Source organism: Amycolatopsis sp. WAC 04197 (assembly GCF_003947475.1).
In the GTDB taxonomy this organism is placed as follows: Bacteria; Actinomycetota; Actinomycetes; order Mycobacteriales; family Pseudonocardiaceae; genus Amycolatopsis; species Amycolatopsis japonica.
Genome location: NZ_QHJK01000004.1, coordinates 168,350 through 280,816 on the forward strand (window position 1 = coordinate 168,350; position 112,467 = coordinate 280,816).

A 112,467-nucleotide genomic window follows, 5' to 3' on the forward strand; every position below is an offset into this window, starting at 1 on the left:
GGTAGCGCGGTGCGCACCTGCCTCGGTTCGGGAGCGGAGACGTTCGAGGGCCTGCTTCGCGGCGCCTGCGGCGTCTCACCGCTCCGGTACGGCGATCCGGAAAAGCTGAATGTCGCCTACGGTTACCACACCGGCTTGGCCGACGAGCCGTTCCGCGCGGGGCGGCTTCTCGCCGAGTGCCTGAAGGAAGCCGTCGCACAGTCCGGTGTGGACACCGCCACCCAGCGGGTCGCCGTCCTCGTCGGCACGGGACTGCGTGAGCTGTCCGCGGTGGAACGGCTGGCGCTCACCGGGGAGACCGTGCCCGCCGATCGGCTGGACTTCGCCGACGTCGTGGCCGGAGCACTGCCCGGCGTCACGGACGTGACCACGGTCGTCAACGCGTGCAGCGCGGGCGGCCACGTGCTCGCGCTCGCACAGGATCTGCTGGAACTGGGCGAATGCGACGCCGTCGTGGTCGCCGCCGCCGACGCGATGACGCGGTCGATGCTCGCCATGGTCGGCCGGGTGGCCGAGGAACCGACCGAGCGGGTGCGCCCGTTCGACCGCGACCGCACCGGCGTGCTCCTCGGCGAGGGCGCGGCGGTGCTCGTCGTCGTGCCCGAGACCTGGGATGGCCCGGCGCTCGGCAAGGTCACCGCGACCGGCCTCTCCTGCGACGCCTACCACGCCACGGCGCCGGACATCGAAGGCATCGCCCGCGCGATGTCCGACGCCTACACGCGGGCCGGCCGCATACCGTCCGATGTGGACGTGGTGGTGGCGCACGCGACCGGCACCGCGCTCAACGACCCGGTCGAATGCGACGCGTTGCGCAAGGTCGTCCTCGGTGGCGGCGGGAACCCGCTCGTCACCGCGGTCAAGGGCGCCACGGGACACACCTCCGGCAGCGCCGCACTGGTCAATGTGGACGTCGCGCTGCGGATCTTCGCAACCGGTGAGGTGCCCGCGGTCACCGGCCTTTCCGAGCCGCTCGACGAGGCGACCGGACTGCGCCTGGTCATCGGCGAAGCGGTCGCCGCCCGGCCGGAACTGGTACAGGTCAACGCGTTCGGCTTCGGCGGGGTCAACGCCGTCACACTGCTGGAGCGGGCATGACCGGCCGCGCGAGGGAGACCCGCCTGCTCCTCACGGGCTGGAGCCTGCACCTGCCGGGGATCGCCGAGTTCGACGGCGCGCCGCCGGAGAAGGCCGCGACCGTCCTCGGTCGGAAAGGCCTGCTGTACAAGGAACCCTCGACCCGCTTGGCGTTGTGCGCGGTCCATCGCGCCCTCGGCTGGGAGCCGGGGCAGCGGCCCAGCGGGCCGATCGAAACCGGCACCGCGGTGGTCGCGTGCAGCAACCTCGGCAACGTCGAGACGGTCGCGAAGGTCACGCGCGCGGTCGAGGCGGAAGGCGGCCGGGCGGTGAGCGTGCTCGACGCGCCCAACGTCTCGCCGAACGTCGTGGCCAGCACGGTCGCGCTGTGGTTCGGTTTCGGCGGGCCGAACCTGATGCTGTGCTCCGGCAGCACGGCCGGGCACGCCGGCCTGCGGATGGCGAGCCTGCTGCTGCGCTCCGGCCGGGCCACGCGGGTGGTGCTCGTCGGGGCCGAGCCCGACGACGAGATCGCCTCGATCCTGCACGACGGGCCGCTGCGCGCGGGGAGCGCGTGCGCGATCCTCGAACCCTGGCGCGAAAACTCCGGGCACGTCGTGGTCGACGTCGCCCCGAGCGAGGCCGTGCGGCGCACGGTCGGCCCCGGTGGCTTCGACGTCAAGGAACGGTGGGGCGACTTCTACGGCGCGCACGGGGTCGTGGAGCTCGCGCTCGCCGCCCACCTCGCCGTCACGGAAGGCGAAGGCCGCGTGGGCATCGGCCCGCGGCGTCCGGACGGCGGGCCGTCGGTCACCGTCACCGAGCACAGCGATGAGATGGGGTTCCGGTGAACGGTTCGGCGGTGAAGGCGCACACGATCGCGCCCGGCAGGCCCGGTGCGCCGCTGGTGCTGTTCGCGCACGGGATGGAAGGCCACTGGAAGAGCTGGACGCCGCTGGCCGCGCACCTCGATCAGGGCTACCGGATCGTTTCGCTGGAGCTGCCGTGGAAGGCGGGCAACGACTTCCGCTGGCGCAACCGCTCCTTCGGCAAATGGCTCGGCGACGGACTGGACATGGTCGGCGCCACCCCGGACGTCCTCGTGGCGCATTCGTTCGGCGCCAACGCCGCGCTGGAGCTGATGTGCGCGCTCGACCCGCGCGTCGGTTCGTCGGTGGCGTTGTTCTGCCCCTTCTACCGCCTGCCCCGCTACGAGGTGACCTGGCGGATGTTCGAACGCTCCCGCGAGACGTTCACCGCCCACGTCGGCGAGGGTGTCCGCGCCCGGCTCGGCAAACGAGCTGCTTCGCTGGACCCCGAGGTCGTCGACGGCATGGTCAAGATCGCGCTGAACCGGGCCGGCCCGCTCGGCTTCGCGGCGGTGTTCGACCGCTACGCCGCGAGCGCCGACCTCCAGCTCGGCAACGTCGAGATCCCGACGAAGGTGCTGGTCGGCGGCCTGGATCCGACGCTGCCCGCCGAATCCGCGCGCGCCCTCGCCGACGGTATGCCGGGCGCGACGCTGCACACGCTCGACCGCGGTGACCACTTCTTCCACGTCCGCTACGCCCGGTACGCCGCGGCCGAGGTGACCGGCCTCGTCGAAGACGTCCGGACCCTTCCGAAGGTAGGTGAACTCCGATGACCGCAGTCCTGCGGCCAAGCCGGACCGTCACGCACGGCCGCCCCGCGTTCGAGGGCGCCAACATCCGCACCTGGATCGGTTTCAAGCACTTCATGTACCTGGTCGAGCAGGGTGTCCTGCAGTGGCTGCGCGACCAGGGCACGAGCGCGCGCGACCTGTTCCTGGAGCACGGTCTCGGCGCGGAGATCGTGGACTGCTCGGTGCAGTTGCCCGCGGTGCTGGAACTCGACGACGAGGTCGAGGTCGAGGTCACGCCCGGCCGCGGCGACAAGCTGAACGTGCAGCTCTCGGTGGTCCGCGGCGGCGAAAAGGTCACCGTGCTGCGCGGCAAGGTCACCGTCGCACTCGTCCGCGAGCGGGCCGCCGACACCCGGGCCGCGGCCCCGGATGCCTTGGCGCACCTGGAGGTCCCGGCGCTGGAGTCCACTGTGGAGCGGCTGCCGATTCCCGCCGGGGAGACCGCCGAATCGGTGCTGACCGCGTCGCCGGGCGCGTTCCTGTGGTCGTGGCGTGCCCCGTACTTCTACTGCCACTACTCCGACCGCGTCCAGCACTCCGGGTTCGTCCGGACGCTGGAGGAGGTCGTCGACCGGTACCTGGCCGACCGCGGTATCTCCGTCGGCCGGATGCTGTCCGAACGCGCCTGGATCCCGGTCGTCTCCCGCGCCCGCGTGCGGCTGCTGGAGGACGCGCGGATGGAGGAGACGGTGCACACCGTCTTCACCGTCACCGACATCCTGCGCGGCGTCATGTTCGACGGCCGCATGGACTGCTATGTCCAACGTGGACAGGAGCTCGTCCCGGTCGCCACCGCCCAGATCCTGCACGGCTACGCCATCGCGGCCGGGCCGGGCGCGGGCGGTATGGCCGAACTGGACGAGGGTGTCGTGCACGCGCTGATCGGGGACCGGGCGTGAGCCGGCCCGCCAAGCTGTACTTCTCGCTGCGCAGCCCGTACAGCTGGCTCGCGATCAACAAGCTGCGCGACGAGGTGCCCGGCGCACTCGAACAGCTGGAGTGCTACCCGTACTGGGATCCGGACACGGTGACCGGCGCCGGCCTCGACGAACGCGGCGGCGAGTTCCACTACGTGCAGATGAGCCGCGCGAAGCATCTGTACATGCTGATGGACACCAAACGGATCGCCGAGGCGCAGGGCCGCAAGATGGCCTGGCCGATCGACATCGAGCCGTGGTGGGAGCTGCCGCATCTGGCCTGGTTGCGGGCACGCCGCGAGGGCGTCGAGTGGCCGTTCTACGACGCGCTGAACGAGGCGCGCTGGGGCCGCGGCGACAACATCTGCGAGCCGGACATCGTGCGCGCGGCGGCCGAGCAGGCGGGGCTCGATCCGGAGCTGGCCGTCGGCGCGGTCGACGACCCGGAGATCCGCGCCGAGGGCGTCGACTGCCTCTACCAGGCCTATCTCGACGACATCTTCGGCATCCCCTACTTCAAATGGGGCCGCCACCGCTACTGGGGATTCGACCGGCTGGACGGTTTCCTCGGGGTCTGGCGGCCGGCGGTGCGAGAGGAGCGTGCGGCGTGAGCGAGGACCAGGAGGCCACGGTCACGGAGTTGCCGACCGATCAGTGGTACGGCGTGCCCGCCGAACTGCTCGACGAGGGCGCCGCCTACGACTGGGACAGCCCGGGCGGCTGCGGATGAGGACCGTCGAAGAAGAACGGCTCTACCGCAAACAACGGCTGGCGGCGACCATGCGGCTGTTCGCGGTACGCGGTTTCGACGAGGGCGCGGGCGGGCACGTGACCGCTCGCGACCCCGGCGACCCCGACCGGTTCTGGATCAACCCGTTCGGTGTCCACTTCGGACACGTCCGGGTCAGCGATCTGTTGCTGGTCGACGGCCGGGGTGAAATCGTCGAGGGCGACGGGCGGATCAACCCGGCCGGGTTCGTCATCCACTCGCACGTCCACGCCGCACGGCCCGACGTCGTCGCGGTCGCGCACGCGCATTCCACCTACGGGCGCGCGTGGGCGGCGCTCGGCCGCAAACTCGACCCGATCACCCAGGACGCGTGCGCGTTCTACGAGGACCACGAGGTCTTCGACGAATTCGGCGGCGTGGTTCTGGATTCCGACGAAGGCAAACGGATCGCGGTCCGGCTCGGCACCGGCAAGGCGGTGATCCTGCGAAACCACGGGCTGCTCACGGTCGGTGGCACGGTGCAGGAGGCGGCCTGGTGGTTCACCACCATGGACAGCTCGTGTCACGTGCAGTTGCTCGCGGAAGCGGCCGGGAATCCGGTGAAGATCGAGCCCGAGGTCGCGCGGCACACCGCGTCGACCATCGGGACGCCGGGGATGGGGCGGCTCAACTTCCGGCCGTTGTACGCCGATCTGGTGCGCCGCCAACCGGATTTGCTCGACTGAGGGGAAGGTCATGCCGGCTCTACTGAACGACTACATCGCCGAGGGCGGTGCCGGGACCGCGATCGTCGACGAGGCGGGCGCGGTCGGCTGGCGCCTGCTGGGGGAGCGGGTGAACCGCTGGATCGCCCTGCTGCGGGACCGCGGGCTCGGCGAGGGAGACCGGCTGGCCTGTGTACTCGGCAACCGCCGGGAGACCTTCGAGGTCCTCTTGGCGTGCCTGCACTCCGGGATCACCGTGGTGCCGATCAACTGGCACCTCACCGATCCCGAGATCGCCTACATCGTCTCGGATTCCGGCAGCAAGGCCCTGGTCGTCGAGCCGTCGTACGCCGAAACGGCGGGCCGCGCGGTGGCCCGGTCCACCGGGGAATGCACGACACTGCTGGTCACCGGCTCCGCGGCCGAGTCCGGGTTCGAAGCGGTGGAACCGTTGCTGGCGCTGATGTCCTCGGCCGAGCCCGAAGGACAGACCTGCGGTGCCACGATGTTGTACACGTCGGGGACCACCGGGGCGCCGAAAGGCGTGGTGAACGGCCTGTTCGTGGTCGGCGCGCCGTTCTCCAGGGTGGCGAAGCTGACGCGGTACGCGCACGTCGTCCTCGACGTCCCGTCGCGCGAACGGTGCCTGCTCGACGGGCCCTGGTACCACTCGTCCCAGTTGTTCTTCTCGCTGCTCGGGCTCCTGCTGGGCTCGACACTGGTGATCCGCCGGTCCTTCGATCCCGAGTCCACTTTGGACGTCATCGACCGGGAGCGGATCACCGCCGCGCATCTGGTGCCGACCCAGTTCATCCGCCTGCTGCGGCTGCCGGACGAGGTCCGCGCGCGGTTCTCGGGGGCGAGCCTCGGTCGCGTGTGGCACGGCGGCGGGCCGTGCTCGCCGGACGTCAAACGCCGGATGATCGACTGGTGGGGCCCCGTCCTGACGGAGTACTACGGCGCCACCGAGGGCGGCGCCGTCACGCTCACCGGCTCTCGCGACTGGCTCGCGCACCCCGGAAGCGTCGGCAAGGCCGTGCCGCCGAACGAGATCGTGATCCTCGGCGAGGACGGCACCCCGCAACCGCCGGGCGCCACCGGACAGGTGTTCGTCCGCCGGGTCAAAGGGCAGAGCTTTTCGTATCACAACGCGCCCGAGAAGACGCGGTCCGCGCATTTGGAGCCGGGCACCTTCACCTTCGGCGACGTGGGCCATCTCGACGAGGACGGTTTCCTCTATCTCACCGGGCGCGCGCAGGACATGATCGTCTCCGGCGGGGTGAACGTCTACCCGGCCGAGATCGAGGCCGTGCTGATCAACCATCCCGCGGTCCACGACGTCGCGGTCATCGGCGTCCCCGACGACGAGTTCGGCGAGCGCGTGGCCGCCGTCGTGGAGGTCACCGCCGACGCGCCCGAAGACCTGTTCGCCGTGCTGGACCCGTTCTGCCGCAAGTCGTTGGCGGGGTTCAAGACACCGAGGTCGTACCACGTCATCCCGCGGCTGCCCCGTGAAGCGACCGGCAAACTCCGCAAGGACGTGCTGCGCAAGAGTTTCGCGGCGATCGGCATCGAGCGGCCCGACATCGCACATCCCGCGACGTTCGCCGAAGGCGTGCCGCACGCGGAGTTCGCCCGCCGCCGGGAGACCGAACCGGTGGCGTGGACCCCGGAACCGTTGCTGACCAGGCATTCCAGCGCCGGCAGCACCACTCAGCGCGGTTCCGGCTACTGGGCGGTGACCCGGTACGACGACGTCTACTCGGTGTCGCGGCGCCCGGAGGAGTTCTCTTCCGCGGCCAAGGGCGCCTTCCTGCCCGACCCGCGCACACCCGGCGATCTCAAGCAGACCCGGCAACTGCTGGTCAGCATGGACGGCCCCGAGCACGTCCGGATCCGCCGTCTGGTCGCGACGGTGTTCACCCCCAAATCCGTCCGCGGTTTGAGCGACAGCATCGCCGGGCACGCCCGGCGGCTGGTGGAGAAGGTCACCGACGGCGCGGAGTTCGACGCCGTCGCCGACTTCGCCGCCGAGCTGCCGCTCCTGGTCCTCTGCGACCTGCTCGGGTTCCCGCCGGAGGACCGGCACCTGCTCTACCGCTGGAGCAACGCGCTGGTCGGCTTCGACGACCCGGAGTTCGGCGGCGGCGACGTCGAGGCCTACCGCCGGACGTTCGCCGAAGCGTTCGCCTACGCGATGAAGCTCGGTCTGAACCGGCGTGAAACCCCGACCGACGACCTGATCAGCCGTCTGGTCAACGCCGAGGTCGACGGGAAACACCTGTCGGACCGGGAGTTCTGCAGCTTCTGGCTGCTGCTGGTGGTCGCGGGCAACGAGACCACCCGGCACCTGATCTCCGGTTCGCTGGAGGCACTGGTGAACAACCCGGCCGAACGCGACCGGCTGGTGTCCGGTGAGGTACCGGTGGCCACCGCGGTCGACGAGCTGATCCGCTGGGTCACGCCGATCATGCAGTTCCGCCGCACCGCCGTGCGGGACACGGAGATCGCCGGGCAGCCGGTCGCCGAGAGCGACAAGGTCGTCGTCTATTACACCTCGGCCAACCGCGATCCGGCCGTGTTCACCGACCCGGACCGCCTCGACCTCGGCCGCGACCCCAATCCGCACCTGTCCTTCGGTATCGGCCCGCATTTCTGCCTCGGCGCGCATCTGGCCCGGCTGGAGATGACGACGCTGCTGACCGAACTGCTGCCGCATCTGCCCGGCCTGCGCCTGACCGGGCCGGTGACCCGGCTCGAGTCGAACTTCGTCAACGGCGCCAAGTCCATGCCCGCCCGCTTCGGATGATCCAAAGAGAAAGGGAGGCCGTCGTGCCCTCGAAACCTGTCCAGCCGAGCCGCGCGGGAACGGTGCCCTGGCCCGCCGACCTCGTCGAGCGTTACGTCGCCGAAGGCCACTGGAAGGGCCAGGCGCTCGCGTCGCGTTTCGTGGCCGCCGCCGACGCGACCCCGGACGTCGAGGCACTGACCGACGGCGACTTCCGGCTGACCTACGCCGAACTCCTGTCCCGTGTGGACGGCGCCGCGCAACGGCTGCGGGCACTGGGACTCCGGCCCGACGACCGGCTCCTGGTCCAGCTGCCCAACGGCTGGGAGTTCGTCGTGCTGACGCTGGCGTGCTTCCGGCTCGGCGTGATCCCGGTGATGGCGCTGATCCAGCACCGCAGGCACGAACTGTCCTATTTGGTCGAGCTGTCCGAGGCACGTGCGATCGCCGTGCCGGACCGGGTGAAGGACTTCGACCACCAGGAACTGGCGGCCGGGATCGCCGCCGGGGCCGAGACCATCGAGCACGTCATCGTCGCCGGTGACGTCCGAGACGGGCACGTGGACCTGCGCGCGCTGTGCGCCCCGGCTTCGGATCCGGCCGCCGCCCGCGCCGAACTGGACGCGCTGACGCCCGACCCGCGATCGGTCGCGCTGCTGATCCTTTCCGGTGGCACCACAGGTCTGCCGAAGCTCATCGCACGCACTCACGACGACTACGCCTGCTATGTCGACGGATCCGCCGACGCGTTCGGCTTCGACGCGTCGTCGGTGTATCTCGCCGTCCTGCCGTTCGGGCACAACTACCCGCTGAGCGCGATCCTCGGCGTGCTGTGGGCGGGCGGCCGGGTGGTCGTCTCGCCGTCGCCGTCCCCGCGGGACTCGCTGGGCGCGATCGAAGCCGAACGGGCCACGGTGACGTCGGTGGTGCCGGCGATCGTGGTGCGCTGGCTCGAATACCGCGAAGCCGACAAGCACCACGATCTGTCGTCGTTCAAGGTGCTGACGCTGGGCGCCGCGCGGTTGCAGGACCAGCTGGTCCGCCAGATCAGCACGGTGTTCGGCTGCACGCTGCAGCAGGGCTACGGGATGGCGGAGGGGCTGACCAACCTCACCCGGCTGGACGACCCGTTCGACATCACCTGCGACACCCAGGGGCGTCCGATCAATCCGGCCGACGAACTGCGCGTCGTCGATCCCGACGGGAACCCGGTCCCGCCGGACGAGCAGGGCGAGCTGATCACCCGCGGCCCGTACACGATCCGCGGCTACTACCGCGCGCCCGAACACAACGAGCGCGCCTTCACCCCGGACGGCTGGTACCGCACGGGTGACGTCGTGCGGCTGCGCCCGGACGGCTACGTCGTCGTCGAAGGGCGCACCAAGGACGTGATCAACCGAGGCGGCGAGAAGATCGCGGCCGAGGAGGTCGAATCCTTCGCCTATCAGCTCGATTCGGTGGAGATGGCGGCCTCGGTCGCGATGCCGGACCCGGTGCTCGGCGAGCGCGGCTGCCTCTACGTCGTGCCGACGCCCGGCACCTCCGTCGCACTGCAGGACGTCATCGACGTCATGGAGACGGCGGGGGTCGCCCGGTTCAAACTCCCCGAACGGCTGGTGATCGTCGACGCGATGCCGCGCACCCCGATCGGCAAGATCGACAAGAAGGTGCTGCGGGCGGACATCGCGCGACGGCTCGAAGAAGAAGCCGCCTGATTCCCGCTCGTGAGTGGTAAGGACGGTTCTAACCCTCCTTGCCACTCACGAGCTTTTTTCACGCCGCGCATTCTCGCAGAATGGAATAAGACGAGCCCGTCCCCACAATGCGAACCTTGCAGTGCAGCCGGTTTCCGGCCCGGGTTCCGCCGCGTGACGTGGAAATGCTCGAACGCGGTTCACCCCCATCGCTTTGGGAGAAAGGACGCACAATGAGCGTTACCGCAACGCGGCAAGGCGGGCCGCCCGCAGCCGCGGAAAAGCCGGCCAAACAACGCTATCTGGCCGTCGACGGCCTGCGCGGAGTCTGCGCGCTGGCCCTGCTCTTCACACATGTCGCGATGATCGCGGGGGTGCTGGGCACCAAGGAACTCGGCGGCACGATCGCGTCGACCAGCGCCGTCGGCGGGTTCTTCACCGGTGGCCTGCAGATCTTCGCGGGCGTTTTCTTCGTGCTCACGGGCATGTTCGTCTACCAGGGGTTCGCGAAGTCGGTCATCAACGGGACCCCGCGCAAACGCGAAGGCACCGTCATCCGCCGGGTACTGCGCCTGCTCCCCGCGTACTACGTGATGTACTTCGTGGTCCTCATCGCGCTGAACCTCCAGCAGATCGACAGTGTGTGGGACGTCTTCCGGCCGTTGGCGTTGCTGCACATCTACGACTGGGACGGCTGGAGCAACGGCATGGAGATCACCTGGACCGTGCCGGACATGGCGCAGTTCTACCTCCTGCTGCCGCTGCTGGCCTGGGCGACGTTCAAGTTCGCCTCCCGCGGCAAGACCGCGCGGGCGCGGGCGTACCGGATGATGCTCCCCGTACCGCTGCTGTTCGCCGCCGGTGTCGCCTGGCTGCTGTACTCGCAGATGAACGGCCTCGGCACCCGTGCGCTGTTCTGGTACCCGATGGGCCTGATGCCGGAGGTCGCGATCGGCATGGTCATCGCGATCTGGCTGGAGTTGCAGAAGGCCTCGCCGAACGAGGCGCCCAAGCTGCTCACCTTCGCCGGCCGCCACCGCGTCCTGTTCCTGGGCATCGCGCTGACCTGCCTGCTGATCAACTGTGCCCGTCCCGGCAGCGAGATCGGCATGGACGACTACTACAGTCTCACCGCGCTAGGGATCTTCTACGGCCTGCTGGCCATTCTCTCGGCGAGCCTGTTGCTTTCGATGGTCGCGCCCGGACCCGAGTCGCGCCTGATCCGCGCCGTGTTCACCAACCGGGTGATCCTGTTCATCGGCAAGATCTCCTACGGCGTCTACCTGTGGCAGTTCGCGGTGATGCATTTCTACCTGCAGAAGCCGAACGCCTACTTCAACGGCGAGCCGATGCCGCTGATGCTGATCCGCGCCGGTACCGGCTTCTGGGAACTGCAGCTGGTCACCCTGGTCGGCACGATCATCCTGTCGACGATCTCGTACTACGTGCTGGAACGTCCGTTGATGAACTGGGGTGAGCGGGTCATCAAGCGCCGTGCCGCCCGCAAGGCCGCGGCCGCGCTGCCGCGGCCGCGTGAGGAATCGGTTCCGGTCTAGTCCCTTGCTCCTCGATCCGCCGGCCTGGTGTCCGCCACAAGCGGACGCCAGGCCGTTCCAGCATGGAGGTTCGCCGTGTCGTTTTCCGCGCCCTTGAGGGGTTTCCAAGCCCGGCTCCCCGGATCCGGCCCGGTCGTCGAGACGGTTCTCGACCGGCTGCGGATGCTGGAAGCCGACGTCGGTGGCGGGCCGCCCGGTCCGTTCGGCCTGAATGGGCTGGGTGTCTCGGTCGAGGCCGGCCTGCGCGGGCCGTTCTCGGAGAATCTCGTGCAGGCGGGCTGCGGGATCATGGCGGTGCACGGACGGTCGGAGGCGCAGCCGCGGCCGCTGGGTGTCGACTACGTTTCGATCCTCACCGGGATCGCCACCGTTCAGGGCATGCTGGCCGCGACGTTGGCCCAACTGCGCGGAAACCCCGTATCCCGCATCGAGCTCGACGCGGACGGCGTCGCGTTGCTCGCCGTCGGGCAGTACATCGCCGCGGCCACCGCGGACGAGGACCCCGAAGGCTACGAGGACCTGCCGTCGACGGCGCGGCCACCGTTCGTCTCCGCCGACGGGATCGCGTTCGAGGTCGAGTCCTTCAGCGGCGAGGCCTGGCAAGCGTTCTGGGCCTCGCTGGGGACTCCGGAGCGGGCGATCGCCCGTGGCTGGCGGCCGTTCCTCCTCCGTTACGAGCGCGCGTCGGCGGTGCTCCCGCGTGAGCTGCACGAGGCGGCCGAGTCCACCTCGTTCGAGGAGATCCGCGCGATCGCGGCCGCGACCGGAATGCACGTCTGTCCTGTTCGGACGGTCACCGAGCGACGCGCGGACCCGGACGCGGGCGTGCCCCCGTGGACACTCCGCGCCGGACGGGTGGCGCCGCCGGGATCCGACGCCGACGCCGGTCTGCCGCTCGCCGGCGTCCACGTCGTCGAGTCGACCCGCCGGGTGCAGGGCCCGCTGGCGACCCGGCTGCTGTCGATGCTCGGCGCGACCGTCACCCGGATCGAACCGCCGGGCGGCGATCCGCTGCGGGGGATGCCGCCGATGGCGGGGGACTGCTCGGCGAAGTTCCGTGTGCTCAACGACGGCAAGCGGATCGCCGAGATCGACTTCAAAGCGGCCGCGGGCCGTGACGAGGTGATGGATCTGATCCGCGACGCCGACGTGTTCCTGCACAACTGGGCACCGGGCAAGGACGTCGAACTCGGCCTGGACGCGACCGCCATGCACGCGGTGAACCCCGGACTGGTCTACGCGGCCGCGTGCGGCTGGGGCGATGCGCTGGGGAAGCGGCCGCCCGCCGGTACGGACTACATGGTCCAGGCCTACTCCGGGGTGGCCGACGCGCTGACGCCCGCCGGCGAACCGCCGCGCCCGACGTTGATGATCATGGTGGACATCGCGGGCGGATTCGTTTCGGCGGAAGGGATCCTGGCCGCGCTGGTGGCCCGTCAGCGCACCGGCCGGGGCGGCTCGGTCACGACGTCACTGCTCGCCGCGGCCGACGCCCTCCTGCGCGAGCCGTCACCCGCCGCCGTCGATGGCGTCTTCGCCGCGGCCGACGGGCTGCTGGCGATCGTGACCGAAGACGTCGAGGCGCTGTGCGCGAAGCTGGACATTCCCGTACCCCCGCGGGAAGAACTGCCGGACGCGATCACCAAGGCGCTGGGCACCCGGCCGGTGGCGGACTGGGAAAGCGGGCTGGGCTCGATCGCGGTGCCCGTCCGGCGCGATCTGGGAGGCCTCGTCTCGCGTCATCCCGGGCGGTTCGAACGGAACGGCTGCGCGATCGCCCTTTCGCCGTGGATCTTCGAAGGAGCTTCGTGATGAGTGGGAACACGCTGGGAGTGCTGGGCTCCGATGTCAAGGTAGGGCTGGCCGATGGCACGAAGATCGCCTACGCCAACCTGGACTACGCGGCCAGCGCGCCCTGCCTGCGCGAAGTGGCCGACGTCGTGGGAGAACTGCTCCCGCTGTACGCGAGCGTGCACCGGGGCGCGGGCGCGCTTTCCCAGCTGTGCACGGAAAAGTACGAACTCGCCCGCGTTTCCGTCACCGCGTTCCTGGGCTGCCGCGCCGACGACGTGGTCGTGTTCACTCGCAACACCACCGACGCGCTGAACCTCCTGGCCCACGCCGTGCCGTCGGACACCCTGGTCGTCACGTTCGAAGGCGAACACCACGCGAACCTCTTGCCGTGGAACGACGTCGTCCGGCTCCCGGCGCCTTCGTCACCGGCGGGAGCGGTTTCCGCCGTCGAGGCGGCGCTCACCGAGCGGGCCGCCGGACGTCCGGTCCTGCTGGCCGTCACCGGCGCGTCCAACGTGACCGGCGAGGTCTGGCCGCTCGCCGAACTGGCCGCCACCGCCCACCGTTTCGGTGCCCGCATCGCGGTCGACGCCGCCCAGCTCGCGCCGCACCGGCGGATCGACGTCGCCGCGCTCGGTCTCGACTACGTGGCTTTCTCCGGCCACAAGCTGTACGCCCCGTTCGGCGTCGGCGTACTCGCGGGCCGGGCCGACTGGCTGGACCGCGCGCGGCCGTACCTCGCGGGTGGCGGGGCCACCGCCCACGTCGGTGACGGACCCGGCGACGTCGACTGGGCGGCAGGCGCCGCGCGACACGAGGCGGGCTCCCCGAACGTCATCGGCGCGGTGGCGCTGGCGGCGGCGTGCGATGCGCTCGCGGCGGCGGACCTGGACACGCTCCGAGCCGAAGAGGACGCGCTGACGACCCGGCTGCACGACGGCCTCACGGAGATCCCCAAGGTCCGCATCCTGGGCGGCGGCTGGCCGGACAGGCTGGGCATCGTGTCGTTCACCGTCGACGGCGTCGAGACGCGCGCCGTGTCCACCCGGCTGGCCGAGGAGTTCGGCATCGGTGTGCGCGACGGCCTGTTCTGCGCCCACCCGTTCACCCGGCGGCTGCTGGACCAGGCGGGCGCGACCGCGCGGACGGCGGTGCGCGCGAGCATCGGCATCGGCACGACACCCGAGCACATCGACCGCCTGATCGCCGGCGTCCGGGTCATCGCCGGATCCTGATCCGAACTCGATGGCTTGTCTCGGAAGCAGTGCTGTCTTGAGCCGTCCGCGGTCGTTCGGAGAGGTAACTCCGAATGTGTGGAGGGGTTTTCGGCGCGGTGGAGTGGGTGTTCAATCGCAGGTACCGAAACTGGACGCTGATGCCGGCCAAGGCATGGTGGCCGGTGTCGACTTTGTCTCTCTACTGAACTCGATAAAAAGTATCGAGTCCGATTCAGGACGCTGGGTGTGAACGATCTGAGCCCCGCTCACCGGGCTGTCGAGATGTGCGACCTTCCGCTGCTTCGTGAACTCCTCGACGGCGGCGCCGACATCCACGAAGAGCATGACGGGCTCACGTTGCTGCACCATGCCATCGACGTCGAGATCGACAGTCACGCGCAGACGGGCGAGCCGCTGCACGTGGACGTGACGGCTTACTTGCTGGCGCGAGGAGCGGACCCGAAGCGTCGTTCTGATGGCGGTCGTGGCGTCAGCGCCGAGCACATGGCCTTCGTAGACGGTCATTGGCTGGCATCGGCCCTCTTCGAGGCATGGGCGGACAGGCCCTGATGAGATGTCGTGAAGATCGCTATGATGGGTGCTGAATACGCCGTCACTCTCGTCGATTTTCGACAAGGTTGCCCGCCGCTGTTCTCGGGCGGCTCGCGCGCTTCGGATCACCTTGAGGCGACGACGCCTGCCGTAGTCGGGGTAACCGGCCGAACCGTCGCCACATGCCGACGAGCGCGTCGCTGAGAGTCGGTACTCGAACAACCCCAAGAGGCAATGTTCGACCGATGTGAGCGAACAGCTGAAAACGCTGTTCAGAAGTGTGCCCTCGGCAGGATTCGAACCTGCGACACCTGCCTCCGGAGGGCAGTGCTCTATCCCCTGAGCTACGAGGGCGTTGCCGCCTGAGCGACGTTGGAAGCTTAGCGCATGTCCCCGCAGGCTCTCGCGAGTGGTGGTCGTTAACCGGCGTGATGCCCGACGAGGCGGCCAGGGGCCCCTCTGACCAGGTCTTTCGCAAGAGCGAGCCGGCAGGCATCGGAAATGCGTAGCGTTGGTGGCATCGACGAACTGGGAGGACCTGGTGATCGAACCGTTCGAGGTGAGGATCTCCGAATCCGACATCGAAGACCTGCGCACCCGGCTGCGTGCGACGCGCTGGCCCGAGCCTGCCACTGTCGACGATTGGGAACAGGGTGTCCCGCTGGAGTTCGCGCGGGAGTTGTGCCGGTACTGGGCGGAGGACTACGACTTCGGAGTGGCAGCCCGGGTCAACGCTTTCCCGGGCTTCAAGACCACTGTGGACGGTCTCGGGATCCACTTCCTGCACGTTCGCTCGCCGGAGCCGGACGCGACACCGCTCGTGCTCACGCACGGCTGGCCGGGTTCGGTCGTGGAGTTCCTCGACGTGCTCGGGCCGCTGACCGATCCCGCCGCGCACGGGGGCGATCCCGCGGACGCGTTCCACGTCGTGGCGCCGTCGCTGCCGGGGTTCGGCTGGAGTGACAAACCGTCGTCGACGGGGTGGAACGTCGAGCGCATCGCCCGGGCTTGGGACGAGCTGGTGGGACGTCTCGGGTACGAGCGGTACGCCGCGCAGGGCGGCGACTGGGGCGCCGGGGTGACGAACATGCTCGCCAAGGTGGCCCCGGAGCGGCTGATCGGCGTCCACGTGAACATGGCGGGCGTCCCGTACGACGGGTCCGTTCTCGGCGAGCCGACGGTGGAGGAAAGGGCGGCGATCGGCGACCTCGCGCGGTTCCGCGCCGTCGGGTCGGCGTACGCGCAACAGCAGGCGACGCGTCCGCAGACGGTGGGCTACGGGCTCACCGACTCGCCGGTCGCGCAGGCCGCGTGGATCGCCGAGAAGTTCTGGGAGTGGACCGACAACGACGGCTCGCCGGAGACCGTGCTGTCCTGGCGACAGATGCTCGACGCGATCTCCGTCTACTGGTTCACCGCGACGGCGGCCTCGTCGGCGCGGATCTACTGGGAGAACAAGGAGCGGGACGTCAGCCCCGTTGAAGTTCCTTCGGGTATCTCCATCTTCCCCCGCGAGATCGTCCGGCCGTCACGCCGCTGGGCGGAGCTGCGCTACACCGATCTTCGCTGGTACGAGGTGCTGGCCGAGGGCGGCCACTTCGCCGCGTTCGAGCAGCCCGAGGCCTTCGTCGGCCAGTTGCGGGGGTTCTTCCGGTCGCTTCGGTAGCGGTGCGTGGCGGTTTCAGGTTTCGGGAAGGCCCTCCTGGGGGATGGCTTCCTTGTGTGGCTTAAGACATGGTGAACTTAGGCTCACCTGTATTGCACATATGCGCATGTGACAATATATTCGGCCTGTCGACTTCACGAGAGGCGGAGCAATGGGTCACGGGCACGGGCATGGGACGGCCGCGCCGTCGAGCGCGTCAGGCCGCTACCTCAAGAGCCTGACGATCGCGCTGGTCATCGGCGCCGGCTTCATGGTCATGGAGTTCGTCGTCGGGTTCGCCACCGGCTCGCTCGCGCTCATCTCCGACGCCGCCCACATGTTCACCGACGTCCTCGGCGTCGGCATGGCGCTGGCGGCCATCCTGCTCGCCCGCCGCAGCGGCCCGACGCTCACCAGGACGTTCGGCTTCTACCGCGCCGAAGTGCTCGCGGCGCTGGGCAACGCCATCCTGCTGTTCGGCGTCGCGGGTTACGTCCTGGTCGAGGCCATCGGCCGGATCAGCGACCCGCCCGCCGTGCCCGGCCTGCCCGTCCTGCTGGCCGCGGCCGCGGGCCTCGTCGCGAACATCGTCTCCTTCATGATCCTGCGCAAGGGCGCGGAAGAGAGCATCAACGTCCGGGGCGCGTACCTCGAAGTCCTCGCCGACCTGATCGGCTCCGTCGGTGTGCTGCTGAGCGGTGCGATCACGCTGCTGACCGGCTGGCGCTACGCCGACCCGATCATCGGTGTCGCGATCGGCCTGTTCGTCCTGCCCCGCACCTACGCCCTCGCGCGGCGCGCGCTGCGGATCCTGTTCCAGCACGCGCCCAAGGGCGTCGACGTCGCCGGGATCCAGGCCGAACTCGGCGGACTGAAGGGCGTCGAGGACGTTCACGACCTGCACGTCTGGACGCTGACTTCGGGGATGGAGGTCGCTTCGGCGCACCTCACCATCGCACCGACCGTCGAGCAGGCCGAGGTGCTCACCGAGGCCCAGAACCTCCTGGCGAACCGCTACTCGATCGAGCACGCGACGCTGCAGATAGAAGTGCCCCAGTGCGCTAAACGCTGCCAGGAGCTCTCCTGGTAACCACGCATTTCGTCCTCTGAATGCGGTAGTCGGCAAAGCGAACTACCGCATTCAGAGGACGAAATGCGTCAGGCGGGGAGGGGAGCGGCGCCGCGCTCCTGGAGCAGGCCCTTCATCAGGGTCATCTCCGCGCCCTGCGAAACGAGCATGCTCTGCGTCAGTGACTTCACGTCGGCGATCGACGTGTGGTCGTAGCCGTACTGAGCCATCTCCGTCCCGCCCATGTGGTGCCGGAGCATCAGCTGCAGGAAGAAGACGTCCATCTCCTTGCCGGTCAGCGACCGCAGTTTGGCGAGTTCGGCCGACGTCGCCATCCCCGGCATCGGGGCGCCGTTCGACGGCTTCATGTCGGCGCCACCGTGCCCGCCGTGACCGGCCATCGGCTCGGTCATCCAGGTCATGTAGGCGCCGGTCGTCTGCTCGGGCTGGCCCCACAGGCCGAGCCAGCCCTTCATCCGGCCGACCTGGCCGGTCTGCGTGCGCTCGATGTCGAACGCGAGGGTCTTGATCGCCGGATCGGTCGTGTGGTCCCGCGCCCAGCCCGCCATGGTGACGGCCTGGAGGTGGTGCACCGACATGTCCTGCGCGAAGCCGACCTCGACCGAGCCCGTGCCCGGGGTCTTCTGCTCCGGCTCGGAGTCGATCAGCCTGGTCGTCAGCGCGCCGAGGCCGAAGCCGAGGATCAGCATGACGACCAGGGCGGCCCCGATCACCAGCCATCGGCTCTTGGCCGACCGTGAGACGTCTTCCTGGAGATCGGGGTCCACTTGGCTCACTTACTTGCTCGCGGGCGCCGAGGGCTGGGTGGCGGGCGCGGACGGCTGACCGGCGCCGGGCTGGTCCGGCTGGGTGCCCGCGCTGCCCTTGTAATCCATCGGCTTCGCGTCCGGCCCCGGCGGGGTCGGGTCGAAGTCGCCCGGCTCGATCTGCGCGTCGCAGGTGGCGTCACGCTCGGGGTACGCGCCGTACGGGTTGGTGCGCAGGGCGGCGATGAACTGGTCGATCCGCTCGTCGGAGGCGGAGTCCAGCTTCAGCTGGTGACCCCACGACTGCACGGAGATCGGCTTGTCCAGGTTCGGGTACGGCGACATCACCGTGTACGGCTTGCCCTCGACGCGGACCCGCAGCAGCTCCAGCGCGTCGCCGGAGATCTGCGCCGGGTTGTAGGCGATCCAGACCGCGCCGTGCTCGAGACCGTGGACCATGTTCTCGTTACGGACGGCCTTCTCGTAGACGACGCCGTTGCACGCGGCCCAGGCCTGGTCGTGCGGGCCACCGAAGGGCGGGGTCTTGTCGTAGGCGACGCGCTCGGCGGCGCTGACGTGCACGGAGCCCTCGTAGGTGGCCGTGGTCACGCCCGGGATCCGCTTCGACGGGTCCGGGTCCTGCTGAGAGGGGGCGAAGGCGGCCGCGGCCTCTTCGCGGGTCTTCTGCTCACGCTTGGGCGCCGAAGCGACCATGTAATAGGTGACCACCGAGGCAGCCAGGACGACGATCGCGACGACGGCGATGATCGTGCCCCAGGGCGTGCCCTTCTTGGACACGACGGAACTACGGGCGGCCTTCATCGCGTTCTTCGACGACGCGCCCTTTTTTCTGGTTGTCCCGTTAGCCATGGCTCCTGCGTTCTCCGAAGGGGGTGGTCCCTGCGCGGGCCAGTGTAGAGACCGCGCGTCTGATCACCGTGAACAGTTCGAAGATCACCGGCTTGGCTCACACCTTCCGGCGGTCGCTGCGAAGCCCGGACCAGGTCACACCTAGAATTCCGCGAGTGACTCCCGCAGCTCTCGCCGACCTGGTCCGTAACTCCGCCGTGCAGGTTCTCACCGCGCGCGGCCTCGACGATTCCGTGCTGCCGGAGAAGGTGACGATCGAGCGTCCCCGCAATCCCGAGCACGGCGATTACGCGACCAACCTGGCGTTGCAGGTGGCCAAGAAGGCGGGCATGAAGCCCCGCGACTTCGCCGACGCGCTGGCCGAGGCCCTCTCGGCCACCGACGGCATCGACTCGGCCGAGGTCGCCGGCCCGGGCTTCCTCAACCTGCGGCTCGCCGCCGACGCGCAGGGCCAGATCGTCCAGCAGGTGCTCGACGCCGGCGAGAAGTACGGCCTCGGCGACGCGCTGGCGGGCGTCAAGATCAACCTCGAGTTCGTTTCGGCGAACCCGACCGGCCCGATCCACCTCGGCGGCACCCGCTGGGCCGCGGTCGGCGACGCGCTGGGCCGCGTGCTGTCCGCGCAGGGCGGCCTGGTCACCCGGGAGTACTACTTCAACGACCACGGCGCGCAGATCGACCGCTTCGTCCGCTCCCTGATCGCCGCCGCCAAGGGCGAGCCCGCCCCCGAGGACGGCTACGCGGGTGGCTATATCAACGACATCGCCGCCGAGGTCATCCGGCAGGAGCCGAGCGCGCTGTCGCTGCCCGACGACGAGCGGGCCGAGACCTTCCGCCGGGTCGGCATCGAGCTCATGTTCTCCGAGATCAAGCAGAGCCTGCACGATTTCGGCACCGATTTCGACGTCTACTTCCACGAGAACTCGCTGCACGAGTCCGGCGCCGTGGCGACCTCGGTCCAGCAGCTGAAGGACTCCGGGAACCTGTACTTCTCCGACGGCGCCTGGTGGCTCAAGTCCAAGGAGCACGGCGACGACAAGGACCGCGTCGTCATCAAGAAGGACGGCAACCCGGCCTACATCGCCGGTGACCTCGCCTACTTCCAGGACAAGCGCAAACGCGGTTTCGACCTGTGCATCTACATGCTCGGCGCGGACCACCACGGCTACATCGCCCGGCTCAAGGCCGCGGCGGCCGCCTTCGGTGACGACCCCGCCGTCGTCGAGGTGCTGATCGGCCAGATGGTCAACCTGGTCTCCGAGGGCAAACCGGTCCGGATGAGCAAGCGTGCCGGCACCGTGATCACCATGGAGGACCTCGTCGGCACCGTCGGGGTGGACGCGGCGCGCTACGAGCTGATCCGCTACTCCGTCGATTCCACTTTGGACATCGACCTGGACCTGCTTCGCAAGCACTCCAACGACAACCCGGTCTACTACGTCCAGTACGCCCACGCGCGGCTGGCCTCGTTGCAGCGCAACGCCGCCGATCTCGGGCTGAAATCCGATGGCGCCGTCGACTTCGGACTGCTTACGCTGCCCGCCGAGGGCGATCTGATCCGCACGATCGGCGAATTCCCGACCGTCCTCCGCCGGGCCGCACAGCTGCGCGAACCGCACCGCGTCGCCCGGTACCTCGAAGAGCTCGCCGGCGCGTACCACAAGTTCTACACGGTCGGCCGTGTTCTTCCCCAGGGCGACGAGGAGGCCACCCCCCTCACGTTCGCCCGGCTCGCGCTGTGCCAGGCCGCCCGTCAGGTGCTGGCGAACGGCCTCAACGTGCTCGGTGTCTCTGCTCCGGAACGGATGTAACCCAGAATGGCTCACCCCGCGGGCCCCCGCCACGCCGACGTCTACCCCCACGCCGACGCCTCCGGTTTCCCGCCGTCGAGTCCGGAAGAACTCGACAGGCTGTACCCGAAAGTCTGGCCCCGCAACACTTTCCGCGGCGGTGACGGCGTCGTCCGCATCGCGGGCGTCGACGTCCGCGAACTCGCCGAGAAGTACGGCACGCCGTTGTTCGTCGTCGACGAGGCCGACTTCAAGTCCCGGTGCGCCGACTACGCCGAGGCGTTCGACGACCCGGCGCTCGTGCACTACGCGTCCAAGGCGTTCCTGTCCATCGAGATCGCCCGCTGGGTGGCCGAACAGGGGCTGAGCCTGGACGTCTGCAGCGGCGGCGAACTCGCCGTGGCGCAGCGCGCGAACTTCCCGGCCGAGCGGATCACCTTCCACGGCAACAACAAAGCGCTGTGGGAACTGGAAGCCGCCGTCGAAGCCGGCGTCGGCACGGTCGTGGTCGACTCCTACTACGAGATCGCGCGGCTGGCCGACGTCGCCGCCCGGCACGACATCGTGCAGAACGTCCTCATCCGGGTCACCGTCGGCGTCGAGGCGCACACCCACGAATTCATCGCGACCGCGCACGAGGACCAGAAGTTCGGTTTCTCGCTGGCCTCCGGTGACGCGGCCGAGGCCGTGCGCCGGGTGCTCAACGCGCCTTCGCTCAAGCTGATCGGCCTGCACAGCCACATCGGTTCGCAGATCTTCGACGCCGACGGTTTCGAGGTCGCGGCCCGTCGCGTGGTCGGCCTGCTGGCCGAACTCGGCAAGGAGCACGGCCCCGAACTGCTCGACCAGCTGTCGATCGTCGACCTCGGCGGTGGTTTCGGTATCGCCTACACCGACAAGGACAACCCGCCGCCGCCCGCGCAGATGATCACGCAGATCCGCGAGATCGTCCGCAAGGAATGCGAGTACGCGGGCCTTCCGGTGCCGAAGATCGCCGGCGAGCCCGGCCGCGCCATCGCCGGTCCCGGCACGATCACGCTGTACGAGGTCGGCACCATCAAGGACGTCTCGCTCGGCGACAAGGCCGCCCGGCGTTACGTCAGCGTCGACGGCGGGATGAGCGACAACATCCGCACCGCCCTCTACGACGCGGTGTACGACTGCCGTCTCGTCTCCCGGTCGGCCGACGACGACGGGGACGGCCAGGTGGGTGCCGCGCTGTCCCGGGTCGTGGGAAAACACTGTGAGTCCGGCGACATCGTCGTCCGTGACTGCTGGCTCCCCGACACCCTTGCTCCCGGCGACCTGCTCGCCGTGGCGGCCACCGGGGCGTACTGCTACTCGATGGCCAGCGGGTACAACCGGCAGCCGCGGCCCGCGGTGGTGGCCGTGCGCAACGGCAGCGCCCGCGTGCTGCTGCGGCGGGAGACGACGGACGACATGCTGCGCCTGGAGGTCTAGCAAGTGTCTACTGTAGACGGACGCGTGATCAGGGTCGCCCTGCTCGGCTGCGGGACGGTCGGTGGCGAGGTCGTCCGGCTGCTCACCGAGCAGGCCGGGGAGCTCGCCGCCAGGGCGGGCGCCAGGGTGGAGCTGGCGGGCATCGCGGTGCGTCGCCCCGACAAGCACCCCGAGCTGCCGCCGGAGCTGGTGACGTCCGACGTGACGAAGCTCGTGACCTCGCCGGACGTCGACGTCGTCGTCGAACTGGTCGGCGGCATCGAGCCGGTGCGGCAGTGGCTGCTCGACGCGCTCAAGGCCGGGAAATCCGTTGTCACGGCGAACAAAGCGCTGCTGGCCGAGCATTCCGCGGAGCTGTTCGAGGCCGCCGACGCGGCAGGCGTCGACCTCTATTTCGAGGCCGCCGTGGCCGGGGCGATCCCGCTGCTGCGCCCGCTGCGCGAATCGCTGGCCGGTGACCGCATCACCCGCGTGATGGGCATCGTCAACGGCACCACCAACTACATCCTTTCCGCGATGGACTCCACCGGCGCCGGCTACGCGGAAACGCTGGAAGAGGCCAGCAGGCTCGGATACGCCGAGGCGGACCCGACGGCCGACGTCGACGGCTACGACGCCGCGTCCAAGGCCGCGATCCTCGCCTCGCTCGCGTTCCACACCCGCGTGACCGCGTCCGACGTGCACCGCGAGGGCATCGCCGACGTCACCGCGTCGGATCTCGCCGCGGCGAAGGTGCTGGGCCGCACGGTGAAACTGCTCGCCATCTGCGAGCGCGTCACCGCCGACGACGGCACCGAATCCGTTTCGGCGCGCGTGCATCCGGTGATGATCCCGCGCGGCCACCAGCTCGCCGGGGTGGGCGGCGCGTACAACGCCGTCTACGTCGAGGCCGACGCCGCCGGTGAGCTCATGTTCTACGGTCAGGGCGCCGGTGGCGCGCCGACCGCGAGTGCCGTGCTCGGCGACCTCGTCGCGGTGGCTCGAAACCGGGTCGTCGGCGGCCGTGGCCCGCGCGAATCCGCGCACGCCGCGCTCCCGGTCAGGCCGATGGGCCAGACGCCGACGCGGTACCACGTCAGTCTCGACGTGGCCGATCGAGCGGGCGTCCTCGCCCAGGTGGCCCAGGCGTTCGCCGGGCACGGTGTCAGCATCGCCGCCGTGCGCCAGCGCGACGCGAACGACACGGCCAGCCTGGTCGTGGTCACCCACCTGGCGCCGGACGCGGCATTGCGGTCCACTGTGGACGACATTGCCCAACTCGATGTGGTGAACCAGGTCGTCAGTGTGATGCGTGTGGAAGGCGAAGACCAGTGATTTCCCAACCGTGGCCGGGGATCATCCAGGCTTATCCGGACCGGATCCCGGTCCCCTCCGGCGCGAAGGTGATCACGCTCGGCGAAGGCAACACCCCGCTGCTGCCCGCGCCGCATCTCTCGGAACTCACCGGATGCGAGGTCCACCTCAAGGTCGAAGGCGCGAACCCGACCGGGTCGTTCAAGGACCGCGGGATGACCGTGGCCATCACGCACGCGCTCGCCAGCGGGCTCAAGGCGGTCATCTGCGCCTCCACCGGCAACACCTCCGCCTCGGCCGCGGCGTACGCGGCCCGCGCCGGGCTCACCTGCGCGGTGCTCGTCCCGCAGGGCAAGATCGCGATGGGCAAACTCGCCCAGGCCGTGCTGCACGGCGCGCGGATCCTGCAGGTGGACGGCAACTTCGACGACTGCCTCGAACTGGCGCAGAAAACCGCGATCGACTACCCGGTGACCCTGGTCAACTCGGTCAACCCGGTGCGTATCGCCGGCCAGAAGTCGGCCGCGTTCGAGATCTGCGACGTGCTCGGCCGGGCGCCGGACATCCACTGCCTGCCGGTCGGCAACGCGGGCAACATCACCGCCTACTGGGCCGGATATTCCGAGTACGCGGGCGACGGTGTGGTGAAGAACACCCCGCGCATGTTCGGTTTCCAGGCGGCGGGTGCCGCGCCGCTGGTGCACGGCGAGCCGGTGGCCGATCCGGACACGATCGCGACCGCCATCCGCATCGGCAGCCCCGCTTCCTGGGACGGCGCGATGAAGGCGAAGAACGCCTCCGCCGGGCTGTTCGAGGCGATCACCGACGAGAAGATCCTCGAGGCGTACCGGCTGCTGGCCCGCAAGGAAGGCGTGTTCGTGGAGCCCGCCTCGGCGACCAGCGTCGCGGGCCTGCTCGCGACGTCCGCAGACGGCCGCCTGCCGAAGGGCTCGACCGTTGTGTGCACCGTCACGGGGCACGGTCTGAAGGATCCGGCCACGGCGCTGGAGGGCAACGTCGAGGTCGAGCCGCTCGCCGTCGACCCGACCGCCGTCGCCGCCGCGCTGGACCTGCGATGACCCTGCTCAAGATCAAGGTCCCGGCGTCTTCGGCGAACCTCGGCCCGGGGTTCGACGCGCTCGGCCTGGCGCTCGCGCTGTACGACCGCGTCGAACTCCAGATCACCGACGCCGGGCTCAAGATCGAGGTGACCGACGTCGGCGCGGGCGGCGTGGACGACGTCCCAACCGACGAATCGCATCTGGTCGTGCGGGCCTTCCGGCGCGGTTGCGAGCACCTCGGTCTCCGGCCGCCCGGCGTGCACCTGCGCTGTTTCAACGCCATCCCGCACGCCCGCGGCCTCGGCTCGTCCGCGTCCGCCGTGGTGACCGGCGTCGCGGCGGCGTACGCGCTGGCTGAGAAGCCCCTGGACGACGACGCCCTGCAGCTGGCGGCCGAGTTCGAGGGACACGCCGACAACGCCGCGGCGAGCCTGCTGGGCGGCTTCGTGGTGGCGTGGAACGAGGGCGAGCGGTTCCGCGCCGAACGGCTCCAGCCGCATCACGACATCCGGCCCGTGGTCGCCGTCCCGGCGCTGCGGTCCTCGACCGACGCCACCCGCGGGCTGCTTCCCGACCGGGTCCCGCACGCCGACGCGGCGTTCACGGCCGGTCGCGCGGCGCTCGCGGTGCACGCGCTGACCGCGCGCCCCGACCTGTTGCTCTCCGCGACCGAAGATCGGCTCCATCAGCATTACCGGGCGTCCGCGTACCCGGCGAGCAGCGAATTGGTGCGCGCGCTGCGGGCCGAAGGGGTGGCCGCGGCCATCTCCGGGGCCGGTCCGACGGTGCTCGCGCTGACGACGGAGGGAATACTCCCGGCGGGCGTCGACGTTACGTCTTTCGACGTCACCGAGCTGCCGATCGATCCGGGCGGCGTTCAGGTTGCGGCTCAGTAAAGCCTCGGTCACATGCCGGAGCCCCGCCCCGCCACGCGGGGGGTGGTTGTTGCACCGGACCGTGGCGCGGTCTACCCTCGGGGGCGTTCGATCACCGTGCGTTTCCGCACCCGGTGCCGGTCCAGGTGACCAGTGTCATCCTTGGCCCGCATCCTTCGTTGATCCGCCAGTTCCGTACACCGCCTGGCAAGCGGGGAGTAGCGGATGGACGCAGGCGGGTTCCCGGTTCCGGCGGTGCCGAATTCCGCTTCCTCCGTTTGGAGGACGCAAATCCCTGTGCTGGAGGCCTTCTAGCTGTGTTCAACACGGCCGAGGAGCTGATCGCCCGTATCGGGGGCCAATTACGCCGTTTCGCAATCGGACGCGAGCGGCGGTCCGCTGATCCACCTGGAGGCGTGGATCGGTCAGGAAGGACATTTGTGAGCAACACCGATCTTTTGAGCGACGTCGAAGGTGGCGCCGCCGAGTCGAACGGCGTCGTCGCTCCCAAGCGCACGGTCGGCGGATTGACCGGCAAGACCGTCGCCGAACTGCGCTCGATCGCTGGGGACCTTGGCATCGGCGAGACGACGGGCATGCGCAAGGGCGATCTGATCGCGGCCATCCGCGAGCGCCAGGGCAAGACCAAGCGCAAGACCCCCGCCGCGGCGAGCGAAACGCTTCCGCTCGAGGGGATCGACGCACCGCGCAAGGCCCCGAAGGCCGAAGCGCCCAAGACCGAGGCCCCGAAGCAGGAGGCCCCTAAGGCGGAAGCCGCTCCGGCCGAGGCTCCTCGTGCGGAGAAGGCCGAGAAGGTTTCGGAGAACGGCTCCGCGCCCGCCGCCGAGCGGCCCGCGCAGCAGGACAACGGAGCGCCGCAGGACGGCCAGCCGCAGCAGGAAGAGGGCGGCCGCAGCCGTCGTCGTCGCGGCTCCAACCGCGCCGCGGGTTCGCCCGAGCAGGGCGGCCAGCAGCGTGAGCGCGGCGACCGTGGCGACCGCAGCGAGCGGGGCGACCGCGGTGACCAGGGCGGCAACCGTCAGGGCAACCGCGACGGCCGTGGCCAGGACAACCGCCAGCGCAACCAGCAGGGCGGCGGCCAGGACAACAGCCAGCGCCAGGGCCAGGGCCCGCAGGGTGACGACGACGAGGAAGGCGGCCGTCGCGGCCGTCGCTTCCGCGACCGTCGCCGCCGGGGTTCCGGCGGTGGCCGCGAGCAGGGCGGTTCGCCCGACACCGAGATCCGCGAGGACGACGTCCTGCTGCCCGTCGCGGGCATCCTGGACGTGCTCGACAACTACGCGTTCGTGCGTACCTCGGGCTACCTCGCCGGGCCGAACGACGTGTACGTCTCGCTTTCGCTGGTCCGCAAGTACGGCCTGCGCCGCGGTGACGCCATCACCGGTGTCGTGCGCCAGCCGCGTGACGGCGAGCAGCAGCGGCAGAAGTTCAATCCGCTGGTGCGCGTCGACTCGATCAACGGCCTGGAGCCGGACGAGTCCAAGCGCCGTCCGGAGTTCACGAAGCTGACCCCGCTGTACCCGAACGAGCGGCTGCGCCTCGAAACCGAGCCGCACAAGCTCACCACCCGCGTCATCGACCTGGTGATGCCGGTCGGCAAGGGGCAGCGTGCGCTGATCGTTTCGCCGCCGAAGGCCGGCAAGACGACGATCATGCAGGACATCGCGAACGCGATCTCGACGAACAACCCCGAGTGCCACCTGATGGTCGTGCTCGTGGACGAGCGTCCCGAAGAGGTCACCGACATGCAGCGGTCGGTGAAGGGTGAGGTCATCGCCTCGACCTTCGACCGCCCGCCGTCCGACCACACCTCGGTCGCGGAGCTGGCCATCGAGCGGGCGAAGCGCCTGGTCGAGATGGGCCACGACGTCGTCGTGCTGCTCGACTCGATCACCCGTCTGGGCCGTGCGTACAACCTGGCGGCCCCGGCGTCCGGCCGGATCCTCTCCGGTGGTGTCGACTCGACCGCGCTGTTCCCGCCGAAGCGGTTCCTCGGCGCGGCGCGCAACATCGAGAACGGCGGCTCGCTGACGATCTTCGCCACGACGATGGTCGAGACCGGTTCCACCGGTGACACGGTCATCTTCGAAGAGTTCAAGGGCACCGCGAACGCGGACCTCAAGCTCGACCGGAAGATCGCCGAGCGGCGCGTGTTCCCCGCGGTGGACATCAACCCGTCCGGTACCCGCAAGGAAGACCTGCTGCTCTCGCCGGACGAGCTCGCGGTCACCCACAAGCTGCACCGGGTGCTGCACGCGCTGGACTCGCAGCAGGCCATCGACCTGCTGATCTCGCGTCTGCGCAAGACGAAGACCAACATCGAGTTCCTCATGCAGGTCTCGAAGACGGCCCTCGGCTCGAACGACGACGACTGAGCCCTTTCGGCCTAGTACATGAAGGCCCCCTTCCTTGCGCCAGGCGCAAGGAAGGGGGCCTTCATGTACTTCCGGCGAAGTCGTGTTCGCCAAGTTCAGAGGCGCAACCGAATGCTGGCTGGCCCTCGTGAGTGGTAATCGGGGTGAGATGGGCGATCATTCGTGATCAGGCGGCGATCACGCGTGATCAGAGACGGATCTCGCGTGATCAGACGGCGTTCACGGTGTTCGCCGCCTGATCACGCGAGTTACGTCTTCGCTCACCGTCCTGCTCGGGCGCGATCCCGCCCCCAGATGCGCGTGAAGGCCCCCTTCCCTCGGCTCAGCCGAGGAAAGGGGGCCTTCACGCGCTGTCGGGGCGCCTTTGGCTCACGAGAGCGGAGGAGATCAGCGGTGCGGAACGGCCGCGGGGGTCCAGCCGCGGTAGTTGTTGAAGTAGTGCACGCTCGACGCGTGGCCGATCTTGCCGCCGATGCTGGAGGCGTAGATCCCGCCGGAGCCGTCGGCGATGCCGACGTGACCCCACTGGCTGATGTTCCAGTACACGAAGGAGCCCTTCGGCGGAGTCCCGGTCGTGTGCTTCGGGCTCGCGCCGTTCCAGTGCGCGTTGGCCGAGGCCCAGACACCGGTCGTCCCGTACGCGTTCTCGACGGCCTTCTCGCAGAGGCCCTGGTACGCGGTGGAGCCGATGTGGTTCTTGAACCACTGGACGGCGCCGGCGGGCGTGCCGTCGCCGGCGCCCTGGATGGCCAGGTCGCCCTCGGGCACGGTGGTGAACGTTCCCGCGGCCGGGTTGATGTCGGCGGCGGTGATGGTGGCGCCCGCTTCGGGGGCGGCCGGAGCGGCCCCGGCGACCGGAGCCACGGCGAGGGCCGCGATGGCCAGCGCGGCGACGGACGCCGGCTTCGCCACCTTGGCGAGGATGGTGCGCATGATCAGTACCTCCTGTTGAGGAATTACCAACAGCGAGGACGGTCCCGTGATCAAGTACAAATTTCGTACAACTCAACGTCGATAGTTGATAACTCAACGTGTTGGAATATGCGGGGGCGGGGGTGCGTTGACGCCACTGCCAGCACATCTGGCAAAATCACCCGCTGAAGTCCGGCACCGGTTCACCCCGCTCGGGGACCCGGGGCCAACGAGAGAGGACACCATGAAAAGCGGTATTCACCCCGAGTACGTCGTCACGCACGTGAACTGTGACTGTGGCAACGAATTCACCACGCGCAGCACCAAGACCTCCGGCAACCTCCACGTCGAGATCTGCTCGAACTGCCACCCGTTCTACACCGGCAAGCAGAAGCTCATGGACACCGGCGGCCGCGTCGCGCGCTTCGAGGCTCGCTACGGCAAGCGCAAGAAGGCCGAAGACGCCAAGTAGCTTGAACGACGGCGCCTACCCGCATGTCCGGGTGGGCGCCGTTTTTCATGGTTCTATCAGGGTCCGTTGAGAGGTGGAGTGGTGGATTCGAGTTCGCTGAAGGGTCTGCTCGAAGAGCACGCCCAGCTGGAAGAGCAGCTGGCCGACCCGTCCGTGCACGCCGACCAGGCGCGCGCCCGCAAGCTCGGCCGCCGGTACGCGGAGCTGAGCCCGGTCGTCAAGACGGTCCGTGAGCTCGACACCGCCCGCGACGACCTCGAGACGGCGAAGGAACTGGCGGCGGAAGATGCCGCCTTCGCGGCCGAGGCCGAGGAGATCTCCGCCAAGATCCCCGTGCTCGAAGCCAAGCTCACCGAACTGCTCCTGCCGCGCGACCCATACGACGGCTCCGACGTGGTCATGGAGATCAAATCGGGTGAAGGCGGCGAGGAGTCGGCGCTGTTCGCCGGCGACCTGCTGCGCATGTACCTGCGCTACGCCGAGCGTCACGGCTGGAAGGCCGAGGTCCTCGACTCGGTCGACTCGGACCTCGGCGGCTTCAAGGACGTCACCGTGTCCATCAAGAGCCGGTCGGCCGAGGCCGACGGCGTCTGGGCGCGGCTGAAGTTCGAGGGCGGGGTGCACCGCGTGCAGCGCGTGCCCGCCACCGAATCGCAGGGCCGCATCCACACCTCCGCCTCGGGCGTGCTCATCTACCCCGAACCCGAGGACGTCGAGGTCGAGATCGACCCCAACGACCTGCGGATCGACGTCTACCGCTCGTCCGGCCCCGGCGGCCAGAGCGTGAACACGACCGACTCGGCCGTGCGGATCACGCATATCCCCACCGGCGTGGTCGTCTCGTGCCAGAACGAGAAGTCGCAGATCCAGAACCGCGCCCGCGCCCTGCAGGTGCTCCAGGCCCGCCTCCAGGCGATCGCCGAGGAGGAGGCCGCCGCGAAGGCGTCGGACGCGCGTCGTTCGCAGGTCCGTACCGTCGACCGCTCCGAGCGGGTCCGCACGTACAACTTCGCCGAGAACCGCATCGCCGACCACCGGGTGAACTACAAGGCGTACAACCTGGACCAGGTCCTCGACGGCGACCTCGACGGCGTGCTGGACGCGCTCATCACCGCGGACCGCGAGGAACGGCTCGCCGCCCACGCCGGCTGATCCGCGCCGTCCTAACCCGGCTCGGTGTAGAACGGATCGTCCTCCAACGCGGTGTGGATCGCCCGGACGGACATGCTCACGTGCGAAAGCCTGTCGGTCACCTCGTGCGTCACCCGGCTGAGTGCCTCTTCACCGCTTTCCCCGGCGAGAGCGGGAAAAGCCGACAGCAGCACCGCTTCGCAAGGGCCCGCGTCCGTGCTGATCCGGACCAGCGACGCCGAAAGGTCGGTCGCGGGGCGGCCGCACAGGTCCACGGCCAGTCGCAGGTCACCGGTGGGGACGTAGAGATGCACCCGTGAAATGACATCGGTTTCCGCGCGCGGGGTGAAATCGTGCCTGGTGACGTACGCGGGTTCGCGGGGATCGGTGCCGCCGACGGACGCCATCAGCGAATAGAGCGTGAATCCGTCCGCCGGGATGTCGTAGGCGTCGTAGCTTCCGTATTGGCCGGTCTCCGGCGTGCCGTGGATTTCGAAGAATTCCGCATTCAGACCGAAGTGAAAAAGCGCGGGTACAGCGGCCCTATGCAGTGTTTCGGCGGGATCTTCGCCGTCGGCCGGCGGCGTGCGATAGCCGACCGACACCAGGAATCCCGTCCAGCCGCCTTCCGGGTCCGCCCGGCAGATCTCCAGCTCGGTGGCCTCGAACTCGCCGATGAGGCGTTCGCCCAGCGCGGCGGCCGCGGCGAAATCCTCGGTTTCGATATTCGCCGATATCCGCGTGACGACTGTCGTTTCCCGGAGATCCATGACTGTTTCTTGAGCCCTTCGGCGCGTACAGGTTCGTTCAGCCTACGGGTGGCGGCGAGCGGCGTCCGATCGGGCCTGTCGTCCATTCCCGGCTTCCGCTACGGTCCCTGGGCGATAAGGGGAACCTGTCCCGGGAGAACACGAATGGAAAGATCGTTTCCGGCGTCCCGGAAACGTGTTCCGCGAGCTCTCGTTCTCGTCGCCGGAACGGGACTGCTGAGCGCGGCCGTCGTCGCGAGGATCGGCCGGTTCGGGTTCAACCCGACCGATCAGGGCTTCGTGCTCGCCCAGGTGTGGCGGGTCCTGCACGGCGAGATCCCGCAGGTCGATTTCCTCGGGCCGAGGCCGTTCGGTTCGGCCTATCTGCATCTGATCGATCATCTCGTCCCCGCGCCGCTGATGATCGGCTCGGGTTTCGTGATGATGGTGCAGCTGACCGTCGCCACGGTCGCCCTGGCCGCGTTCCTGACCGGGACATCGCCGCTGGACTGGGGCCCGACGCGGCTCGGACTGGTCTTCACCGCCGTCCTGGTCGGCCTGAACACGTATCCGGTGATGGCCTGGCACACCGTCGACGGTGTCTTCCTGGTCGCGGTCGGCTGGTGGCTGCTCGACGGCGGGCTGCGTTCGGGCTCGCGATGGCGGCGTCTGTCCGGCCTGTTCTGCCTCGGGTTCGCGGTGATCGTCAAGCAGAGTTTCCTGTTCGCGGTCCCGATCGGGGTGCTGATCCTGCTGTTCCACCCCGCCGCACCGCCGAGAAAGGTGCCACGTCTGCTGGGTGACCTCCTGATGCTCGGCGCGGCGCCGTTGCTGTACTTCGGCATGGTCACCGCCGCCGGAGGCCTGCGGTCGGCGATCACGCAACTCTCCAGCGGCACTCAGACGTGGGGTGAAGGCCTTTTCCGGTTCTGGACGGCGGAATTCGCGGGCCGGGCGGACCCGCGGACGTATTTCGTCCCGGTGCTGCTCGGGATATGCGTGCTGGCCGTGGCGTGGTCGGCCCGCGACCAGTTCGGTGAGCCGGGCCGATGGCTCCGTGGCGCGACGGGCTTGTGCGTCGTGGCGGTCGTGGTGTTCGTCGTGGCCGACGGCGGATTCGAGCACGCGGGCGGCTGGCCGATCACGCTGCTTTGGCTCTTCCTCGCCGCAGCCGTGCTCGACGCCGTCATCCGAAGGCGGTTGCCCTGGCGGTACCTGGCGATCGCCGCGCTCGGCTGGATGGCCAGCCTGTCCTGGGGCTACCCGCTTCCCGGCCTGCTGGCCGGGATCTTCGCGCTGGGCGTACTGGAAGCGGTGCCGCCGCCGCGTCCGTCCGAGTCCGCGGGCGGGGTCTTCGCCGCCGCCGCGTTCGTGCTCGCGGGGCTGCTGCTGATGTCCGCGCACGACAAGGCGCCGTACGCGGACCGGCCGCAGGGCGAACTGACGAACGATCTGGGGGACATCGCCCCGGCGCTGCGCGGCATCCGCACGAATCCCAGCGTGTACACCTACGTCGCCCAGATCCGTGGCTGCCTCGACCGTTATCCGGCGTCGAAGGTCGCGGTCCTGCCGGACAATCCTTTCGTCGCCCCGATCTTCGAGGTCCGCAACCCCTTCCCGCTGGACTGGCCGTTGCCGATGGAACTCACCGGCGACAGTTCGGAAAGGATGGTCGAGGCGGCGGAAAACCTTGCCCGCGAAGGGGATTACCTCGTGCTCTTCCAGACGGTGAAAGCCGTTTCGCTGACCGCGGGCGCGCCGGTCCCCGAGGCCGTCGGCCCGGACGCGCGGACGATCGCCTACACCGGAGTGGAAAAGCGGATCCAGGACGAGCTCACGGGCGCGAGGGTCGCGTGCGGCAGCTTCGCCGGATTCTGGGAACCGGCGCGTTGATGTCTCAGGCGGAGAGGGACGCCGTCTCCGGCTCGCGTTCCTCGGCCACCGGCGGTTCTTCCTTGCGCTTCGGCAGGAACGAGAGCGCGGCGAAGGCGGCGGCGAGCAGGGTCGGGTAGATCGTCAGCTGCTGGTGCTTGACGTTCTCGATGCCTTCCGCGAGGCCGGACACCAGGATCTGGCCCATCGCGAAGAGCAGGAACATGAGCACCACGATGCCGACGTCGCGGCGTCCGGTGCGGTTCCGGAAGGCGCGGAGCCCCGCCCATCCGATGAGCAGCCAGATCGGCAGCAGGGCGAACAATCCCAGCGGCGCGAGCCAGCCGGTGATCCCGGACAGGACCGGGATCCGGTACTCCTTGGCGAGCGGCGGCTGCCCGGCGTGCTCACCGAAGCTGCCGAGGTTCGGCACCCGCGCGGTCAGCGTCTCCTGTGCGGACCGGTGCAGCATCTCGACCACGCGCACCGGGTGGTCGAGGTAGTACTGGGCGACGTTGCGGCGGCTGATCTTGTCGCGGTACTTCGCGTACTCGGGGTCACGCCAGGCCGCGTTCACGCTCCACCAGCCCGTGCCGACGTACTTCGCGAACTCGGGTGGGAGGCCCAGTGCGGCGAGGTCACCGGTGGTGTCGTGTTTCCCGTCCACGATCCCGTTGAACACGACGTGGTACATGTTGGCCTCGCGGTACTCCGCGTTGGCCGAGTCGCCCGCCCCCTGCACCAGCGCGGTACCGGTGCCGACGACGGCGAGCACGGCCAGCGGCAGCGCCCACCGGGCCAGGCCGCGGCTGCCTTCCGGCCGGACGAACAGCAGCGCGAGCGCGAACAGCGGGATCAGCAGCAGCGTCTGCGACTTCGCGTTGATCCCGATCATCGCGCCGAGCACGGTGACCGCGGCACCGGTGTAGCGCCACGGCCCGGTGCGGTGCATGAGCAGGAGCCCGCCGGCGAGCAGGAGCATCCCGACGAAGGCGGCGCCCTCGCTCAGCACGGAGGCGAAGTAGCCGAAGAAGGCCGAGTCCGCCGCGACCAGCAGCAGCGCGGCCGTGGCGATGACGCTGTTCCGGACCGAAAGGCGCAGGCCGACGACGATCGCGGCGATCCCGCCCGCGACCAGCAGGCAGCCCAGCACACCCAGTACCAGCAGGTTCAGGATCGCGGACGAGCCGAGCAGCTGCCCGATCCCGCTGGCGATCTTGTCGATCCAGCTCTGACTGGAGATGTACTCGCTGTTGCAGGCCGGGGCGGGGCCGTAGGAGAAACGGACGAAGTATTCCGAAGGCCGGTCGAGCTCACGAGCGCCGAGCTGGCACAGAATGCGCCAGCCGTCGCCGTTGTCCGCCATGCCGATCGGCCGTGGCACCAGGAAACGGACGAGGAGCACCCCGAGCGCGGCGAAAAACACGCCCAAGGTCAGTCGGATTTCCCGGATCTTCACCCGCGTCACCTTAGAAGATTCCGCAGGGTGATCAGTTCGTACCCTCTCTAACACTTGCGGAGAGGAACTTCTGGATCACGCCGAGCCATTCGTCGCGGGCCTCGACGCCGATACCGTGCCCGGACTCGATCTCGACCAGTTCGGCGCCGGGGATACCGGCCGCGAGTTCGCGGGAATGGGCGGGCGGGGCGAGTCCGTCGAGTGTCGTGGCGATGACGAGCGTGGGGACCGAGATCCCGGCCAGCTCGGCACGGGTGTCGACGCTCGCGACGAGGCCGACGTGTTCGGGACTCCCTTCCGGGATGAATTCGGCGAGACCTTCGATGGCGGCTTCGAGTTCCGAAGGCGACAGCGCGTTCAGGTGCTTTTCGCCGGTGGCGGCGAAGGTGAGGAACTTCGCCAGCAGCTTCCGGTCACCGCCCAGCAGCTCGCGCCAGATGTCGACGGCCAGCAGGAGGCGGTTGTCCGGTTTCGTGAACCCGGCGGTCAGGATGAGCCCGGTGACCCGATCGGGGTGCCGGGTGGCCGCGCGGACGGCGACTCCGGTGCCGAGCGAGTAGCCGAGGATCGCGAAGCGTTCGAGGCCGGCGTCGACGGCGATGGAGACCAGCTCGTCGGCGACGGAGTCGAGGTCCAGCGGCTCGCTGCTGCGCGGTGTGGCCCCGGAACCGGGGTAGTCGGGGCCGACGACGGTGTGGGTGCGGGCGAGGTCGTCGAGGATGCTCCCGAAGTTTCCCTCGACGCCGCCGCCACCGCCGTGGGCGAGCAGCAGGCCGGGACCGGAACCGCGAACGATGTGCGCGAAATGATTCGTCATGCCGGCGACGTTAGGTACTGACATCGATGTGAAGGTCAAACTCGGATGACGGGGGTCACATGCTGATCGGCGAGCTGTCCCGGCGGACCGGCGTGAGCCAGCGGCTGCTGCGCTACTACGAGGAGCAGGGGCTGCTGGTTTCGCGGCGCGATTCCAACTGCTACCGCACCTTCGACGACGACGCGGTCACCACGGTGCGGCAGATCCGCGCGCTCCTCGCGGCCGGGCTGAGCACGCATGTCATCGCCAAGATGCTCCCGTGCGCCACGGGCGAACCGCTCGAGCTGGACATGTGCCCGACAGTGGTGGCGGAGATCCGGCGCGAACTGGCCGAAATGGACGACCGCATCGACACGCTCCGGCAGCGGCGCGGGACACTGGCCGGATATCTCACCGTCGACGCGTAGGAGAACAGTTGGACGCCCTCGCCAGATTCGGCTTCGAACTGGGTGTGCTCAAGCGGATCCGGCGGGCCGGATGGTGGCAGGCCGGCGTCCGCGATCCCGAATCGGTGGCCGAGCACACCACGCGGGTCGCGCAGCTGGCCGGCCTCCTGGCGGCCGAGGGCGGCGCGGATCCGGCGAGGGCGGCGTATCTCGCGCTGTGGCACGACACGCAGGAGACGCGGACCGGCGACCTCCCGCACACGATCAAGGGTTTCGTCGAGAAGCCGGATCCGCGGGCGATCACCGCCGCGCAGACGTCGGCACTGCCCGGTGCCGCGCGTGACTCGGTGCGTGACGCCGTCGATGAGTACGAGTCCGCCGAAAGCCCCGAAGCGCTCTACGCGCGCGACGCGGACAAGCTCGAAATGTTGCTTCAGGCCGTCGAGTACCGCGACATCGGTGTACGGAACGTGGACGAATGGATCGCTTCGGCGACGAAGAGCCTTCAGACAGACCTCGCGCGGCGGGTGGCCGAAGCGGCGCTGACGTTGTCCTCGCTCTCGTGGCGGGTGCGCTGAAAGGAATCGATACCCTGAGCCCGCGTGTATCGACCCCGGCACGCGTGCCTCGTGTGTCAGGCTTGACTCTGTGAAGGAACACCAGTGAACCGGCAGCCGTTGCGCCTCGCCATCATGGAAGCGACCCGCATCCTCACCGAGGCCGGAGTGGCGTCACCGCGTTCGGACGCGGAACTGATCGCCTCCCACGTCCTCGGTGTCGATCGCGGCCGCCTGCCGATGGTGCCGCTGGTGGACCCCCCGGTCATCGACGCGATCGGCCAGCTCGTGAACCAGCGGGCCAAACGGATCCCGCTGCAGTACCTCACCGGCTGGGCCGCGCTCGGCGACATCACGGTCAACGTCGGCGCCGGGGTGTTCGTCCCGCGCCCGGAGACCGAGCTGCTCCTGGAATGGGGCCTCAAACTGCTGCACGGACGCGAGTACCCGGTGGTGGTCGACCTGTGCACCGGCTCGGGCGCGCTGGCGCTGGCCGTGCAGCACGCGCGGCCGGACGCGGTCGTCTACGCCGTCGACATCGACGCGCAGGCCCTCGCGTGGGCGCGGCACAACGCCGACGTCCACGCCGACGCGGGGGACACGCCCATTCGGCTGTACTCCGGCGACGTGGCGGACAGCACGATGTTCGCCGAACTCGACGGCCTCGTCGACCTGGTCCTGTGCAACCCGCCGTACGTCCCGGAAGGCACGCCGGTGCCGGCGGAGGTCGCCGAGCACGACCCGCCGCGGGCGGTGTTCGCGGAGGAGAGCGGGCTGGCGGTGATCCGGCACGCGATCGCGGCCGCCGCACGCCTGCTGCGGCCCACCGGCGGGATGGCGATCGAGCACGACGACACGCACGGTTCCGCCGTCCCGGCGCTCGTGCGGGCGCGGCGGGTGCTCACGGACGTGCAGGGTCACCTCGACCTCGCCGGACGCCCGCGTTTCGTCACCGCCCTGCGCGTCTCCTGACCCCTCGCGTTTCGTCCTCTGAATGCGGTAGTTCGTGGTGCGAACCACCGCATCCAGAGGACGAAACGCGGGATGGAGCAGGCAGATAGTTAGCGAGACTCACGACTTCCGGCGGTGCCCAGGACAAAGCCCACCTCCTAACGTCGATCACGGCCGCCTCATCGGCGGTCCGACTGGGAGGTGTACCCCGATGCGATCGTCTCTCCGACGAGCCCCACTCAGAACACTCGCCGTCCTCGCCACCGTCGCGCTACTGCCGGGTCTGGTCGCCCAGCCCGCGTCCGCCGCGGCGCCGGTCCGAGGCTGGCCCGCCGCGATCGACGGGTCGACCTGGGAGAACCAGGACCACATGACGTGGGACGACTACCGCAAACCGCCCGGCACCAACTGGGTCGATCCGGCGCTGAAGCCGACCAAGCGGATGTTCAAGGGTGCCGTGGTGCTCGCGGACTACCCGGATCAAGAATTCGCCGTCACGCAGCCCCCGCGTTCGACGGTGTTCGGCAACCCCGGCCCCGCCGCGAGCAACATCCCGCGCGCCGAAGTCGCGAAGTTCTACCAGGACTTCCTCAACAAGCCGCAGGCGCTCAACCAGGGCCACACGATCAACGAGTACTGGATGGAGGACTCCGGCGGCAGGCTGGGCGTCGAACTGACCGCGTTCGGCCCGTACCGCCTGCCCGGCAAGTCCTTCGAATACGGCATGGAGTTCCAGCCCGACGCGTGTCCGCCTGGCGCGAACTGCAAACGTGACCTGCGCGCCGACGCGGGCGCCGCCTGGCGGGCGGACGTGGGCGACGTGTCCAAGCAGTTCGACTTCGTCTTCTATCTTTCCGCCGGCCAGGACGAGAGCTCGACCTGGCAGGAATTCGGCGTGATGAAGTTCGGCGAGAAGGAGAACGTCCCCGACGCGTTCGGCCCCGGCGTCGCCGGGATGCCGAACGCCGCGTCCACCCGCTACGTCCCGTGGACGTCGTGGAAATCCGCGGCGAGCATCTGGCCGAACGCGGTCACCGGCTCCTCGACCCAGGCGGAAAGCTCGGGCCAGGGCGTCTACGCGCACGAGTTCAGCCACATCCTCGGCATCGGCGACAACTACAACAACCCCTTCGGAAACCCGCCGTCCCGTACCTACACCGGACCGTGGGAAATGATGTCGCGCGGCAGCTTCAACGGCCCCGGCGGACCGCACACCCGCTGGCAGATCCCGGCGACGCAGGGCGGCTCGATGGGCTCGCACCACATGCTTCGCACCAAGATGAAGCTCGACATCATCGACCCCGAAGACGTCCTGAAACTCGACCGGAACTCCCTCGCCAAGACGGGCCCGGTTTCGGCCAGGATCACGGCGCGTTCGGTCCTGCCGGGACAGGGCGCCTACAGCGGTATCAACATCGCGCTCACCGGCGGGGACCTTTCGCCGAAATGCGATCGCTCGAAGGATCCGTTCTGCGACGGTGGCGGCTACAACAACTACACCGTCGAGGTCGTCGACCGGATGGGCAGTGATTCCTTCGCCCCCGATTCCGGTGTCCTCATCGCGAAGACGAAGAACCAGGACAACGCGCCGTTCGAATGGATCGTGGACGCGAACCCGGCCGACATCGGCATGACCGACTACAAGAAGCCGGACGGCACCCCGGTGCCGATCCCGATCGGCGACTACCGCCAGCTCAACGACGCCGCGTTCAAGGCGGGCACCGGTTCCGCGAGCAAGTACGAGTACACCGACGAGGCGAACAGGCTGAAGTTCCTCGTCTCCGACGTCGAGCGCGACCGCAAGGGCGTGCTGTCCTACGTCATCACGGTGGCTTCGCTCGACGGCTCCGGCTCGCAGGCCAGGGGCGTTTCGCTGTGGCCGTCGGCCCCGGCGTTCGCCAAGCAGGGGCTCGCGACCTGCTCGTTCCCGGTGTTCAACACGGGCGACGCGAAGGGCGCGGCGGCGCCGTTCAACACCGACACCTACCGCCTGAGCGCGTCCACCAGTGCGAAGGGCTGGGAGGTGCGGCTGCCGAACGAGCTGTCCACCGTCCCGTTCGGTGGCCGGTCTTCGGCGACCGCGCACGCCAAGCGGGCCGCGGGCGGTGACCACGTCGCGCACATCAAGCTGACCGCGACGTCGATCGCGGACCCGGCGAAGACGGCGACGTCGGTCTGTACCGCTTTCGCGTTCTGACGGTCGCTCCGGATGTCATGAAAGGGTCGTTCAGGACGGAAAACGTCCTGAACGACCCTTTCATGACACTGGGCCCGGCTCGGTGCCACGGGTTGCGCACCTGAAGCCGAGTACGTGAAGGCCTCCTTCACTACCTTCAGGGTAGGCAAGGAGGCCTTCACGACCACCCCGGCCGAGAACACCCGGCCGAGACGGGCACCTTTGGCGAGCCCCGCCACACCGCAGCGCTACGCTCACTGGCCATGAGCGCGGTGTACGACTGCAGCAAGCACGAATCCCGGGCCGACGGGCTCGCCGCGGCGGCGAGCGCGGTGCGCTCCAGCCGTCTGGTCGTCCTCCCGACCGACACGGTCTACGGCATCGGCGCGGACGCCTTCGACGGCGGCGCCGTCCAGTCCCTCCTGCGGGCCAAGCACCGCGGCCCGGACATGCCGGTCGGTGTCCTGGTCGGCTCCTGGTCCACTGTGGACGGACTCGTGCTCGGTACGCCGCCGCAGGCCCGCGCGCTCATCGAGGCCTTCTGGCCCGGCGACCTCTCGATCATCCTCCCGCACGCCCCGAGCCTGCAGTGGGATCTCGGCCAGTCACGCGGAACGGTGATGCTCCGGATGCCGCTGCACCCGGTCGCGCTGGAACTGCTGCGCGATGTCGGCCCGATGGCGGTTTCGAGCGCGAACGTGTCCGGCCGCCCGCCCGCGACCACCGCGCAGGAAGCGGTCGACCAGCTCGGTGACAGCGTCGCGGTGTACCTCGACGGCGGCTCGTCCGGCGAGCCCGTTCCGTCCACGATGGTCGATCTCACCGGCGACGACCCGGTCATCCTGCGGGAGGGCGCGGTCAGCCGCGCCGCCGTCGCGGAAGTACTGGGCGTGCCCGCGGAGTCACTGGCCTAGGACCGTCGGCCGCCGTATCCCCCGCACGCGGTAGCGTGTTCGAGTGACTTGGACCTCGGCGGCGTAACGCACCATGCCTCCTACGCAAGGCCTCCCGATCCGGGAGTACATCCTCGTCGCCCTCACCGCGGCGGCCGTGACCTTCCTGCTCACCGGTGTCGTGCGCCGGGTCGCCATCCGGATCGGCGCGATCGCCAACCCGCGGGCCCGCGACGTCCACGTCACCCCGATCCCGCGGATGGGCGGTATCGGCATCTTCCTCGGTGTCGCGGCCGCGATGGGGCTGGCGCATCAGCTGCCCGCGCTGAGCCGCGGTTTCGACTTCTCCTTCGACTCGCTGGGCGTCCTGCTCGCCGCGGGCGTGATCTCCCTGATCGGCGCGCTCGACGACCGGTTCGAGCTGGACGCCTGGACGAAACTGGCGGGCCAGGTCATGTGCGCCGGGATCCTGGTGATCTTCGGCGTGCAGTGGGTGTCGTTCTGGGTGCCGTGGGGCGGGGGCGGCGAGTCCTTCGGCCAGGTGCTGGTGCTGGACAAGAACCAGGGCGCGCTGCTGACCGTCGTCCTGGTGGTCGTCATGGTCAACGCGATGAACTTCGTCGACGGTCTCGACGGGCTCGCCGGCGGACTCGGCTTCATCGCCGCCGCCGCGACCTGTTCCTTCTCGCTCGGCCTGCTCGATTCCTCGGGGGGCGACGTCGGCGCGTACCCGCCCGCCCTCATCGCCGCCACGCTCGCGGGGGCCTGTCTCGGCTTCCTGCCGTACAACTTCCAGCCCGCGAAGATCTTCATGGGCGATTCGGGCTCGATGATGATCGGGCTCATGCTGGCCGGTGCGACGACGTCCGCGTCGGGCCGCGTGCCGTATCCGCAGTTCAGCGGTAAGGACGCGCTCGCGCTGCTCTCGCCGCTCGTGGTGGTCGCGGCGGTGCTGTTCGTGCCGTTGCTCGACCTGATCATGGCGGTCATCCGCCGCACCCGCCGCGGTGAGAGCCCGTTCGCGGCCGACAAGATGCACCTGCACCACCGCCTGCTGGAGATCGGCCACTCCCAGCGTCGTGCGGTGCTGCTCATCTACTTGTGGGCGGGGCTGCTCGCGTTCGGCGCCGTTTCGGTGACGCTTTTCGACAGTGTCGCGGTTTTCTGGATTGTCGGATTCGGCTTCCTGCTGGCGACCCTGGTGTCGATCGTGCCGAGACTGCGGTCGCGGAACAGGACTGCCTGAAGGCCCGCATCGGCGCGGGCCTACACTGGCGGGCTGAGACGACCAGGGAGTTTTCTGTGAGCGAGACCGAGAAGACCGTCGAGGCGGAGGAGAACCCCCACGCCAAGGTGGTTCTGCAGGCGGCCAACGCGATGACGAAGGCATCCTTGATCGCGACACCGCCCGTCGTCCTGGTCTGTGTGGTGCTCTTCACCGTCCTCAATGGACTCCCGGGCCTCGTCGGGGCGGCCATCGGCGGCGTGCTCGCCATTCTGTCTTCCCTTGCGACCATGGGCCTGATGCGCTTCAGCGCGGGCATGGACCCGATGTTCGTGATGGTGATCGCCCTCGGTGGCTACGTGCTCAAGATCCTCGTGCTGTTCGGGGCGCTGACCCTGCTGCGCGGGTGGTCCGACCTGCACCCGATGTCGCTGGGTATCACGATGATCGCGGCCATCCTCGTGTCCGCCGCCGCGGAGTTCATGGCCTTCCGCAAGACCAAGATCCCGACGATCATCCCGGCTTCCCGCTGATTTCGGGACCCAGGTCCTGACCTGGGACGGGACCTAGGTCCTCGGCCGATCAGGGGCAATGTAGTACGCCTGTACGGCCCGTCGGAACCTGCTGATATGGTCCGCGTATGGGCGGCGGCCTCGGCTGCCGGCTCCTGATGACGAACCCCGAACAGCAGTGTGGCGACGGTGTTGAATCGTCCCTCGTTACCCGCTGGTAGGCGTCTGTCTCCCGGGAGCACTGCATCGAGAATCCTCGTGTGCGGAACGTGAAACCATGTTCAGCACATCGTGGGGTGGCCGCCTCCGACGGCCCGATACGTGTCGGGTACGTTAAGTCCAGATCGTGACGATTCCCCCGGCGGAGTGAACGCCGGCCGGGAGAACCGGAAGGAGCCCAGTGGGCGCGCTGGTACTAGCCGAGGGTGCGGAGTTCACGCCGCCTGGCGTCAAAGACTTCAACCTGCCGCCGTTGTTCGGCTCCGGCTATTGGTTGAGCTTCACCAAGCCGATGTTGCTGGTGGTCATCTCCCTGATCATCATCGTCACCTACTTCATGGTGTCGTCGCGCCGGCTCAAGGTTGTCCCCACCAAGGGGCAGTTCATCGCCGAAAGCATTTACAACTTCGGCCGCAACAACATCGCGCGCGAGCAGATCGGCTCGGCCGACTTCAAGCCGTTCATTCCGCTGGTACTGGGACTGTTCAGCTTCGTGCTGGTGAACAACCTGTTCGGGATCATCCCGTTCTTCCAGTTCCCGACGATGGCCCGAGTCGGTTTCCCCGTCGCTCTCGCGTTCCTCGTTGTTTACCCGGTGTACCACTACGTCGGGTTCAAGCGCCACGGCTTCAAGGGTTACCTGAAGAAGGAACTGGCGCCGGCCGGAATTCCCGGATTCGTTCTGCCGCTGTACTCCACCATCGAGTTCGCGCAGAAGTTCTTCATCGCGCCGGCCACGCTGGCGATCCGGGTCTTCGCCGCGATGTTCGCCGGGCACCTCATCATCATGGTCTTCACGCTCGGCGGGAGCTTCCTGCTGACCGAAGGCGAAGGCGCCGTGAAGATCGTGTCGCCGATCGCGTTCCTTTTCGCGATCGCGATGACCTTCCTGGAGGCTTTCATCCAGGTCCTGCAGGCATACATTTTCGCACTGCTGTCCGCAGGGTACATCGGCGCCGCGCTGGCGTCGGAGCACTGAGAAACACCAAAAGCCCCCGATCCGCGTGAGTCGCGCGGACCGAGTTTGAAGGGAAACGCACGTGAGCAACATCGTTCTGGCGCAGGCTGCCGAGGCCGCTGTCGACATCAACCCGGGTCTCGCCGCCATCGGTTACGGTCTCGGTGCCATCGGCCCCGGTATCGGTGTGGGTCTGATCTTCGCCGCCGTCATCAACGGCACCGCCCGCCAGCCGGAGGCGCAGGGCAAGCTGCAGGGCATCGCCTTCTCGACCTTCGTGCTGACCGAGGTGCTGGCGCTGATCGGTATCGTCATCTACTTCCTCGCCTCCTGAGTTAGTTCCGCTCATCGCTTAAGGAGACGTTGTGCTGAAGACCGAATTGGTGTTGGCCGCGGGAGACGCGCCCAACCCGATCGTGCCGCACGTTCCCGAGCTCATCCTCGGGTTCATCGCCTTCCTTCTGCTGCTGTTCGTTCTGAAGAAGTACGTCGTCCCGCGTTTCGAGGCGACTTACGAAGAGCGGACCAAGCTGATCGAGGGTGGCATCGAGCGGGCCGAAAAGGCTCAGGCCGAAGCCGAAGAAAACCTTGCGCAGTACAAGGCGCAGCTGGCGGAAGCCCGTTCCGAGGCCGCGAAGATCCGCGACGACGCCCGGCTCGAAGCCGAGCAGATCAAGGCGGAGCTGCGGGCCGAGGCCGAAGCCGAGTCCCAGCGCATCGTCGCCCAGGGTCAGGCTCAGCTGCAGGCCCAGAAGGCGCAGATCATCGCCGAACTGCGCGCCGAACTCGGCCGTAACTCCGTCGAGCTGGCCAGCCGCATCGTCGGCGAGTCGCTCGCGGACGACGCGCGCCGCCACGGCACCGTGGACCGGTTCCTTGCCGAGCTGGAGACCGCTGGTGCCTCCAACGGAGCGGGGAAGTAGACCAGAATGACGCTGCATGCTGCGAGCCGTGAAGCGCTCGACCTCGCCGAGAAGCGTCTCGGCGAGGTTCTGGCCGAAGCGGGTACGGACCCGGCGACGGTCGGCGACGAGCTGCTTTCGGTCGTCGCCCTGCTGGACCGGGAGATCGGCCTGCGCCGGGCCGTCGCCGACGGTTCGGCCTCGTCCGAAGCCCGGATCGGCCTCGCCCGCGGGATCCTCGCGGGCAAGGTTTCCGAACCGGCCCTGCAGGTGCTCGACTCCGTGGCGGGCAGCCGCTGGTCGAGCCCGCGCGAACTGACCGACGGGCTCGAGGCCCTCGGCCGCTCGGCGCTGCTCACCAGTGCGGAGAAGTCCGGGAACATCGACGCTGTCGAAGACCAGCTGTTCCGGGTCAGCCGTATCGTCGCGGGTGAGCCGGAGCTCGAACGGGCACTGTCCGACCTGACCGCTCCCGCCGAGGCGAAGCGGACCCTGGTCCGCACGCTGTTCGCCGACAAGGTGGACGTGGTCACCGAGACCCTCGTCGAGCAGGTCGTCCTGCGCGCCAAGGGCCGCGGGGTCGGCAACGCCCTCGAGGAGCTGGTCCAGCTGGCCGCGGAACGCCGTGAACGCTCGGTCGCCCGGGTGACCAGCGCGAGCGCGCTTTCCGACGAACAGCAGGCTCGGCTGAGCGAGAAGCTCAACGCCCTTTACGGGCGGCAGCTCGCGCTGCACGTCGAGGTCGACCCGTCACTCGGCGGCGGACTCGTCGTCCGCGTCGGCGACGAGGTCATCGACGGCAGCACCGCGGGGCGGATCGACGCCCTGCGTCGCCGGCTGGCCGGCTGAACCCACAACAACGACTTTGCACACTGGCACGAACGAAGCGAGAGCGGGAACGAAATGGCGGAGCTGACGATCTCCTCGGATGAGATCCGTAGCGCGATCGAGAACTACGTCTCGAGTTACGCCCCGGACGTGAGCCGGGAAGAGGTTGGCGTCGTCGTCGACGCCGGTGACGGTATCGCCCACATCGAGGGTCTTCCCTCGGCGATGGCCAACGAGCTGCTCGAGTTCCCCGGCGGGGTCCTCGGCGTGGCGCTGAACCTGGACGCGCGCTCCATCGGTGCCGCGATCCTCGGTGACTTCGAGACCGTCGTCGAAGGTCAGGAAGTCAAGCGGACCGGTCAGGTCCTCTCGGTTCCGGTCGGCGAGGGCTACCTCGGCCGCGTCGTGAACCCGCTGGGCGCCCCGATCGACGGCCTCGGCGAGATCGAGACCACCGAGCGCCGCCCGCTGGAGGTCAAGGCCGCTTCGGTGGTCGAGCGCCAGCCGGTGGCCGAGCCGCTGCAGACCGGTATCACCGCGATCGACGCGATGACCCCGATCGGCCGTGGCCAGCGCCAGCTGATCATCGGTGACCGCAAGACCGGCAAGACGGCCGTCGCGGTGGACACGATCATCAACCAGAAGGCCAACTGGGAGACCGGCGACCCGAAGAAGCAGGTTCGCTGCATCTACGTCGCGGTCGGCCAGAAGGGCTCCACGATCGCCGCGGTCAAGAAGTCCCTCGAGGACGCCGGCGCGATGGAGTACACCACCATCGTCGCGGCCCCCGCGTCGGACTCCGCCGGCTTCAAGTGGATCGCGCCGTACACCGGCTCGGCCATCGGCCAGCACTGGATGTACGAGGGCAAGCACGTCCTCATCGTGTTCGACGACCTGACCAAGCAGGCCGACGCCTACCGCGCGATCTCGCTGCTGCTGCGTCGCCCGCCGGGCCGTGAAGCCTTCCCCGGCGACGTCTTCTACTTGCACTCCCGCCTCCTCGAGCGTTGCGCGAAGCTCTCGGACGAGCTGGGCGCGGGCTCGCTGACCGGTCTCCCGATCATCGAGACCAAGGCGAACGACGTGTCGGCCTACATCCCGACCAACGTCATCTCGATCACCGACGGTCAATGCTTCTTCCAGTCGGACCTCTTCAACGCCGGTCAGCGCCCGGCCATCGACGTGGGTATCTCGGTTTCCCGCGTGGGTGGTGCCGCGCAGGTCAAGGCGATGAAGGACGTTTCGGGTTCGCTCCGTATCGACCTGTCGCAGTACCGCGAGCTGGAGGCCTTCGCGGCCTTCGCTTCGGACCTCGACGACGCGTCGAAGGCGCAGCTCGAGCGTGGTGCCCGCCTGTACGAGGTGCTCAAGCAGCCGCAGTACTCGCCGATGCCGGTCGAGGAGCAGGTCGTCACCGTGTACCTCGGTACCAACGGCCACTTCGACACGGTCCCGACCGAGGACGTGCGTCGCTTCCGTGACGAGTTCGTCGACTCCGCGCGCCGCAAGCACGGCGAGCTCCTCAAGGACATCCGCGAGTCGGGCAAGTTCTCCAAGGAGACCGCCGAAGGGCTGGTCGACGCGGTGAACGAGTTCAAGAAGGAGTTCACCACCTCCGAGGGCAAGAGCCTGGTCGAGGTCTCCGACGCGATGGACGCCGAGAAGGTCGGGCAGGAGACCGTCAAGGTCAACAAGCCCGCCCCGAAGAAGTGAGCTGATAGCTCATGGCCGCACAACTCCGAGAACTCCGGTCGCGTATCAAGGCGACCAAGTCCATCGGCAAGATCACCAAGGCGATGGAGCTCATCGCCACCGCGCGCATCACCAAGGCGCGGGCGAAGGTCGCGGCTTCCCGGCCGTACTCGGACGAGATCACGAACGTGCTCTCGGCCCTGGCCGGAGCCTCGGCGAACCTCGACCACCCGCTTCTGGTCGAGCGTCCGAACCCGAAGCGCGCGGCGGTCCTCGTGATCACCAGCGACAAGGGCCAGTGCGGTGGGTACAACTCCAACGTGCTGAAGGCGACCGAGGAGCTCCTCACGCTGCTGCGCGAGCAGGGCAAGGAGCCGGTGCTGTACGTGACCGGCAACAAGGGCCTGAGCTTCTACCGCTTCCGTGGCCGCGACGTGGCCGAAAGCTGGACGGGTTTCTCCGACCAGCCGGGTTACGTCAACGCCGCGGAGGCCGGTGAGCTCATCGTCGAGTCGTTCCTGAACGGCGCCGACGACGAGGCAGGCAACGCCGACGGCATCCTCGGTGTCGACGAGATCCACGTCGTCTACACCGAGTTCGTCTCGATGCTCACCCAGCGTCCGGTCGCCAAGCGCGTCGCGCCGCTCGAGGTCGAGTACGTCGAGGGCGAAGAGGAGAAGCCGGACAGCCTGCTCCCGAGCTACGAGTTCGAGCCCAGCGCCGAGAAGCTGCTCGCCGCGTTGCTGCCGAAGTACATCAACACGCGGATCTTCGCGGCGATGCTCGAGTCGGCGGCGTCCGAACTCGCGGCCCGCCGCACCGCGATGAAGGCGGCGTCGGACAACGCGAACGAACTGGTGAACACGCTGACGCGGGAGGCGAACCAGGCCCGCCAGGCGCAGATCACCCAGGAGATCTCCGAAATCGTCGGTGGGGCGAACGCTCTCACCGCAGCAGGAAGTGATGACTGATGACCAGTACTGAAGCCCGTGCCAAGGGGCGCATCGTCTCGGTGACCGGCCCGGTCGTCGACGTCGAATTCCCGCGCGGTTCCGTTCCCGACCAGTTCAACGCGCTCAAGGTCGAAATCGAGTTCGAGCAGCTGCGCAAGACGGTGACGCTCGAGGTCGCCAGCCACCTCGGCGACAACCTCGTCCGCACCATTTCGCTCCAGCCGCAGGACGGCCTCGTCCGTGGCGCCGAGGTCACCGACACCGGCGGCCCCATCACGGTCCCGGTCGGCGACAAGGTCAAGGGCCACGTCTACAACGCGCTCGGCGAGTGCCTGGACGAGCCCGGCTACGGCGACGACCTCGAGCGCTGGGGCATCCACCGCAACCCGCCGTCCTTCGACCAGCTCGAAGGCAAGACGGAGATGCTGGAGACCGGCCTCAAGGTCGTCGACCTGCTGACCCCGTACGTGCAGGGTGGGAAGATCGGCCTGTTCGGCGGTGCCGGCGTCGGCAAGACGGTGCTCATCAAGGAGATGATCACCCGTGTCGCCCGGAACTTCGGTGGTACCTCGGTGTTCGCCGGTGTCGGCGAGCGCACCCGTGAGGGCAACGACCTCTTTCTGGAGATGTCCGAGGACGGCGTCATCAACGACACCGCCCTCGTCTTCGGTCAGATGGACGAGCCGCCGGGCACCCGTATGCGGGTCGCGCTGTCCGCGCTGACCATGGCGGAGTACTTCCGCGATGTGCAGAACCAGGACGTGCTGCTCTTCATCGACAACATCTTCCGGTTCACCCAGGCCGGTTCCGAGGTGTCGACCCTGCTGGGCCGCATGCCTTCGGCCGTGGGTTACCAGCCGACGCTGGCCGACGAGATGGGTCAGCTCCAGGAGCGGATCACCTCGACCCGTGGTCGTTCGATCACCTCGATGCAGGCGATCTACGTCCCCGCGGACGACTACACCGACCCGGCCCCGGCGACGACGTTCGCCCACCTGGACGCCACCACGGAGCTTTCCCGTGGCGTGTTCCAGAAGGGCATCTTCCCGGCGGTGGACCCGCTGGCGTCGACGTCGACCATTCTCGACCCGGCCATCGTCGGTGAGGACCACTACCGCGTGGCCTCCGAGGTCATCCGGATCCTGCAGAAGTACAAGGAGCTGCAGGACATCATCGCGATCCTCGGTATGGACGAGCTGTCGGAAGAGGACAAGCTCACCGTTCAGCGCGCGCGCCGCATCGAGCGGTTCCTGTCGCAGAACATGCTGGTCGCCGAGGCGTTCACCGGTCAGCCGGGTTCGACCGTGCCGCTGTCGGAGACCATCGAGTCGTTCGACCGCATCACCAAGGGCGACTTCGACCACTACCCGGAGCAGGCGTTCCTGGGTATCGGTGGCCTCGAAGACCTCGAGAAGAAGTACAAGGAAATCACCAAGAAGTGATGTTCCGATGAGCGGCGGGATCAGTGTCTACTGTGGACGCTGGTCCCGTCGTTCGCATACCGGAACCTTTGACTATTACACTCGGTGCCAGCACCTGAGGTGAAGGGAAGCTACGTGGCTGAGATTTCTGTCGAGCTGGTAGCCGTCGAGCGCCGTCTCTGGTCCGGTACCGCCACGTTCGTGGTGGCGCAGACCACCGAGGGCGAGATCGGCATCATGGCCGGTCACGAGCCGGTTCTGGGCCAGCTCGTCGAGGGTGGTGTCGTGAAGGTGACGACCACGGACGGCGAGACCGTGACCGCCGCGGTGCACGGCGGGTTCCTGTCGGTCACCGCGACCGGCGTGAGCATCCTCGCCGAGAGCGCGGAGCTTTCGGACGAGATCGACGTCGACGCGGCCAAGAAGGCGCTGACCGGCGAAGACGAGCAAGAGCGGGCTAGGGCGACCGCCCAGCTTCGCGCGGCCGGTCAGTCAGTCTGACCGGGCGAAGGACAGGGGCCGGGCCGTGGAAATCGCCGTGGGTGTTCTCGGGGCCCTGACCGTCCTGGCCGTTCTCGCGGCCTGGTATTCGTTGCGGTGGGTCCGGATGCGCCGCGGTGGCGGCGTGAGCGTCGCGCTGCGGTGGCGTCCGGACGAGGCGCGGTCCAGCTGGCATCTGGGGCTGGGCCGCTACGAGGGCGAGAAGTTCGTCTGGTTCCGCGTCTGGAGCCTGCGGACGGGCCCGGATCGCGTGTTCGAGCGCGAAAGCATGGAGATCGCGGACCGGCGGGACCCCTCCGGCACGGAGGCGTACGCCGTCCCCGAAGGTTCGATCGTCCTGCGGTGCGAGTCCGCCAAACAGGAGGCGATCGAGATCGCGATGGGTCCCGGTGCCCTCACCGGCTTCCTGTCCTGGCTGGAGTCGGCCCCGCCGGGCCGCCGCCTCCCGCGCGCTTCCTGATCACGCGTGTCGTCCGTCTGATCACGCGTGTCCCGCCTTCAATCACGCGTGTCCCGCGTCTGATCACGCGAGTTCGCCGTTCGGGCACGCCGTATGCTCACGCCGTGACCATCGTCGACATCCCCGGTTCGAAGTCGATCACCGCCCGAGGCCTGTTCCTCGCGGCCGCCGCCCACGGGACGACCGTGCTGAGCAGGCCGCTGCGTTCGGACGACTCCGAGGGCTTCGCCGAGGGCCTCCTCAAGCTCGGCTATCAGGTCTCCCGCGCTCCCGGCGAGTGGTCGATCGAGGGCAGGCCCGCGGGTCCCGCCGTCGACAGCGCCGACGTCTTCTGCCGTGACGGCGCCACCACCGCGCGGTTCCTGCCGGCACTGGCCGCCGCCGGTCACGGCACCTTCCGGTTCGACGCCTCCGAGCAGATGCGCGCCCGGCCGCTGGGACCGCTCACCGACGCGTTGCTGGAGCTGGGCGTCGACCTGACCTTCGAAGGCTCGCCGGGACACCATCCGCTGGTCGTGCGGGCCGCCGGGATCAAGGGCGGCGAGCTGACGCTGGACGCGGGGCTGTCGTCGCAGTTCCTGACCGCGTTGCTGCTGGTCGGTCCCTTGACCGCCGAGGGCCTGCGGATCACCGTCACGGACCTCGTTTCGGTGCCCTACGTCGAGATCACCATCGCGATGATGCGGCGCTTCGGCGTCGAGGTCGTCCGCGACGGTGACACGTTCGTCGTGCCGCCCACGCCGTATCAGGGCTGTCGCTACGAAATCGAGCCCGATGCTTCGACGTCCAGCTACTTCTTCGCGGCGGCGGCTTTGACCGGTCGCTCGGTGACCGTGCCGGGGCTCGGCGAGGGCGCTCTGCAAGGGGATCTGGCCTTCGTCGAGGTCCTGCGACAGATGGGTGCGGACGTCGAAGTCGGTCCGGACGCCGTGACCGTGACCGGAACGGGTGGCCTGCGCGGGGTCACGGTGAACATGCGCGACATCTCCGACACCGTGCCGACGCTCGCGGCCATCGCGCCGTTCGCGGACGGGCCGGTGCGGATCGAGGACGTCTACAACACGCGCATCAAGGAATGCGACCGGCTGGCGGCGTGCGAGGAGAACCTGCGCGCGATGGGCATCTCGGTGGAGACGGGGCGGGACTGGATCGAGATCCAGCCCGGCGTGCCGACGGGGGCCTTGGTGAAATGCCGCCGGGACCACCGGATCGCGATGGCGTTCAGCGTCACGGGGCTGCGGACGCCGGGCATCACGCTGGACGACCCCGGTTGCGTGAAGAAGACCTTCCCCGGTTTCCACGACGCTCTCGCTTCGCTCCGGACCTCCTGGGGCATTTAGTCCTCTGAATGCGGCATTTCTACCGGGCCTCGGACGTGATCCACGTCTATTCTCGGTCCATGACTCAGAGCGAGGACACGAACCGCTGGAGCCACCTTCCCGAGTCCGTGTCCCTGGAGGACACGATCACGATGAAGGCGATCGACCCGGGCAAGGACGGCACGCCCGACGTCGACCTCGAGCGCTATTGGGCGGCACAGGAACAGGGCTGAACGTGAGCTGAAGGGCGCGATGAAAGCGTCCTTCAGCTCGCCCCGCCCGGCTGCCACAGGATGTCGCCGTCCGGATTCGCCAGCCGCGACAGAATGAACAGCAGGTCCGAAAGCCGGTTCAGGTACTTGATCGCCAGCTGGTTCGTCGTGGCCTGCTCCGCCTCGAACAGCGCCCAGCCGGACCGCTCGGCCCGCCGTGCGACCGTGCGGGCCTGATGCAGGAAAGCCGCCCCCGGGGTGCCGCCCGGCAGGATGAACGACGTCAGCTTCGGCACGCGCTCGTTGAACTCGTCGCACCAGCCTTCCAGCCGTTCGATGTACCGCTCGGTGATGCGCAGCGGCTCGTACGGCGGGTTCTCCACGATCGGCGCGCACAGATCCGCGCCGACGTCGAAGAGATCGTTCTGCACCGCACGCAGCACCTGCGTGATCTCCTCGGGAAGCGCGCCCATCGCGAGCGCGAGCCCGATGACGGAGTTGGCTTCGTCGACGTCGGCGTACGCGCCAAGGCGGGGCGAGGTCTTCGGCACGCGGGAGCCGTCGCCGAGCGCCGTGGTGCCGTTGTCGCCGACCTTCGTGTACACGCGGTTGATGCGAACGACCATGAAGCCGACTCTACCGGCCCGGCGTAAGGCAAATCCGGGCGAGAGGGCATGATTGGCGCCCATGAGCGAGCACTTCGACGTGCACGGCGGAGCACGGCTGGTCGGCGAGGTCGACGTGGTCGGGGCCAAGAACAGCGTCCTGAAACTGATGGCCGCGGCCCTGCTGGCCGAGGGTACGACGACCATCACGAACTGCCCCCAGATCCTGGACGTCCCCCTGATGGGCGACGTCTTGCGCAGTGTCGGCTGCGAGGTCGTCATCGACGGCGACACCGCCAAGATCACCACCCCGGCCGAGCTGTCGCACCGGGCCGATTCGGCCGCGATGGGCAAGCTGCGCGCGTCGGTGTGCGTGCTGGGTCCGCTGGTCGGACGGCTCAAGCAGGCCGTCGTGGCGCTGCCGGGCGGCGACGCCATCGGCTCGCGGCCGCTGGACATGCACCAGAACGGCCTGCGCAAGCTGGGCGCCACCAGCACCATCGAGCACGGCTGCGTCGTGGCGAAGGCCGACGGGCTGCGTGGCGCGCAGATCTGGCTGGACTTCCCGAGCGTCGGCGCCACCGAGAACATCCTGATGGCCGCGGTGCTCGCCGAGGGCACCACGGTCATCGACAACGCCGCGCGCGAACCCGAGATCGTCGACATCTGCACGATGCTGACCGAGATGGGCGCGAAGGTCGAAGGCGCGGGCACCTCGACTCTCACCGTCGAGGGCGTCGAGAAGCTGCACCCCACCGAGCACCGCGTGATCGGCGACCGGATCGTCGGCGCGACCTGGGCGTTCGCCGCCGCGATGACCCGGGGCGACCTGACCGTCCGCGGCGTCAACCCGCACTACCTCGACCTGGTCCTCGACAAGCTCCGCCTGGCGGGTGCCGAGGTCGAGACGTTCGACGACAAGGGCTTCCGCATCGTCCAGAACGAGCGCCCGAAGGCCGTCGACTGGGTGACGCTGCCGTACCCCGGTTTCGCGACCGACCTGCAGCCGTTCGCGGTGGCGCTGTCCGCGGTCTCCGAGGGCACCTCGATGATCACGGAGAACATCTACGAAGCCCGGTTCCGGTTCATCGAAGAGATGATGCGGCTTTCCGGCGACGCGCGCACCGACGGGCACCACGCCGTCGTCCGCGGCGTGGAGAAGCTTTCGAGCGCGCCGGTGTGGGCCGCGGACATCCGTGCCGGCGCCGGGCTGGTGCTGGCCGGGCTGTGCGCGGACGGCGTCACCGAGGTCTGGGACGTCTTCCACATCGACCGCGGTTACCCGCATTTCGTGGAGAACCTGAACCGGCTCGGTGCCCGCATCGAGCGCGTCGCGGGCGAACCCGAGCGGGCTTGATCAGGGCAGGGCGACGAACGGCGCGAGGAAGTCACGCGACGTCGGCGAGTCCAGCCGGTAGGTGACATTGGTGGCGTAGCAGGGCCCGTCACCGGTGATGGTCGTCGACACGAGGACACGCTTGCCGTCGATCGTGGCGAAGTTCGGCCCGCCGGAGTCGCCGTAGCAGGCGCCGCCGTTGCCCTGCGGTTCCGTCATCGCGAGCCGTACCCACGTGTTGTTCAGCGCGTTGAAGGTGACCGGCGCCTTCATCCGGACGCCGCCGCCAGGATGCGTGTGCCCGCCCGGCCCGTTCACGGCTTCCTGCGTGCCGTAGCCGGCGACCACGAACGGCGTCGAGTTCAGCCCCTGCGGGCCGAGCTTGTCGAGCTGACCGGCGCTGGGCAGCTTCGCGGGGGTGAAGCTCCAGCGTGCGGCGACCTGCTTCGCGGGCAGTTGGACGACGGCGATGTCGTGCGAGTCGGCGGAGTTGCCGGGGTAGCCGGGCTCGCTGTGCGCGACGCCCTCGACGGCGACGGCCTTGGCGATCGCCGCCGGGTCGCCGGGGTACTTCTTCGCTGCCGCGTCGAGACCCGCTTGCACGTCCTGGTCGAGCGAGACGAAGAACCGCACGTTGGCGGGCCAGTCGGTGGTGCAGTGCGCGGCGGTGAGGAAGGTGTCGGCGTCCACCATGGTGCCGGAGCACACCCAGTCGACCCGGTCCGGTGTGGCGGGGTCGCCGTCGTTGTCCCAGGTGGCGACGAGGGCGCCGACCTCGGTGCGCTCGGGCGCGGGGGTCGCGTTGTAGGAGTTGATCGCGGTCGCGGCGGTGGCGCCGCCCAGCAGCAGGGCGGCGGCCATCGCCGTGACGGTGGCGGCGGGGGTGAACCTCACGAACGGCCTCCTCGGCTAGGTGCTTCTGGAGACGGGATTCAACGTGGTGGACGTCGGAAAGTCACCCGCCGAAAGTAGTCATGCGTCGCGGCGCCGCCGCGTTCCCGCGTAGACCGCGACACCGCCCGCGGCCAGCGAACCCAGCCCGGTCAGCAGTACGGGTTCGAGATCGAAACCGGTCTTGGCCAGTGAGGGCGAGCTCGTGACCGCGACGTCGGCGCGGGGTGCGGCGGCCGCGGCGACGGCCGCCACCGGCACGACCGCGGGAGGGACGGCATCGACGCGTGGTCCCCCGGGCGGGGGAGTCTCGACCGGCGGCTTCGTGGCGGGCGGCGTCCGGTCCGGCACGCAGGCGGTGTGCGCGGGATTGCCGCGTCCGACACCGGGGTTGCGGTCGCATTCGTAGCCCGCGTTCGCGTCGGAGCCTCCGGGCAGCTGCCCGCGCGGGTTCTTGTTGTCGGCCTTGCCGACGCAACCGGCGCAGGGCTTGCCGACGGCGAACCGTCCCGGGTGGAGTCGTACGGCCCGTGCTTGTTCGCGCCGTGCCTGGCTGCGGTTTGGTGGTGTCCGGGCGGGGCGCCGGAGTCGCCGCGCTCGCCGGCGTCGGCGGGGCCCGCGCCGAGGAGGATGAGGGAGAAGGCGGCTCGCGTGAACGACCGAAGGGGTTACTCCAATACGAGCGCGGCGCCGAAGCCGACCAGCGCGGTGCCGGTGACGCCGTCGAGTGCGCGGCGCACCTTGCGGCGTTCGAGCCAGGTCCGCACGCGGTGCACGAAGAACAGCAGTAGGAGCTGGGCCACGGTGCCCGCGGCCGCGATCGTGTACGCCAGGAGCAGCGCGTCCCCGGTGCCGGTGACGCCCGGGGTCAGGAACTGCGGCAGCACCGACAGGTACAGCACGAGGACCTTCGGGTTGGTGACGTTGGAGAGGAAGCCCTCCCGCCAGCGGCGGAATCCGCTCCGCCGGGCGGCGGCGGTCTCGGCGAGCTTGTCGTAATCGCCACGGAAGGCGCCGACGAGGGCTCGGACGCCGAGGTAGCAGAGGTACGCCGCGCCCGCCCATTTCACGGCTTCGAACACCGGCCGCGAGTTCATGATGACCGCGCCGAGACCGAGCGCGGCCGCGGTCGCCTGCGCGAGATTCGCGGCGCCGACGCCGAAGCAGGCCCAGCCGCCGCCGCGGACACCGCCGGACAGCGCGTTCTTCAACACCACCATGTTGTCCGGGCCGGGGACGAGCGCGAGCGCCAGCATCATCAGCGCGAAACCGCTGTAGACACCCCAGGTCATGACTCGAACACCAAAGCCGCGCCGAAGCCGACCAGCGCGGTGCCGGTGACGCCGTCGAGCGCCCGCCGGACCTTGCGGCGTTCCAGCCAGGTCCGCACGCGGTGCACGAAGAACAGCAGCGTCAGCAGCCAGATCGCGCCCAGCACGGCGACCGTGTACGCGAGCAGCAGCGCGTGCCACGCCGACGTCGTCACCGGGTCGAGGAACTGCGGCAGCACCGACAGGTACAGCACGAGCACCTTCGGGTTGGTGATGTTGGACAGGAAGCCTTCGCGGAAGCGGCGGAACCCGCTCGACCGTTGCTGCTTCACCGCCGTGACACCGGAGTAGTCGCCCCGCCACGCGCCGCGCAACGCCTGGAAACCGAGGAAGACCAGGTACGCGGCGCCGACCCATTTGAGCGTCACGAACACCGGCTGCGACTGCGCGATCACGACACCGAGGCCGAGCGCGGCGGCGGTGCCCTGGACGGCGTTGGCCACGAAGATCCCGGCCGTGGTGAGGAAACCGCCGCGGGTGCCGCCGGACAGCGAGTTCTTGAGCATCACCATCGTGTCCGGCCCCGGCGCGAGGACGATCAGGACGACGATGACCAGATAGCTGCTGTACGAACTCCACGTCACGGTCACCCACGCTAGACGCCCGGGGCTGGGCGAGTCTCGCGGATTTCGGTCACAGTCCACGGCGCGGCCGGGCTGCCCCGAGCCCTGTCGGCCATCCAGGCACGGCGAGGCCGAGCCGGCCGTGAGTGGCGATTCGGGTTCTATTGAGAGGTAAGTCGAAAATGGCGGGATCGAACCCCTGCCACGCGGGATTCTGCGCCCGATTTATGTCATGATGTCCGTTTCTCGCGTGGGTCGTGAGTGGTAAAGAGGGTTAGAACGACCATTGCCACTCACGACCCTCGGGTAATACTACGCAAAGTGCCCAAATTGGACCCACTGCTCTCGAAAGACGTCCTCTTTGGACAGTCAGAGGGGAATGCCAGGCCTCGGCGGTGCGAGTCCGCTCGCACCGCCGACTCCATCACGCCACCTTTGACTTACCCCTCAATAACCCGAAACGCCACTCACGACCACCTGTACCGAAGGCTCGCTGGGTCCGTTCGGCCCGCTGGGCAACCGACGAACGGACACTCCTCGCCCGTCCCCCGGACGGGTAGTGTGCCGTGGCATGCATGAGGGCCAGATCGACCTCCTTCCAGGCGAACGGGTCATCTGGGCCGGGCAGCCGGTACGCAGGCCCCTCTTCAATCCCGGCGACTACTTCAACGTCCCTGTCGGCCTCCTCTGGCTCGCCGCCGTCACGGTGTTCTTCGTGGCCAACCACGACACGGCGTTCCACACGGCCGCGTGGGTCGTGCTCACCGTCGCGGGCGTCCTGCATCTCGCCGGCAGGCCGCTGATCCGCTACCTCCGGCTCGCCTCGACCACGTACGCCGTGACGGACGGCCGGGTCATCGCCACCAGTTCGCTCGTCCGCCGCAAGGAGGAGTCCGCGGCGCTGGCCGGCCTCGCGGATCCCGTCGTCACCCCCGGGCCGGGCAAGACCGGGACGATCACCTTCGGCAGGCTCGGCGTGCTCGCGTGGGCGTCGGCGAACTTCGGCGCCGGCACCGGGAAGGACCGGAAGCCGCCGGTCATCCTGGTGGGCGTCAGCGACGTGGCGAAGGTCCGGGAGAAGCTGGCGAAAGCCGTCGAAGAGGCACGAACCCGAAACCCTTAGCGGCCACAACACCTTCACAACATTTCCGGGTGGTGCCGGATGTGAATCTCTCCGCGTTGGCACGGATTCCCGACAGGAGAGAGAGAAATGCGCAAGCTTTGGAGCAGCACCCTCGCCCTGCTCGCCGCGGGTGGGCTGTCCGCCACCGTCTCCCCGGCGATCGCGGAGGCGGCACCGCCCAACTTCAGGATCGGCATCCAGCTGGCCGACAACGGCGGCCGGGGCGGCTTCGGGGTCGAGCAGTTCACCGGATTCGCCAATTTCGGCACCAGCGTGTCGCAGTGGGCCGGGGACAGCAACAACTTCGACCCGGACGGCGCCAGGATCGATCTCAATCCCGCGTTCGGTGGTGGCCAGCTGAACCAGATCGACTTCCGGATCGGCGGGCAGGCCCGCGACGGCGGCCGGGAGCTCGGTCCGGTCACCTACACCCCGTGGGCGAGCCAGGGCGGTGGCACGACCGACCTGATCACCGACAGCAACTCCTTCGACCCGGACCAGTACCGGCTGTTCCTGGAGACGCGTCCGCTGCCGCCCGGCGTCCAGATCACCGACCTGCGCCTGTCCATCCTTGCCGTCGACCGCGGCGAGCCGGAGGGCGTGCCCACCTTCACCCGGTGGGCTAGCCAGGGCGGGGGCCAGAGCGACTTCGCGCTGGACGCCAACGCCTTCGACCCGGACGGGTTCCGCATCGGGCTCGAAGTCGTCTGATCCCGGTGCTCGGGTCCCGTGTCGTCCACCGGGGCCCGGGCACCTTCCAGCCGGGAAGAATGACCCGACTGTGTTCGATTCAACTGCGCGGGCGATGTTACCGGCCGGTACACTCAGACGGTCGTCCAGCGCCGGAGGTATGCCGTGCCCTATCCCACGGACCGTGAACGGGACCGCCCCTGGGTGATGCGGACCTACGCGGGTCACTCGTCCGCGGCCGCGTCCAACGAGCTGTACCGCCGTAACCTCGCGAAGGGGCAGACCGGCCTCTCGGTCGCCTTCGACCTGCCGACGCAGACCGGTTACGACCCGGATCACCAGCTGTCCAAGGGCGAGGTCGGCAAGGTCGGCGTCCCGGTCTCGCATATCGGCGACATGCGGCGCCTCTTCGACGGCATCCCGCTCGCCGAGGCCAACACGTCGATGACGATCAACGCGCCCGCCATGTGGCTGCTGGCGCTCTACGTCTCCGTGGCGCGCGAGCAGGCCGAAGCCGAGGGCCGTGACGTGGACGAGGTGCTGGCGAAACTCACCGGCACCACGCAGAACGACATCATCAAGGAATACCTCTCCCGCGGCACCTACATCTTCCCGCCGGGCCCGAGTCTCCGCCTGATCACCGACATGATCGCGTGGACGGTGCACCACGTGCCGAAGTGGAACCCGATCAACATCTGCAGCTACCACCTGCAGGAAGCCGGTGCGACGCCGACGCAAGAGGTCGCGTACGCGTTGTGCACCGCCATCGCCGTCCTCGACGCGGTCCGCGATTCCGGTCAGGTCGAGCAGGCCGACATGGCCAAGGTCGTCGCGCGGATCTCGTTCTTCGTCAACGCCGGGGTGCGGTTCGTCGAAGAGATGTCGAAGATGCGCGCGTTCACCGCGCTCTGGGACGAGATCACCCGGGATCGTTACGGCGTCACGGATCCCAAGGCGCGGCGGCTGCGCTACGGCGTGCAGGTCAACTCGCTGGGCCTGACCGAGGCGCAGCCGGAGAACAACGTCCAGCGCATCGTGCTGGAGATGCTCGCGGTCTCCCTTTCCCGTGGTGCCAGGGCCCGCGCGATCCAGCTGCCCGCGTGGAACGAGGCGCTCGGCCTGCCCCGGCCGTGGGATCAGCAGTGGGCGCTGCGGATGCAGCAGGTGCTGGCGTTCGAGACCGATCTGCTGGAGTACGAAGACATCTTCGACGGCTCGCACGTCATCCAGGCCAAGGTCGACGAGATCATGGCGGGCGCGCGCGAGGAGATCGCGCGGGTGCAGGATCTGGGCGGCGCGGTAGCGGCCGTCGAGAGCGGCTACATGAAGTCGCAGCTCGTCGCTTCGCTCGCGGAGTACCGGCGTGGCATGGAGAACGGCGAGCGGATCCTGGTCGGGGTCAACAAATTCGAGACCACCGAGCCGTCCCCGCTGCAGGCCGAAGGCGCGAAGGCGATCGAAACGATCGATCCCGCCGTCGAGAAGCAAGCGGTCACCGCGATCGAGGAATGGCGGACGCACCGCGACAACGCGGCCGTCGAGTCGGCGCTGGAGAAGCTGAAGTCCGTCGCGAAGACGTCGCAGAACCTGTTCGAGGCCACCATCGAGTGTGCCCGCGCCGGGGTCACCACCGGTGAATGGTCGGGTGCGCTGCGCGAGGTGTTCGGCGAATACCGTGCTCCCACCGGGGTTTCCGCGTCGGCGGCCGCGGGTGAGGGCAACGAGGAGATCCGCCGCGTCCGTGACCGGATCAAGGCGACGAACACCGAAATCGGCGAACGGCTGCGGATCCTGGTCGGCAAACCCGGTCTCGACGGGCATTCCAACGGCGCCGAGCAGGTGGCCGTCCGGGCGCGTGACGTCGGTTTCGAGGTGGTGTACCAGGGCATCCGGCTCACGCCGGAACAGATCGTCGCGGCCGCCGTCCAGGAGGGCGTGCACGTGGTCGGGCTTTCGGTGCTCTCTGGTTCGCATCTCGAGGTCGTGCCGCAGGTCGTGGACGGTTTGCGGGCCGCGGGCGCGGGCGACATCCCGGTCATCGTCGGCGGCATCATCCCGCCCGACGACGAGAAGCTCCTGCTGGAGCGGGGAATCGCGCGGGTGTTCACGCCGAAGGACTACGAACTCACCGACATCATGGACGGAATTGTCGGATTGGTACGGGAGCGCCACGGTCTGAGCACCTAAAGTCACCGTAAATCTCGGTACCGTAACAGCGGATGGTTCGTCACCCGCTCACACTGCTCGCGTCTGGGTACCCACCTACGTTTCGATTAAACCGATTAATCGAAAAGAGGTGCCGCGATGGTGCACGGCGAATGGTCGAGGCGAGAGTTCTTCCGGCGGTCGGCGGTACTGGGAGCGGTGACGATCGGCGGCCCGGTGCTGTTGTCCGCGTGCACGTCGACGTCTTCCGGTGACGCCCTGCAGGCCGCCAAGGACGCGAAGAAGATCAAGATCGGGATCGCGAACGAAGCGCCGTACGGTTTCACCGACCAATCCGGCAAGGTCACCGGTGAGGCGCCGGAGGTCGCGCGTGCCGTCTTCAAGGCCATGGGCATCGACAACGTGGAAGCCGAAGCGGTCTCCTTCGACCAGCTGATCCCCGCGCTCAACGCCAGGAAGTACGACATCGTCGCGGCCGGGATGAACATCAAGAAGGAACGGTGCGACGCGGCGGCCTTCTCGATCCCCGACTACTCGGCGCTGACCGCTTTGCTGGTACCCAAGGGAAATCCGCAGCAGGTGCTGAAGTTCGAGGACATCGCGGCGAAGAAGGTCAAGGTCGCCGTGCTCTCCGCGGCCGTGGAAAAGGGATACGCCACCGACTCCGGCGTCGCCGAGGACCAGATCGTCACCCTCGACTCGCAGGACAACATGCTCCGCGCGGTCACCGACGGCCGGGTCTACTGCGCCGCGCTCACCGACATCTCCCTCAAGGACGTCCTGGCGAAGAGCCCGGGCGCCGCGGCGGAGGTGACGCCGGGCTTCGATCCGATCAAGGAAGGCAAACCGGTCGTCTCCGCCGGCGCGTTCGTCTTCCGCAAGGACGACAACCCGTTGCGCGAGGCCTTCAACGCCGAGCTCAAGAAGCTGCACGACAGCGGCGAATGGACCAAGATCGTGACGCCGTTCGGGTTCTCGGCGGACAACCTGCCGAAGGCCGACGTCACCACCGAGAAACTCTGCGCGGTGTAGGTGGGGCTGACGTCATGTCGTCGTCGGTATCGCATATCATCACGACCGTCCTCAGTGGACTGACCTCGACCGTCACCGCCGCCGTCGGCGGGATCGCGCTCACCGTGGTGCTCTCCCTGATCGCCGGGCTCGCGCTGGGCTCGCCGTCCCGGACGGTGCGGGGGATTTCCCGTGTCTACGTCGAGATCTTTCGCGGCACCTCGGAAGTCGTCCAGCTGTTCTGGCTGTACTTCGTGCTGCCGGTGCTGGTCGGCTTCCAGCTGGTGCCGATGTTCGCCGGGATCCTGGTGCTGGGCCTCAACCACGGGGCGTACGGCGCGGAAATCGTCCGTGGCGCGGTGAATTCCGTGCCCCGCGCGCAGTTCGAAGGCGCCGTCGCGCTCAACCTGACGCCCGCCCAGCGGATGCGGCGGGTGATCCTGCCGCAGGCGTTCGCGGAAATGCTGCCACCGTTCAACAATCTCTTCATCCAGTTGCTGAAGAGCACCGCGCTGCTTTCGTTCATCGCCGTCCCGGAGATGGCGCGTCAAGGTGAACTGCTGCGGCCGGTGTTCGGCGCCGAGCTCGGCTGGATCTACGGCACCGAACTCGTGCTCTATCTCCTGCTCGCGTTGCTGATCACCAGCGGGATGCGGCTGCTGGAACGGATCGCCGCGCGGCGCCTCGGCCGGGCGCCGGCCAAGATGACGGCCACCGCGGGAGGTGTGTGATGGACTGGAGCTGGGAATCCGCCGCGAATTCGGTTCCCCTTCTGCTGGAAGGGCTTCTCGTCACCGTCGAGATCACCCTGCTGGCTTCGGTGGTCGCGTACGTGCTCGGCCTGGTGTTCGCGCTGATCCGCCGGACGGGGATTCCCGTGCTGTCCCAGGCGGTTCTGCTGTTCATCGAGTTCGTCCGCAGTACGCCTTTGCTGATCCAGGTGTTCGTGCTCTACTACGTGATCCAGCCGGTGGGCGGGCTGACGTTGTCCCCGTTCGCCACCGGTGTCATCGCGCTCGGCGTGCATTACGCGACGTACGCGGCCGAGGTCTACCGCGCCGGGATCGAGGCCGTCCCGAAAGGACAGTGGGAGGCCACGACCGCGCTGAACCTGCCGAAGTCGCGGGTGTGGGCCGCGGTGGTGCTGCCGCAGGCCGTGCCCAGGGTGCTGCCCGCGCTCGGCAATTACACGATCTCGATGTTCAAGGAAACCCCGTTGTTGCTGGCGATCGGCGTCGTCGACGTCCTGGCGAGGGCGAAGGAGGTCGGTGCCGACACGTTCCGCGTCACCGAGCCGTACACCCTGGCCGGGGTGCTGTTCCTGCTGGTGAGCCTGCCGGCTTCGATTCTGGTGAGAAGGTTGGAGCGACGTGCCGCCCACAGTTGATTCCCCGATGATCCGGTTCTCGCAGGTGGTCAAGTCCTACGGGGACCACGTGGTGTTGCGGGACCTCGATTTCACCGTCGCGCCGGGGGAGTTCGTCTCGCTCATCGGGCCGAGCGGGTCCGGGAAGACGACGATCCTGCGGTTGTTGATGACGCTGGAGAAGGTCGACGGCGGCACCATCGAGGTCTGCGGTGACTACCTGAGCCACATGAAGCGCGGTGAAAAGCTGGTGCCCGCGGACGAGAAGTACCTGCGGGAAGCGCGCAAGCGGATCGGCATGGTGTTCCAGCAGTTCAACCTGTTCCCGAACATGAACGTGCTGCGCAACATCACCGAAGCGCCGATCCACTCGCTCGGTGTCTCGCGGGACGAGGCCGAGGCGCGGGCCGTCGAACTGCTGGAGATGGTGGGGCTCGCCGACAAGAAGGACGCGCACCCCACCCGGCTTTCCGGTGGCCAGCAACAGCGCGTCGCGATCGCCCGCGCGCTCGCGATGCGGCCGGACGTGCTGCTGCTGGACGAGGTGACTTCGGCGCTCGATCCGGAACTGGTGGCCGACGTCCTGCGCGTGCTGCGCGAGATCGCGGCGTCCACCGACATCACGATCCTTTGTGTCACGCACGAAATGCAGTTCGCGCGGGACGTCTCGGACCGGGTGATGATGTTCGACGAGGGGCGGGTGCTGGAGGACGCCGCGCCGGACAAGCTGTTCAACGATCCGGAGCACGACCGGACGCGGCGGTTCCTCAAGGCCGTGATCGACCGCGCCTAGAGCGCGCTCAAGATCTCCTTCGTCGAGGTGACCGTGGCGAATCCGCCTCCGTGCAGGTTCGTCGCGGTCGCCCGGTACAGCTCGTCCGCGGTCAGGACGCCGCCGTCCGGCCCGGCGAGGTCGAAGGTGAACGTGGCGTCGAGCGCGAAAGTCACGTCGTAGCCGAGGTTCCCGCCGACCCGCGCGGTGGTCTCGCAGCAGAAGTTCGTCTGGATCCCGGCGAGTACGAACGAGCTGATGCCGCGCGTCTTCAGCCAGCCGTCGAGATCGATGTCGCCGTGGAAGGCCGAGTTGACCTTCTTGCCGAACACCAGCTCCGCGCGCACGCCGTCGAGTTCCGGCTTGAAGTGGTTGCCCTCCTGGCCGGGCCGCAGCGACGAGCCGGGTTTCACGGAGTCGTGGTGCACCAGCACGATCGGCAGCCCGCGCTCCTGCCAGGCGTCGACGAGCGCCTTGATGTTGGCCTCCGCCCCGGGGTTGTTGCGCGGGCCCCAGACGGGCCGGTCGAAGCCGCGCTGGACGTCGATCACGATCAAGGCCTTGGTTTCAGTGGTCATGCCTCGAGTCTCGGGCTCGGAGCGGCCGTCGAGGGAGTGGCAGAAGACGCGCGATGCGGTACTTTCCTGCCATGCGAACCGTGGGTGTGCTCCTCCTGCCGGGCAGCCGGTCCTTCGATCTGGGCGTGATCGGCGAGGTCTGGGGCGTGGACCGGACCGACAGCGGCATCGGCCCCTTCGAGGTCCGGCTCTGCGCGTCCGATCGCGGAAGGGTCGCCATCCACCCGTTCGGCCAGGTCGAGGCGACCCACGGGCTGAGCGGGCTGGCGGGCTGCGATCTCGTCCTCGTGCCCGGCCGGGTCGATCCGCACGCCGAGGTGCCCGCGGCCGCCGTCGCCGTGCTCCGCAAGGCGCACCGGGCCGGGATCACCGTGGCGTCGCTGTGCTCCGGTGCCTTCACCCTCGCGGCGGCCGGGCTGCTCGGCGGCCGGTCCGTCACCACGCACTGGCGGCTGCTGGACGACCTCGAAACCGCCGCTCGCGACGCGGTCGTCCAGCGGGACGTCCTGTTCACCGACGAGGGTGACGTCCTGACCTCCGCCGGGGTGGTCGGCGGGCTGGATCTCTGCCTGCACCTGGTGCGCCGCGACCACGGCGCCGACGTCGCGGCCGCGCTCGCCCGGCGGCTCGTGATGCCGCCGGCGCGGGAAGGCGGCCAGCGGCAGTACGTCGACAACCCCTTGCCGCCCAAGCCGTCACGGCCGAGCGTTTCGTCCACAATGGACTGGGCGCTGGAGCGTATCGCCGACGACATCGGCGTCGACGACCTCGTCGGGCACGCCGGGCTCAGCGAGCGGACCTTCCATCGCGAGTTCGCCGCGGCCACCGGTGTCACTCCTGGACGCTGGCTGCGCGCGCAGCGGGTGCGGCTCGCGCGGCGGCTGCTGGAGACCACCGAGCTGCCGGTCGAGCGGGTCGCGCAGCGGTCCGGCCTCGGCACCGCCGCCAACCTGCGGCGACGGCTCCGGGCCGACGTCGGTGTCGGGCCCGATTCGTATCGCCGGACGTTCCGGTCGGTTACCGTCGAAGCATGGCCGAGTACGAGCACATCCTCGTGAAGCGGGACGGCGACACCGTCACGATCACCATGAACCGCGCCGCGCGGCGGAACTCGCTGTCCGCCGACCACCTCGCCGAGCTGCTCGCGGCGTTCCGCGAGGCGGGGGACACCGACGCCACCGGGATCGTCCTGGCCGGCGCCGGGCCGGTGTTCTCGGCGGGGCACGACTTCGGCGACGTCGCCGCCCGCGACCTGATGGGCGTGCGCGAGCTGCTGCGGCTGTGCACGGACCTGATGGGCACGATGCAGTCCGTGCCGCAGGTGGTCGTCGCGCGGGTGCACGGGCTCGCGACCGCGGCGGGCTGTCAGCTGGTGGCGTCGTGCGACCTCGCCGTCGCCGCGGAATCCGCCGGGTTCGCCCTGCCCGGCGGCAAGGGCGGCTGGTTCTGCCATACGCCCGCCGTGCCGGTCGCCCGCGCGATCGGGCGGAAACGGCTGATGGAGCTGGCGCTCACCGGCGACGTCGTCGACGCCGCGACCGCGCTGGACTGGGGCCTGGTGAACCGCGTGGTCCCGGACGACTCGCTCGACGAGGCCGTCGCTTCGCTGCTGGGACGTGCGACGCGGGGCAGCCGGGCGAGCAAGGCGATGGGCAAGCAGACCCTCTACGCGCAGCTGGACCGGCCCGAGGCCGACGCCTACGCGCTCGCGCTGGAGGTGATGGCTTCGGCCTCGCAGCTGCCCGGCGCCCGCGAGGGGATGGCGGCGTTCCTGGAGAAGCGCTCGCCGGTGTGGCCGGACTGAGCGGCCGTCACAGCACGCGTTCGCGCACAAGCAGGAGCGCGTAGGCCGCCAGGGTCTGCGCGTCGGTGATGTCACCCGCGGCGATCATCTTCTCGAACTCGTCGAGGTCGAACCACGCCGTCCGCATGTCCTGCTCTTCGACCTCGCGCTGGGCTTCACTCTGCGTGAGATCGGTGGCCAGGAAGACGCGCCCGCGCTGGCTCGACATCCCGGCGGCGACGTCCGTCACGCCGAGTTCGGCCATCGAGCCCGCGATCAGCCCGGTCTCCTCGCGCAGCTCGCGCGCGGCCAGTTCGAGCGGCGGGACGTCGGCCAGTTCGGGTGCGGTGCCCATGGGGAACTCCCAGCGCCGCAGCCCGAGCGGGTAGCGGAACTGCTCGACCAGGTGAAACCTCGCCCCGTCGAAGGGGATCACGACGGCGCAGGTGGGTTTGTCGACGACCGCGTAGATCCCCTCGGAACCATCGAGCCGCCGGACGTCGTCCTCGCGCAGGGTCATCCAGTTGTTCCGGTACACCTCACGCGAGCTGACACGCTGAACGGGGTCCATGCGCACAGTATCGCCGTGCTTGTCCTACCCTCGCGGGGTGCGCCTTGTGATCGCTCGCTGCCAGGTCGACTACGCCGGCCGTCTGACCGCCCATCTGCCGATGGCCACCCGGCTGCTGCTCGTGAAGGCCGACGGCTCGGTGTCCGTGCACTCGGACGACCGCGCCTACAAGCCGCTGAACTGGATGAGCCCGCCGTGCTGGCTGATCGAGGACGGCAAGCTGTGGATCGTCGAGAACAAGCAGGGGGAGAAGCTCGTCATCACGATCGACGAGATCTTCCACGACCACGCCCAGGAACTCGGCGCGGAGCCGGGCCTGCAGAAGGACGGCGTCGAGGCGCACCTGCAGGAACTGCTCGCCGAGCACATCAAGACCCTCGGTGACGGCTACACGCTGGTGCGGCGGGAGTTCCCGACCGCGATCGGCCCGGTCGACATCATGGCCCGCGACGCCGACGGGGCCAGTGTCGCCGTCGAGATCAAACGGCGCGGCGAGATCGACGGTGTCGAGCAGCTGACGCGGTACCTCGAACTGCTCAACCGCGACCCGCTGCTGGCGCCGGTGCAGGGCGTGTTCGCGGCGCAGGTCATCAAACCGCAGGCGCGGGTGCTGGCCGAGGACCGGGGGATCCGGTGCCTCACGCTGGACTACGACGCGCTGCGCGGCATCGAGTCGGACGAGTTCCGCCTGTTCTGAGCGTTTCCCGCTCGCGTTTAGTCCTCTGGATGCGGTAGTTGCGCGCGCAACTACCGCATCCAGAGGACTAAACGCGGCAGGTTCGGGCACTGAACAGCCGATACCGAATCGAGTCCATGATTCGGGTATCTGCATTCTTTCTCGCGCCACAGAATGCCCTAAAGGGCGGCGGGAAATTAACGAACTCGCGTTCTCCCGCAAAAGAACCAGCTACTTCCGGGCCATTCGGGTGAACGCCGGATTCCTCGGTCTCGCGCTGTGTCACACTCGATTTCCGCGAGGGGTACCACCGACATCCGGTGGTCGCGGGTCCAGAGGTGAAGTGCCATGGCTGATTCTCCGAAGTGTGTCGATCTGGTGCTGGAAGGCGGCGGCGTCAAAGGCATCGGGTTGCTGGGTGCGGTGCTGGAGTTGCACGAAGCCGGTTATTCGTTTCCCCGGATCGCCGGGACGAGCGCCGGTGCGATCGTGGCGGCACTGGTCGCCGCTTATCAGAAGGCCGGGAAGGATCTCGGTGGTCTGGAAGCGGTGATGAACGACATGGACTGCCGCCGTTTCCAGGATCAGTCCCTCTTCGACAAGGTCACCGGTCCGATCGGTGACGGCGTGGATCTGCTCCTGCACGACGGGATGCACTCCGGCGACTATCTCGCGGAATGGCTCACCCCGTTGCTGGAAGACGTCGGCGTGCGTACTTTCGCCGATCTCGCCATCGACGATCCGGAAAGTACTTTGCTTCCCTACCAACGGTATTCCCTCGTCGTCCACGTCAGTGACCTGACGCGCCGCGTGCTCGTCCGGCTGCCTTGGGATTATTCCCAGTACGGCCGAGACCCCGGTGCGGAGAAGATCGTCGACGCGGTCCGCGCGTCCATGTCCATCCCGCTGTACTTCCGGCCGGTGCAGTTCGCCGTCCGTCCCGAGGGCACCGTCACCTGGGTCGACGGCGGGCTGCTGTCGAACTTCCCGATCACCGTCTTCGACCGGACCGACACGAAGAAGCCGCGCTGGCCGACCTGGGGTGTGAAGCTTTCCGGGGAACCGGTGGGCGGCAGGGACAAACCGGTGAAGAGCGCGTTGCGGATCGCCATCGGTTCGCTCGAAACCCTGCTCTCGGACTGGAATCGTTACCGGTTGCACGAGGAGGGTGTGAACCGGCGGACGGTGTACGTCGACACGACCGGGGTTTCCGCCGTCGACTTCGGGCTCGGCGAAGAGGAGAAGAAGCGCCTCTTCGAAAGCGGGCGGGAGGCCGCGCGGCGGTTCCTGGAAAAGATCGTGCCGCAATGAACTCGCCGGCGGTATTCCGGTGGGATGAGGGATAGGAGGATCCCATGCGTTATCGCCCGATCGGTAGTGACCCGGCGGACGGCCGACTCGGCCGGTTCGTCCCGGACGACTGGCGCCACGTCGAGCGCTATCCGCTGACCGCGCTCGCCACCGAGGACCGGCCCACCCGGTCGCCGGTCGTCATCGGTGTCAACTGGTACAAGGAATTCGACGTACCGGAGAAGGACGAGAAGTCCGGCGAATTCTTCGTCGCGAAGGGCGGCGCGAAATCGCTCACCAGGATCCGCGGCGGGCATTGCGTCTGCCTCGAACCCGGTGAGTCGACCGACGGCGAAAAGCAATACGCCTTCTACGACCAGGGCCGGGAAGGCGCGTGCGTCGGCTTCGGCTGGTCGCGCTGCATGTCGATGTTCAACGGCGACCTCTACGCCGCGCGGTGGCTGTGGGACCAGGCGAAGATGCGCGACGAATGGGACGAGACCAACCCCGGTGACAACAACGGCACCTCGTGCCGTGCCGCCGCCGAGGTCCTGCTCGAACTGGGGCACGTCCCGTGGTCGGAGACCTACGCCGACGACGATCACGTTAAGCGGGCCGCCTACACGCCCGACGTGAAGAACGGTATCCAGGCGTATCGCTGGGCGAAGTCGGTCGATGAGGTGCACGAGGTCCTCGGCAACCCGCGTGCCGACGAACTCGGCGCCGTGCCGTTCCTCAACTCGTGGGGTCCGGGCTATCCGCACCGCACGTACATGCCGGACGACGTCCTCGCCCGGTTGATCAAGGAGGACGGCGAAGTGGGCCTGCCCACGGACCGGTAAACCCCCGCCGGTCACGGGAGAGGGCCGTTCTCGGCGGAAACGCCGGGAGCGGCCCTTTTTCGCGCCCTTTTCCCGGCGCCGCAACACTTCCACAACATCCCCACTGACGACGGCGGGCACCATCGGCCTCGGTGAAAGGGGAATGAAATGGCCACATCCCATCTCGCTCGCCGCCGGCGAGCGACCGTCTCGGTCTTCTTGGCCGGGGCGACGGTGCTCGCGAGCGCCCTCGCCGCCCCGGCGTCGGCCTCCAGCCACCGGGAAGCCCCGCTGATCTCGGGCGACCCGGCGGTGGACAACACCGACGTGTACGCGTTCGTCAGCCCTGACAAGCCGGACACCGTGACCCTGATCGCGAACTGGTATCCGTTCGAAGAACCCAATGGGGGACCGAACTTCTACCCGTGGGCCACGGACGCGAACCACGACATCAACATCGACAACAACGGTGACGCGAAAGCGGACCTGACCTACCGGTGGACCTTCCGCACCGAAGACCGGCGCGGGAACGACACCTTCCTCTACAACGACGATCCGGTCACTTCGCTCGACGACGAGGACCTGTTGTTCCGCCAGTTCTACACGCTCTCGGTGATCGACCGGGGGACCGGGCGGACGACGAACCTGGTCACCAACGGCAGGGTCGCGCCGTCGAACGTCGGCCCGGCGTCGATGCCGAACTACGGCGTGCTCCGGAACCAGGCGATCACCCCGGTCCCCGGTGGCGGGCAGACGTTCGCCGGGCAGGCCGACGACCCGTTCTTCCTGGATCTGCGGATCTTCGACCTGCTCTACGGGAAGAACCTGTCCGAGGTCGGGCAGGACACGCTGGCCGGGTTCAACGTCAACACCGTGGCGTTGCAGCTGCCCAAGAGCGCGCTGACCCTCGGGGGCAATCCGGCCAGGAACCCGGTGATCGGGGTCTGGAGCGACACCGAACGCAAGACGATCACGCTGCGCACCCCCGGTGCGGAGCGGGCGCTCGGCGCGGACGTCCAGGTTTCGCGCCTGGGCAACCCGCTGGTGAACGAGGTCGTCGTGCCCGCCGGGCTGAAGGACCGGTTCAACTCGCTCCTGCCGGAGCAGGACCGGACGGTGCCCGCGCTGGTGAACAGGGTGACCAACCCGGAGGTGCCGGACCTCGTCCAGCGGATCTACGGCATCCCCGCGCCCGCCAAACCCCGCGACGATCTGACGGAGATCTTCCTGACCGGGATCACCACGAAATCCGGTGACAAGATCAACCTGGATCTCAACTCGCAGCTGAACAACGCCGACGTCAACCCGGCGCGGTTCGCGCCGTCGGAGCAGCTGCGGCTGAACACGTCGATCCCGGTCACCGCGCAGCCCAACCGGCTCGGTGTCCTCGGCGGCGACCTCCAAGGGTTCCCGAACGGCAGGCGGCTGGCCGACGACGCGCTCGACATCAGCGTCCAGGCGCTGGAAGGCGCGGCGGTCAGCGGCATCGTCAAAGCACTCGCGGCCGGCGACCGGGTGGACCGGAACGACGTCCCGTTCGGCGCGGTGTTCCCGTACGTCGCCCTGCCGAACAACAAGGCGGTCAACTCGACCGTCCGTTGATCCCCCTCCCCCTCGGTGGCCGCCGCTGCCCCTCCCTCGGCGGCCACCACCCCCGACTCCGCGGAAGGCGGACCCGATGTCCCACGACGAAAACACGACAGGTATCCGATTCGGGAAGCGCACTCGCCGGTTCGCGCTCCTGGCGGTCTTCGGCGCGAGCCTGCTCGCCGTGGGTGTCGCCGCGTTGATCCCGCCCGAACCGGTCCTCAGCGAAGCGCCGCAGGGCAGTCTTAGCACTCTCGACCGGGCGGTCCGGACGGCGGAAGCCAAGCTCGCGAAACATGAGCAGGATCCGCGGACCTGGGCCGAACTCGGTGCCGCCTATGTCGAGGTGGCCAGGGTCAAGGCCGACCCGGCCTACTTCCCGAAGGCCGAAGAGGCGTTGCGGAAGTCGTTGCGACAGCAACCCGACGGCAATGGGATCGCCTTGGCGGGCATGGGCGCGCTCGCCAACGCGCGGCACGACTTCGCCGGCGCTCGCGACTGGGGCGAGAAGGCGAAGGCCGCGCTGCCGGACAACGCCGAGATCCACGGCGTGCTCAACGACGCCTACACCCAGCTCGGGGACACGGCCGCGGCCACCGCCGCGTTGCAGCGGATGCTCGATCTGAAGCCTGGCGTCTCCTCCTTCACCCGCGCCGCCTACGAATTCGAAATACACGGTCGCGTCGACGACGCCCGGCACGCGCTCGATCGCGCGCTGGCGGACGCCGTCGATCCCCACGACGTCGCGTTCGTCCGCAACCTGCTCGGCGAACTCGCCTTCGACAACGGGGATCTCGACACCGCGCAGCTGCATTTCGACGCGGGCCAGCGCGCGGTGCCACAGGAAACCTCGCTCCAGCAAGGAAAGGCCAAGGTCGCGGCGGCACGCGGGCAGACCGCCAAGGCGCTCGCCGGCTATCAGGATCTCGTGGCCCGTCAGCCGAACGTGGGAAACCTGCGCGAGTACGCCCTGCTGCTGTCGACGTCGGGGGCACCGGAATCCGCCGCACGTCAGTACGAGCTCTTCGAGGAGCAGCGACGTCTCGAAGTCGCCTCCGGTGCGAACGTCGATCTCGAAGCGTCCTTGGTGGCCGCGGACCGCGGCGACGCCGTGCAGGCACTCCGGTTCGCGCAGGCGGAATGGGAACGCAGGCAACCCGTGTTCGTCGCCGACGCCATGGCCTGGGCACTGCACCTCAACGGCCGGAACGCCGAAGCCCTCACCTTCGCCGACCGCGCGGCGGGCACCGGCTGGCGCAGCGCCTCGTTCGCCTACCACCGCGGCATGATCCTCGCCGCGCTCGGACGGCCGGGTGAAGCCGTCAAGGCACTCGCCGAAGCGCTGCGCATCAACCCGAACTTCTCTTTGACCGACGCGCGGACGGCACGCACCACGCTGGCGAACCTGGGCGGTGCCGGATGAGTCCGCGACGGCGGGAAAACGACCGGAAAGGCGGCAGGCCCATGCGCAATCTGCCCACCGAAAGGGTTCCGCGCCGGTTGCGCGGAGCCGCACTGAGCACGCTGGTCTTCCTCGCCGTCGTCGTGGCGTGCTCCGAGACGGGGTCCGACACCGGGCCGCGGTTCGACGACGAGACCACCGACGGCGTCGTGACCGAATTGACCTGTATGAAGCATCAGCCGCGGGCGCCGGGCGCCCGCTACACCGACGACTCGATCCGGCGCACCGACGAGACCCTCGCCCTGCTTCGCTACTACACCGCGAACGGGGCCAAACCGTACTGCGACGGCGGCGACGTCACCGACATCGACCGCCAATGGATCGACGTCTACATCGCACTGGGCGCGGACGAGGAAAAGGTGAAACGTCCCTGAGCGCGCCTCGACCGGACAGGAATTGTCAAGAATCGCCCCGAAACAGACACTTCAGGGCGATCGGCGGCCACCCACACTGCCGTTCCTGAATCCATGCAGTATGGTCCGCGATTGACGCGATACCGGCGTTTCTCGTGGACATTTTCACTATGGAGGTGGGTCGGTTGCACGTGCTGGCCGATGCGAACCTGCGGCTCGACGCAAGTCCGATCGACTACGTCCTGCTCGCCTTCTATTTCGCGCTGGTGCTCGGCATCGGGTACATGGCGCGGAGGTCGGTCTCGAGCAGCCTCGACTTCTTCCTCTCGGGCCGGTCACTGCCCGCCTGGGTCACCGGTCTCGCCTTCATTTCGGCGAACCTCGGCGCGGTCGAGATCATGGGCATGTCGGCCAACGGCGTGCTCTACGGCCTGCCGACCGTGCACTACTTCTGGATAGGCGCGATCCCGGCGATGCTGTTCCTCGGCATCGTGATGATGCCGTTCTACTACGGCTCGAAGGTCCGCAGTGTCCCGGAGTTCATGCTCCGCCGGTTCGGCAAACCCGCCCACCTGGTCAACGGCATCAGCTTCGCGAGCGCGCAGATCCTCATCGCGGGCGCGAACCTGTTCCTGCTCGCCAGCGTGGTGAACCTCCTGCTCGGCTGGCCGCTGTGGGTGTCGATCATCGTCGCGGCCGCGGTCGTGCTCTCCTACACCGCGCTCGGCGGTCTTTCCGCCGCGATCTACAACGAGGTCCTGCAGTTCTTCGTGATCGTCGCGGCGCTGCTGCCGCTGACCATCGTCGGCCTGGTGAAGGTCGGCGGCTGGCAGGGCCTGGTCGACAAGGTCACCGCGAGCCCCGGCGGCGACGCGCAGCTGCACTCGTGGCCGGGTGACAACCTCACCGGCTTCGGCAACAGCTTCCTGTCGATCCTCGGTCTCGTCTTCGGTCTCGGTTTCGTGCTGTCCTTCGGCTACTGGACCACGAACTTCGTCGAGGTCCAGCGCGCGATGGCGTCGAAGAGCATGTCGGCCGCGCGGCGGACGCCGATCATCGGCGCCTTCCCGAAGATGCTGGTCCCGTTCATCGTGATCATCCCCGGCATGATCGCCGCGGTCACCGTTTCCGAGTACGTCCAGGACAAGCAGGTCCTGCTCGACGGCGGCGACGCGCCGAGCGGCGTGACCGCGAACAACGCCATCCTGCTGCTGATGCGCGACCTGCTGCCCAACGGCATGCTCGGCGTCGCGCTCGCCGGTCTGCTCGCCTCGTTCATGGCCGGGATGGCCGCGAACCTGAGCTCGTTCAACACCGTGTTCACCTACGACATCTGGCAGTCGTACGTGAAGAAGAACGAGTCGGACGGCTACTACCTCCGGCTCGGCCGCCTGGTCACCGCCATCGGCACCGTGCTCGCCATCGGCACCGCGTTCATCGCGTCGAACTCCGGGAACATCCTGACCTATCTGCAGGACCTGTTCTCCTTCTTCAACGCGCCGCTGTTCGCCACCTTCATCCTCGGCATGTTCTGGAAGCGGATGACGCCGACCGCGGGCTGGGTCGGCCTGGTGTCCGGTACCGCCTCGGCGATCACCGTGTGGCTGTTGTCGCAGGCCGGGGTCCTCGGGCTCACCGGGCAGGGCATCAGCTTCGTGGCCGCGGGTACGGCGTTCGTCGTGGACATCGCGGTCAGTGTCGCGGTCTCGCTCGCCACCGCGCCGAAGCCGGAGGCCCAGCTGGTCGGCCTCGTCTACTCCCTCACCCCGAAGGAGTCGCTGAAGCACGACGAGACGGGCGACGACGCGGGCTGGTACCGCAAGCCGGGCCTGCTCGCGGGCATCGTGCTGATCCTGACCATCGCGCTCAACATCATCTTCTAGGAGGCCGGAGATGGCTGCTTCGCAAGCTCCCAAGAAGGCCGGCGTCTTCGACATCCGGCTGATCATCGCCCTGCTCATCGGCGGTTACGGGCTGGTGCTCACGATCATGGGCATCGGCTTCACCACCGAGGAGGAGCTGGCCAAGGCCGCCGACGTCAACATCAACCTGTGGGCGGGTATCGGCATGCTGGTGTTCGCGGCGTTGTTCGTGCTGTGGGCGAAGCTGCGGCCCATCGTGGTGCCGCCGAGCACCGACGGCGAGAGCGGCGAATAGGCGGGTTGTCCGGACAGCGGCGAGGGGCTCCGGCTACCGTGCATCTCGTGCTGCTCAACGCTCGACGTCGCCGGATCGCGTCCGTGCTGGCCCTGGTCATCGCACTGGGCGTGCTCTCGGCCTGCGGTCAGAACCTCGGCAAGTCCAACTTCGCCCGCACCACCGTCGCCGCCGAACCCGGCTCCGGTTCCGGCTCGGTGCCCGACGGGGACATCAACGACCCGGCGGTCACCCCCGCGGTGCTGCGCACGGTCGACCCGTGCGGGCTGGTGAGCAAGGAGATCATGAGCAGCCTCGGCACGCCCGAGGACCCGACGGCGAATCTCAGCTCGTTCGGCACTTGCCGGGCGAAGGCCGTGGACGCCGGAGGCAAGACCCTCACGGTGAGGGTCGAGATCGGCGCGTCGACCTACTCCTCGATCAACGGCGTCACCGTTTCGACGGTCGACGGGCTGCCGCAGATCGAGCGGAAGGACAAGGACGGGAAGAGCTGCGACGTCGGCATCATGACCCTGCGCAAGCCCGAGCGCGGGATCAACTTCTCGGTCACCTACGACGGCGGCGACCCGTGCGCGACAGGCCGTGCGGTGGCCGCGAAGGCAGTGAAGAGCCTGCACGCGTCACCGGCGAAGTACCCGGCGGTGCCGGGCACGCTCACCGCGGTCGACCCGTGCACCGCCGCCGACACCGCCGTCCTCAACGAGGTGGTGCCGCACGGCGCCGCCACGCTGAACTCCTTCCACTTCTGCGATTGGACGCCGGGGTCCAACCCGAGGATCTCGATCGGCTTCCGCCGCGCCCTTCCGCCGGCGGAACGCGACGGGAACAAGAAGATCGACATCGACGGCGTCGCCGTGTACCAGAAGGTCGGCAGCGGCAGCGACGCCGAGTGCAGGCTCGAGTGGCAGCACAGGCCGTGGGCGGACGACGAGGTCGAAATCGTCAGCGTCGACTACAAGAACTACGACGAGAAGAAGGACGAAGCGGCGTCGTGCGGCAAGGCGGCCAAGGTCGCCAAATCGGTGATCTCCAAGCTGCCGAAGCCCTGACGCTGGCGGCATCCGGCCGGGACAGGTAGGAAGGGGACACCCCACCCGCCGACGTGCCGGAGGCCACCTTGAAGAAGATCATCAACGACCCGAAGACGGTGGTCGCGGAATCGTTGCGCGGACTCGCCGCGGCGCACGCGGACGTCCTGCGCGTGGAGGACGACCCGGCGATCGTGGTGCGCGTGGACGCGCCACTGGCGGGCAAGGTCGCGGTGATCTCCGGCGGCGGTTCCGGGCACGAGCCGCTGCACGGCGGCTTCGTCGGGCAGGGCATGCTCGCCGCCGCCGTCCCGGGCGCCGTGTTCACCTCGCCGACGCCGGACGCCGTGGAAGCCGCGGTCAAGGCGACCACCGGGGACGCGGGCGCGCTGCTGATCGTGAAGAACTACACCGGCGACGTGCTCAACTTCGAGACCGCCGGTGAACTCGCCGCCGCCGAAGGGCTGGACGTGCGCAGCGTGGTCATCGACGACGACGTCGCGGTCAAGGACTCCACCTACACCGCCGGCCGTCGTGGCGTCGGCGGCACGGTGCTGCTGGAGAAGATCACCGGCGCCGCGGCCGAACGGGGCGACACGCTCGACGCGGTGGAGGCCTTGGCGCGCAAGGTGATCGGCCAGGTCCGGTCGATCGGCGTCGCGCTCACCGCGCCGACCGTGCCGCACGCGGGCGAGCCGAGTTTCGACCTCGCCGACGACGAGATCGAGTTCGGCATCGGCATCCACGGCGAGCCCGGTATCGAGCGGACCGCCGTGACGACGGCCGACGAACTCGTCGCGCGCATGGTCGAAGCGGTGGTCACGGACCTGCCCTTCGCCGAGGGCGACAAGGTCCTGCTGTTCACGAACTCGATGGGCGGGACCCCGCTGGTCGAGCTGTACTTGGCCCACGGGATCGCCGAGCGGCTGCTGGCCGAGCGTGGGATCGTGGTCGAACGGCGGCTGGTGGGGCCGTACATCACCAGCCTCGAGATGCAGGGGATGAGCCTGACGTTGCTGAAACTGGACGACGAGCTGACCGAGTTGTGGGACGCGCCGGTGAACACCCCGGCCCTGAGGTGGGGAGTCTGATGGCCTGCACCGCCGAGACGCTCGCCGCCGCCTTGCGGGCGGCGGCCGAGGTGATCGCCGAGCATCGTGCCGAACTGGTCGACCTCGACCGCGCGATCGGCGACGCCGACCACGGCGAGAACATGGACCGGGGCTTCACCGCCATCGTGTCCGCTTTGGACTCCGCCACCCCCGAGACCCCCGCCGCGGTCGCGAAACTCGCCGCCACGACGCTGATCTCGAAGGTCGGCGGCGCGGCGGGCCCGTTGTACGGCACGGCTTTCCTGCGCGCGTCGGTCAAACTGGGCGACGCGGCCGAAGTGGACGGTCCGCTGCTGGTCGAGGCCCTGCGCGCGGCGCTCGAAGGAGTGCAGGCGCGCGGCAAGGCCGTCGGGGGAGACGCGACCATGGTCGACGCCCTGATCCCCGCCGTCTCCGCCGCCGAGGAGGCCGTCGGCGACGGCGTCGCGGCGATCCTGTCCGCGGCCGCCGACGCCGCCGACAAGGGTGCCGAGTCCACTGTGGACCTCGTACCGCGCAAGGGGCGCGCGTCGTACCTCGGTGAGCGGGCGAAGGGGCATATGGATCCTGGTGCCCGTTCGACGGCATTGCTGCTGCGCGCCTTCGCGGAGGCCGCCCAGTGAGCGTCGGAATCGTGCTCGTCTCCCACAGCGCCAAACTCGCCGAAGGACTCGCGGAACTCGCCGCGCAGATGGCGCCGGACGTCACCATCGCGCCGGCGGGCGGCCTGGCCGACGGCGGGATCGGAACCGACTACGACGAGGTCGTCGCCGCGACGCAGCGCGCCGATTCGGGATCGGGCGTCGTCCTGCTGTACGACCTGGGCAGCGCGCAGATGACCGCGGAACTGGCGGTCGAATCGCTCGCCGACCCGTCGGCCGCGGTCGTCGTGGACGCGCCGCTGGTCGAAGGCGCGATCGCCGCCGCCGTCGCGGCGCAGGGCGGGGCGGACCGCAAGGCCGTCGCCGAAGCGGCCGCCTCGGCGGGAGCACCCCCGGACCTGACTTTCGACGAAGGCGCGCAGGACGGCGAGCGCAGCGTCGAACTCACGCTGCGGAACGACGTCGGGCTGCACGCGCGGCCGGCCGCGGTACTGGTGCGCAGCATCGCGGGGCTGGACGCGCAGGTCACCGTGCGGCTGGGCGACGAGACCGCGGACGCCAACAGCGTGCTCGCGCTGATGGCGCTCGGCGCGCGCCAGGGCGACCGGATCGAGGTCCGCGCGAAGGGCGCGCAGGCCGACGAAGCACTCACCAAGGTCAAGGATCTGGTGGAGCAGAACTTCGGCGAGTGAGCCGGGCCGTCGTGCCGTGAAGGCCTCCTTGCCTACCTTGAGGGTAGGGAAGGGGGCCTTCACGGACTTGCCCCAAGTACATGAAGGCCCCCTTCCTTGCGTCTAGCGCGGTGAAGGGGCACTTCATGTACCTGATTGTCCATAGAGGACGCCCGCTGTGGTGAATTGCCCGATTTGCGAATATTTGTCCATATTCTCAAGTCCGTGAAGGCCTCCTTGAGGGACTCTGAGTCCCTCAAGGAGGCCTTCACGGACTTGAGGATCCTTGTCGGCGGACCAACGGTGCCTGGGAACCGGCCGGGTGGTAGCAAAGGTCCCTTGATCCGGCCATCGGCGCCGGAGGAAAAGTGTCCTCCGGTCCTCGTCCGCGAGTGACACTTACTCGATTCGGAGGGTGACAGCCGCTGCTTTCCGCGCCCCGGCATGGCACGATCGGAGAAACTACCAGCGAGTAACCTCCGGAGGCCGGTTGTGGCGCGGGAAATCTCGAGTGTGGGAGTCATCGGTCTCGGCACCATGGGCGCCGGGATCGCCGAGGTGCTCGCGCGGAGCGGCGTATCCGTCGTCGCGGTGGAGATCGACGACGACGGCGTCCACCGCGGCCGGGGTCATCTGGAGCATTCGACCGAACGGGCGGTGTCCGGCGGCAAGCTCGACGCCGACGGCCGGAGCGCGCTCCTGGACCGGATCCGGTACACCACGTCGCTGGCGGAATTGTCCGATGTGGACCTGGTGATCGAGGCGATCCCGGAGAACCTCGAAGCGAAATCCGACGTGTTCGCGCAGCTGGACAAGATCACCGGCCCGGACACGATCTTCGTCTCGAACACCTCCTCGCTGTCGATCACCGAGATCGGCGTGCACACCGCGCGGCCGGGCAAGGTCGTCGGGATGCACTTCTTCAACCCGGCGCCGATCCTCAAGCTGGTCGAGATCGTCCGCACCGTCGTCACCGAACCCGACGTGGTCACCGACGTCGTCGCGTTCGCCGAACGGCTCGGCAAGACCCCGGTGGTGATCGGCGACCGCGCCGGGTTCATCGCCAACGCCCTGCTCTTCGGGTACCTCAACCACGCCGTGCGGATGTACGAGCAGCGCTACGCCACCCGCGAGGACCTCGACGCGGCGATGCGGTTCGGCTGCGGATATCCCATGGGGCCCTTGGCTTTGCTCGACCTCATCGGGCTGGACACCGCGTACGAGATCCTCGACACGATGTACCACCAGTCGCGCAACCGGCTGCACGCGCCGGCGCCGCTGCTCAAGCAGATGATCACCGCCGGGTTGCTCGGCCGGAAGACAGGCCGGGGTTTCTACACCTACGACGAGCCCGATTCGCCGACGGTGACCGACGCGGTCACGAAGTCCACAGTGGACACCGCGGCGCCCCGTGAGGTGCGCAAGGTCGGCGTCGTCGGGACCGGGACCATGGCGACGGGCATCGTCGAGGTGTTCGCGAAACGCGGCTACGAGGTCATCCTGCGCGCCCGGAGCGCGGAGAAGGCCGCGGCGTCGGTCGCGCGGGTGAAGAAGTCGCTGGACAAGGCCGTCGTCAAGGGCAAGCTGTCCGAAGAGGACGCCGCGGCCGCGCTCGGCCGGATCTCGCCCGCCGTGGAGTTCGAGGAACTGGCCGATGTCGACCTCGTCGTCGAGGCGGTGGCCGAAGACCTGGCCGTCAAGCAGGCCGTCTTCGCCGCGCTCGACGACGTCGTGAAACCGGGCGCGGTCCTGGCGACCACCACGTCCTCGCTGCCGGTCATCGAATGCGCGGCCGCCACTTCACGCCCTTCCGACGTGGTCGGCGTGCATTTCTTCAACCCGGCGCCGGTGATGAAACTCGTCGAGGTCGTCTCCACCATCGCCACCGCTCCCGACGTGATCGCGACCGTCGACGCCGTCTGCGCGGCCGTGGGCAAGCACCCCGTGCACTGCGGCGACCGGGCCGGGTTCATCGTCAACGCGCTGCTGTTCCCGTACCTGAACGACGCGGTGAAGATGCTCGAAGCGCACTACGCGGAGGCCGACGACATCGACACCGCGATGAAGGTGGGTTGCGGGCTGCCGATGGGTCCCTTCGAGCTGCTCGACGTCGTCGGGCTGGACGTTTCGCTGGCGATCCAGCGGACGCTGTACAACGAGTTCCGCGAAGAGGGCTTCGCGCCGGCGCCGCTGCTGGAGCACCTTGTGACCGCCGGTCGGCTCGGCCGCAAGACCGGGAAGGGGTTCAAGGACTACTCGGCGCGGTAACTTGGGTGCCATGCCGGTTTCCGCGGGGGTCAGGGAACGGATCAAGGAGCTCCTCGATCCGGACGACGAGATCCATTACGTGTTCCCAGCCGACGTCTTCGGCAGCACCAACCCGGGAGTGTTCTTCGCGGTGACCCGCAAGACGATCACGATCCTGACCACCGGGTACCTGAGCCGGAAGACGCCGAAACGCGTCGTCGCGACGACGTTGCGGAACCACCGGATCGGGCCGGTCGACACGTCGACCGTCCCGTGGTTCAAGTTCAACGGCGTCGACTACGAGATCGACGACGAGTACATCGCCGTCGTGCACGCCGCCGACGCCGAGATCATGCGGGCAAAACCTGAAGATCCGCTGCCGGACCTCTAAGCTCCCGGGAGTGCGTCAGCTCACATACGACGGGGTGCCCATCCCCGGCCTGAACGACCTGGTCCGGACGGCCATCCGGCTGCATCCCGCGCCGGGATTGCCCCGTCCGGACGAAAGCCACTTCGGCGGCCCGCTGCTCTGGCCGTCGGACGAGCCATGGCCGGAGTGCCCGGTGACCTGGCCACCGGACCCCGACGCGTCCGACGACGCGTGGCCGGCCGGTCATCCGCTCGACGAGCCGGTCCCGGCGATGGTCGGCGCGGCGCAGTTCTTCCGCGACGACTTCCCGGAGCTGCCCTTCCCGGAGGGCACCGACGTGCTGCAGATCCTGTTCTGCCCGCTGGAGCACGACAACCCGTACCACCGCGGCCCCGCCGTCCGGCTGGTGTGGCGCGATTCCGCCGAGGTGGGGGACATCGCGGAGCCGCCGCCCGCACCCGAGGACGCCCAAGACGCCTACCTGCCGGAACCCTGCGTCTTCGAACCGTGCTCGATCGACGAGCTGCCGCGCCTCTGCGACTTCCCGCCGGAGACCCGCGCCGCGCTCGGCATCCCCGAAGGCGCGAGCGAAGACCCGGACGGCTGGCCCGAGCTGGACCACTACGCGAAGATCGGCGGCTGGACGGCCTGGCACGCGGCCGGCCGTGTCGACCTGGACTGCCGGGAATGCGGTGCCGAGCTGAGACAGACGCTCGCGCTGGCCACGGAGGAACACGAGGTCGGCTGCGGCTGCGGGGTCGACGACGACGAACCGGCGTGCTGGGCGTTCGGCGACCGGGGAGTGCTGAACATCTTCACCTGCCCCACCGATCCGCGGCATCCGTTCAAGGTCCGGATCGCCTGATCAGCCGGGTGGTAGCAAAGGTCCCCCGCTCCAGTGCTGGAAGACGAGGTTCGTGTGCACCCTGGCGACCTCGTCACGGGCGGTCAGTTCGTCGAGCACCAGCCGTTGCAGCTCGGTCGCCGACGCGGTGGCGACATGCGCGAGGAAATCGTCCGGGCCGGTCAGGTGGTAGACGGCGCGGACCTCGGGCAACGCCAGCAGATGCTCGACGAACGAATCGACCAGCGCGCGCCGGTGCGGGCGGACCTGCACGAACAGGAGCGCTTCGAGTGGGCGGCCGAGTTTGGCCGCGTCCACCTCGGCGTGCTGGCCGATGATCACCCCGAGCTCGCGCAGCCGGTTGACGCGGTCGAGACAGGTCGAGGGCGCGACGCCGACTTCGGCCGCCAGATCCTTGTTCGAGATCCGGGCGTCGTTCTGCAAGAGCCGCAGAATTCGAAGATCAACCGTACTCAGTTCGACGGAATCCGACATCGGCGAATGATATCCGAGGATATTGCGGCCGATCCGGAGAAAATCGCACCATCTGGAGTATGACCGCAACGCTGCGCACCCGAGCCGTCCACGCCGGCCGTGACGATCTCACGGACCTCGGCGTCCACGCCGCTCCGCTCGACCTGTCCACGACCTACCCGTCGCGGGACAGCGTCGAGGAGGCGGGCCGCATCGACGAATTCGCCGCCTCGGGCTCGCTGTCCGGGCTCCCGGTCTACGGGCGGCTGAGCAACCCGACCGTCGAGCGCTTCGAGAAGGCACTGGCCGAACTCGAAGGGTTCGAAGACGCCGTCGCGTTCGCCACCGGCATGGCCGCGGTTTCGGCCTCGCTGCTCGCCGCCGTCGCACAGGGCAAGCGGCACGTCGTCGCCGTCCGGCCGGTCTACGGCTGCACCGACCACATGCTCACGTCCGGGCTGCTTGGGACCGAGGTGACCTGGGCCGATCCGGAGGGCGTCGCCTCGGCGCTGCGTCCCGACACCGGGCTGGTGCTGCTCGAAACCCCCGCGAACCCGACCCTGCGCGAGGTCGACATCGCCGAGATCGTCCGTGCCGCGGGCGAGGTCCCGGTGCTGGTCGACAACACCTTCGCGACCCCAGTGCTCCAGCGGCCGGGACGGCACGGCGCCCGGTTCGTCCTGCACAGCGCGACCAAGTTCCTCGGCGGGCACGGCGACGTCATGGGCGGCGTGGTGGCTTGCAGCGCCGAAGACGCGGGGATGCTGCGGCAGATCCGCTTCGCCACCGGAGGCGTGCTGCACCCGCTCGCCGGATACATGTTGCTTCGCGGTCTCTCGACCCTTCCGCTGCGCGTCAACGCCGCGTCCGCGACGGCCGCCGAACTCGTCGAGCGGCTTCGCGGCCACGCGAATGTGAGCGCCGTGCACTACCCGGCCGTCGGTGGTCCGCTGATCGCGTTCGAGGTCGACGGCGATCCGCACGCGCTCATCGGCGCGGTCCGGCTGATCACCCCGGCCGTCAGCCTCGGGAGTGTGGATTCGCTCATCCAGCATCCCGCCTCGATCAGCCACCGGATCGTCGCCGAGGACGACCGGCGCGGCGCGGGGGTCACCGACCGGCTCATCCGCATGTCGGTGGGGCTGGAGGACGTCGAGGACCTGTGGCACGACCTGGATCAAGCACTCAAAGCGTGCTGAGTTCTGCGATCGTCATCACCGGGATGTCGACAAATCGTCCGGCCTGGCTAACCTGGTCGGGTGAAAGATCTGGTCTCGTCCTGGGTGGAATCTTCGGCTCGTAGCACGCTTTCCCGGCTGCACCAGCAGATCGGTGTGGCCGGGCTCGCCGCCGCGGCGGCCGTGCCCGGGCTGTCCGCCGTCTTCGATCAGCACTCCGCCGCGGTCCGCGACATCCTCGCGGTCGGGGTCGAAGGCTCGGCGGCGGTGGCCGGGGTCGTCCTGCTCGCCGGCTACACGCGCGGGCTGCTCGACGAGGCGAAGGCCAAGGGCTGGACGTTCCGTGCTCCGGCCGATCTGACCGCGTGGACCACCAGCGACTGGGTGACCGCGCGGCTGGTCGGCGTGTGTTCGCTGGCCGCCTCGATGGACGACCGGCGGACCCAGCCGACCGGGAACGGGTAGGGCGGCCGGACGCCCCACCCGCTCCCGTGGAAGGTCAGCGGTACTCCGGCGGAGGGGGCATGTTTCCACCGGGGGGCCGCTGGCCGGGATCCTGGTGCTGCGGCACCTGACCCTGGCTGGGCGGGAACTGCTGGTGCTGCGTCGGCGCGTTCGGGTTCGCGGCGTGATGCCCGGCGGACACCGGCTGGCTGACCGCCGTCCGCTCCGTCGGCACCTCACCCGAGCGGCCCGCGTCCTCACGACCACGCTGGTAGGCCTCGGCCTGCGCCTTCGCGGCGGGGATCTCCGCCTCGGCCCGGCCGAGCCAGGTCTCCCAGCGCTGCTGCATCGGCTTGATGAGACCACCGCCGACACCGACGACGGCGATACCGCCGACCGTGGCGAGCACGGTGATCAGCACCGGCATCGTGACCGCGGTGGCCACGCCGATCTGGTTCAGCGCGGCGATCGCGCCGAGGCCCCAGATGAACACCGAGGCGATGGTGGCGAGCACCTTGCCGTAGGAGACACCGCCGAGGGCGTTCCCGATCAGGTCCTTGACCGCCTTGGCGACCGCCCCGGCGATCACCACGATGACGATCGCGACGATGGCACGCGGCAGCCACGCGACGATGTCGTTGAGCAGCGCGCTCACCGGGTTCGGGCCGAACACGCCGAACGCGAACTGCAGGGCGATCAGCAGGATCGCGTAATAGACGATCTTGCTGATGATGCCCGACGCGTCGAACTGGCTGCGCGCGAGCATCTGCTTGAAGCCCCCGCGTTCGAGAAGCCGGTTGAACCCGACCTTCTCGAGCACCATGCTCACGGCCTTCGAGAGCGCCTTGGCGATCAGCCAGCCGATGAACAGGATGACCAGGAACGCGAGCAGTTTCGGGACGAAGGTGGCGACCGAACTCCAGGCGCTCGACACGCCCTGACCGAAGTCGACGGCCGCCAGTGCTGATGTGGCCACTGGACTTTCTCCCTTCCCACCACTGGAGCTTCCAGACTGGTGGGAAGGGGGTACCCGCCATTCGGGCGATCACACGTTACGCCACCCGAACGGGTGGGTCAGCCGCAGCAGCCTCCGCCGCAGCAACCGCCTCCACCTGCGGGAACGGGGGCCGGACCGGAGGCGGACCCGGTCAGCGCGACGGTCGTCAGCAGCTTGACGGTGTCCTGGTGGCCCTCGGGACACGGCGCGGGCGCACCGGACTCGCTCATCGGCCGCAGCAGTTCGAAGGTTCCGGCGCATTCGCGGCAGCGGTAGGCGTAGGTCGGCATTCCGGCATTATCCCATCTCCTTCCGGCCGCCGGGATGGCAAGCTGGCCGGGTGGAACTGCCTGTCGCGGCGCATGTGCCGCATCTCGGCCAAGTCGTCCCGTCCGTGCTTTCCGCCCTCGGCGCCGAGGGGTTCGCCAATTCGCTGAGCCTGGCGGAGGCGTCCAGCGCCTGTGTCCTGCTGATCGACGGTCTCGGCTGGGAGCTGCTGGCCGAGCACCCCGCCGACGCGCCGGTGCTCACCCAGCTGGCGAAGTCGCCGCTGCGGGTCGGTTTCCCGGCGACGACGGCGGCCGGGCTCGGCGCGATCGGCACGGGGCTGGCGTCGGGGGAGCACGGCCTGGTCGGATACAGCTTCGAGGTGCCGGGCACCGGCGTCCTGAACGCGCTGCGCTGGAGCAGCCACGTGGACGGCGGCGATCTCCGCGGGGCCTTGCCGCCGCGCGAGGTACAGCCGCTGCCGACGACGTTCGAACGCGCGGCCGCCGCCGGGATCACGACCAGCGTGGTGTCCTCGGCGAAGTTCGCCGACACCGCGCTCACCCGGGCGACGCAGTCCGGCGCGCGCTATGTGGGCGTCCACGCGCTCGGCGACCTCGCCGCCTGCGTCCTGCACTGCCTCGAAGCGAGGCCCGCGTTCTGCTGGGGCTATCACAGCGAACTCGACATGATGGGCCATATCTACGGGCCCGGTTCGGCGCCGTGGCGGATGCAGCTGCGGCAGGTCGACCGGCTGGTCGAGTCCCTTGTGGACGGTCTACCGCCGGGCGCGCTCCTCGCCGTCGTGGCCGACCACGGCATGGTGACCGTCGAGGGCGCGCTCGACATCGACGAGACACCCGCGCTGCTCGGCGGCGTCCGGGCCATCGGGGGCGAGGTCCGAGCGCGGCACGTCTACAGCGAAACGGGCGCGGAGGCCGACGTCCTGGCGGCGTGGCGCGAGGTGATCGGAGACCGGGCCTGGATCCTCCCGCGCGACGAGGCCGTCGAGGCGGGCTGGTTCGGGCCGGTCTCCGATCGGGTCCGCCCGCGTATCGGCGACGTGGTCGTGGCGGCGAAGGGACGCTTCGGGCTCGTGCGAGAACTGGCGGAGGCCGTCGAGTCCTCTTTGGTCGGGCAGCACGGCTCGCTGACCCCCGCCGAGCAACTCGTCCCGTTGGTCCTCGCGCGCGGCTAGCCGCAGAACTCGGCGAACATCGCGCGCAACACGGCCGAGCGCGCGGTTTCGGAGGTCAGGTTCGTGGTGACGCCGACCGTGATCTGCCTGGTGCCGTCGGAAGTCCGCATGCTCCAGGTGTTGTAGCCGGGCACCGAACCGTTGAAGCCCCAAGCTTCCGGCGCGGCGCAGCCCTGCGGGAGCCGGAGCCGCATGACGCCGAGGCCCGAGTCCACCGCGGGAACGCCGCTGGGCACGGTCTTGCGCATCTCGGCAAGCTGCGCCGCGGGGAAGAGCCGTCCGGTGAACACGGCGCCATAGAACCGGTTCAGATCGTCGGCGGTGGAGATCAGATTCCCGGAGCCCCAGAACCGCGACATCTCGTAGTCGGTGACGTCGGTCAGCGGCGCGTCGGGACCGTACAGCCGTTCGTAACCACGGGCTGCCGCGTGGTGGACGTAGGGATAGCGGTACGGGAGAGAGCTGTCCCGCATTCCCGCCTTGTCGAGAACCCGGCGCTGCAGCACGGAATTCAGCTCGTCGCCGGTGAGCTTTTCGACGAGTTTCCCGAGTACGGCGTAATTGGTGTTGGAGTACACCATGCCCTGACCGGGCGGGAAGGCCAGCGGTTTGCCCTCGGTCCCCAGCCGGATGGTCTCGTCCGGTGACTGGTGCCGCCAGCGGGTCGTGTCGATCTCCGGGAGGCTGTTCCACCGGTCGGTCGCCGGGATCCCGCTGGTGTGCTGCAGCAACTGCCGCACGGTGATCGGCTCGGTGTAGGGCAGCAGCCCGGGAAGGCGGTCCTGGACGCGGTCGTCGAGGCCGACCTTGCCCTCGCCGGCCAGTTGCAGCACGGCGGTGGCGACCACGCTCTTGGTGATGCTGCCCGCCCGGAACCGGCCGCGGGGGTCCGGCGCGCCGCCCGTCGTGACGTCGCCGACGCCGCTCCGGCCGTACCAGCCACCGTCCTGGTCGAGCACCGCGGCGTACGCACCGGGCGCGCCGGCGGCGACGGCGTCGTCCAGCGCCTTTTGCAGACCTTCCCTGGCGGGGGCGGCGACGGCCTGACCGGCCGCGAGTGTTCCGGAGAACAAGGCGGTGCCGGCGACGATCGCCGCAAAACCGCGAAACAGACGATTCATGAACCTGACGCTAGGAGGCGCCCAGCGCCGGGACAGCCCCTAAAACCCCTGCTGTGCCCGGACTTCTCGCGAGCGACCCCCTAGGCGGGCTTCCTCGCCGAGAACTTCACGGAGCGCTTGGGTATGTGGTCGACCTTGATGTCGGTGAATCCGGCGTCGGTGAGCCGGGGCCAGAGCGAGACCGGGTCGAGCGCGTTCATCGTGTCGCCGAGGTGGAGGAGCCGGAACGGCGCGTTCGCCAGGCTGTCGATCGCGCGCAGGACACCGCCGGGGCGGAGCACGCGGAATGCCTCGGCGAAGATCGAGTCCTGTAACGCCGTCGTCGGCACGTGATGCAGCATCGTGAAGCAGACGACCGCGGAGAACTCACCGTCCTCGAAGGGCATCGCCGCCCCGTCGCCCTGGACGATCCGCACCCGGCCGTCGAATTCCCGTTTGAGGAGGTCCGCCGACGCCTCGTCGATCTCGACGGCGGTGAGCCGGGGGACGAGCCCGGCGAGCGCGCGCGTGGTCGCGCCGAAGCCGGGCCCGATCTCCAGGACGGAGTCGCCCAGGTCGAAACCGGCGACGTTGCCCGGCATCTCTGCCGCGACGGCCTTCGCCCACAGGGCGGAACTGCAGAGTTTGCGGTGCACCAGGTTCATCGGCATGCGTCCGAAGCTAACGGTGACCGATAGGCGATAGGCTGCCAACCGATGTCGAATATCGGACTCCTGCCGCCGATGTCCACGGCGATGGTGCTCGGTGAGATGGACCTGCCCGCGGGCACCTGGCTCCCTTGGCACGAACACGACGGCCACCAGCTCGCCTGGGCGGCGCGGGGGATCCTGAGCGTGAACGTCGGCGAGCGGTACTGGGTGCTGCCGCCGACGCGGGCGCTCTGGATCCCGGCCGGGGTCGTCCACCGGACCGGCGCCACCGCGCAGACCGTGTTGCGGGGGATCTACGCCGCCCGGGACCGATGTCCGGTGCGCTGGCCCGAACCGACGCTCGTCGCCGTCCGTCCACTGCTGCGCGAACTGCTGGAGCACCTCGGCGCGACCGACCTCGGCGACGACGCGCGCCGCCGGGCCGAGGCGGTCGCGTTCGACCTGCTCGAACCGGTGGACGTCGTGCCGATCACCGTGCCGATGCCGTCCGACGAACGTGCGCTGGCCGTCGCGCGGGCGGTGATCGCCGATCCCGCGGACCGCCGCGCCCTCGCCGATTTCGTCCGGCACGCGGGCGCGAGCGAACGCACCCTCGCGCGGCTGTTCCTCACCGAGTGCCGCACGACGTTCGGCGCGTGGCGGGTCCAGGCGCGCCTGCGCGCGTCATTGCCGCTGCTGGCCGAGGGCATGCCGCTGACCGCGGTCTCCCGTCGGATCGGCTACTCCTCGCCGAGCGCTTTCGTCGCCGCGTTCCGCCGCGCGGTCGGCGTGACGCCGGGCGCCTACTTCGGCGGCTGACCCCCGAGTTACGCCTTCGATCACACGTGTTCCGGCTTCAATCACGCGTGATCGGCCGGACGTCACGCGTGATTCGGCGGACGTCATGCGTGATCAGACGGACGACACGCTTGATGGAAGGCGGACCAGGTGTGACCCTGCGCGCGTACGTCGGCGGCCGGCCGGGCCCGCCGTATACCGTTCCGGGCGTGCCACGACGTAACCGGCCCGAACGCGGTGGGCGCCCCGACCTCGGCGCGTCGACCGGCTGGGCGCGCTCCGAATCCGCCTCCGACGGCGAATGGCTGGTGCGCACCGTGCCCGGCGCGCAGGCCACCAAGGACTACCGCTGTCCCGGTTGCGATCACGAGATCCGGCAGGGGACCCCGCATGTGGTCGCCTGGCCCGCCGACGACACCGGCGGCGTCGCCGACCGCCGCCATTGGCACAAGGCGTGCTGGGGCGCGCGGTCCCGGCGAAGGCCAGGTCGTTGGTGACTCGGCCGCTGGTGAGCTTCAGCGCCGCAGGTGCAGTGAAGGTTCTCCCGCGAATTCCTCCTCCGTGTGGATCTTGAAACCGAGCCGCTCGGCGACTCGGATGGACGGTTCGTTGGACGCCATGATGTTGGCGATCACCGGGACGTCAGGGATCTCCCGCTCCGCCCACTCGACGACGGCGGCCGCCATCTCCGTCGCGTAGCCCTTGCCCCAGGTGAACGGCCAGAAGCGGTACGCGAGGTTCAGCACGCGCTCGCCGTTCCATTCGTGATAGCGGACGCCGCCGAAACCGAGGATCGTCTCCGGATCGTCCGAAGCGGACACCGTGAGATAACCGAACCCGTACTCGGCCCACTGCTTCAGCCAAGCGTCGTACAGCTCGTTCGCACCCTCGACGGTGTGCGGCTCCGGGTTGAACCTGTTCGTCTCCGGATCGGCCTGCAGCGCGACGATGTTCTCGCGGTCCGCCTCGCGCAGCCTCCGCAGCAGCAGCCTCTCCGTCTTGATCTCTGTCAGCACGGATCTGACGGTAGCGCCAGGGTGCGACAGAATTATCGCCATGAACGATCTCCCGCTGGTCCTTCTGCACGCCTTCCCCGTCGACGCCCGCATGTGGGACGCGGTCCGCGCGCCGCTCTCGGAACGTCTGCGGCTGATCACCCCCGACCAGCGCGGCCTCGGCCGCAGCCCGCTGCCGGAAACGGACCGGGAGCCGGATCTGGAGGACGCCGCCCGCGACGTGGTCGCGCTGCTCGACCGGCTGGAACTCGACAAGGTCGTCCTCGGCGGCTGCTCGATGGGCGGCTACCTGACGATGGCGGTGCTGCGCCTCGCGCCGGAACGGGTGGGCGGGCTCGTGTTCATCGACACGAAGGCGACCGCTGACACCCCGGAAGCCGCGCAAGCCCGGCACGACGTCGCGGCCCGGGTCGAAGCGGAGGGCGCCGGCTGGATGCCCGATGCCGTCACGCCCGGACTGCTCGCGGAGAAAGCGCGCCCGGAAGTGGTCGAACGGCTTCGGGAACTGATCACGACGCAGCCGCCGTCCGGGATCGCGTGGGCGGCGCGCGCGATGGCGGCCCGGCCCGATTCGCTCGAAACGCTGCGTTCGGCGGACGTGCCGGCGCTGGTCGTGGTCGGCGAAGAGGACGGCCTGACCCCGTTGGAAGCGGCGAACACCCTGGTGGAAACGCTGCCGGACGCGACATTGGTGGTGCTGCCGGAGGCGGGACATCTGACGCCGCTGGAGGATCCGGCCGGAGTCGTCGAAGCGATCTTGGGCTGGTATCCCGCGTAAGAAAAGGTTCCCCTCGCCCCTTTAAAGGTATAGCGGACCCCGGGGCTTGCGGCAAGCCCCCGTTCCCGGTCCACAATTCGTGCCTTCACGTTTTTGCCGAAGGGGGATTCCCATGCGTGTACTCCTGTCCACCATCGGGACGAGGGGTGAGGTGCAGCCGCTGGTGGCACTGGCGGTGCGATTGCGGGAACTGGGCCAGGAAGTCCGGCTTTGCGCACCGCCGGATTTCCGTGAGTGGGCCGAAGGTCTCGGGATCTCCTTCGCGCCGTTGGGGCCGGAACTGCGGTCGACGGCGAAGCCGGATTCCGCGATGACCAAGGCGATGGCCACGCCGGAAGGGCGGCGCGCGATGGCCGAGGCCATGGTGGTGAACCAGTTCGAGACGATGCCGGATGTGGCCGAGGGCTGCGACGCCGTCGTCGCGGGAATGGCCTTGAACATCGCCGCCCATTCGGTGGCCGAGCGAAAAGGGATTCCGTATTTCTTCACCGCTTACTGCCCGATAACGCTGCCTTCACTGCACCATCGTCCGCCCGTTTTCCCGGGATGGGCGCCGAAGAATCCCGACGCCGACATCCCGGCCTTGTGGGCCGACGACGCGGAACGGTGGAACGCGCAATGGGGCGACGTGCTCGACGCTCAGCGGAAACTGCTGGGCCTGCCGCCGGTCGACGACGTGCGCGGGCACATCTTCACCGAGCGTCCGTGGCTGGCCGCCGATCCGGTGCTGGCGCCGTGGCGGGGCCCGTCGGCGCTGGACGTCCACCAGACCGGTGCCTGGCTGCTGCCGGACCACAGCCCGCTGTCGCCGGAACTGGAGGCGTTCCTTGACGACGGGGAACCGCCCGTCTACTTCGGATTCGGGAGCATCCGCGCGCCGGAGGAGATCGCGAAGGCGATGATCGAGGCGGCGAGGGCGCACGGACGGCGGGCGATCGTGTTCCGGGGCTGGACCGGTCTGGCGCCGATCGACGACGAACCCGACTGCATCGCGATCGGGGACGTCAATCAGCAGGCGCTGTTCCCGCGGGTCGCGGCCGTCGTGCATCACGGCGGTGCCGGCACGACCACGGCGGCGACCCGGGCCGGGGTGCCGCAGGTGCTGGTGCCGCAGATGTTCGACCAGCCCTACTTCGCGCAGCGGGTGCGGGATCTCGGGGTGGGGACGTCGATCACGGGGGAGCCCTCGGTCGAAGCGCTGACGCTCGCCCTGGGCGAGGTGCTTCGCTCCGAAGTCGCCTCCAGGGCCCGGCAGGTCGGCGGCGAGGTGCGAACGGACGGCGTCGATGTGGCGGCTGAGCTCCTGATGTCCGGCGTTTAGTCCTCTCGATGCGGTACTTGCGCGTGCAACGACCGCATTCAGAGGACTAAACGCGGGAGGAGAAGTAGCGCTCCAGGGCGGCTTCGGCCTCCGGGAGCCGTTCGGGGAACCGCTGCGCGATCACGAACCGCCACGGCACCTCGAACAACCGCCGCAACGCGATGAACGGCTCCAGCGACGAAGGCGCCACGTCCGCCGGGTACGCGTCCAGGGTCGCGCGCCCGGCCTCCGCGTAGAGCACGCCGAGGTCCCAGCCGAGCGGCCCGCGCCAGGTGTCCTCGAAGTCGAGCCAGCACGGCCCGGCCGCGGTCGCGACGACGTTCCCCCGATGGGCGTCTCCGTGCAGCGGCCGGGCCTCGTCGTCCGGAAGCGCCGCCGCGACCCGTTCGAGTTCGTCGTACAACCGGGGCGCCGCACCGCCCATGACCGCGCCGTGCCGGTCGAGCACCGTCCGGAGTTCGCGGACGGGCCCGAGTTCGGGCAGTTCACCGGGGTAGTCCGCGAGCGCGTCGTGCACCCGGGCGAGGGAAAGCGCCACCTCGCGCGGCGGCAGCGTGTGGCCCGGCTCGTGCGGCGTGTAGTGCCAGAGAGTGACCGGCAGTCCGTCGGCGAAATGCGGTCCTGCCGGGGGATCCGTGGTCGGTGAGACGACGAGCACATCACGTTCCGTGAGGTGCCTCGACAGCTCGACGTCGCGCGCGAGCCAGTCCTCGGGCGACGACCGGGCGAGCCGGGTCGTGCCGGGCACCCGTGCCACCACCGGACCCAGTCTCACCAGCACGTTCGACTTGAAATGCAGGACGTCGGGACTGCCGGTCGGCAGCCCGTACCGGGCACCGACGGCGAGCGCCGCGGCCACTCCCGCACGCGTGTGTTCGTCGGTCACGGCCCGATCTTGCCAGCCGGTGCGCGCGACTGTCGGTAGTGAGGGCTACGATCCCCACTAGCCGCCGGATTGGGTCCCGAACCCGCCCGGCGACCGCAAATTGACCACCACAAGGTTTGAGTGTTGGAGGCAGGAGTGACGGCCGTAGCCCCCAAGCCGATCGCCACGCGCCCGTATCCCGCGCGCGAGTCGGTTAAGGGTTCGTACCTGCTGCGGTTGTTCCGCACGACGGACCACAAGCAAATCGGCATCATGTACCTGGTCACGTCGTTCGCCTTCTTCATGGTGGGCGGCGCGATGGCGATGCTGATCCGCTCCGAGCTGGCGCGTCCCGGGCAGCAGTTCCTTTCGCAGGAGCAGTACAACCAGCTGTTCACCATGCACGGCACGATCATGCTGCTGCTGTACGCGACGCCGATCCTCTTCGGTTTCGCGAACTTCATCCTGCCGCTGCAGATCGGTTCGCCCGACGTCGCGTTCCCGCGGCTGAACGCGTTCTCGTACTGGCTGTACCTGTTCGGCGGCCTGATCGTGATGTCCGGCTTCCTGACCCCGGGTGGCGCCGCCGACTTCGGCTGGTTCGCCTACACCCCGCTGTCGGACGCCATCCACTCGCCCGGCGTCGGCGCCGACCTGTGGATCTCCGGTCTGGTCGTGTCCGGTCTCGGCACCATCCTCGGTGGCGTCAACATGATCACCACGGTGATCTGCCTGCGCGCCCCCGGTATGACGATGTACCGGATGCCGATCTTCACCTGGAACATCCTGGTCACCAGCATCCTGATCCTGCTGGCGTTCCCGATCCTGACCGCGGCCCTGATGGGCCTGCTGGCGGACCGGCATCTCGGGGCGCACGTGTTCGACCCCGCGAACGGCGGCGTGATCCTCTGGCAACACCTGTTCTGGTTCTTCGGCCATCCAGAGGTCTATATCGTCGCGCTACCGTTCTTCGGGATCGTGTCGGAGATCTTCCCGGTCTTCAGCCGCAAGCCGATCTTCGGCTACAAGGGCCTGGTCTGGGCGACGCTGGCGATCGCCGCGCTGTCGGTGGCCGTGTGGGCGCACCACATGTACGCGACCGGCGCCGTGCTGCTGCCGTTCTTCTCCTTCATGACCTTCCTGATCGCGGTCCCGACCGGCGTGAAGTTCTTCAACTGGATCGGCACGATGTGGAAGGGCCAGCTGTCCTTCGAGACGCCGATGATCTTCTCGATGGGCTTCATCGTCACGTTCCTCTTCGGCGGTCTGACCGGCATCATGCTGGCCGCGCCGGCGATCGACTTCCACGTGTCCGACAGCTACTTCGTCGTCGCGCACTTCCACTACGTGCTCTACGGCACGATCGTGTTCGCCACGTTCGCCGGGATCTACTTCTGGTTCCCGAAGATCACCGGCCGCATGATGGACGAGAAGCTCGGCAAGTGGCACTTCTGGACCACGTTCATCGGCTTCCACGCCACGTTCCTGGTGCAGCACTGGCTCGGCGCCGAAGGCATGCCGCGCCGGTACGCGGACTACCTGCAGTCCGACGGGTTCACGACGCTGAACACGATCTCCACGATCGGCGCGTACATCCTCGGTGCCTCGACGCTGCCGTTCATCTGGAACGTCTTCAAGAGCTACCGGTACGGCGAGATCGTCACGGTGGACGACCCGTGGGGCTACGGCAACTCGCTCGAATGGGCGACGTCCTGCCCGCCGCCGCGGCACAACTTCACCGAGCTGCCGCGGATCCGTTCCGAGCGCCCGGCGTTCGAGCTGCACTACCCGCACATGATGGAGCGCATCCACAAGGAGGGTGAGATCGGCTTCTTCGGGAAGCAGAAGGTCAACACCCACCGGGCGCCGTCCCAGGTGCTCACCGAGGCGGCCATGCCGGGTGATCACTCCGAGGACAACTCCAGCGAGAAGTGACCCGATAAGCGGAAACGGCGCGTGCCTTGCCTCACACAGGGGCAAGGCACGCGCCTTTTTCATGGCCGGCTGAGGGAGACTGACCTTCGTGACGCAGACACCAGTTCTCATCACCACCACCGGACCCGACAAGCCGGGTGTGTCCTCGGTGCTGTTCGCCGTGCTGTCGCGCCATGACGTGGACGTCCTCGACGTCGAGCAGGTCGTCATCCGCGGCCAGCTGGTGCTCGGCGTGCTCGCCGGCGTCTACCGCGACCCCGAAGGCCTGCAGGAGTACGTCGAGCAGGCGATGGCGTCGGTCGGGATGCAGGTCGAGGTGAAGATCGGCTCGGCCATCGGCGCCGACCCGTTCGCCATCGGCCAGAAGGACTCGACGCATGTCCTGCTGATGCTCGGCCGCCCGGTGACCGCGCGCGCCTTCTCCGACGTCGCACGCCGGCTCGCCGCGCTGGACGTCAACATCGACTCGATCCGCAGTGTCGCCGACTACCCGGTGACCGGGCTGGAGCTGTACGCCTCGCTCGCCCAGGACACCCCGGAGGCCGACGCCGCGCTGCGCACCGCGCTCGCGGACGCCGCCGTCGAGGCCGGGATCGACATCTCGGTCGAGCGGGCCGGGCTCGCCCGCCGCGCCAAGCGCCTGGTGGTCTTCGACGTTGATTCCACGCTCATCCAGGGCGAGGTCATCGAGATGCTCGGCGCGCACGCCGGGGTCGAACCGCAGGTCCGTGAGATCACCGAGGCCGCGATGCGCGGCGAGCTGAACTTCGGCGAGTCGCTGGAACGCCGCGTCGCGCTGCTGGAAGGGCTGCCCGAAACGGTGCTGGACGAGGTCGCCGCGTCCATCGAGCTCACCCCAGGCGCGCGCACGACCATCCGCACGCTGAAGCGGATGGGCTTCCGCTGCGGTGTCGTCTCGGGCGGGTTCACCAAGATCATCCAGTCCCTCGTGGACGACCTCGGCCTCGATTTCGCCGCGGCGAACGAACTCGAAGTGGTCGACGGCAAGCTCACCGGCCGGGTGGTCGGGGAGGTCGTCGACCGCGCGGGCAAGGCGAAGGCGCTTCGCCGCTTCGCCGACGAGTACGAGATCTCGCTGCAGCAGTGCGTCGCGGTCGGTGACGGGGCGAACGACATCGACATGCTGTCGGTCGCCGGAATGGGTGTCGCCTTCAACGCCAAGCCCGCGCTGCGCGAGGTCGCCGACACCGCGCTATCCCACCCGTACCTCGACGCCGTGCTGTTCCTGCTCGGCGTCACCAGGGCCGAGATCGAGGCGGCCGACGCGGCCGACGGTCTCGAGCTTTCCCGGCCATGAGCGTGCTGGAGCCGCTGGCCGCGCGCTACGCCCATTGGCTCGGCCTCCCCGCGGAAAGCACGGTGGACACCTCGGACGAGGATCCCGCCGAGGTCCGCGCCATGCCGGTGATCCTGCGGATGGAACGGGCCGAACCGCCGTCGCGGACCGCGTTGCTGGAGGCCGCCGCGGCGGCCGCGGTCGCGGTCTGCCTCGACGAACGCGCGCTGCCGGGAGGCGACTGGCACGACCCGCTCAAGGCGTGGGTCGACGGCCGGATCCGCAAGGTCGCCCGGCGGGCGCGCGGCGCGCACTGGCAGGCGGTCCAGGAACTGCCGGGGATCACGGTCGAGGTCGACGGCGCCGAGGCGCGGGCGTTGCTGCCCGGCCGGGTCGTGGAGTCTCCGAAAGAGGTCTTGCGGCTGCAGATCTCCGGCAGCGAACTCCCCGCCGACGAGCCGGGGCCCGCGCCGGAGGGCCTCCCGCGGTTGCTGCTGAACCCCGAGGTCTCGATGACAGTCGGCAAGGGCGCCGCACAGGTCGGGCACGCGACGATGATCCTGGCGTCGGTGCTGGACGAAGCCGAACTGGCCGCGTGGGCCGCGACCGGGTTCCGGTGTTCGGTGCGGACTCCGCCGGTGGCGACCTGGAAGGCACTCTGCCCGGTCGAGGATCCCGAAGGTTCGTGGCGTCGTGACGGGGTCGTCGCGGTCCGGGACGCCGGGTTCACCGAAGTAGATCCCGGAACCGTCACGGTCATAGCCCAAAGGGCTTAGCCTCCTATACTCCCCGCATGGGTGACCGGCTGATCGCCGGGCGCTATCGCTTGGAGGAGCGGATCGGCGCCGGGGGTATGGGCGTGGTCTGGCGTGCCACCGATCTGGACCTCGGGCGGGTCGTCGCCCTCAAGCGTTCGCAGGCGGGCGACAGCGGTCAGATCCGGCGCGAGGCGCGGATCGGCGCCGGCCTGCATCACCCGAACGTGGTCACCGTCTTCGACGCCGTGATCGACGGTGACGACCGCTGGCTGGTGATGGAGTACCTGCCCTCGCGCAGCCTCGCCGACGTCATCGACTCCGACGGGCCGCTGCCGCCCGGCAAGGTGGCCAAGATCGGCGTCCAGCTCGCCGCGGCGCTCGCGGCGATGCACGAAAAGGGCATGGTCCACCGCGACCTCAAACCGGGCAACGTCCTGGTGGCCGAAGACGGCACCGCGAAACTCACCGACCTGGGCATCGCGCAATGGGCTGAGGTGACCCGCACAGGCGGCGGTCTCGACGTCGGCACTCCGGGCTACGTCGCGCCCGAGATGGCCGAAGGGCGGCAGGCGGGCGCGGCGGCGGACGTGTTCTCGCTCGGCGCGACCCTGTTCGCCGCCGTCGAAGGCACCTCGGTGTGGGGCGACGCGAACGTGGGCCCGTTCGTGCAGCTCCGGCGGGCGACGGCGTACACGCTGGAGCCGATCCGGCGGGCGGGGCCGCTGGCGCCCGCGCTGACCGAACTGCTGCGGCGCAGGCCGGCGGGCAGGCCGAACGCCGTCCGCGCCGCCGAACTGCTGTCCGAGGTCGCGGACGTCGACGGTCCCGTCCGGACGCGACGGTTCCACGTGCCGAAACGCGCGCTCGCGATCGGTGCCGTCGTGGCGGTGCTGGTGCTGACCGGGGCGCTGTTCTTCGCCACCAGGGAGCCCGCGTCGATCGCGGCGGACCCGCCGTCCGAGCTGATCGGGGACCGGCGGACGGCGGATCCGTGCGCGCTGGTGGATCCGTCCGTGCTGAACCATCTCGGGACACCGGAACTGGACAGCGCCGGTGGCAACTTCAACGCGTGCGGTGTCCGGCTGCGTCTGAGCCCCGACGCCGAGGACGTCGTCGACATCCGGCTCGAGCTGACGACGCCGACGTCACCGTTGCTGGACAAGCCGATGCCGGGGCAGCTGATCGTGCGCGAGGTGCCGAGCGACTCGGAAGACAAGTGCGCGCGGGGGATCCCGCTGCCGGACGGCAACCAGGTGTGGGTGCACGCCCGGCACATCAAGAACTGGCACGCGCATCTGTGCGACTACGTCGATCCGGTGGCCACGCACGCGGTGAGCGTGCTGAACCGGGAGCCGGTCGAGCGGCGTCCCGCGCCGTTCCCCGCCGGTTCGCTCGGAAGTCTCGACGCCTGCGCGCTGGGCGGGAACCTGCCGCAGGCGATCGTCGGCGGCCCGGCGACGCCGGATCCGGTCTTCGGCAACTGGGAGTGTTACTGGAACCATCGCGAGACCGAGGTGACGGTCCGGTTCGAACGGGAGCGGGCGCCGTTCGAGGACGACGGCAGACGCGTCGCTCTCGGATCGCGGGAAGCCTTCGTCGAGATCTCCACCGAATGGAAGGCTTGTCAGGCGGAGATCCCGCACCGGGGCTTCACCGGCGACGGTCGTGCCATGATCGAGACGGTGGAGATCTACGTCGCGGACAAGGTCAAGCCGCCGCAGGAGATGTGCCCGGCCGCGGAACGGCTCGCCGGCGAGATCGCCCCGAGGCTGCCGCCACTCTGAAAGGAAACACCGTGTCTTTGGAAGTCCAGCGCGACGGTGAGCACCGCTTCATCGGCCGCAACGAACGCGGTGCCGAGGTCGTGATCGGCCGCAAAGGTGCCGAGGGCGCCTTCTCTCCGGCCGAACTGCTGCAGATCGCGGCGGCGGGCTGCTCGGCCGTCACCGCCGAGAACCTCATCACGCGCCGGATCGGGGAGGACTCGAAGTTCCGCGTCGGCGTGACCGCGGACAGGCGCGAAGGTGCTTCGGAGCTCGACGCCGTCCACGTGGCTTTCGACGTCGACGTGTCCTCGCTGCCCGCCGCTGATCGAGAGGCACTCGCGGCGGCGGTGGATCGCGCCATCGAGCGGCTGTGCACTGTGAGCCGGACGCTGAAGAAGGGCATCCCGGTCACGGAAAGCTTCCCGACCTCGTGAAGCTCCCCCGGATGCCATGAACGGTCCGTTCCTTGCAAAATTTGCAAGGAACGGACCGTTCATGGCGCTCGGGCTCAGTGTTTGGCGGCGTGGCCTTCGGAGCTCCACACCACGTACGCCTCGTCGGCGTCGGTGGTCATGGCCTCGATGAACTTCTCGTTGTCGAAGCCGGGCAGCGTCTGCAGCCGCTCGATCAGCGCGTCGGCGGCCGGGTCGCCGCTGGGGATCGCGGTGCCCTTCCCGTCGGCGCCCGCGAGCATGAAGAAGACGTCTTCCTTCCACGGGCCTTCAGGGATCACTCTGACCACCACCGCGGACAGCTCGGACCACGTGACGGCTTCTTCGCTGCCGTCCGCGAGCTGGCGCCGCACTCCGGTGTCATCGACGCTGACGGTCCGGGATTGTGCGTTGGGCGACTCCTGGGACAACCGGTTCTCCCTGTCTTCGGCGTTCCGTTAACGGTACTCGGCCGTGTTCCAGGCCACTCAGGCCGGGGCGGCCGCGTCGAGGCGGCGCAGCGCGTCGCGGGCGACCTTCGGGTCCATGGTCGGCCAGAACGGCGGCAGCGAGGCACGCAGGAATCCGCCGTAGCGGGCGGTGGCCAGCCGCGAATCCAGGATCGCCACCACTCCGCGATCGGTCACCGAACGGTGCAGCCGTCCGGTGCCCTGCGCGAGCAGCAGCGCGGCATGCGTGGCCGCGACGGTGAGGAATCCGTTGCCGCCCCTGGCTTCCACGGCCCGCTGCCGCGCCGACGAGACCGGATCGTCCGGGCGGGGGAACGGGATCCTGTCGACCACGACGAGCTGGAGCGACGGGCCGGGCACGTCGACGCCCTGCCACAGCGACAGCGTGCCGAACAGGCAGGTGCGCGCGTCCTCGGAGAACTTCTGCACCAGCAGGCCGGTGGCGTCGTCGCCCTGGCAGAGGATCGGCAGGTCGAGCCGCTCCCGCATCTCCTCGGTGGCCTGCTTGGCCGCGCGCATCGAGGAGAACAGGCCGAGCGTGCGCCCGCCCGCGGCCTCGATGAGCTCGGCCAGCTCGTCCATGGTCGAGGGCTGCAACCCGTCCCTGCCCGGCGGCGGCAGGTGTTTGGCCAGGTAGAGGATGCCGTTGCGTTTGTGGTCGAACGGCGAACCGACGTCGAGGCCGGTCCACTTCGGGCCGTCGGCGTCGTCGCTGTCGGCGGGCGCGGCCTTGTCCGTCGCCGCGCCGGGTGCCTTCTCGACCCTGGCTCCGCCGGGCGGGAGACCCCACTGCCGGGCCATCGTGTCGAACGTGCCGCCCAACGTCAGCGTCGCCGAGGTGAGGATGGTGGTGTGCTGGTTGAAGACGCGCTCCCGCAGCAGGCCGGCGACACCGAGCGGAGCGACCTTCAGCGCGGGCGGGCGCGGATTCGTGGAGAAGCGATCCCCGGTCAGCCAGACGACGTCACGCTGATGCGCCTTGTCGTCGTCGAAGGCCTCGAGCAGCCGGACGGCGGTGTCGTGGACCTCTTCGAGCAGTGAACGCGCCAGTTTGCGGGCCGTGGCCTCGTCGACGTCCTCCTTGCGGTCCTTGCCGAGCGAGGTGAGGCAACGGTGCGCGGCGTCGCGGACCGCGGGGATCGCGCCGGTGAGGGCCTGGGGCAGCGAGTCCATGCGGCCCGAGGGCAGGTCGTCGAGGATGAGGGCCAGCCCGTCGCTCGCCTCCAGCAGCTGATCGGCCACCTCGTCGTCGACCAGTTTCCCGCAGCGCCGGGCGGCGGCGGAGACCATGCCGCTGGTCAGCTCGCCGGTCGCCACGGAGGTCACGCGGTCCACCAGGTCGTGCGCCTCGTCGATGATCACCAGATCGTGCTCGGGCAGCACCTGATAGCCCTGCAGCGCGTCGATCGCCAGCAGGGCGTGGTTGGTGATCACGACGTCGGCCTTGCCCGCTTCGGCGCGGGACCGCTCGGCGAAGCAGTCCGTGCCGATGGGGCAGCGTGAAGCGCCCAGGCATTCCTTGGCGGTGACGGACACCTGGCGCCACGCCTGGTCCGAAACGCCGGGGACCAGCTCGTCGCGATCACCGGTTTCGGTGTCGGACGACCATTCCCGCAGCCGGGTGACCTCCTTGCCGAGCCGGGAGACGGCGAACGGGTCGAACAGCTGCTGGTCTTCCGGCTCGTCCGGGGCGCCGGAATCGAGCCGGTGGAGACAGAGGTAGTTACGGCGGCCCTTGAGGATCGCGAAGGTGGGCTCGCGGCCGAGGGGCTTCTTGAGCGCCTTCGCCAACCGGGGGAGATCCCTGTCGACGAGCTGGCGCTGCAGCGCGATGGTGGCCGTGGAGACCACGACCGTGGCCTCCTTCTCGACCGCGTGCCGGATCGCGGGGACGAGATAGGCCAACGACTTCCCGGTGCCCGTGCCCGCCTGGACGGCCAGATGCTCGCCGGTGCGGATGGCGCGGCCGACGGCGTCCGCCATCTTGACCTGGCCCTCGCGCTCGGCACCGCCCACGGACTCGACCGCGTGGGTCAGGAGTTCGAGGACACCGGGGAAATCAGCACGGGTGGGCACGGGACAAGACGATAGCCGGGGGCACCGTCAAGATCGTCCGCCCCGTGCAATGAAAGGTCCCTTCCTTGCAAAATTTGCGAGGAAGGGACCTTTCATGGCAGCTCGTGGAGCGGTGAAAGGACCGGTCACGACTCCTTGCTGAAGCGCGAGACCAGCGCCCAGGTGCCCGGAAGCAGCGCCGCCGCGACGGCGATCTTCAGCGCGTCCCCGATCAGGAACGGCACGACACCCTTGTCGAGCGCGGTCGACAGACCCATCCCGGTCGACGCCATCAGCCACGGCACACCGACCGAGTAGATGGCGAGGTTGCCGAGCACCATCGTCCCCGCCGTGCGCAGCGGCGTGCGGTCACCGCCGCGGCCGGCGAGCGCGCCCACCAGGGCGCCCGCGAGCACGAAGCCGACGATGTAGCCGGCGCTGGCGCCGAACAGACCCGACGAACCGTTCTGGAACCAGCCGAACCCGGCCGCGCCGACGGCGAGGTACAGCGCCATCGACAGCGCGCCGCGCTTCCAGCCGAGAGCGGCGCCGACCAGCAGGGCGGCGAACGTCTGGCCGGTCATCGGCACCGGCGAGCCGGGGACCGGGATCAGGATCTGCGCGGCCACACCGGTCAGGGCGGCACCACCGGCGACCAGGACCGCGTCACGGACCAGTGCGCCGGGAACGAGGTCGGCGAGAACCGGGCGGGTGCCGGTCACGGACAGCGAAGACACTCAGACCTCCTATGAGTACACGAATGTGAACCGAGGCTAACGTCAGATGGCGGGGCGCGGACCGAATGTCGGGCACCTCACGATCCACTCGACCGGGTGGCATGACCCTGCACGGGACAGGCGGTTGGTGGAGGCTGCCGGATATGAGGAAACCCGTTTCGAGGCTGTTGTCGGTGACGATGCTGACCGGGGCGCTGGTGACGGGGGGACCGGCGATCGCGTCGGCCGGACCCGCGCCCGCGACGGCGGCCGCGTCGGTCGGTTCGCTCGACGTGGAGATCGGCGACCAGCACGTGGTCACCGGCGAGCTGGCGCCGTGCGACGTCGATGGCCCCTTGAACGCGAAGACCCAGGGCGGATCCACCGGCGACTTCGCCCGGTTCGGCGGCGGCGAGTCGCGCTGTGGCCGCAACGGCGCCGCGGCCATCGGCGAGGCGGCCGGGCGGCGTTTCGAGACGACCCTGCTCAAGCGGTTCGGCGGCCCGGTGATCAAGGTCCGCACGTTCCTGGCGAAATGCAGTACCACCGAGGACGGAAGCCTCGGCTACATCGAGTTCGGTGACGTCAGCGGGTTCACGCTGCCGGAGAACATCCCGCAGAACTACCGGCTGACGATCTCCGGCGGCAAGGGCGGGACGGCGCTGGCGTCGCTCACGGTCAACGAGACCGTCACGCCGACGCCGCCCGACGGCAGCCTCGTGACGCACATGCTGCACATCAAGCTGTTCCCGCAGGGCGGCGGACCGGCGAAGGGCGACATCTACCTCGGGACCGCGCGCTGCGACCCGTACGGCAAGAAGAAGCCCTGACGCCCCGCGTTTCGTCCTCTGAATGCGGTCCTTGCACACGCAAGTACCGCATCCAGAGGACGAAATGCGTCAGGTGCGCGAGACGTACTTCGCGGCCGCGGCGACGAACTCACTCGCCCGGGTGGCGAGATCGGTCAGCGAGCCACTCGAGGTGAGCGCGTCGCCGATCAGCGGCGTGGCGGCCGCGACGGCGATCGAACCCGACTCGAGGTACTTCGCGACTTCGGCCAGGTGGACGCCGCCCGTCGGGACGAGCGGGATGTCCGGCATCGGCGCCCGGATCGCCCGCAGGTAGGCGATCCCGCCGACGGCCGCGATCGGGAACACCTTCACCGCCGCCGCGCCGAGACGCCACGCCTGGTCGATCTCGGTCGGGGTCAGCGCGCCGCAGATCACCGGCAGCCCGCGTTCGTGCGCGCGCTCCATGACCAGCGGGTTCACCGTGGGCGTGACCAGGAACATCGCGCCCGCGTCCGCCGCTTTGTCCACATCGGACACTTCGCGCACGCTCCCGGCGCCGACGTACGCGTCGTCGCCGAGCTTCTTCCGGATGGTCGCGATGGCGTCCGTGGCGCCCGGCGTGGTCAACGCCGCTTCGAGTACCCGCACGCCCGCCGCGTGCAGCACCGTCGCGGCGTCGGCGAACCGGCTCGCGTCCGCGGCCCGCAGGATCGCGACGAGCCGGTTTTCGATCAAGGTGTCCTGGAGGTCGTGCTGGATCATGCGGCGGGGACCGGCGCCTTCCCGGTGTAGGTCACGCCCGCCTCGTCGAAGTCCTTGAGCGCGGCGTCGACCGTCGGCTGCGAACCGCCGACCGTGAGGTCGAGCAGCACCCGCACGGTGAAGCCAGCCTTCGCCGCGTCGAGCGCCGTCGCGCGGACGCAGAAGTCGGTCGCGATGCCGACGACGTCGACCTCGGTGACGTCGTGCTCCTTCAGCCACGCGTCGAGCGTCTTGCCGTCGCGCGCGTTGCCCTCGAAACCGGAGTACGCGGCGGTGTACTCGCCCTTGGAGAAGACCTCGCTGATCGGGACCACGTCGAGCGCGGGGTGGAACGACGCGCCGGAGGTGCCCGCGACGCAGTGCCGCGGCCAGCTGTCCTTGAAGTCCGGCGTCTCGCTGAAGTGGTCGCCCGGGTCGATGTGGTAGTCGCGAGTGGCGACGACGTGCGCGTAGCCACCCTCCGCGGCCTGCTTGGAGATCGCTTCGGCGGCGGCGGCGCCACCGGGCAGGCCGAGCGACCCGCCTTCGCAGAAGTCGTTCTGCACATCGACCACGATCAAGGCGGTCCCCATGTGTTGCTCCTGAGTCTCTTTAGACGAATACGGTCGGGATGGCGGGCTCCCCGTGCGAGAGCTTGAGGCCTTCCCACGGAAGGCTCACCAGCGCCCGCCGAAGCCGCTGGCGCGCGTCGTCCAGCGTGGGCAAATCATCCACCGTCCGGCCGCCCCGGACCAGCGGAATCTGCAATTCGTGGTCGTTCGGTCCCCGTTCCGGGACCGGCGAGGCGGCCGTCCAGATCACCTCTTCGACGGCGGTGCCGGTCTCGCGGTGCCGTCGCAGCGCGGATTTCCGCCCGCCGCGGGATTCCTTGTGCGCGCTGCGCTTCGCGACCGGTTTGCCGTCGACCTCGACGAGCTTGTAGACCATCCCCGCGGTCGGCGCGCCGGAACCGGTGACGACCGAGGTCCCGACGCCGTACGCGTCCACGGGTTCCGCCCGCAGTGCCGCGATCGCGTGTTCGTCGAGGTCGCCCGACACCACGATGCGGGTGTCCTTGGCGCCGAGGGCGTCCAGCTGCTCGCGGGCCTTGCGCGCCAGCGGGCCCACGTCGCCGGAGTCGATGCGGATCGCGCCGAGCTCGGTGCCCGCCACCCGGACGGCCGTTTCGATGCCCTTGGTGATGTCGTAGGTGTCCACCAGAAGGGTGGTGTCGGCACCCATCTTGTCCACCTGCGCGCGGAACGCCTGCTCCTCGCTGTCGTGCAGCAACATGAACGCGTGCGCGACGGTGCCCCGTGTCGGGATGCCGTAGCGGCGCCCGGCTTCGAGGTTGGAGGTCGTGGCGAACCCGGCCAGGTACGCGGCCCGCGCGGCGGCGACGGCGGCGTACTCGTGCGTGCGGCGGCCGCCCATCTCGATGATCGGCCTGCCGTGCGCGGCGCCCGACATCCGCGCCGCCGCGGACGCGATCGCGCTGTCGTGGTTGAGGATCGAGAGGATCAACGTCTCCAGCACGACGGCCTCGCCGAAGGAACCGGTGACGGTCATGATCGGGGAGCCGGGGAAGTACAGCTCGCCCTCGGGGTAACCGTGGACGTCCCCCGAAAAGGAGTAGTCCGCGAGCCACGAAAGTGTGGCGTCGTCCACCACGGCCGTCGCTTCCAGCTGGCTCAGCTCGGCGTCGGTGAACCGGAAGTCCGCGATCGCGTCGAGGACCCGTCCGGTGCCCGCGACGACGCCGTAGCGGCGGCCGTCGGGCAGACGACGTGCGAAGACCTCGAAGACGCAAGGCCGGTCCGCCGTCCCGTCGGACAGGGCGCTGGCCAGCATGGTCAGCTCGTAGTGGTCGGTGAGCAGCGCGGTGCTGGCGCCAGTGGCCGCCTCGGGGAAACCCATGGCACCAGCCTATTCACCCACATGGCCGGACCTGCCAGCCCGTACCGGATCGGGCCCGTGACACCATGGAGTGCATGTCCACGCCTGTCGCATCCGAGCAGACGCAGGTTGATCCACAGGGAGTAGAAGTCGTCTCTGAGGACAAACCCTGGCGGACGGTCGTCTGGAACGATCCGGTGAACCTCATGTCGTACGTGACGTACGTGTTCCAGAAGCTGTTCGGTTACAGCCGGGACCACGCGACGAAGCTGATGCTCGACGTGCACCAGAAGGGCAAGGCGATCGTGTCCTCCGGTTCCAAGGAGAAGGTGGAGACCGACGTCGCGAAACTCCACGCGGCCGGCCTCTGGGCGACCATGGAGCAGCCTTCATGAACGGATGGCGCCGCAAGGGCGAGACCATCGTCGCCGGGTTCGAGCAGCAGGAGGCCGCGGTGCTGCGCGGTCTGGTCAGCCAGCTGGAGGACATGCTCACCGCGCGCGCCGAGGAGGCGCCGCAGGACGAGCTCGCCGAGCTGACCGGCATCCGCACCGGCCCGACCGAATCGCCGGACGACCCGGTGCTTTCGCGGCTGCTGCCGGACTTCCACAAACTCGACCCGGACAACCCGACCCGCGAGGACATCGACTCGGCCGCCGCGATGCGGTCGATCCACGAGCCCGAGCTGCTGGACAAGAAGGTCGGCGTCGCGAAGATCGTGCTGGACACCCTGCCGCGTGACGGCGGGAACGTGCGGCTGACCTTCGAGCAGGCCGACGCGTGGCTGGGCGCGCTCAACGACGTCCGGCTGGCGCTGGGCACCGCGCTCGACGTCACCGAGGACATGCCCGACGAACTGCCCGAGGACGATCCGCGCGCGCCGCATCTCGGCGTCTACCACTGGCTGACCTGGGTGCAGGAGACCCTCATCCAGTCGCTGACGTCATGATCACCGACGTCCCCGGCGTGCTGGTCGGGCACCACGAACGGGTCGGCGACGGCTGGGCGACCGGGACGACGGTCGTGCTGGTGCCCGGTGGCGCCGTCGGGGCCGTCGACCAGCGCGGCGGCGCGCCCGGCACGCGCGAGACCAACCTGCTGGAGCCGGAGAACCTGGTCCAGCACGTCAACGCGATCTGCCTGTCCGGCGGGAGCGCGTACGGACTGGCCGCCGCGGACGGCGTCATGCGCTGGCTGGCCGAGCGGAACCAGGGCATCCCGGTGGGGTCCCAGCCGCACGAGGTGGTGCCGATCGTCCCCGCCGCGGTGTTGTTCGACCTGCCGCGCGGTGACTGGGGCAACCGTCCGGACGCTTCCTTCGGCTACGCGGCGTGCCAAGCGGCCAAGGACGGCCCGGTGCCGTCGGGGACCGTCGGTGCGGGCGCCGGAGCGAAGGCGGGATCACTCAAAGGTGGGATCGGGACGGCCTCGGAAAAGGTCGGCGAGTTCACCGTCGGCGTCGTCGCCGCCGTGAACGCCGCCGGCGAGGCCGTCGATCTCTCGACCGGCCGGCCCTACGCGGCGGATCACGAGGTCGACGGCGAGTTCGGCGTCCGCTGGCCCGACCGGCCCGGCGACGTCGAGGCGAAGGCCGCGGGGCTCAACACGACCATCGGCGTGGTCGCCGTCGACGCGGCACTTTCCAAGGCGGAGGCGCGACGGCTCGCGGTGGCCGCTCAGGACGGCCTCGCCAGGGCGGTACGGCCCGCGCACACGATGTTCGACGGCGACACGGTGTTCGCGCTGGCGACCGGCGACCGGGAGCTTCCCGGGGGCGCGGGCCCCGTCGCGGCGGCGCGGCGCGCGCTGGTGCTGGACAAGCTGTGCTCGGCGGCCGCGCGGGTGTTCGGGCGGGCGATGGTGCACGGTGTGCTGTCCGCCACTTCGGCGGGGGACATGCGGGCGTACCGGGACGTGTGGCCCGAAGCCTTCTCCTGACCACGCGTTTCGTCCTCTAAATGCGGTCCTTGCGTGGGCGACTACCGCATTCAGAGGACGAAACGCGGGGGTGAGTGGCGGCAATCTCAGAGTATGGACCGGCTCTGTCCAGCACCTAAGATGGGCGACGTGCTCCGGATCCGCCGTGAACTCGTCGACGAGATCGTCGCCCATGCCCGTCGTGACCATCCCGATGAGGCGTGCGGGGTGATCGCCGGTCCCGAAGGATCGGACAGCCCCGAGCGGTACATCCCGATGCTGAACGCGGCGCGCTCGCCCACGTTCTACGAATTCGACTCGGGTGATCTGCTGAAGCTCTACCGCGAGATGGACGCCAACGACGAGGTGCCGGTGGTCATCTACCACTCGCACACCGCGACCGACGCCTATCCGTCCCGCACCGATGTCTCGTACGCCTCGGAACCCGACGCGCACTACGTGCTCGTTTCCACCAAGGACCCCGATTCGCATCAGTTCCGGTCGTACCGGATCGTGGACGGGGAGATCACCGAGGAGCCCGTCGAGATCATCGGCTGAACCCGCCCCGTCCGGGAATAACCCGGACCGGCCCGAACGTCTGCGTTGCAGAGAACCCACCGGAGGTAGAAAACCATGGCCGTGACCGTGTCCATTCCGACCATCCTGCGTACGCACACCGGCGGCGAGAAGTCCGTCGAGGCGACCGGCAAGACCGTGCTCGAGGTGATCGACGACATCGAGTCCCGCCACGGCGGCCTCAAGGCCCGCCTGGTCAAGGAAGAGAAGCTGCACCGCTTCGTCAACGTCTACGTCAACGACGAGGACGTCCGCTTCTCCGGTGGTCTCGAGGCCGAGGTCAAGGACGGCGACACCCTGACCATCCTGCCCGCCGTGGCCGGTGGCTGATCGATGGCTCGCTTCGAGTCGCTGCTCGACGCGCTCGGCGGCACCCCGCTGGTCGGCCTTCCCCGGCTTTCGCCCACCCACGACGTGCGGTTGTGGGCGAAGCTGGAGGACCGCAACCCGACCGGTTCGATCAAGGATCGCCCCGCGCTGGCGATGATCGAGGCCGCCGAGCGTGAAGGCACGCTCCGGCGCGGCTCCACGATCCTGGAGCCGACGTCGGGCAACACCGGGATCGCGCTCGCCATGGCCGCGAAGCTCAAGGGCTACGGCCTGGTGTGCGTGATGCCGGAGAACACCTCGACCGAGCGCAAGCAGCTGCTGCAGGCGTACGGCGCGCGGATCGTCTTCTCCCCGGCCGCCGGCGGGTCCAACGAGGCCGTGCGCCGGGCGAAGGAGCTCGCCGAGGCCAACCCGGACTGGGTCATGCTCTACCAGTACGGGAACCCGGCCAACGCCGACGCGCACTACCGCGGTACCGGGCCCGAACTGCTCAAGGACCTGCCGACGCTGACGCATTTCGTCGGCGGCCTCGGCACCACCGGCACGCTGGTCGGCGTCGGGCGCTACCTGCACGAGGCGAAGCCGGACGTGCAGATCATCGCGGCCGAGCCGCGCTACGGCGAGCTGGTCTACGGCCTGCGGAACCTCGACGAGGGTTTCGTGCCGGAGCTCTACGACGCCAGCGTGCTCAACGGCCGGTACTCCGTCGGCGCGTACGACGCGCTTCGCCGGACGCGTGAGCTGCTGGAGCACGAAGGCATCTTCGCGGGGATCTCGACCGGTGCCGTGCTGCACGCCGCGCTGGCCGTCGCCGAGAAGGCCGCCGCCGCGGGGAAGCCCGCCGACGTGGCCTTCGTGGTCGCCGACGCGGGGTGGAAGTACCTCTCGACGGGCGCGTACTCCGGCTCGCTCGACGAAGCGGCCCAAAGGCTCGACGGGCAGCTCTGGGCCTGACCCCCTCTGCGCGCGCTATGAAAGGTCCTTTCCTTGCAAAATTTGCAAGGAAAGGACCTTTCATAGCGTTAGGGAGGGGCAACCGGATGTCATGAAAGGGTCGTTCAGGACGGAAAACGTCCTGAACGACCCTTTCATGACGTTTGGGGAGTGCCTCGAAACCCGAGGTGGTCGGGCGCTGGCACGATGGCGGGCATGAAGGTCATCGGGTTGCTGGGCGGGATGAGCTGGGAATCGTCGGCCGAGTACTACCGGCTGGTGAACGAGCGCGTCCGTGAGCTGCGCGGCGGGTACCACTCCGCGCGCACCGTGCTGTACTCCGTGGACTTCGCCGAGATCGAAGCGATGCAGGCCGAGGGCCGCTGGGACGACGCCGGACGGGAGCTGAACCGCGCCGCACGCGCCCTCGAAGCCGCCGGAGCGGATTTCGTCGTCCTCTGCACCAACACGATGCACAAGGTCGCCGACCGGCTCACCGACGGTCTGGACGTCCCGCTCCTGCATCTCGCCGACACGACGGCCGTCGCCATCAAGGCCGCAGGCATCAACCGCGTCGGGCTCCTGGGCACCGGTTTCACCATGGCCCAGCCGTTCTACCGCGAACGCCTCGCCGCGCACGGCCTCGACGTGCTCGTGCCGGACGAGGACGACCGCGAGACGGTGCACCGGGTCATCTACGACGAACTCGTCCACGGCGTGGTCACCGAGGAGTCCCGCGAGCGGTACCGCGAGGTCATCGCGAGACTCGTCGAGGCGGGCGCGGAAGGCGTGATCTACGGCTGCACCGAGATCGAACTGCTCGTCGGCCCGGAAGACAGCACGGTGCCCACCTTCCCCACGACGAGGCTGCACGCCGAAGCGGCCGTGGACTACGCGCTGGGCAAGGCCTCACTCCCTCCCGCGGTGTGACGTTCGTGCTGGGCGACGGCCTGTCGCCACAGCCTGTCCTGTTCTTCACCGGTGAATCCGCCGCGAGGCACGCCGAAGACGTCCTCGATGGCCGTCCACCACTCGGCCGGTGAGTCCAGCACGGTCTTGCCGCCCGGCAGGCCGGTCAAGGTCAGCGCGCGCAGCGAGTCCACGCCGTCGGCGTCGCGTCGCTGCAGCACCAGCGTGCGGACGAAGCCGGAATCCTCCGCCGTCGACAGCTCGACGTGCTTCTCGGCGAAGTCGGCCATCACGGCCGTCTCCGGGGCGAAATCCATCCCGACGAAACTGCCCTGCGGGTCGTGGTCGAGCCGCCAGCCGCCCGGCGTGACCTCCGAGGGCCGGATCCGGAACACCAGCGGGCCTTGTTTGTACTCGCCCTCACGCAGCGGGAGCGGCTCGTGGATGCCGTCTCCGAGCCCTACGTCGACCAGCCAGCCGACTTCGGGCGTCTCCGGCAGCCCGGTCACCTTCAGGGCCAGGTGGTTGAGGTGGATGCCTGCCTCCCCACCCGGCATCTGCGCTCCGCTCGGATGCCGGGTGACCTGGTAACCGAGCGCCCCCAACAGGGCCGAGAACGCGCCATTGAGGTGATAGCAGTAGCCGCCGCGGCCGGCGGCGATCCGGCCGAACGACACCGCCGGGTCCAGCGAGGTCACCCGGCCGAGCTGGACTTCAAGATCTTCGTACGGCACGCGCTCCACATGGGCCGCGTGCAGGCGGAAAAGGGCGTCGAGACTCGGCGGCTCGTGCTCGAGGCCGAGTCGCGCGAGGTAGGCGGGCACGTCGACGTGCTCGGAAGAAGGGAACCCCATGTGATCGACCGTAGCGGGCACCACCGACAAATCAGGGTTCTCACGGAGGCGACCCCGCCGATCCGCGTCGTAGCCTGGGGTGGTGACCACATTGCCTCCCCAGCCGGTCCCGGCGAGCGAGTCGTCCGGTACGGATCCGGCCAAACGCGTCCTCCCGCCGAACCCGAGGGCCGCCGCGGTCGTGGCGCTCGCCTTCACCGCGCTGCTCTACCTGGTGGAGCTGGTCGACGTCGTGCTGCCCCTCGACCTCGATCAGAGCGGGGGCATCGTCGCCCGTGAGGTCTCCGATCTCGACGGCGTGCTCTGGGCGCCGCTGCTGCACGCGGGCTGGGGGCACCTGTTCTCCAACACCGTCCCGGTGCTGGTGTTCGCCTTCCTCGCGATGTCCGCCGGGATCGGCCGATGGGTGCTGGTCACCGCGATCATCTGGGTGCTCTCCGGCCTCGGCGTCTGGCTGATCGCGCCGAGCGGCACGGTGACCGTCGGAGCGTCCGGCGTCGCGTTCGGCTGGCTCGCGTTCCTGCTGGTCAGGGGCATCTTCAACCGCGCCGTCGGGCAGATCCTGGTGGCCGTGGTGCTGCTGGGCATCTGGAGCGGGATGCTCTGGGGACTGCTTCCCGGTGACACGGGCATCTCCTGGCAGGGGCACCTGTTCGGCGCGCTTTCCGGGGTGTTCGCGGCCTGGTTGATGGCGCGGGCCGACAGGTCCCAGGCCAGGAAGGCGGCGGGCCCCGGTAGCCTCGCCGTGTGACCAAGCCGAGCGCCGACGCCCCGATCGGCGTCTTCGATTCCGGAGTGGGCGGGCTCACCGTCGCCAGGGCGATCCTGGAGCAGCTGCCCGGTGAGCAACTGCGCTACGTCGGCGACACCGCCCGCAACCCGTACGGTCCGCTTCCCATCGCGACGGCACGCCAGTACGCGCTGGAAGCGCTGGACGACATCGTCGAAGGCGGGGTGAAGGCGCTGGTCATCGCCTGCAACACCGCCTCGGCCGCCTGCCTTCGCGACGCGAGGGAGCGCTACGACGTCCCCGTGATCGAGGTCGTCCTCCCGGCCGCGCGCCGGGCCGTGTCCGCCACGCGTTCCGGGCGGATCGGCGTGATCGGCACCGAGGGCACCGTCCGGTCCCGCGCCTACGACGACGCCTTCAACGCCGCGCAGGACGTCGAGATCACCAGCGTCGCGTGCCCGCGGTTCGTGGACTTCGTCGAACGCGGGATCACCACCGGGCGCCAGGTGCTCGGGCTCGCGCAGGGCTATCTGGAACCACTGCTGGACGCACAGGTCGACACGCTGGTCATGGGCTGCACGCACTACCCGTTGCTCTCCGGGGTGCTGCAGATCGTCATGGGCCAGGACGTCACGCTGGTGTCCAGCGCCGAGGAGACCGCGCGTGACCTCGTGCGCGTCCTCACCGAGGCCGATCTCCTCGCCGAGCGCGACACCCCGCCGCGGCACGAGTTCGTCGCCACCGGATCCGCCGAGCCGTTCACCAGACTCGCTCAGCGGTTCATGGGCTTCGCTC

General features: G+C 69.0%; 116 protein-coding genes and 1 tRNA gene (2 of these 117 only partly in view). 89 read left to right on the top strand and 28 right to left on the bottom strand.

Annotated features, from left to right (window positions below; translation table 11 throughout):
• The 13 genes from DMC64_RS17570 to DMC64_RS17625 all read left to right on the top strand — a co-directional run.
• Nucleotides 1-1,098 carry the 3' portion of a beta-ketoacyl synthase N-terminal-like domain-containing protein gene (locus DMC64_RS17570; protein ID WP_125734404.1) on the top strand. Its footprint begins 18 nt before the window's first position, so the window shows 1,098 of its 1,116 coding nt (coding positions 19-1,116); its start codon lies off the left edge, out of view; it ends in the stop codon at nucleotides 1,096-1,098.
• Entirely contained in the window at nucleotides 1,095-1,928 is an 834-nt protein-coding gene (locus DMC64_RS17575) for a beta-ketoacyl synthase N-terminal-like domain-containing protein (RefSeq protein ID WP_125734405.1), read from the top strand. The genes DMC64_RS17570 and DMC64_RS17575 overlap by 4 nt, the downstream gene beginning before the upstream one ends.
• Entirely contained in the window at nucleotides 1,925-2,722 is a 798-nt protein-coding gene (locus DMC64_RS17580; protein ID WP_037341351.1) for an alpha/beta fold hydrolase, read from the top strand. The genes DMC64_RS17575 and DMC64_RS17580 overlap by 4 nt, the downstream gene beginning before the upstream one ends.
• Nucleotides 2,719-3,639 (top strand): thioesterase family protein, encoded by a 921-nt coding sequence (locus tag DMC64_RS17585; protein WP_125734406.1) that lies wholly within the window; start codon nucleotides 2,719-2,721, stop codon nucleotides 3,637-3,639. Before DMC64_RS17580 ends, DMC64_RS17585 begins: the two co-directional genes overlap by 4 nt.
• A complete protein-coding gene (locus tag DMC64_RS17590; RefSeq protein WP_125734407.1) occupies nucleotides 3,636-4,268 on the top strand; it encodes a 2-hydroxychromene-2-carboxylate isomerase in 633 nt (210 codons plus the stop codon). Before DMC64_RS17585 ends, DMC64_RS17590 begins: the two co-directional genes overlap by 4 nt.
• Nucleotides 4,265-4,387: a hypothetical protein gene (locus tag DMC64_RS43505; protein WP_255431380.1), complete on the top strand. Its 123-nt coding sequence runs from the start codon at nucleotides 4,265-4,267 to the stop codon at nucleotides 4,385-4,387. The genes DMC64_RS17590 and DMC64_RS43505 overlap by 4 nt, the downstream gene beginning before the upstream one ends.
• Nucleotides 4,384-5,112 carry a class II aldolase/adducin family protein gene (locus tag DMC64_RS17595; RefSeq protein WP_063272290.1) on the top strand — a complete coding sequence of 243 codons (729 nt, stop codon included), beginning with the start codon at nucleotides 4,384-4,386 and terminating at the stop codon, nucleotides 5,110-5,112. Before DMC64_RS43505 ends, DMC64_RS17595 begins: the two co-directional genes overlap by 4 nt.
• Before the next feature lie 10 nt (nucleotides 5,113-5,122).
• On the top strand, nucleotides 5,123-7,900 hold the full coding sequence (locus DMC64_RS17600) for a cytochrome P450 (protein WP_125734408.1): 2,778 nt from the start codon (nucleotides 5,123-5,125) through the stop codon (nucleotides 7,898-7,900).
• A 23-nt stretch (nucleotides 7,901-7,923) separates the two neighbouring features.
• Nucleotides 7,924-9,594 (top strand): (2,3-dihydroxybenzoyl)adenylate synthase, encoded by a 1,671-nt coding sequence (locus DMC64_RS17605; RefSeq protein ID WP_125734409.1) that lies wholly within the window; start codon nucleotides 7,924-7,926, stop codon nucleotides 9,592-9,594.
• A 212-nt stretch (nucleotides 9,595-9,806) separates the two neighbouring features.
• Nucleotides 9,807-11,129 carry an acyltransferase gene (locus DMC64_RS17610; protein ID WP_037341361.1) on the top strand — a complete coding sequence of 441 codons (1,323 nt, stop codon included), beginning with the start codon at nucleotides 9,807-9,809 and terminating at the stop codon, nucleotides 11,127-11,129.
• Nucleotides 11,130-11,204: 75 nt separating this feature from the next.
• Nucleotides 11,205-12,941 (top strand): CoA transferase, encoded by a 1,737-nt coding sequence (locus DMC64_RS17615; RefSeq protein WP_125734410.1) that lies wholly within the window; start codon nucleotides 11,205-11,207, stop codon nucleotides 12,939-12,941.
• Entirely contained in the window at nucleotides 12,941-14,158 is a 1,218-nt protein-coding gene (locus tag DMC64_RS17620; protein WP_125734411.1) for an aminotransferase class V-fold PLP-dependent enzyme, read from the top strand. The genes DMC64_RS17615 and DMC64_RS17620 overlap by 1 nt, the downstream gene beginning before the upstream one ends.
• A 228-nt stretch (nucleotides 14,159-14,386) precedes the next feature.
• Entirely contained in the window at nucleotides 14,387-14,710 is a 324-nt protein-coding gene (locus DMC64_RS17625) for an ankyrin repeat domain-containing protein (RefSeq protein ID WP_125734412.1), read from the top strand.
• A gap of 263 nt (nucleotides 14,711-14,973) precedes the next feature.
• Here the strand turns inward: DMC64_RS17625 and DMC64_RS17630 are convergent.
• Nucleotides 14,974-15,046 (bottom strand) — tRNA-Arg (locus tag DMC64_RS17630).
• Between the two features lie 184 nt (nucleotides 15,047-15,230).
• Here DMC64_RS17630 and DMC64_RS17635 point away from each other — a divergent pair.
• Together DMC64_RS17635 and DMC64_RS17640 are read left to right on the top strand one after the other, a co-directional pair.
• Complete coding sequence (locus tag DMC64_RS17635) at nucleotides 15,231-16,358, top strand: epoxide hydrolase family protein (protein WP_370324382.1); 1,128 nt, start codon at nucleotides 15,231-15,233, stop codon at nucleotides 16,356-16,358.
• 151 nt (nucleotides 16,359-16,509) lie between these two features.
• Nucleotides 16,510-17,427 (top strand): cation diffusion facilitator family transporter, encoded by a 918-nt coding sequence (locus DMC64_RS17640; protein WP_125734414.1) that lies wholly within the window; start codon nucleotides 16,510-16,512, stop codon nucleotides 17,425-17,427.
• Nucleotides 17,428-17,495: 68 nt separating this feature from the next.
• Here DMC64_RS17640 and DMC64_RS17645 read toward each other — a convergent pair whose 3' ends face one another.
• Nucleotides 17,496-18,194, bottom strand: a complete 699-nt coding sequence (locus DMC64_RS17645) for a DUF305 domain-containing protein (RefSeq protein ID WP_038508891.1) — start codon at nucleotides 18,192-18,194, stop codon at nucleotides 17,496-17,498.
• A gap of 9 nt (nucleotides 18,195-18,203) precedes the next feature.
• Nucleotides 18,204-18,995, bottom strand: a complete 792-nt coding sequence (locus DMC64_RS17650) for a DUF3105 domain-containing protein (protein ID WP_125734818.1) — start codon at nucleotides 18,993-18,995, stop codon at nucleotides 18,204-18,206.
• A 203-nt stretch (nucleotides 18,996-19,198) separates the two neighbouring features.
• Between DMC64_RS17650 and argS the strand changes: the two genes are divergently transcribed.
• From argS to rho, 6 genes are all read left to right on the top strand, one after another.
• A complete protein-coding gene (gene argS / locus DMC64_RS17655) occupies nucleotides 19,199-20,854 on the top strand; it encodes an arginine--tRNA ligase (RefSeq protein WP_125734415.1) in 1,656 nt (551 codons plus the stop codon).
• Nucleotides 20,855-20,860: 6 nt separating this feature from the next.
• A complete protein-coding gene (gene lysA, locus DMC64_RS17660; protein WP_037341371.1) occupies nucleotides 20,861-22,294 on the top strand; it encodes a diaminopimelate decarboxylase in 1,434 nt (477 codons plus the stop codon).
• Between the two features lie 3 nt (nucleotides 22,295-22,297).
• Complete coding sequence (locus tag DMC64_RS17665; protein WP_125734416.1) at nucleotides 22,298-23,608, top strand: homoserine dehydrogenase; 1,311 nt, start codon at nucleotides 22,298-22,300, stop codon at nucleotides 23,606-23,608.
• Nucleotides 23,605-24,666 carry a threonine synthase gene (gene thrC, locus DMC64_RS17670; protein WP_125734417.1) on the top strand — a complete coding sequence of 354 codons (1,062 nt, stop codon included), beginning with the start codon at nucleotides 23,605-23,607 and terminating at the stop codon, nucleotides 24,664-24,666. The genes DMC64_RS17665 and thrC overlap by 4 nt, the downstream gene beginning before the upstream one ends.
• The gene (gene thrB / locus DMC64_RS17675) at nucleotides 24,663-25,544 is read left to right on the top strand and encodes a homoserine kinase (RefSeq protein ID WP_038508902.1); all 882 of its coding nucleotides are present in this window, start codon (nucleotides 24,663-24,665) and stop codon (nucleotides 25,542-25,544) included. The genes thrC and thrB overlap by 4 nt, the downstream gene beginning before the upstream one ends.
• A gap of 419 nt (nucleotides 25,545-25,963) precedes the next feature.
• Nucleotides 25,964-27,919, top strand: coding sequence for a transcription termination factor Rho (gene rho, locus DMC64_RS17680; protein ID WP_125734418.1), 1,956 nt, complete (start codon nucleotides 25,964-25,966; stop codon nucleotides 27,917-27,919).
• Nucleotides 27,920-28,306: 387 nt separating this feature from the next.
• On the opposite strand, the gene DMC64_RS17685 is transcribed toward rho, so the two are convergent.
• Complete coding sequence (locus DMC64_RS17685) at nucleotides 28,307-28,852, bottom strand: CHAP domain-containing protein (RefSeq protein ID WP_125734419.1); 546 nt, start codon at nucleotides 28,850-28,852, stop codon at nucleotides 28,307-28,309.
• Nucleotides 28,853-29,075: 223 nt separating this feature from the next.
• On the opposite strand from DMC64_RS17685, the gene rpmE reads away from it, so the two are divergent.
• Entirely contained in the window at nucleotides 29,076-29,303 is a 228-nt protein-coding gene (gene rpmE / locus DMC64_RS17690; protein WP_007028345.1) for a 50S ribosomal protein L31, read from the top strand.
• Nucleotides 29,304-29,384: 81 nt separating this feature from the next.
• Entirely contained in the window at nucleotides 29,385-30,455 is a 1,071-nt protein-coding gene (gene prfA, locus DMC64_RS17695) for a peptide chain release factor 1 (RefSeq protein WP_037341383.1), read from the top strand.
• A gap of 11 nt (nucleotides 30,456-30,466) precedes the next feature.
• On the opposite strand, the gene DMC64_RS17700 is transcribed toward prfA, so the two are convergent.
• Nucleotides 30,467-31,204: a hypothetical protein gene (locus tag DMC64_RS17700; RefSeq protein WP_125734420.1), complete on the bottom strand. Its 738-nt coding sequence runs from the start codon at nucleotides 31,202-31,204 to the stop codon at nucleotides 30,467-30,469.
• 144 nt (nucleotides 31,205-31,348) lie between these two features.
• Between DMC64_RS17700 and DMC64_RS17705 the strand changes: the two genes are divergently transcribed.
• Nucleotides 31,349-33,076 carry a hypothetical protein gene (locus DMC64_RS17705; protein ID WP_125734421.1) on the top strand — a complete coding sequence of 576 codons (1,728 nt, stop codon included), beginning with the start codon at nucleotides 31,349-31,351 and terminating at the stop codon, nucleotides 33,074-33,076.
• Between the two features lie 4 nt (nucleotides 33,077-33,080).
• Here DMC64_RS17705 and DMC64_RS17710 read toward each other — a convergent pair whose 3' ends face one another.
• A complete protein-coding gene (locus DMC64_RS17710; protein ID WP_125734422.1) occupies nucleotides 33,081-34,514 on the bottom strand; it encodes a hypothetical protein in 1,434 nt (477 codons plus the stop codon).
• A gap of 31 nt (nucleotides 34,515-34,545) precedes the next feature.
• The gene (locus DMC64_RS17715; RefSeq protein ID WP_125734423.1) at nucleotides 34,546-35,331 is read right to left on the bottom strand and encodes an alpha/beta fold hydrolase; all 786 of its coding nucleotides are present in this window, start codon (nucleotides 35,329-35,331) and stop codon (nucleotides 34,546-34,548) included.
• A gap of 59 nt (nucleotides 35,332-35,390) precedes the next feature.
• On the opposite strand from DMC64_RS17715, the gene DMC64_RS17720 reads away from it, so the two are divergent.
• The 18 genes from DMC64_RS17720 (at nucleotide 35,391) to DMC64_RS17805 (ending at nucleotide 51,517) form a co-directional block, all read left to right on the top strand.
• Nucleotides 35,391-35,738, top strand: a complete 348-nt coding sequence (locus tag DMC64_RS17720; RefSeq protein WP_037341390.1) for a MerR family transcriptional regulator — start codon at nucleotides 35,391-35,393, stop codon at nucleotides 35,736-35,738.
• A gap of 8 nt (nucleotides 35,739-35,746) precedes the next feature.
• A complete protein-coding gene (locus DMC64_RS17725; protein ID WP_037341392.1) occupies nucleotides 35,747-36,295 on the top strand; it encodes an HD family hydrolase in 549 nt (182 codons plus the stop codon).
• An 84-nt stretch (nucleotides 36,296-36,379) separates the two neighbouring features.
• Nucleotides 36,380-37,246 (top strand): peptide chain release factor N(5)-glutamine methyltransferase, encoded by an 867-nt coding sequence (gene prmC, locus DMC64_RS17730; RefSeq protein WP_037341394.1) that lies wholly within the window; start codon nucleotides 36,380-36,382, stop codon nucleotides 37,244-37,246.
• Between the two features lie 190 nt (nucleotides 37,247-37,436).
• Nucleotides 37,437-39,422, top strand: a complete 1,986-nt coding sequence (locus DMC64_RS17735; RefSeq protein WP_125734424.1) for a M6 family metalloprotease domain-containing protein — start codon at nucleotides 37,437-37,439, stop codon at nucleotides 39,420-39,422.
• Between the two features lie 242 nt (nucleotides 39,423-39,664).
• On the top strand, nucleotides 39,665-40,315 hold the full coding sequence (locus DMC64_RS17740) for an L-threonylcarbamoyladenylate synthase (protein ID WP_037341398.1): 651 nt from the start codon (nucleotides 39,665-39,667) through the stop codon (nucleotides 40,313-40,315).
• A gap of 73 nt (nucleotides 40,316-40,388) precedes the next feature.
• Nucleotides 40,389-41,540, top strand: coding sequence for a glycosyltransferase family 4 protein (locus tag DMC64_RS17745; protein WP_038508920.1), 1,152 nt, complete (start codon nucleotides 40,389-40,391; stop codon nucleotides 41,538-41,540).
• Between the two features lie 56 nt (nucleotides 41,541-41,596).
• The gene (locus DMC64_RS17750; protein ID WP_037341402.1) at nucleotides 41,597-42,052 is read left to right on the top strand and encodes a hypothetical protein; all 456 of its coding nucleotides are present in this window, start codon (nucleotides 41,597-41,599) and stop codon (nucleotides 42,050-42,052) included.
• 379 nt (nucleotides 42,053-42,431) lie between these two features.
• On the top strand, nucleotides 42,432-43,229 hold the full coding sequence (gene atpB / locus DMC64_RS17755) for a F0F1 ATP synthase subunit A (protein WP_037341405.1): 798 nt from the start codon (nucleotides 42,432-42,434) through the stop codon (nucleotides 43,227-43,229).
• A gap of 61 nt (nucleotides 43,230-43,290) precedes the next feature.
• Nucleotides 43,291-43,542 (top strand): ATP F0F1 synthase subunit C, encoded by a 252-nt coding sequence (locus tag DMC64_RS17760; RefSeq protein ID WP_037341406.1) that lies wholly within the window; start codon nucleotides 43,291-43,293, stop codon nucleotides 43,540-43,542.
• 31 nt (nucleotides 43,543-43,573) lie between these two features.
• Nucleotides 43,574-44,131, top strand: coding sequence for a F0F1 ATP synthase subunit B (locus DMC64_RS17765; RefSeq protein WP_016336855.1), 558 nt, complete (start codon nucleotides 43,574-43,576; stop codon nucleotides 44,129-44,131).
• A 6-nt stretch (nucleotides 44,132-44,137) separates the two neighbouring features.
• Nucleotides 44,138-44,959, top strand: a complete 822-nt coding sequence (locus DMC64_RS17770) for a F0F1 ATP synthase subunit delta (protein WP_125734425.1) — start codon at nucleotides 44,138-44,140, stop codon at nucleotides 44,957-44,959.
• A gap of 54 nt (nucleotides 44,960-45,013) precedes the next feature.
• The gene (gene atpA / locus DMC64_RS17775) at nucleotides 45,014-46,651 is read left to right on the top strand and encodes a F0F1 ATP synthase subunit alpha (protein WP_125734426.1); all 1,638 of its coding nucleotides are present in this window, start codon (nucleotides 45,014-45,016) and stop codon (nucleotides 46,649-46,651) included.
• Nucleotides 46,652-46,662: 11 nt separating this feature from the next.
• Nucleotides 46,663-47,601 (top strand): F0F1 ATP synthase subunit gamma, encoded by a 939-nt coding sequence (locus DMC64_RS17780; RefSeq protein ID WP_125734427.1) that lies wholly within the window; start codon nucleotides 46,663-46,665, stop codon nucleotides 47,599-47,601.
• On the top strand, nucleotides 47,601-49,025 hold the full coding sequence (gene atpD / locus DMC64_RS17785) for a F0F1 ATP synthase subunit beta (protein ID WP_125673800.1): 1,425 nt from the start codon (nucleotides 47,601-47,603) through the stop codon (nucleotides 49,023-49,025). Before DMC64_RS17780 ends, atpD begins: the two co-directional genes overlap by 1 nt.
• Nucleotides 49,026-49,139: 114 nt before the next feature.
• Complete coding sequence (locus DMC64_RS17790) at nucleotides 49,140-49,505, top strand: F0F1 ATP synthase subunit epsilon (protein ID WP_016336851.1); 366 nt, start codon at nucleotides 49,140-49,142, stop codon at nucleotides 49,503-49,505.
• A 25-nt stretch (nucleotides 49,506-49,530) separates the two neighbouring features.
• Nucleotides 49,531-49,965, top strand: coding sequence for a DUF2550 domain-containing protein (locus tag DMC64_RS17795; RefSeq protein ID WP_016336850.1), 435 nt, complete (start codon nucleotides 49,531-49,533; stop codon nucleotides 49,963-49,965).
• A 104-nt stretch (nucleotides 49,966-50,069) separates the two neighbouring features.
• On the top strand, nucleotides 50,070-51,305 hold the full coding sequence (aroA, locus tag DMC64_RS17800) for a 3-phosphoshikimate 1-carboxyvinyltransferase (RefSeq protein ID WP_125734428.1): 1,236 nt from the start codon (nucleotides 50,070-50,072) through the stop codon (nucleotides 51,303-51,305).
• A gap of 59 nt (nucleotides 51,306-51,364) precedes the next feature.
• On the top strand, nucleotides 51,365-51,517 hold the full coding sequence (locus tag DMC64_RS17805) for a hypothetical protein (RefSeq protein ID WP_005150324.1): 153 nt from the start codon (nucleotides 51,365-51,367) through the stop codon (nucleotides 51,515-51,517).
• A gap of 32 nt (nucleotides 51,518-51,549) precedes the next feature.
• On the opposite strand, the gene DMC64_RS17810 is transcribed toward DMC64_RS17805, so the two are convergent.
• Complete coding sequence (locus DMC64_RS17810) at nucleotides 51,550-52,122, bottom strand: cob(I)yrinic acid a,c-diamide adenosyltransferase (RefSeq protein ID WP_038508942.1); 573 nt, start codon at nucleotides 52,120-52,122, stop codon at nucleotides 51,550-51,552.
• Between the two features lie 61 nt (nucleotides 52,123-52,183).
• Between DMC64_RS17810 and murA the strand changes: the two genes are divergently transcribed.
• Nucleotides 52,184-53,458 carry a UDP-N-acetylglucosamine 1-carboxyvinyltransferase gene (murA, locus tag DMC64_RS17815; RefSeq protein WP_037341419.1) on the top strand — a complete coding sequence of 425 codons (1,275 nt, stop codon included), beginning with the start codon at nucleotides 52,184-52,186 and terminating at the stop codon, nucleotides 53,456-53,458.
• On the opposite strand, the gene DMC64_RS17820 is transcribed toward murA, so the two are convergent.
• The 4 genes from DMC64_RS17820 to DMC64_RS17835 all read right to left on the bottom strand — a co-directional run bounded on the left by DMC64_RS17820 (nucleotide 53,459) and on the right by DMC64_RS17835 (nucleotide 56,243).
• Nucleotides 53,459-54,331 carry a trypsin-like serine protease gene (locus DMC64_RS17820; RefSeq protein ID WP_199755008.1) on the bottom strand — a complete coding sequence of 291 codons (873 nt, stop codon included), beginning with the start codon at nucleotides 54,329-54,331 and terminating at the stop codon, nucleotides 53,459-53,461. It abuts the gene before it with no gap.
• Nucleotides 54,332-54,409: 78 nt separating this feature from the next.
• Nucleotides 54,410-54,679, bottom strand: a complete 270-nt coding sequence (locus tag DMC64_RS43230; protein WP_233629690.1) for an LPXTG cell wall anchor domain-containing protein — start codon at nucleotides 54,677-54,679, stop codon at nucleotides 54,410-54,412.
• A gap of 317 nt (nucleotides 54,680-54,996) precedes the next feature.
• Nucleotides 54,997-55,620 (bottom strand): LysE family translocator, encoded by a 624-nt coding sequence (locus tag DMC64_RS17830; protein WP_037341423.1) that lies wholly within the window; start codon nucleotides 55,618-55,620, stop codon nucleotides 54,997-54,999.
• Nucleotides 55,617-56,243, bottom strand: a complete 627-nt coding sequence (locus DMC64_RS17835; RefSeq protein ID WP_037341425.1) for a LysE family translocator — start codon at nucleotides 56,241-56,243, stop codon at nucleotides 55,617-55,619. The genes DMC64_RS17830 and DMC64_RS17835 overlap by 4 nt, the downstream gene beginning before the upstream one ends.
• A 550-nt stretch (nucleotides 56,244-56,793) precedes the next feature.
• On the opposite strand from DMC64_RS17835, the gene DMC64_RS17840 reads away from it, so the two are divergent.
• The 7 genes from DMC64_RS17840 (at nucleotide 56,794) to ehuA (ending at nucleotide 63,371) form a co-directional block, all read left to right on the top strand.
• A complete protein-coding gene (locus DMC64_RS17840; protein ID WP_125734430.1) occupies nucleotides 56,794-57,345 on the top strand; it encodes a hypothetical protein in 552 nt (183 codons plus the stop codon).
• Between the two features lie 87 nt (nucleotides 57,346-57,432).
• Nucleotides 57,433-58,056, top strand: a complete 624-nt coding sequence (locus DMC64_RS17845) for a hypothetical protein (protein ID WP_125734431.1) — start codon at nucleotides 57,433-57,435, stop codon at nucleotides 58,054-58,056.
• 144 nt (nucleotides 58,057-58,200) lie between these two features.
• Nucleotides 58,201-60,222, top strand: coding sequence for a protein meaA (locus DMC64_RS17850; RefSeq protein ID WP_125734432.1), 2,022 nt, complete (start codon nucleotides 58,201-58,203; stop codon nucleotides 60,220-60,222).
• Between the two features lie 117 nt (nucleotides 60,223-60,339).
• Nucleotides 60,340-61,233 carry an ectoine/hydroxyectoine ABC transporter substrate-binding protein EhuB gene (gene ehuB, locus DMC64_RS17855; RefSeq protein WP_125734433.1) on the top strand — a complete coding sequence of 298 codons (894 nt, stop codon included), beginning with the start codon at nucleotides 60,340-60,342 and terminating at the stop codon, nucleotides 61,231-61,233.
• 14 nt (nucleotides 61,234-61,247) lie between these two features.
• Complete coding sequence (gene ehuC / locus DMC64_RS17860) at nucleotides 61,248-61,943, top strand: ectoine/hydroxyectoine ABC transporter permease subunit EhuC (RefSeq protein WP_125734434.1); 696 nt, start codon at nucleotides 61,248-61,250, stop codon at nucleotides 61,941-61,943.
• Entirely contained in the window at nucleotides 61,943-62,599 is a 657-nt protein-coding gene (ehuD, locus tag DMC64_RS17865; protein ID WP_125734435.1) for an ectoine/hydroxyectoine ABC transporter permease subunit EhuD, read from the top strand. The genes ehuC and ehuD overlap by 1 nt, the downstream gene beginning before the upstream one ends.
• 7 nt (nucleotides 62,600-62,606) lie before the next feature.
• Entirely contained in the window at nucleotides 62,607-63,371 is a 765-nt protein-coding gene (gene ehuA / locus DMC64_RS17870) for an ectoine/hydroxyectoine ABC transporter ATP-binding protein EhuA (protein ID WP_125734820.1), read from the top strand.
• Here the strand turns inward: ehuA and DMC64_RS17875 are convergent.
• Nucleotides 63,368-63,928 carry a cysteine hydrolase family protein gene (locus DMC64_RS17875; protein WP_125734436.1) on the bottom strand — a complete coding sequence of 187 codons (561 nt, stop codon included), beginning with the start codon at nucleotides 63,926-63,928 and terminating at the stop codon, nucleotides 63,368-63,370. The two genes, ehuA and DMC64_RS17875, sit on opposite strands and share 4 nt — an antisense overlap.
• A gap of 71 nt (nucleotides 63,929-63,999) precedes the next feature.
• Here DMC64_RS17875 and DMC64_RS17880 point away from each other — a divergent pair, with 71 nt between their 5' ends.
• Nucleotides 64,000-64,986, top strand: a complete 987-nt coding sequence (locus tag DMC64_RS17880; RefSeq protein WP_125734437.1) for a GlxA family transcriptional regulator — start codon at nucleotides 64,000-64,002, stop codon at nucleotides 64,984-64,986.
• Nucleotides 64,959-65,732 carry an enoyl-CoA hydratase-related protein gene (locus tag DMC64_RS17885; protein ID WP_037341443.1) on the top strand — a complete coding sequence of 258 codons (774 nt, stop codon included), beginning with the start codon at nucleotides 64,959-64,961 and terminating at the stop codon, nucleotides 65,730-65,732. Before DMC64_RS17880 ends, DMC64_RS17885 begins: the two co-directional genes overlap by 28 nt.
• Before the next feature lie 7 nt (nucleotides 65,733-65,739).
• Here DMC64_RS17885 and DMC64_RS17890 read toward each other — a convergent pair whose 3' ends face one another.
• Nucleotides 65,740-66,282 carry an NUDIX hydrolase gene (locus DMC64_RS17890; RefSeq protein ID WP_037341445.1) on the bottom strand — a complete coding sequence of 181 codons (543 nt, stop codon included), beginning with the start codon at nucleotides 66,280-66,282 and terminating at the stop codon, nucleotides 65,740-65,742.
• Nucleotides 66,283-66,319: 37 nt separating this feature from the next.
• Here DMC64_RS17890 and nucS point away from each other — a divergent pair, with 37 nt between their 5' ends.
• From nucS to DMC64_RS17970, 15 genes are all read left to right on the top strand, one after another.
• Nucleotides 66,320-66,979, top strand: a complete 660-nt coding sequence (gene nucS, locus DMC64_RS17895; protein WP_037341446.1) for an endonuclease NucS — start codon at nucleotides 66,320-66,322, stop codon at nucleotides 66,977-66,979.
• Nucleotides 66,980-67,306: 327 nt separating this feature from the next.
• The gene (locus tag DMC64_RS17900) at nucleotides 67,307-68,269 is read left to right on the top strand and encodes a patatin-like phospholipase family protein (RefSeq protein ID WP_125734438.1); all 963 of its coding nucleotides are present in this window, start codon (nucleotides 67,307-67,309) and stop codon (nucleotides 68,267-68,269) included.
• 44 nt (nucleotides 68,270-68,313) lie between these two features.
• A complete protein-coding gene (locus tag DMC64_RS17905; protein WP_037341451.1) occupies nucleotides 68,314-69,090 on the top strand; it encodes a hypothetical protein in 777 nt (258 codons plus the stop codon).
• 147 nt (nucleotides 69,091-69,237) lie between these two features.
• Nucleotides 69,238-70,671, top strand: a complete 1,434-nt coding sequence (locus DMC64_RS17910) for a DUF4331 domain-containing protein (RefSeq protein WP_037341453.1) — start codon at nucleotides 69,238-69,240, stop codon at nucleotides 70,669-70,671.
• Nucleotides 70,672-70,747: 76 nt separating this feature from the next.
• Nucleotides 70,748-72,079, top strand: a complete 1,332-nt coding sequence (locus tag DMC64_RS17915; protein WP_125734439.1) for a tetratricopeptide repeat protein — start codon at nucleotides 70,748-70,750, stop codon at nucleotides 72,077-72,079.
• A 41-nt stretch (nucleotides 72,080-72,120) separates the two neighbouring features.
• The gene (locus DMC64_RS17920) at nucleotides 72,121-72,492 is read left to right on the top strand and encodes a hypothetical protein (protein WP_125734440.1); all 372 of its coding nucleotides are present in this window, start codon (nucleotides 72,121-72,123) and stop codon (nucleotides 72,490-72,492) included.
• A 164-nt stretch (nucleotides 72,493-72,656) separates the two neighbouring features.
• The gene (locus DMC64_RS17925; protein ID WP_037342516.1) at nucleotides 72,657-74,354 is read left to right on the top strand and encodes a sodium:solute symporter family protein; all 1,698 of its coding nucleotides are present in this window, start codon (nucleotides 72,657-72,659) and stop codon (nucleotides 74,352-74,354) included.
• A gap of 10 nt (nucleotides 74,355-74,364) precedes the next feature.
• Complete coding sequence (locus tag DMC64_RS17930; protein ID WP_037341458.1) at nucleotides 74,365-74,628, top strand: hypothetical protein; 264 nt, start codon at nucleotides 74,365-74,367, stop codon at nucleotides 74,626-74,628.
• A 47-nt stretch (nucleotides 74,629-74,675) separates the two neighbouring features.
• Entirely contained in the window at nucleotides 74,676-75,677 is a 1,002-nt protein-coding gene (locus tag DMC64_RS17935) for a DUF3558 domain-containing protein (RefSeq protein ID WP_233629691.1), read from the top strand.
• Nucleotides 75,678-75,745: 68 nt separating this feature from the next.
• Entirely contained in the window at nucleotides 75,746-76,747 is a 1,002-nt protein-coding gene (gene dhaK, locus DMC64_RS17940; protein WP_072030429.1) for a dihydroxyacetone kinase subunit DhaK, read from the top strand.
• A complete protein-coding gene (gene dhaL / locus DMC64_RS17945) occupies nucleotides 76,747-77,370 on the top strand; it encodes a dihydroxyacetone kinase subunit DhaL (RefSeq protein WP_125734442.1) in 624 nt (207 codons plus the stop codon). The genes dhaK and dhaL overlap by 1 nt, the downstream gene beginning before the upstream one ends.
• On the top strand, nucleotides 77,367-78,041 hold the full coding sequence (gene dhaM / locus DMC64_RS17950) for a dihydroxyacetone kinase phosphoryl donor subunit DhaM (protein WP_125734443.1): 675 nt from the start codon (nucleotides 77,367-77,369) through the stop codon (nucleotides 78,039-78,041). The genes dhaL and dhaM overlap by 4 nt, the downstream gene beginning before the upstream one ends.
• 471 nt (nucleotides 78,042-78,512) lie before the next feature.
• Entirely contained in the window at nucleotides 78,513-80,288 is a 1,776-nt protein-coding gene (locus DMC64_RS17960; protein WP_125734445.1) for a 3-hydroxyacyl-CoA dehydrogenase family protein, read from the top strand.
• Between the two features lie 10 nt (nucleotides 80,289-80,298).
• Complete coding sequence (locus DMC64_RS17965; protein ID WP_125734446.1) at nucleotides 80,299-80,658, top strand: hypothetical protein; 360 nt, start codon at nucleotides 80,299-80,301, stop codon at nucleotides 80,656-80,658.
• Between the two features lie 10 nt (nucleotides 80,659-80,668).
• The gene (locus DMC64_RS17970; protein ID WP_037341470.1) at nucleotides 80,669-81,502 is read left to right on the top strand and encodes a hypothetical protein; all 834 of its coding nucleotides are present in this window, start codon (nucleotides 80,669-80,671) and stop codon (nucleotides 81,500-81,502) included.
• Here DMC64_RS17970 and DMC64_RS17975 read toward each other — a convergent pair whose 3' ends face one another.
• Nucleotides 81,503-81,976 (bottom strand): Lrp/AsnC family transcriptional regulator, encoded by a 474-nt coding sequence (locus DMC64_RS17975; protein ID WP_125734447.1) that lies wholly within the window; start codon nucleotides 81,974-81,976, stop codon nucleotides 81,503-81,505.
• Nucleotides 81,977-82,035: 59 nt separating this feature from the next.
• Between DMC64_RS17975 and DMC64_RS17980 the strand changes: the two genes are divergently transcribed.
• Together DMC64_RS17980 and DMC64_RS17985 are read left to right on the top strand one after the other, a co-directional pair.
• On the top strand, nucleotides 82,036-83,154 hold the full coding sequence (locus DMC64_RS17980) for a PLP-dependent aspartate aminotransferase family protein (protein WP_125734448.1): 1,119 nt from the start codon (nucleotides 82,036-82,038) through the stop codon (nucleotides 83,152-83,154).
• Nucleotides 83,155-83,214: 60 nt separating this feature from the next.
• Entirely contained in the window at nucleotides 83,215-83,598 is a 384-nt protein-coding gene (locus DMC64_RS17985) for a DUF6401 family natural product biosynthesis protein (RefSeq protein WP_125734449.1), read from the top strand.
• A gap of 34 nt (nucleotides 83,599-83,632) precedes the next feature.
• Here the strand turns inward: DMC64_RS17985 and DMC64_RS17990 are convergent, their stop codons facing one another.
• Together DMC64_RS17990 and DMC64_RS17995 are read right to left on the bottom strand one after the other, a co-directional pair.
• Entirely contained in the window at nucleotides 83,633-84,553 is a 921-nt protein-coding gene (locus tag DMC64_RS17990; protein ID WP_125734450.1) for a hypothetical protein, read from the bottom strand.
• Nucleotides 84,554-84,651: 98 nt separating this feature from the next.
• Nucleotides 84,652-84,864: an FmdB family zinc ribbon protein gene (locus DMC64_RS17995; RefSeq protein ID WP_016336811.1), complete on the bottom strand. Its 213-nt coding sequence runs from the start codon at nucleotides 84,862-84,864 to the stop codon at nucleotides 84,652-84,654.
• A gap of 50 nt (nucleotides 84,865-84,914) precedes the next feature.
• Here DMC64_RS17995 and DMC64_RS18000 point away from each other — a divergent pair, with 50 nt between their 5' ends.
• Complete coding sequence (locus tag DMC64_RS18000; RefSeq protein ID WP_125734451.1) at nucleotides 84,915-86,039, top strand: alkaline phosphatase family protein; 1,125 nt, start codon at nucleotides 84,915-84,917, stop codon at nucleotides 86,037-86,039.
• Here DMC64_RS18000 and DMC64_RS18005 read toward each other — a convergent pair.
• Together DMC64_RS18005 and DMC64_RS18010 are read right to left on the bottom strand one after the other, a co-directional pair.
• Complete coding sequence (locus tag DMC64_RS18005) at nucleotides 86,036-87,160, bottom strand: serine hydrolase (RefSeq protein WP_125734452.1); 1,125 nt, start codon at nucleotides 87,158-87,160, stop codon at nucleotides 86,036-86,038. The two genes, DMC64_RS18000 and DMC64_RS18005, sit on opposite strands and share 4 nt — an antisense overlap.
• A gap of 80 nt (nucleotides 87,161-87,240) precedes the next feature.
• Entirely contained in the window at nucleotides 87,241-87,804 is a 564-nt protein-coding gene (locus DMC64_RS18010) for a class I SAM-dependent methyltransferase (protein WP_125734821.1), read from the bottom strand.
• A 51-nt stretch (nucleotides 87,805-87,855) separates the two neighbouring features.
• Between DMC64_RS18010 and DMC64_RS18015 the strand changes: the two genes are divergently transcribed.
• Together DMC64_RS18015 and DMC64_RS18020 are read left to right on the top strand one after the other, a co-directional pair.
• Nucleotides 87,856-88,608, top strand: coding sequence for a helix-turn-helix transcriptional regulator (locus tag DMC64_RS18015; protein WP_233629692.1), 753 nt, complete (start codon nucleotides 87,856-87,858; stop codon nucleotides 88,606-88,608).
• Between the two features lie 188 nt (nucleotides 88,609-88,796).
• Nucleotides 88,797-89,084, top strand: a complete 288-nt coding sequence (locus DMC64_RS18020) for a hypothetical protein (RefSeq protein ID WP_037342519.1) — start codon at nucleotides 88,797-88,799, stop codon at nucleotides 89,082-89,084.
• A gap of 18 nt (nucleotides 89,085-89,102) precedes the next feature.
• On the opposite strand, the gene DMC64_RS18025 is transcribed toward DMC64_RS18020, so the two are convergent.
• Nucleotides 89,103-89,603, bottom strand: a complete 501-nt coding sequence (locus tag DMC64_RS18025; protein ID WP_125734453.1) for a GNAT family N-acetyltransferase — start codon at nucleotides 89,601-89,603, stop codon at nucleotides 89,103-89,105.
• A gap of 40 nt (nucleotides 89,604-89,643) precedes the next feature.
• Between DMC64_RS18025 and DMC64_RS18030 the strand changes: the two genes are divergently transcribed.
• Nucleotides 89,644-90,381: an alpha/beta fold hydrolase gene (locus DMC64_RS18030; protein WP_125734454.1), complete on the top strand. Its 738-nt coding sequence runs from the start codon at nucleotides 89,644-89,646 to the stop codon at nucleotides 90,379-90,381.
• Between the two features lie 112 nt (nucleotides 90,382-90,493).
• A complete protein-coding gene (locus DMC64_RS18035; protein WP_125734455.1) occupies nucleotides 90,494-91,702 on the top strand; it encodes a glycosyltransferase in 1,209 nt (402 codons plus the stop codon).
• Nucleotides 91,703-91,748: 46 nt separating this feature from the next.
• Here the strand turns inward: DMC64_RS18035 and DMC64_RS18040 are convergent, their stop codons facing one another.
• Nucleotides 91,749-92,588 carry a phosphotransferase gene (locus DMC64_RS18040; RefSeq protein ID WP_125734456.1) on the bottom strand — a complete coding sequence of 280 codons (840 nt, stop codon included), beginning with the start codon at nucleotides 92,586-92,588 and terminating at the stop codon, nucleotides 91,749-91,751.
• Nucleotides 92,589-92,723: 135 nt separating this feature from the next.
• On the opposite strand from DMC64_RS18040, the gene ctaD reads away from it, so the two are divergent.
• From ctaD to DMC64_RS18065, 5 genes are all read left to right on the top strand, one after another.
• Nucleotides 92,724-94,502, top strand: coding sequence for a cytochrome c oxidase subunit I (gene ctaD / locus DMC64_RS18045; RefSeq protein ID WP_038509006.1), 1,779 nt, complete (start codon nucleotides 92,724-92,726; stop codon nucleotides 94,500-94,502).
• 88 nt (nucleotides 94,503-94,590) lie between these two features.
• Nucleotides 94,591-95,820: a phosphoserine phosphatase SerB gene (gene serB / locus DMC64_RS18050; RefSeq protein WP_005165636.1), complete on the top strand. Its 1,230-nt coding sequence runs from the start codon at nucleotides 94,591-94,593 to the stop codon at nucleotides 95,818-95,820.
• Complete coding sequence (locus DMC64_RS18055; RefSeq protein WP_125734457.1) at nucleotides 95,817-96,575, top strand: peptidyl-tRNA hydrolase; 759 nt, start codon at nucleotides 95,817-95,819, stop codon at nucleotides 96,573-96,575. Before serB ends, DMC64_RS18055 begins: the two co-directional genes overlap by 4 nt.
• Before the next feature lie 17 nt (nucleotides 96,576-96,592).
• Complete coding sequence (locus tag DMC64_RS18060) at nucleotides 96,593-98,341, top strand: serine/threonine-protein kinase (RefSeq protein WP_125734458.1); 1,749 nt, start codon at nucleotides 96,593-96,595, stop codon at nucleotides 98,339-98,341.
• An 11-nt stretch (nucleotides 98,342-98,352) separates the two neighbouring features.
• Nucleotides 98,353-98,757 carry an OsmC family protein gene (locus DMC64_RS18065; RefSeq protein WP_125734459.1) on the top strand — a complete coding sequence of 135 codons (405 nt, stop codon included), beginning with the start codon at nucleotides 98,353-98,355 and terminating at the stop codon, nucleotides 98,755-98,757.
• A gap of 74 nt (nucleotides 98,758-98,831) precedes the next feature.
• On the opposite strand, the gene DMC64_RS18070 is transcribed toward DMC64_RS18065, so the two are convergent.
• The 3 genes from DMC64_RS18070 to DMC64_RS18080 form a co-directional block, all read right to left on the bottom strand.
• Complete coding sequence (locus tag DMC64_RS18070; protein WP_037341500.1) at nucleotides 98,832-99,185, bottom strand: hypothetical protein; 354 nt, start codon at nucleotides 99,183-99,185, stop codon at nucleotides 98,832-98,834.
• A 57-nt stretch (nucleotides 99,186-99,242) separates the two neighbouring features.
• The gene (locus DMC64_RS18075) at nucleotides 99,243-101,300 is read right to left on the bottom strand and encodes an ATP-dependent DNA helicase (protein ID WP_125734460.1); all 2,058 of its coding nucleotides are present in this window, start codon (nucleotides 101,298-101,300) and stop codon (nucleotides 99,243-99,245) included.
• A gap of 125 nt (nucleotides 101,301-101,425) precedes the next feature.
• Entirely contained in the window at nucleotides 101,426-102,016 is a 591-nt protein-coding gene (locus DMC64_RS18080; RefSeq protein WP_125734461.1) for a biotin transporter BioY, read from the bottom strand.
• A 143-nt stretch (nucleotides 102,017-102,159) separates the two neighbouring features.
• On the opposite strand from DMC64_RS18080, the gene DMC64_RS18085 reads away from it, so the two are divergent.
• Nucleotides 102,160-102,825, top strand: coding sequence for a hypothetical protein (locus DMC64_RS18085; RefSeq protein WP_037341511.1), 666 nt, complete (start codon nucleotides 102,160-102,162; stop codon nucleotides 102,823-102,825).
• 69 nt (nucleotides 102,826-102,894) lie between these two features.
• Here DMC64_RS18085 and DMC64_RS18090 read toward each other — a convergent pair whose 3' ends face one another.
• From DMC64_RS18090 to DMC64_RS18100, 3 genes are read right to left on the bottom strand one after another with little or no spacing between them, the layout of a single operon-like run.
• A complete protein-coding gene (locus tag DMC64_RS18090) occupies nucleotides 102,895-103,548 on the bottom strand; it encodes a bifunctional 4-hydroxy-2-oxoglutarate aldolase/2-dehydro-3-deoxy-phosphogluconate aldolase (RefSeq protein WP_125734462.1) in 654 nt (217 codons plus the stop codon).
• Nucleotides 103,545-104,120: an isochorismatase family protein gene (locus tag DMC64_RS18095; protein WP_016336791.1), complete on the bottom strand. Its 576-nt coding sequence runs from the start codon at nucleotides 104,118-104,120 to the stop codon at nucleotides 103,545-103,547. Before DMC64_RS18095 ends, DMC64_RS18090 begins: the two co-directional genes overlap by 4 nt.
• 19 nt (nucleotides 104,121-104,139) lie before the next feature.
• Nucleotides 104,140-105,444, bottom strand: coding sequence for a nicotinate phosphoribosyltransferase (locus DMC64_RS18100; protein WP_037341518.1), 1,305 nt, complete (start codon nucleotides 105,442-105,444; stop codon nucleotides 104,140-104,142).
• Between the two features lie 74 nt (nucleotides 105,445-105,518).
• Between DMC64_RS18100 and clpS the strand changes: the two genes are divergently transcribed.
• The 7 genes from clpS to DMC64_RS18135 all read left to right on the top strand — a co-directional run bounded on the left by clpS (nucleotide 105,519) and on the right by DMC64_RS18135 (nucleotide 110,109).
• Nucleotides 105,519-105,818: an ATP-dependent Clp protease adapter ClpS gene (clpS, locus tag DMC64_RS18105; RefSeq protein WP_005165655.1), complete on the top strand. Its 300-nt coding sequence runs from the start codon at nucleotides 105,519-105,521 to the stop codon at nucleotides 105,816-105,818.
• Nucleotides 105,815-106,372: a DUF2017 domain-containing protein gene (locus tag DMC64_RS18110; RefSeq protein WP_007028265.1), complete on the top strand. Its 558-nt coding sequence runs from the start codon at nucleotides 105,815-105,817 to the stop codon at nucleotides 106,370-106,372. The genes clpS and DMC64_RS18110 overlap by 4 nt, the downstream gene beginning before the upstream one ends.
• Complete coding sequence (locus DMC64_RS18115; RefSeq protein WP_125734463.1) at nucleotides 106,369-107,361, top strand: P1 family peptidase; 993 nt, start codon at nucleotides 106,369-106,371, stop codon at nucleotides 107,359-107,361. The genes DMC64_RS18110 and DMC64_RS18115 overlap by 4 nt, the downstream gene beginning before the upstream one ends.
• Nucleotides 107,362-107,481: 120 nt before the next feature.
• A complete protein-coding gene (locus DMC64_RS18120) occupies nucleotides 107,482-107,898 on the top strand; it encodes a Mov34/MPN/PAD-1 family protein (protein WP_016336788.1) in 417 nt (138 codons plus the stop codon).
• Between the two features lie 75 nt (nucleotides 107,899-107,973).
• Nucleotides 107,974-108,246 (top strand): MoaD/ThiS family protein, encoded by a 273-nt coding sequence (locus tag DMC64_RS18125; protein ID WP_005165659.1) that lies wholly within the window; start codon nucleotides 107,974-107,976, stop codon nucleotides 108,244-108,246.
• A gap of 3 nt (nucleotides 108,247-108,249) precedes the next feature.
• Nucleotides 108,250-109,200, top strand: a complete 951-nt coding sequence (locus DMC64_RS18130; protein ID WP_037341526.1) for a PLP-dependent cysteine synthase family protein — start codon at nucleotides 108,250-108,252, stop codon at nucleotides 109,198-109,200.
• A gap of 195 nt (nucleotides 109,201-109,395) precedes the next feature.
• Nucleotides 109,396-110,109 carry an aspartate/glutamate racemase family protein gene (locus tag DMC64_RS18135; protein WP_125734464.1) on the top strand — a complete coding sequence of 238 codons (714 nt, stop codon included), beginning with the start codon at nucleotides 109,396-109,398 and terminating at the stop codon, nucleotides 110,107-110,109.
• Here the strand turns inward: DMC64_RS18135 and DMC64_RS18140 are convergent.
• Nucleotides 110,070-110,942, bottom strand: a complete 873-nt coding sequence (locus DMC64_RS18140; RefSeq protein ID WP_125734465.1) for an arylamine N-acetyltransferase — start codon at nucleotides 110,940-110,942, stop codon at nucleotides 110,070-110,072. The genes DMC64_RS18135 and DMC64_RS18140 overlap by 40 nt on opposite strands.
• Nucleotides 110,943-111,024: 82 nt before the next feature.
• Between DMC64_RS18140 and DMC64_RS18145 the strand changes: the two genes are divergently transcribed.
• Entirely contained in the window at nucleotides 111,025-111,693 is a 669-nt protein-coding gene (locus tag DMC64_RS18145) for a rhomboid family intramembrane serine protease (RefSeq protein WP_370324232.1), read from the top strand.
• Nucleotides 111,690-112,467, top strand: partial view of a glutamate racemase gene (gene murI, locus DMC64_RS18150; protein ID WP_007028257.1) — the 5' portion only. It continues 29 nt past the right edge of the window; the window shows 778 of its 807 coding nt (coding positions 1-778); its start codon is at nucleotides 111,690-111,692; its stop codon lies beyond the right edge, outside the window. The genes DMC64_RS18145 and murI overlap by 4 nt, the downstream gene beginning before the upstream one ends.

Excerpts from the sequence above, each read along its gene's own strand:
- DMC64_RS17575 (WP_125734405.1), top strand. The coding sequence starts at position 1,095 with ATGACCGGCCGCGCGAGGGAGACCCGCCTGCTCCTCACGGGCTGGAGC.
- DMC64_RS17585 (WP_125734406.1), top strand. The coding sequence starts at position 2,719 with ATGACCGCAGTCCTGCGGCCAAGCCGGACCGTCACGCACGGCCGCCCC.
- DMC64_RS17595 (WP_063272290.1), top strand. The coding sequence starts at position 4,384 with ATGAGGACCGTCGAAGAAGAACGGCTCTACCGCAAACAACGGCTGGCG.
- DMC64_RS17600 (WP_125734408.1), top strand. The coding sequence starts at position 5,123 with ATGCCGGCTCTACTGAACGACTACATCGCCGAGGGCGGTGCCGGGACC.
- DMC64_RS17610 (WP_037341361.1), top strand. The coding sequence starts at position 9,807 with ATGAGCGTTACCGCAACGCGGCAAGGCGGGCCGCCCGCAGCCGCGGAA.
- DMC64_RS17620 (WP_125734411.1), top strand. The coding sequence starts at position 12,941 with ATGAGTGGGAACACGCTGGGAGTGCTGGGCTCCGATGTCAAGGTAGGG.
- DMC64_RS17640 (WP_125734414.1), top strand. The coding sequence starts at position 16,510 with ATGGGTCACGGGCACGGGCATGGGACGGCCGCGCCGTCGAGCGCGTCA.
- DMC64_RS17650 (WP_125734818.1), bottom strand. The coding sequence starts at position 18,995 with ATGAAGGCCGCCCGTAGTTCCGTCGTGTCCAAGAAGGGCACGCCCTGG.
- lysA (WP_037341371.1), top strand. The coding sequence starts at position 20,861 with ATGGCTCACCCCGCGGGCCCCCGCCACGCCGACGTCTACCCCCACGCC.
- thrB (WP_038508902.1), top strand. The coding sequence starts at position 24,663 with ATGACCCTGCTCAAGATCAAGGTCCCGGCGTCTTCGGCGAACCTCGGC.
- DMC64_RS17685 (WP_125734419.1), bottom strand. The coding sequence starts at position 28,852 with ATGCGCACCATCCTCGCCAAGGTGGCGAAGCCGGCGTCCGTCGCCGCG.
- rpmE (WP_007028345.1), top strand. The coding sequence starts at position 29,076 with ATGAAAAGCGGTATTCACCCCGAGTACGTCGTCACGCACGTGAACTGT.
- DMC64_RS17700 (WP_125734420.1), bottom strand. The coding sequence starts at position 31,204 with ATGGATCTCCGGGAAACGACAGTCGTCACGCGGATATCGGCGAATATC.
- DMC64_RS17705 (WP_125734421.1), top strand. The coding sequence starts at position 31,349 with ATGGAAAGATCGTTTCCGGCGTCCCGGAAACGTGTTCCGCGAGCTCTC.
- DMC64_RS17715 (WP_125734423.1), bottom strand. The coding sequence starts at position 35,331 with ATGACGAATCATTTCGCGCACATCGTTCGCGGTTCCGGTCCCGGCCTG.
- DMC64_RS17720 (WP_037341390.1), top strand. The coding sequence starts at position 35,391 with ATGCTGATCGGCGAGCTGTCCCGGCGGACCGGCGTGAGCCAGCGGCTG.
- DMC64_RS17735 (WP_125734424.1), top strand. The coding sequence starts at position 37,437 with ATGCGATCGTCTCTCCGACGAGCCCCACTCAGAACACTCGCCGTCCTC.
- DMC64_RS17740 (WP_037341398.1), top strand. The coding sequence starts at position 39,665 with ATGAGCGCGGTGTACGACTGCAGCAAGCACGAATCCCGGGCCGACGGG.
- DMC64_RS17745 (WP_038508920.1), top strand. The coding sequence starts at position 40,389 with ATGCCTCCTACGCAAGGCCTCCCGATCCGGGAGTACATCCTCGTCGCC.
- DMC64_RS17770 (WP_125734425.1), top strand. The coding sequence starts at position 44,138 with ATGACGCTGCATGCTGCGAGCCGTGAAGCGCTCGACCTCGCCGAGAAG.
- atpA (WP_125734426.1), top strand. The coding sequence starts at position 45,014 with ATGGCGGAGCTGACGATCTCCTCGGATGAGATCCGTAGCGCGATCGAG.
- DMC64_RS17780 (WP_125734427.1), top strand. The coding sequence starts at position 46,663 with ATGGCCGCACAACTCCGAGAACTCCGGTCGCGTATCAAGGCGACCAAG.
- atpD (WP_125673800.1), top strand. The coding sequence starts at position 47,601 with ATGACCAGTACTGAAGCCCGTGCCAAGGGGCGCATCGTCTCGGTGACC.
- DMC64_RS17805 (WP_005150324.1), top strand. The coding sequence starts at position 51,365 with ATGACTCAGAGCGAGGACACGAACCGCTGGAGCCACCTTCCCGAGTCC.
- DMC64_RS17810 (WP_038508942.1), bottom strand. The coding sequence starts at position 52,122 with ATGGTCGTTCGCATCAACCGCGTGTACACGAAGGTCGGCGACAACGGC.
- murA (WP_037341419.1), top strand. The coding sequence starts at position 52,184 with ATGAGCGAGCACTTCGACGTGCACGGCGGAGCACGGCTGGTCGGCGAG.
- DMC64_RS17830 (WP_037341423.1), bottom strand. The coding sequence starts at position 55,620 with ATGACCTGGGGTGTCTACAGCGGTTTCGCGCTGATGATGCTGGCGCTC.
- DMC64_RS17840 (WP_125734430.1), top strand. The coding sequence starts at position 56,794 with ATGCATGAGGGCCAGATCGACCTCCTTCCAGGCGAACGGGTCATCTGG.
- DMC64_RS17845 (WP_125734431.1), top strand. The coding sequence starts at position 57,433 with ATGCGCAAGCTTTGGAGCAGCACCCTCGCCCTGCTCGCCGCGGGTGGG.
- ehuB (WP_125734433.1), top strand. The coding sequence starts at position 60,340 with ATGGTGCACGGCGAATGGTCGAGGCGAGAGTTCTTCCGGCGGTCGGCG.
- ehuC (WP_125734434.1), top strand. The coding sequence starts at position 61,248 with ATGTCGTCGTCGGTATCGCATATCATCACGACCGTCCTCAGTGGACTG.
- ehuD (WP_125734435.1), top strand. The coding sequence starts at position 61,943 with ATGGACTGGAGCTGGGAATCCGCCGCGAATTCGGTTCCCCTTCTGCTG.
- ehuA (WP_125734820.1), top strand. The coding sequence starts at position 62,607 with ATGATCCGGTTCTCGCAGGTGGTCAAGTCCTACGGGGACCACGTGGTG.
- DMC64_RS17875 (WP_125734436.1), bottom strand. The coding sequence starts at position 63,928 with ATGACCACTGAAACCAAGGCCTTGATCGTGATCGACGTCCAGCGCGGC.
- DMC64_RS17880 (WP_125734437.1), top strand. The coding sequence starts at position 64,000 with ATGCGAACCGTGGGTGTGCTCCTCCTGCCGGGCAGCCGGTCCTTCGAT.
- DMC64_RS17885 (WP_037341443.1), top strand. The coding sequence starts at position 64,959 with ATGGCCGAGTACGAGCACATCCTCGTGAAGCGGGACGGCGACACCGTC.
- DMC64_RS17890 (WP_037341445.1), bottom strand. The coding sequence starts at position 66,282 with ATGGACCCCGTTCAGCGTGTCAGCTCGCGTGAGGTGTACCGGAACAAC.
- DMC64_RS17900 (WP_125734438.1), top strand. The coding sequence starts at position 67,307 with ATGGCTGATTCTCCGAAGTGTGTCGATCTGGTGCTGGAAGGCGGCGGC.
- DMC64_RS17905 (WP_037341451.1), top strand. The coding sequence starts at position 68,314 with ATGCGTTATCGCCCGATCGGTAGTGACCCGGCGGACGGCCGACTCGGC.
- DMC64_RS17910 (WP_037341453.1), top strand. The coding sequence starts at position 69,238 with ATGGCCACATCCCATCTCGCTCGCCGCCGGCGAGCGACCGTCTCGGTC.
- DMC64_RS17915 (WP_125734439.1), top strand. The coding sequence starts at position 70,748 with ATGTCCCACGACGAAAACACGACAGGTATCCGATTCGGGAAGCGCACT.
- DMC64_RS17920 (WP_125734440.1), top strand. The coding sequence starts at position 72,121 with ATGCGCAATCTGCCCACCGAAAGGGTTCCGCGCCGGTTGCGCGGAGCC.
- DMC64_RS17930 (WP_037341458.1), top strand. The coding sequence starts at position 74,365 with ATGGCTGCTTCGCAAGCTCCCAAGAAGGCCGGCGTCTTCGACATCCGG.
- dhaL (WP_125734442.1), top strand. The coding sequence starts at position 76,747 with ATGGCCTGCACCGCCGAGACGCTCGCCGCCGCCTTGCGGGCGGCGGCC.
- DMC64_RS17965 (WP_125734446.1), top strand. The coding sequence starts at position 80,299 with ATGCCGGTTTCCGCGGGGGTCAGGGAACGGATCAAGGAGCTCCTCGAT.
- DMC64_RS17975 (WP_125734447.1), bottom strand. The coding sequence starts at position 81,976 with ATGTCGGATTCCGTCGAACTGAGTACGGTTGATCTTCGAATTCTGCGG.
- DMC64_RS17980 (WP_125734448.1), top strand. The coding sequence starts at position 82,036 with ATGACCGCAACGCTGCGCACCCGAGCCGTCCACGCCGGCCGTGACGAT.
- DMC64_RS17995 (WP_016336811.1), bottom strand. The coding sequence starts at position 84,864 with ATGCCGACCTACGCCTACCGCTGCCGCGAATGCGCCGGAACCTTCGAA.
- DMC64_RS18005 (WP_125734452.1), bottom strand. The coding sequence starts at position 87,160 with ATGAATCGTCTGTTTCGCGGTTTTGCGGCGATCGTCGCCGGCACCGCC.
- DMC64_RS18010 (WP_125734821.1), bottom strand. The coding sequence starts at position 87,804 with ATGAACCTGGTGCACCGCAAACTCTGCAGTTCCGCCCTGTGGGCGAAG.
- DMC64_RS18015 (WP_233629692.1), top strand. The coding sequence starts at position 87,856 with ATGTCGAATATCGGACTCCTGCCGCCGATGTCCACGGCGATGGTGCTC.
- DMC64_RS18030 (WP_125734454.1), top strand. The coding sequence starts at position 89,644 with ATGAACGATCTCCCGCTGGTCCTTCTGCACGCCTTCCCCGTCGACGCC.
- DMC64_RS18035 (WP_125734455.1), top strand. The coding sequence starts at position 90,494 with ATGCGTGTACTCCTGTCCACCATCGGGACGAGGGGTGAGGTGCAGCCG.
- DMC64_RS18055 (WP_125734457.1), top strand. The coding sequence starts at position 95,817 with ATGAGCGTGCTGGAGCCGCTGGCCGCGCGCTACGCCCATTGGCTCGGC.
- DMC64_RS18060 (WP_125734458.1), top strand. The coding sequence starts at position 96,593 with ATGGGTGACCGGCTGATCGCCGGGCGCTATCGCTTGGAGGAGCGGATC.
- DMC64_RS18085 (WP_037341511.1), top strand. The coding sequence starts at position 102,160 with ATGAGGAAACCCGTTTCGAGGCTGTTGTCGGTGACGATGCTGACCGGG.
- DMC64_RS18090 (WP_125734462.1), bottom strand. The coding sequence starts at position 103,548 with ATGATCCAGCACGACCTCCAGGACACCTTGATCGAAAACCGGCTCGTC.
- DMC64_RS18095 (WP_016336791.1), bottom strand. The coding sequence starts at position 104,120 with ATGGGGACCGCCTTGATCGTGGTCGATGTGCAGAACGACTTCTGCGAA.
- DMC64_RS18100 (WP_037341518.1), bottom strand. The coding sequence starts at position 105,444 with ATGGGTTTCCCCGAGGCGGCCACTGGCGCCAGCACCGCGCTGCTCACC.
- clpS (WP_005165655.1), top strand. The coding sequence starts at position 105,519 with ATGTCCACGCCTGTCGCATCCGAGCAGACGCAGGTTGATCCACAGGGA.
- DMC64_RS18110 (WP_007028265.1), top strand. The coding sequence starts at position 105,815 with ATGAACGGATGGCGCCGCAAGGGCGAGACCATCGTCGCCGGGTTCGAG.
- DMC64_RS18115 (WP_125734463.1), top strand. The coding sequence starts at position 106,369 with ATGATCACCGACGTCCCCGGCGTGCTGGTCGGGCACCACGAACGGGTC.
- DMC64_RS18120 (WP_016336788.1), top strand. The coding sequence starts at position 107,482 with ATGGGCGACGTGCTCCGGATCCGCCGTGAACTCGTCGACGAGATCGTC.
- DMC64_RS18125 (WP_005165659.1), top strand. The coding sequence starts at position 107,974 with ATGGCCGTGACCGTGTCCATTCCGACCATCCTGCGTACGCACACCGGC.
- DMC64_RS18130 (WP_037341526.1), top strand. The coding sequence starts at position 108,250 with ATGGCTCGCTTCGAGTCGCTGCTCGACGCGCTCGGCGGCACCCCGCTG.
- DMC64_RS18135 (WP_125734464.1), top strand. The coding sequence starts at position 109,396 with ATGAAGGTCATCGGGTTGCTGGGCGGGATGAGCTGGGAATCGTCGGCC.
- DMC64_RS18140 (WP_125734465.1), bottom strand. The coding sequence starts at position 110,942 with ATGGGGTTCCCTTCTTCCGAGCACGTCGACGTGCCCGCCTACCTCGCG.